The sequence below is a fragment of the Amaricoccus tamworthensis genome (genome assembly GCF_049800875.1).
GTDB classification, from domain to species: domain Bacteria; phylum Pseudomonadota; class Alphaproteobacteria; order Rhodobacterales; family Rhodobacteraceae; genus Amaricoccus; species Amaricoccus tamworthensis.
This window is the reverse complement of sequence record NZ_JBNAFV010000001.1, coordinates 569,660-681,487: the sequence shown is the minus strand read 5'-3', so window position 1 is coordinate 681,487 and position 111,828 is coordinate 569,660. Positions and strand designations below refer to the sequence as shown.

Annotated in this window: 111 protein-coding genes (2 of these 111 only partly in view); 60 read left to right on the top strand and 51 right to left on the bottom strand. The window is 61.5% G+C overall.

Features of this window, described 5'->3' with window-relative positions:
- The 3 genes in view from ACP15P_RS03255 to ACP15P_RS03245 are tightly spaced (at most 1 nt apart) and all read left to right on the top strand, a layout consistent with a single transcriptional unit that may run on beyond the window.
- Positions 1–390 carry the 3' portion of an ABC transporter permease gene (locus ACP15P_RS03255; RefSeq protein ID WP_424927059.1) on the top strand. It extends 657 nt beyond the left edge of the window, so 390 of the gene's 1,047 nt are visible here — the last part of the coding sequence; its start codon lies beyond the left edge, outside the window; the stop codon is at positions 388–390.
- 1 nt (position 391) lies between these two features.
- Entirely contained in the window at positions 392–1,330 is a 939-nt protein-coding gene (locus ACP15P_RS03250; protein WP_424927058.1) for an ABC transporter permease, read from the top strand.
- A complete protein-coding gene (locus tag ACP15P_RS03245; protein ID WP_424927057.1) occupies positions 1,327–2,601 on the top strand; it encodes an amidohydrolase family protein in 1,275 nt (424 codons plus the stop codon). Before ACP15P_RS03250 ends, ACP15P_RS03245 begins: the two co-directional genes overlap by 4 nt.
- A 4-nt stretch (positions 2,602–2,605) precedes the next feature.
- Here ACP15P_RS03245 and ACP15P_RS03240 read toward each other — a convergent pair whose 3' ends face one another.
- A complete protein-coding gene (locus tag ACP15P_RS03240; RefSeq protein ID WP_424927056.1) occupies positions 2,606–2,935 on the bottom strand; it encodes a protein tyrosine phosphatase family protein in 330 nt (109 codons plus the stop codon).
- Between the two features lie 181 nt (positions 2,936–3,116).
- Positions 3,117–4,718, bottom strand: a complete 1,602-nt coding sequence (locus tag ACP15P_RS03235; RefSeq protein ID WP_424927055.1) for a calcium-binding protein — start codon at positions 4,716–4,718, stop codon at positions 3,117–3,119.
- Positions 4,719–4,927: 209 nt separating this feature from the next.
- Here ACP15P_RS03235 and ACP15P_RS03230 point away from each other — a divergent pair, with 209 nt between their 5' ends.
- Entirely contained in the window at positions 4,928–5,485 is a 558-nt protein-coding gene (locus ACP15P_RS03230) for an RNA polymerase sigma factor (protein ID WP_424927054.1), read from the top strand.
- 3 nt (positions 5,486–5,488) lie between these two features.
- On the opposite strand, the gene ACP15P_RS03225 is transcribed toward ACP15P_RS03230, so the two are convergent.
- Positions 5,489–6,100, bottom strand: a complete 612-nt coding sequence (locus tag ACP15P_RS03225; RefSeq protein WP_424927053.1) for an anti-sigma factor — start codon at positions 6,098–6,100, stop codon at positions 5,489–5,491.
- A 214-nt stretch (positions 6,101–6,314) separates the two neighbouring features.
- Here ACP15P_RS03225 and ACP15P_RS03220 point away from each other — a divergent pair, with 214 nt between their 5' ends.
- Positions 6,315–7,445 (top strand): S8 family serine peptidase, encoded by a 1,131-nt coding sequence (locus ACP15P_RS03220; RefSeq protein ID WP_424927052.1) that lies wholly within the window; start codon positions 6,315–6,317, stop codon positions 7,443–7,445.
- Between the two features lie 7 nt (positions 7,446–7,452).
- On the opposite strand, the gene ACP15P_RS03215 is transcribed toward ACP15P_RS03220, so the two are convergent.
- Positions 7,453–7,782, bottom strand: coding sequence for a protein tyrosine phosphatase family protein (locus ACP15P_RS03215; RefSeq protein ID WP_424927051.1), 330 nt, complete (start codon positions 7,780–7,782; stop codon positions 7,453–7,455).
- 276 nt (positions 7,783–8,058) lie between these two features.
- Positions 8,059–8,535 carry an Lrp/AsnC family transcriptional regulator gene (locus ACP15P_RS03210; RefSeq protein ID WP_424927050.1) on the bottom strand — a complete coding sequence of 159 codons (477 nt, stop codon included), beginning with the start codon at positions 8,533–8,535 and terminating at the stop codon, positions 8,059–8,061.
- Between the two features lie 138 nt (positions 8,536–8,673).
- Between ACP15P_RS03210 and cysG the strand changes: the two genes are divergently transcribed.
- The 5 genes from cysG (at position 8,674) to ACP15P_RS03185 (ending at position 13,674) form a co-directional block, all read left to right on the top strand.
- Positions 8,674–10,053 (top strand): siroheme synthase CysG, encoded by a 1,380-nt coding sequence (gene cysG, locus ACP15P_RS03205; protein ID WP_424927049.1) that lies wholly within the window; start codon positions 8,674–8,676, stop codon positions 10,051–10,053.
- A gap of 1 nt (position 10,054) precedes the next feature.
- Complete coding sequence (locus tag ACP15P_RS03200; RefSeq protein ID WP_424927048.1) at positions 10,055–10,363, top strand: DUF2849 domain-containing protein; 309 nt, start codon at positions 10,055–10,057, stop codon at positions 10,361–10,363.
- A gap of 3 nt (positions 10,364–10,366) precedes the next feature.
- Positions 10,367–12,028, top strand: a complete 1,662-nt coding sequence (locus ACP15P_RS03195) for a nitrite/sulfite reductase (protein ID WP_424927047.1) — start codon at positions 10,367–10,369, stop codon at positions 12,026–12,028.
- A 70-nt stretch (positions 12,029–12,098) separates the two neighbouring features.
- Positions 12,099–12,518 carry a DUF934 domain-containing protein gene (locus tag ACP15P_RS03190; protein ID WP_424927046.1) on the top strand — a complete coding sequence of 140 codons (420 nt, stop codon included), beginning with the start codon at positions 12,099–12,101 and terminating at the stop codon, positions 12,516–12,518.
- Positions 12,519–13,053: 535 nt separating this feature from the next.
- Positions 13,054–13,674, top strand: a complete 621-nt coding sequence (locus ACP15P_RS03185) for a queuosine precursor transporter (protein WP_424927045.1) — start codon at positions 13,054–13,056, stop codon at positions 13,672–13,674.
- Positions 13,675–13,764: 90 nt separating this feature from the next.
- On the opposite strand, the gene ACP15P_RS03180 is transcribed toward ACP15P_RS03185, so the two are convergent.
- On the bottom strand, positions 13,765–14,283 hold the full coding sequence (locus tag ACP15P_RS03180; protein ID WP_424927044.1) for a YHS domain-containing (seleno)protein: 519 nt from the start codon (positions 14,281–14,283) through the stop codon (positions 13,765–13,767).
- 371 nt (positions 14,284–14,654) lie between these two features.
- Here ACP15P_RS03180 and arfB point away from each other — a divergent pair, with 371 nt between their 5' ends.
- The 6 genes from arfB to ACP15P_RS03150 all read left to right on the top strand — a co-directional run bounded on the left by arfB (position 14,655) and on the right by ACP15P_RS03150 (position 19,132).
- Positions 14,655–15,077: an alternative ribosome rescue aminoacyl-tRNA hydrolase ArfB gene (arfB, locus tag ACP15P_RS03175; RefSeq protein WP_424927043.1), complete on the top strand. Its 423-nt coding sequence runs from the start codon at positions 14,655–14,657 to the stop codon at positions 15,075–15,077.
- 67 nt (positions 15,078–15,144) lie between these two features.
- Complete coding sequence (locus ACP15P_RS03170; protein WP_424927042.1) at positions 15,145–16,407, top strand: SulP family inorganic anion transporter; 1,263 nt, start codon at positions 15,145–15,147, stop codon at positions 16,405–16,407.
- An 82-nt stretch (positions 16,408–16,489) separates the two neighbouring features.
- Positions 16,490–17,089: a LysE/ArgO family amino acid transporter gene (locus ACP15P_RS03165; RefSeq protein WP_424927041.1), complete on the top strand. Its 600-nt coding sequence runs from the start codon at positions 16,490–16,492 to the stop codon at positions 17,087–17,089.
- Between the two features lie 99 nt (positions 17,090–17,188).
- Complete coding sequence (locus ACP15P_RS03160; protein ID WP_424927040.1) at positions 17,189–18,115, top strand: AEC family transporter; 927 nt, start codon at positions 17,189–17,191, stop codon at positions 18,113–18,115.
- Positions 18,116–18,125: 10 nt separating this feature from the next.
- Entirely contained in the window at positions 18,126–18,578 is a 453-nt protein-coding gene (locus ACP15P_RS03155; protein WP_424927039.1) for a YaiI/YqxD family protein, read from the top strand.
- On the top strand, positions 18,575–19,132 hold the full coding sequence (locus ACP15P_RS03150) for a GNAT family N-acetyltransferase (RefSeq protein ID WP_424927038.1): 558 nt from the start codon (positions 18,575–18,577) through the stop codon (positions 19,130–19,132). The genes ACP15P_RS03155 and ACP15P_RS03150 overlap by 4 nt, the downstream gene beginning before the upstream one ends.
- Positions 19,133–19,140: 8 nt before the next feature.
- Here the strand turns inward: ACP15P_RS03150 and ACP15P_RS03145 are convergent, their stop codons facing one another.
- Complete coding sequence (locus tag ACP15P_RS03145; protein WP_424927037.1) at positions 19,141–20,682, bottom strand: phospholipase D family protein; 1,542 nt, start codon at positions 20,680–20,682, stop codon at positions 19,141–19,143.
- Positions 20,683–20,761: 79 nt separating this feature from the next.
- Positions 20,762–21,250: an NUDIX hydrolase gene (locus tag ACP15P_RS03140; protein ID WP_424927036.1), complete on the bottom strand. Its 489-nt coding sequence runs from the start codon at positions 21,248–21,250 to the stop codon at positions 20,762–20,764.
- Positions 21,251–21,291: 41 nt separating this feature from the next.
- Here ACP15P_RS03140 and ACP15P_RS03135 point away from each other — a divergent pair, with 41 nt between their 5' ends.
- Both ACP15P_RS03135 and ACP15P_RS03130 read left to right on the top strand, forming a co-directional pair.
- Entirely contained in the window at positions 21,292–22,287 is a 996-nt protein-coding gene (locus ACP15P_RS03135; protein ID WP_424927035.1) for an Hsp33 family molecular chaperone HslO, read from the top strand.
- A 130-nt stretch (positions 22,288–22,417) separates the two neighbouring features.
- Positions 22,418–22,714, top strand: coding sequence for a BrnA antitoxin family protein (locus ACP15P_RS03130; RefSeq protein ID WP_424927034.1), 297 nt, complete (start codon positions 22,418–22,420; stop codon positions 22,712–22,714).
- Positions 22,715–22,732: 18 nt separating this feature from the next.
- Here ACP15P_RS03130 and ACP15P_RS03125 read toward each other — a convergent pair whose 3' ends face one another.
- Positions 22,733–24,340 carry a peptide chain release factor 3 gene (locus ACP15P_RS03125; RefSeq protein ID WP_424927033.1) on the bottom strand — a complete coding sequence of 536 codons (1,608 nt, stop codon included), beginning with the start codon at positions 24,338–24,340 and terminating at the stop codon, positions 22,733–22,735.
- A 106-nt stretch (positions 24,341–24,446) separates the two neighbouring features.
- Positions 24,447–25,796, bottom strand: a complete 1,350-nt coding sequence (locus tag ACP15P_RS03120; protein WP_424927032.1) for a pentapeptide repeat-containing protein — start codon at positions 25,794–25,796, stop codon at positions 24,447–24,449.
- 218 nt (positions 25,797–26,014) lie between these two features.
- Here ACP15P_RS03120 and ACP15P_RS03115 point away from each other — a divergent pair, with 218 nt between their 5' ends.
- Positions 26,015–27,001 carry a DUF808 domain-containing protein gene (locus tag ACP15P_RS03115; protein WP_424927031.1) on the top strand — a complete coding sequence of 329 codons (987 nt, stop codon included), beginning with the start codon at positions 26,015–26,017 and terminating at the stop codon, positions 26,999–27,001.
- Between the two features lie 12 nt (positions 27,002–27,013).
- Here the strand turns inward: ACP15P_RS03115 and ACP15P_RS03110 are convergent, their stop codons facing one another.
- Together ACP15P_RS03110 and ACP15P_RS03105 are read right to left on the bottom strand one after the other, a co-directional pair.
- The gene (locus ACP15P_RS03110) at positions 27,014–27,448 is read right to left on the bottom strand and encodes a hypothetical protein (RefSeq protein ID WP_424927030.1); all 435 of its coding nucleotides are present in this window, start codon (positions 27,446–27,448) and stop codon (positions 27,014–27,016) included.
- A 416-nt stretch (positions 27,449–27,864) separates the two neighbouring features.
- The gene (locus ACP15P_RS03105; protein ID WP_424927029.1) at positions 27,865–28,125 is read right to left on the bottom strand and encodes a hypothetical protein; all 261 of its coding nucleotides are present in this window, start codon (positions 28,123–28,125) and stop codon (positions 27,865–27,867) included.
- A gap of 217 nt (positions 28,126–28,342) precedes the next feature.
- Here ACP15P_RS03105 and ACP15P_RS03100 point away from each other — a divergent pair, with 217 nt between their 5' ends.
- From ACP15P_RS03100 to ACP15P_RS03075, 6 genes are all read left to right on the top strand, one after another.
- The gene (locus ACP15P_RS03100; RefSeq protein WP_424927028.1) at positions 28,343–29,122 is read left to right on the top strand and encodes an SDR family oxidoreductase; all 780 of its coding nucleotides are present in this window, start codon (positions 28,343–28,345) and stop codon (positions 29,120–29,122) included.
- A 76-nt stretch (positions 29,123–29,198) separates the two neighbouring features.
- A complete protein-coding gene (locus ACP15P_RS03095; protein WP_424927027.1) occupies positions 29,199–30,326 on the top strand; it encodes an ABC transporter ATP-binding protein in 1,128 nt (375 codons plus the stop codon).
- A 118-nt stretch (positions 30,327–30,444) separates the two neighbouring features.
- Entirely contained in the window at positions 30,445–30,660 is a 216-nt protein-coding gene (locus tag ACP15P_RS03090) for a twin-arginine translocase TatA/TatE family subunit (protein WP_424927026.1), read from the top strand.
- Between the two features lie 32 nt (positions 30,661–30,692).
- Entirely contained in the window at positions 30,693–31,094 is a 402-nt protein-coding gene (tatB, locus tag ACP15P_RS03085) for a Sec-independent protein translocase protein TatB (RefSeq protein ID WP_424927025.1), read from the top strand.
- Positions 31,091–31,951 (top strand): twin-arginine translocase subunit TatC, encoded by an 861-nt coding sequence (gene tatC, locus ACP15P_RS03080; protein ID WP_424927024.1) that lies wholly within the window; start codon positions 31,091–31,093, stop codon positions 31,949–31,951. Before tatB ends, tatC begins: the two co-directional genes overlap by 4 nt.
- Complete coding sequence (locus tag ACP15P_RS03075) at positions 31,951–32,805, top strand: ATP-binding protein (protein WP_424927023.1); 855 nt, start codon at positions 31,951–31,953, stop codon at positions 32,803–32,805. The genes tatC and ACP15P_RS03075 overlap by 1 nt, the downstream gene beginning before the upstream one ends.
- Before the next feature lie 115 nt (positions 32,806–32,920).
- On the opposite strand, the gene ACP15P_RS03070 is transcribed toward ACP15P_RS03075, so the two are convergent.
- The 5 genes from ACP15P_RS03070 to ACP15P_RS03050 form a co-directional block, all read right to left on the bottom strand.
- The gene (locus ACP15P_RS03070; protein ID WP_424927022.1) at positions 32,921–34,066 is read right to left on the bottom strand and encodes a LysM peptidoglycan-binding domain-containing protein; all 1,146 of its coding nucleotides are present in this window, start codon (positions 34,064–34,066) and stop codon (positions 32,921–32,923) included.
- Positions 34,067–34,096: 30 nt separating this feature from the next.
- On the bottom strand, positions 34,097–34,744 hold the full coding sequence (locus tag ACP15P_RS03065) for a protein-L-isoaspartate(D-aspartate) O-methyltransferase (RefSeq protein ID WP_424927021.1): 648 nt from the start codon (positions 34,742–34,744) through the stop codon (positions 34,097–34,099).
- Entirely contained in the window at positions 34,731–35,543 is an 813-nt protein-coding gene (gene surE / locus ACP15P_RS03060) for a 5'/3'-nucleotidase SurE (protein ID WP_424927020.1), read from the bottom strand. The genes ACP15P_RS03065 and surE overlap by 14 nt, the downstream gene beginning before the upstream one ends.
- Positions 35,544–35,687: 144 nt before the next feature.
- Positions 35,688–37,406: a ShlB/FhaC/HecB family hemolysin secretion/activation protein gene (locus ACP15P_RS03055; protein WP_424927019.1), complete on the bottom strand. Its 1,719-nt coding sequence runs from the start codon at positions 37,404–37,406 to the stop codon at positions 35,688–35,690.
- The gene (locus ACP15P_RS03050) at positions 37,406–41,761 is read right to left on the bottom strand and encodes an MBG domain-containing protein (RefSeq protein ID WP_424927018.1); all 4,356 of its coding nucleotides are present in this window, start codon (positions 41,759–41,761) and stop codon (positions 37,406–37,408) included. Before ACP15P_RS03050 ends, ACP15P_RS03055 begins: the two co-directional genes overlap by 1 nt.
- A 274-nt stretch (positions 41,762–42,035) precedes the next feature.
- Between ACP15P_RS03050 and ACP15P_RS03045 the strand changes: the two genes are divergently transcribed.
- From ACP15P_RS03045 to ACP15P_RS03030, 4 genes are all read left to right on the top strand, one after another.
- On the top strand, positions 42,036–42,794 hold the full coding sequence (locus tag ACP15P_RS03045) for a S1 family peptidase (RefSeq protein WP_424927017.1): 759 nt from the start codon (positions 42,036–42,038) through the stop codon (positions 42,792–42,794).
- A 124-nt stretch (positions 42,795–42,918) separates the two neighbouring features.
- A complete protein-coding gene (locus ACP15P_RS03040; protein WP_424927016.1) occupies positions 42,919–44,124 on the top strand; it encodes an FAD-dependent monooxygenase in 1,206 nt (401 codons plus the stop codon).
- A 187-nt stretch (positions 44,125–44,311) separates the two neighbouring features.
- A complete protein-coding gene (locus ACP15P_RS03035) occupies positions 44,312–46,603 on the top strand; it encodes a methyl-accepting chemotaxis protein (protein WP_424927015.1) in 2,292 nt (763 codons plus the stop codon).
- A gap of 181 nt (positions 46,604–46,784) precedes the next feature.
- Complete coding sequence (locus tag ACP15P_RS03030) at positions 46,785–48,323, top strand: alkaline phosphatase D family protein (RefSeq protein ID WP_424927014.1); 1,539 nt, start codon at positions 46,785–46,787, stop codon at positions 48,321–48,323.
- Here ACP15P_RS03030 and ACP15P_RS03025 read toward each other — a convergent pair.
- The gene (locus tag ACP15P_RS03025) at positions 48,320–49,015 is read right to left on the bottom strand and encodes a hypothetical protein (RefSeq protein WP_424927013.1); all 696 of its coding nucleotides are present in this window, start codon (positions 49,013–49,015) and stop codon (positions 48,320–48,322) included. The genes ACP15P_RS03030 and ACP15P_RS03025 overlap by 4 nt on opposite strands.
- A 174-nt stretch (positions 49,016–49,189) precedes the next feature.
- On the opposite strand from ACP15P_RS03025, the gene ACP15P_RS03020 reads away from it, so the two are divergent.
- Together ACP15P_RS03020 and ACP15P_RS03015 are read left to right on the top strand one after the other, a co-directional pair.
- Entirely contained in the window at positions 49,190–49,510 is a 321-nt protein-coding gene (locus tag ACP15P_RS03020) for an antibiotic biosynthesis monooxygenase family protein (protein ID WP_424927012.1), read from the top strand.
- Positions 49,511–49,616: 106 nt separating this feature from the next.
- Positions 49,617–49,913, top strand: coding sequence for an antibiotic biosynthesis monooxygenase family protein (locus ACP15P_RS03015; RefSeq protein ID WP_424927011.1), 297 nt, complete (start codon positions 49,617–49,619; stop codon positions 49,911–49,913).
- 6 nt (positions 49,914–49,919) lie between these two features.
- On the opposite strand, the gene ACP15P_RS03010 is transcribed toward ACP15P_RS03015, so the two are convergent.
- From ACP15P_RS03010 to ACP15P_RS03000, 3 genes are all read right to left on the bottom strand, one after another.
- Positions 49,920–50,270: a DUF6614 family protein gene (locus ACP15P_RS03010; RefSeq protein WP_424927010.1), complete on the bottom strand. Its 351-nt coding sequence runs from the start codon at positions 50,268–50,270 to the stop codon at positions 49,920–49,922.
- 104 nt (positions 50,271–50,374) lie between these two features.
- Positions 50,375–51,157 (bottom strand): exodeoxyribonuclease III, encoded by a 783-nt coding sequence (gene xth, locus ACP15P_RS03005; RefSeq protein ID WP_424927009.1) that lies wholly within the window; start codon positions 51,155–51,157, stop codon positions 50,375–50,377.
- Positions 51,158–51,244: 87 nt separating this feature from the next.
- Positions 51,245–51,577, bottom strand: a complete 333-nt coding sequence (locus tag ACP15P_RS03000; protein WP_424927008.1) for a HesB/IscA family protein — start codon at positions 51,575–51,577, stop codon at positions 51,245–51,247.
- Positions 51,578–51,650: 73 nt separating this feature from the next.
- On the opposite strand from ACP15P_RS03000, the gene ACP15P_RS02995 reads away from it, so the two are divergent.
- The 5 genes from ACP15P_RS02995 (at position 51,651) to ACP15P_RS02975 (ending at position 57,887) form a co-directional block, all read left to right on the top strand.
- The gene (locus ACP15P_RS02995; protein WP_424927007.1) at positions 51,651–52,802 is read left to right on the top strand and encodes a deoxyguanosinetriphosphate triphosphohydrolase; all 1,152 of its coding nucleotides are present in this window, start codon (positions 51,651–51,653) and stop codon (positions 52,800–52,802) included.
- 4 nt (positions 52,803–52,806) lie between these two features.
- Positions 52,807–54,744 (top strand): multiheme c-type cytochrome, encoded by a 1,938-nt coding sequence (locus ACP15P_RS02990; RefSeq protein WP_424927006.1) that lies wholly within the window; start codon positions 52,807–52,809, stop codon positions 54,742–54,744.
- 238 nt (positions 54,745–54,982) lie between these two features.
- A complete protein-coding gene (locus tag ACP15P_RS02985) occupies positions 54,983–55,801 on the top strand; it encodes a bifunctional allantoicase/(S)-ureidoglycine aminohydrolase (RefSeq protein WP_424927005.1) in 819 nt (272 codons plus the stop codon).
- Positions 55,802–55,869: 68 nt separating this feature from the next.
- Positions 55,870–56,181 carry a hypothetical protein gene (locus ACP15P_RS02980; RefSeq protein WP_424927004.1) on the top strand — a complete coding sequence of 104 codons (312 nt, stop codon included), beginning with the start codon at positions 55,870–55,872 and terminating at the stop codon, positions 56,179–56,181.
- Between the two features lie 5 nt (positions 56,182–56,186).
- Positions 56,187–57,887, top strand: coding sequence for a methyl-accepting chemotaxis protein (locus ACP15P_RS02975; protein ID WP_424927003.1), 1,701 nt, complete (start codon positions 56,187–56,189; stop codon positions 57,885–57,887).
- A gap of 58 nt (positions 57,888–57,945) precedes the next feature.
- On the opposite strand, the gene ACP15P_RS02970 is transcribed toward ACP15P_RS02975, so the two are convergent.
- The 3 genes from ACP15P_RS02970 to puuE are packed head-to-tail and all read right to left on the bottom strand — an operon-like array spanning position 57,946 to position 61,363.
- Positions 57,946–59,397, bottom strand: coding sequence for a uracil-xanthine permease family protein (locus ACP15P_RS02970; protein ID WP_424927002.1), 1,452 nt, complete (start codon positions 59,395–59,397; stop codon positions 57,946–57,948).
- A gap of 56 nt (positions 59,398–59,453) precedes the next feature.
- On the bottom strand, positions 59,454–59,948 hold the full coding sequence (locus ACP15P_RS02965) for an ureidoglycolate lyase (RefSeq protein WP_424927001.1): 495 nt from the start codon (positions 59,946–59,948) through the stop codon (positions 59,454–59,456).
- Complete coding sequence (puuE, locus tag ACP15P_RS02960; protein ID WP_424927000.1) at positions 59,945–61,363, bottom strand: allantoinase PuuE; 1,419 nt, start codon at positions 61,361–61,363, stop codon at positions 59,945–59,947. The genes ACP15P_RS02965 and puuE overlap by 4 nt, the downstream gene beginning before the upstream one ends.
- Positions 61,364–61,502: 139 nt before the next feature.
- Between puuE and uraH the strand changes: the two genes are divergently transcribed.
- Positions 61,503–61,856: a hydroxyisourate hydrolase gene (gene uraH / locus ACP15P_RS02955; protein ID WP_424926999.1), complete on the top strand. Its 354-nt coding sequence runs from the start codon at positions 61,503–61,505 to the stop codon at positions 61,854–61,856.
- Here uraH and ACP15P_RS02950 read toward each other — a convergent pair.
- The gene (locus tag ACP15P_RS02950) at positions 61,836–62,771 is read right to left on the bottom strand and encodes a LysR family transcriptional regulator (RefSeq protein WP_424926998.1); all 936 of its coding nucleotides are present in this window, start codon (positions 62,769–62,771) and stop codon (positions 61,836–61,838) included. The two genes, uraH and ACP15P_RS02950, sit on opposite strands and share 21 nt — an antisense overlap.
- Positions 62,772–62,874: 103 nt before the next feature.
- Here ACP15P_RS02950 and ACP15P_RS02945 point away from each other — a divergent pair, with 103 nt between their 5' ends.
- From ACP15P_RS02945 to ACP15P_RS02935, 3 genes are all read left to right on the top strand, one after another.
- Positions 62,875–64,119 carry a urate hydroxylase PuuD gene (locus tag ACP15P_RS02945; protein WP_424926997.1) on the top strand — a complete coding sequence of 415 codons (1,245 nt, stop codon included), beginning with the start codon at positions 62,875–62,877 and terminating at the stop codon, positions 64,117–64,119.
- Positions 64,120–64,312: 193 nt separating this feature from the next.
- Positions 64,313–65,362: an L-glyceraldehyde 3-phosphate reductase gene (gene mgrA / locus ACP15P_RS02940; RefSeq protein ID WP_424926996.1), complete on the top strand. Its 1,050-nt coding sequence runs from the start codon at positions 64,313–64,315 to the stop codon at positions 65,360–65,362.
- On the top strand, positions 65,359–66,966 hold the full coding sequence (locus tag ACP15P_RS02935; RefSeq protein WP_424926995.1) for a glycoside hydrolase family 43 protein: 1,608 nt from the start codon (positions 65,359–65,361) through the stop codon (positions 66,964–66,966). The genes mgrA and ACP15P_RS02935 overlap by 4 nt, the downstream gene beginning before the upstream one ends.
- 9 nt (positions 66,967–66,975) lie before the next feature.
- Here ACP15P_RS02935 and ACP15P_RS02930 read toward each other — a convergent pair whose 3' ends face one another.
- The 7 genes from ACP15P_RS02930 to alr all read right to left on the bottom strand — a co-directional run bounded on the left by ACP15P_RS02930 (position 66,976) and on the right by alr (position 73,771).
- Entirely contained in the window at positions 66,976–67,659 is a 684-nt protein-coding gene (locus ACP15P_RS02930; protein ID WP_424926994.1) for an SDR family NAD(P)-dependent oxidoreductase, read from the bottom strand.
- On the bottom strand, positions 67,656–69,110 hold the full coding sequence (gene purF, locus ACP15P_RS02925) for an amidophosphoribosyltransferase (protein ID WP_424926993.1): 1,455 nt from the start codon (positions 69,108–69,110) through the stop codon (positions 67,656–67,658). Before purF ends, ACP15P_RS02930 begins: the two co-directional genes overlap by 4 nt.
- Positions 69,111–69,183: 73 nt before the next feature.
- Positions 69,184–69,741, bottom strand: a complete 558-nt coding sequence (locus tag ACP15P_RS02920) for a CvpA family protein (RefSeq protein ID WP_424926992.1) — start codon at positions 69,739–69,741, stop codon at positions 69,184–69,186.
- Between the two features lie 12 nt (positions 69,742–69,753).
- Positions 69,754–71,127 carry a DNA repair protein RadA gene (radA, locus tag ACP15P_RS02915; RefSeq protein ID WP_424926991.1) on the bottom strand — a complete coding sequence of 458 codons (1,374 nt, stop codon included), beginning with the start codon at positions 71,125–71,127 and terminating at the stop codon, positions 69,754–69,756.
- A gap of 21 nt (positions 71,128–71,148) precedes the next feature.
- The gene (locus ACP15P_RS02910) at positions 71,149–71,916 is read right to left on the bottom strand and encodes an ABC transporter ATP-binding protein (protein WP_424926990.1); all 768 of its coding nucleotides are present in this window, start codon (positions 71,914–71,916) and stop codon (positions 71,149–71,151) included.
- A complete protein-coding gene (locus ACP15P_RS02905) occupies positions 71,913–72,704 on the bottom strand; it encodes an MlaE family ABC transporter permease (protein WP_424926989.1) in 792 nt (263 codons plus the stop codon). The genes ACP15P_RS02910 and ACP15P_RS02905 overlap by 4 nt, the downstream gene beginning before the upstream one ends.
- A gap of 11 nt (positions 72,705–72,715) precedes the next feature.
- Complete coding sequence (gene alr, locus ACP15P_RS02900) at positions 72,716–73,771, bottom strand: alanine racemase (protein ID WP_424926988.1); 1,056 nt, start codon at positions 73,769–73,771, stop codon at positions 72,716–72,718.
- A 295-nt stretch (positions 73,772–74,066) separates the two neighbouring features.
- Between alr and mgtE the strand changes: the two genes are divergently transcribed.
- Together mgtE and ACP15P_RS02890 are read left to right on the top strand one after the other, a co-directional pair.
- The gene (gene mgtE, locus ACP15P_RS02895; protein WP_424926987.1) at positions 74,067–75,449 is read left to right on the top strand and encodes a magnesium transporter; all 1,383 of its coding nucleotides are present in this window, start codon (positions 74,067–74,069) and stop codon (positions 75,447–75,449) included.
- A gap of 160 nt (positions 75,450–75,609) precedes the next feature.
- The gene (locus ACP15P_RS02890; protein ID WP_424926986.1) at positions 75,610–77,184 is read left to right on the top strand and encodes an adenylate/guanylate cyclase domain-containing protein; all 1,575 of its coding nucleotides are present in this window, start codon (positions 75,610–75,612) and stop codon (positions 77,182–77,184) included.
- Between the two features lie 241 nt (positions 77,185–77,425).
- Here the strand turns inward: ACP15P_RS02890 and ACP15P_RS02885 are convergent, their stop codons facing one another.
- A complete protein-coding gene (locus tag ACP15P_RS02885; RefSeq protein WP_424926985.1) occupies positions 77,426–78,913 on the bottom strand; it encodes a replicative DNA helicase in 1,488 nt (495 codons plus the stop codon).
- Between the two features lie 146 nt (positions 78,914–79,059).
- Here ACP15P_RS02885 and ACP15P_RS02880 point away from each other — a divergent pair, with 146 nt between their 5' ends.
- From ACP15P_RS02880 to ACP15P_RS02870, 3 genes are all read left to right on the top strand, one after another.
- Positions 79,060–79,767 carry a DUF2270 domain-containing protein gene (locus ACP15P_RS02880; RefSeq protein ID WP_424926984.1) on the top strand — a complete coding sequence of 236 codons (708 nt, stop codon included), beginning with the start codon at positions 79,060–79,062 and terminating at the stop codon, positions 79,765–79,767.
- An 86-nt stretch (positions 79,768–79,853) separates the two neighbouring features.
- A complete protein-coding gene (locus tag ACP15P_RS02875; RefSeq protein WP_424926983.1) occupies positions 79,854–80,051 on the top strand; it encodes a hypothetical protein in 198 nt (65 codons plus the stop codon).
- An 8-nt stretch (positions 80,052–80,059) separates the two neighbouring features.
- The gene (locus ACP15P_RS02870; RefSeq protein WP_424926982.1) at positions 80,060–80,743 is read left to right on the top strand and encodes an alpha/beta hydrolase family protein; all 684 of its coding nucleotides are present in this window, start codon (positions 80,060–80,062) and stop codon (positions 80,741–80,743) included.
- Positions 80,744–80,756: 13 nt separating this feature from the next.
- Here ACP15P_RS02870 and ACP15P_RS02865 read toward each other — a convergent pair whose 3' ends face one another.
- On the bottom strand, positions 80,757–81,284 hold the full coding sequence (locus tag ACP15P_RS02865; RefSeq protein ID WP_424926981.1) for an SRPBCC domain-containing protein: 528 nt from the start codon (positions 81,282–81,284) through the stop codon (positions 80,757–80,759).
- Positions 81,277–81,633, bottom strand: coding sequence for an ArsR/SmtB family transcription factor (locus tag ACP15P_RS02860; protein WP_424926980.1), 357 nt, complete (start codon positions 81,631–81,633; stop codon positions 81,277–81,279). Before ACP15P_RS02860 ends, ACP15P_RS02865 begins: the two co-directional genes overlap by 8 nt.
- Positions 81,634–81,890: 257 nt before the next feature.
- Between ACP15P_RS02860 and ACP15P_RS02855 the strand changes: the two genes are divergently transcribed.
- Positions 81,891–82,694 (top strand): calcium-binding protein, encoded by an 804-nt coding sequence (locus ACP15P_RS02855; protein WP_424926979.1) that lies wholly within the window; start codon positions 81,891–81,893, stop codon positions 82,692–82,694.
- A gap of 110 nt (positions 82,695–82,804) precedes the next feature.
- On the opposite strand, the gene ACP15P_RS02850 is transcribed toward ACP15P_RS02855, so the two are convergent.
- The 4 genes from ACP15P_RS02850 to rpsF all read right to left on the bottom strand — a co-directional run bounded on the left by ACP15P_RS02850 (position 82,805) and on the right by rpsF (position 85,171).
- On the bottom strand, positions 82,805–83,668 hold the full coding sequence (locus ACP15P_RS02850) for a hypothetical protein (protein ID WP_424926978.1): 864 nt from the start codon (positions 83,666–83,668) through the stop codon (positions 82,805–82,807).
- A 243-nt stretch (positions 83,669–83,911) separates the two neighbouring features.
- Entirely contained in the window at positions 83,912–84,544 is a 633-nt protein-coding gene (rplI, locus tag ACP15P_RS02845; protein ID WP_424926977.1) for a 50S ribosomal protein L9, read from the bottom strand.
- An 11-nt stretch (positions 84,545–84,555) separates the two neighbouring features.
- Positions 84,556–84,783 (bottom strand): 30S ribosomal protein S18, encoded by a 228-nt coding sequence (gene rpsR / locus ACP15P_RS02840; RefSeq protein ID WP_424926976.1) that lies wholly within the window; start codon positions 84,781–84,783, stop codon positions 84,556–84,558.
- 22 nt (positions 84,784–84,805) lie between these two features.
- Positions 84,806–85,171 (bottom strand): 30S ribosomal protein S6, encoded by a 366-nt coding sequence (rpsF, locus tag ACP15P_RS02835; RefSeq protein WP_424926975.1) that lies wholly within the window; start codon positions 85,169–85,171, stop codon positions 84,806–84,808.
- 330 nt (positions 85,172–85,501) lie between these two features.
- On the opposite strand from rpsF, the gene ACP15P_RS02830 reads away from it, so the two are divergent.
- From ACP15P_RS02830 to ACP15P_RS02815, 4 genes are all read left to right on the top strand, one after another.
- Positions 85,502–86,488 carry a Bug family tripartite tricarboxylate transporter substrate binding protein gene (locus tag ACP15P_RS02830; protein ID WP_424926974.1) on the top strand — a complete coding sequence of 329 codons (987 nt, stop codon included), beginning with the start codon at positions 85,502–85,504 and terminating at the stop codon, positions 86,486–86,488.
- Between the two features lie 51 nt (positions 86,489–86,539).
- The gene (locus ACP15P_RS02825; RefSeq protein WP_424926973.1) at positions 86,540–87,016 is read left to right on the top strand and encodes a tripartite tricarboxylate transporter TctB family protein; all 477 of its coding nucleotides are present in this window, start codon (positions 86,540–86,542) and stop codon (positions 87,014–87,016) included.
- Positions 87,017–87,019: 3 nt separating this feature from the next.
- Positions 87,020–88,513, top strand: coding sequence for a tripartite tricarboxylate transporter permease (locus ACP15P_RS02820; RefSeq protein ID WP_424926972.1), 1,494 nt, complete (start codon positions 87,020–87,022; stop codon positions 88,511–88,513).
- Positions 88,514–88,651: 138 nt separating this feature from the next.
- A complete protein-coding gene (locus ACP15P_RS02815) occupies positions 88,652–89,536 on the top strand; it encodes a glycerophosphodiester phosphodiesterase (RefSeq protein WP_424926971.1) in 885 nt (294 codons plus the stop codon).
- Between the two features lie 59 nt (positions 89,537–89,595).
- On the opposite strand, the gene ACP15P_RS02810 is transcribed toward ACP15P_RS02815, so the two are convergent.
- Together ACP15P_RS02810 and ACP15P_RS02805 are read right to left on the bottom strand one after the other, a co-directional pair.
- Positions 89,596–90,108 (bottom strand): GNAT family N-acetyltransferase, encoded by a 513-nt coding sequence (locus ACP15P_RS02810; protein ID WP_424926970.1) that lies wholly within the window; start codon positions 90,106–90,108, stop codon positions 89,596–89,598.
- A 126-nt stretch (positions 90,109–90,234) separates the two neighbouring features.
- Positions 90,235–91,422 (bottom strand): MFS transporter, encoded by a 1,188-nt coding sequence (locus ACP15P_RS02805; RefSeq protein WP_424926969.1) that lies wholly within the window; start codon positions 91,420–91,422, stop codon positions 90,235–90,237.
- Positions 91,423–91,647: 225 nt separating this feature from the next.
- On the opposite strand from ACP15P_RS02805, the gene ACP15P_RS02800 reads away from it, so the two are divergent.
- On the top strand, positions 91,648–92,967 hold the full coding sequence (locus tag ACP15P_RS02800) for an enoyl ACP reductase FabMG family protein (RefSeq protein WP_424926968.1): 1,320 nt from the start codon (positions 91,648–91,650) through the stop codon (positions 92,965–92,967).
- 149 nt (positions 92,968–93,116) lie between these two features.
- Here the strand turns inward: ACP15P_RS02800 and ACP15P_RS02795 are convergent, their stop codons facing one another.
- The 9 genes from ACP15P_RS02795 to ubiE all read right to left on the bottom strand — a co-directional run bounded on the left by ACP15P_RS02795 (position 93,117) and on the right by ubiE (position 99,493).
- Entirely contained in the window at positions 93,117–93,356 is a 240-nt protein-coding gene (locus ACP15P_RS02795) for an acyl carrier protein (protein ID WP_424926967.1), read from the bottom strand.
- A 188-nt stretch (positions 93,357–93,544) separates the two neighbouring features.
- Positions 93,545–94,282 (bottom strand): 3-oxoacyl-[acyl-carrier-protein] reductase, encoded by a 738-nt coding sequence (gene fabG, locus ACP15P_RS02790; protein WP_424926966.1) that lies wholly within the window; start codon positions 94,280–94,282, stop codon positions 93,545–93,547.
- 13 nt (positions 94,283–94,295) lie between these two features.
- Positions 94,296–95,222 (bottom strand): ACP S-malonyltransferase, encoded by a 927-nt coding sequence (fabD, locus tag ACP15P_RS02785; protein WP_424926965.1) that lies wholly within the window; start codon positions 95,220–95,222, stop codon positions 94,296–94,298.
- 105 nt (positions 95,223–95,327) lie between these two features.
- On the bottom strand, positions 95,328–95,747 hold the full coding sequence (locus ACP15P_RS02780; RefSeq protein WP_424926964.1) for a BLUF domain-containing protein: 420 nt from the start codon (positions 95,745–95,747) through the stop codon (positions 95,328–95,330).
- Between the two features lie 195 nt (positions 95,748–95,942).
- Positions 95,943–96,404 (bottom strand): baeRF12 domain-containing protein, encoded by a 462-nt coding sequence (locus ACP15P_RS02775; protein WP_424926963.1) that lies wholly within the window; start codon positions 96,402–96,404, stop codon positions 95,943–95,945.
- Positions 96,405–96,417: 13 nt separating this feature from the next.
- Positions 96,418–96,834, bottom strand: a complete 417-nt coding sequence (locus ACP15P_RS02770; RefSeq protein WP_424926962.1) for a DUF4112 domain-containing protein — start codon at positions 96,832–96,834, stop codon at positions 96,418–96,420.
- Positions 96,835–96,885: 51 nt separating this feature from the next.
- The gene (locus tag ACP15P_RS02765; protein WP_424926961.1) at positions 96,886–97,095 is read right to left on the bottom strand and encodes a hypothetical protein; all 210 of its coding nucleotides are present in this window, start codon (positions 97,093–97,095) and stop codon (positions 96,886–96,888) included.
- Between the two features lie 114 nt (positions 97,096–97,209).
- On the bottom strand, positions 97,210–98,736 hold the full coding sequence (gene ubiB / locus ACP15P_RS02760; protein ID WP_424926960.1) for a 2-polyprenylphenol 6-hydroxylase: 1,527 nt from the start codon (positions 98,734–98,736) through the stop codon (positions 97,210–97,212).
- A 1-nt stretch (position 98,737) separates the two neighbouring features.
- Positions 98,738–99,493: a bifunctional demethylmenaquinone methyltransferase/2-methoxy-6-polyprenyl-1,4-benzoquinol methylase UbiE gene (gene ubiE / locus ACP15P_RS02755; RefSeq protein ID WP_424926959.1), complete on the bottom strand. Its 756-nt coding sequence runs from the start codon at positions 99,491–99,493 to the stop codon at positions 98,738–98,740.
- An 83-nt stretch (positions 99,494–99,576) separates the two neighbouring features.
- Between ubiE and mutM the strand changes: the two genes are divergently transcribed.
- The 8 genes from mutM to gyrB all read left to right on the top strand — a co-directional run bounded on the left by mutM (position 99,577) and on the right by gyrB (position 109,588).
- Complete coding sequence (mutM, locus tag ACP15P_RS02750; protein ID WP_424926958.1) at positions 99,577–100,425, top strand: bifunctional DNA-formamidopyrimidine glycosylase/DNA-(apurinic or apyrimidinic site) lyase; 849 nt, start codon at positions 99,577–99,579, stop codon at positions 100,423–100,425.
- Between the two features lie 51 nt (positions 100,426–100,476).
- Positions 100,477–101,253: an enoyl-CoA hydratase gene (locus ACP15P_RS02745; protein WP_424926957.1), complete on the top strand. Its 777-nt coding sequence runs from the start codon at positions 100,477–100,479 to the stop codon at positions 101,251–101,253.
- A gap of 95 nt (positions 101,254–101,348) precedes the next feature.
- On the top strand, positions 101,349–101,615 hold the full coding sequence (gene rpsT, locus ACP15P_RS02740) for a 30S ribosomal protein S20 (RefSeq protein WP_424926956.1): 267 nt from the start codon (positions 101,349–101,351) through the stop codon (positions 101,613–101,615).
- 967 nt (positions 101,616–102,582) lie between these two features.
- Complete coding sequence (dnaA, locus tag ACP15P_RS02735; RefSeq protein ID WP_424927295.1) at positions 102,583–103,977, top strand: chromosomal replication initiator protein DnaA; 1,395 nt, start codon at positions 102,583–102,585, stop codon at positions 103,975–103,977.
- A gap of 212 nt (positions 103,978–104,189) precedes the next feature.
- A complete protein-coding gene (gene dnaN / locus ACP15P_RS02730) occupies positions 104,190–105,308 on the top strand; it encodes a DNA polymerase III subunit beta (RefSeq protein WP_424926955.1) in 1,119 nt (372 codons plus the stop codon).
- A gap of 33 nt (positions 105,309–105,341) precedes the next feature.
- The gene (gene recF, locus ACP15P_RS02725; RefSeq protein WP_424926954.1) at positions 105,342–106,406 is read left to right on the top strand and encodes a DNA replication/repair protein RecF; all 1,065 of its coding nucleotides are present in this window, start codon (positions 105,342–105,344) and stop codon (positions 106,404–106,406) included.
- Position 106,407: 1 nt separating this feature from the next.
- A complete protein-coding gene (locus ACP15P_RS02720) occupies positions 106,408–107,037 on the top strand; it encodes a LysE family translocator (protein WP_424926953.1) in 630 nt (209 codons plus the stop codon).
- Between the two features lie 133 nt (positions 107,038–107,170).
- Complete coding sequence (gene gyrB / locus ACP15P_RS02715) at positions 107,171–109,588, top strand: DNA topoisomerase (ATP-hydrolyzing) subunit B (RefSeq protein ID WP_424926952.1); 2,418 nt, start codon at positions 107,171–107,173, stop codon at positions 109,586–109,588.
- A 58-nt stretch (positions 109,589–109,646) separates the two neighbouring features.
- Here gyrB and ACP15P_RS02710 read toward each other — a convergent pair whose 3' ends face one another.
- A complete protein-coding gene (locus ACP15P_RS02710; RefSeq protein ID WP_424926951.1) occupies positions 109,647–111,032 on the bottom strand; it encodes a calcium-binding protein in 1,386 nt (461 codons plus the stop codon).
- Positions 111,033–111,381: 349 nt separating this feature from the next.
- Here ACP15P_RS02710 and ACP15P_RS02705 point away from each other — a divergent pair, with 349 nt between their 5' ends.
- Positions 111,382–111,828 carry the beginning of a glycerophosphodiester phosphodiesterase family protein gene (locus ACP15P_RS02705; RefSeq protein ID WP_424927294.1) on the top strand. The gene runs 693 nt beyond the window's last position, so only the first 447 of its 1,140 coding nucleotides appear in the window; its start codon is at positions 111,382–111,384; its stop codon lies beyond the right edge, outside the window.

Below are 111,828 nucleotides of genomic sequence, written 5' to 3'. Positions count from 1 at the left end.
TATGAAATGCGGGCCGTGGGGCTGAACCGGGAGGCGGCGCGGTTTGCGGGTATTCCGGTGAACCGGGTGCTGGCGCGCACGGCGATCCTGTCGGGTGGTCTGGCGGCGCTTGCCGGTGTGTCGGAGGTGTCGGGGCTGAAGGGAAACCTGTCGCTCGATCTGTCGCCCGGGTTTGGCTACACGGGGATCGTGGTGGCGATGCTGGCGATGCTCAATCCGTTGGGTGTGATTGCCTCGGCGATTTTTGTGGCGGGGATTTTTGTCGGCGCGGATGCGATGAGCCGGTCGTCCGGTGTGCCGTCCTATATTGCGGATGTCATGACGGCGACGGCGCTGCTGACCATGGTGACGGCGATCATGCTGACGCGGTATCGGATCAGGTGGCGGTAATATGAACGCGTTTGAAATCCTTCTGACCGCGAGTTTCTGGGCTGCTGCCATCCGCATTGCCTCGCCGCTGATTTTTGCCACGCTGGGTGAGCTGATCTGTGAACGGGCGGGGGTTTTGAACCTCGGCATCGAGGGGATCATGGTGGCGGGCGCGTTCAGCGGCTGGTTCACGGTGTATCTGGGGTTTGATCTCTGGGCCGGAGTGGCGGTTGCGGGTCTGACGGGCGTGGTATATGGGCTGCTGCACGGGTTGCTGACGGTGCCATTGGGGCTGTCGCAGCATGTGACGGGGATTGGCGTGACGCTGCTGGCGACCAGTCTGACCTACTACATTTACCGTATTGCGCTGCCGGAGGTGACGTCGCCGCCGAAGATTGAGGCTTTTCAGCCCTGGTCGGTGCCGGGGCTGTCGGATATTCCGGTGATTGGAGAGGCGTTTTTCACGCAGACGCCGTTTACATATTTGGCCTTTGTCATGGTGGCCGTGGTGGGCTGGCTACTGTACCGCACGCCACTGGGGCTCGCGGTTCGGGTTGCGGGGGAGAACCCGGATGCGCTGGAGGCCAAGGGGATCAGCGTGACGGTGGTGCGGATGGGTGCTGTGGCCGTGGGGTCCGGGCTGATGGCAATTGGAGGCGCGTTTCTGACCATGTCGGCCTTTGACTCGTTCTTCTTTGAGATGGTGAACGGGCGCGGCTGGGTCTGTATCGCGCTTGTGGTGTTTGGGTCGTGGAGACCGGGCAAGGCGTTGCTGGGCGCGGTGTTGTTTGCGGCGTTTGACGCTTATCAGGTGCGGTTGCAGGGGATCGTGGAGGCCATTCCGTATCAGGTGTTCCTGATGCTGCCCTATATCCTGTCGATTGTTGCGCTGATCGTCGTGGCGCGGCGGGCGAGTTATCCAAAGGCGCTGATGGTGCCGTATCGCAAAGGTGAAAGATGAGTCTGGATGTTCTTGTAAAGGGTGGGGTTTTGCCGGATGGCCGGCAGGCGGATATTGCCATTCAGGGCGACCGGATTGTGGATGTGGCCCCGGGGATTTCCGGTGGGGCCGGAACAGTTGTGGATGCGGGCGGGTGCCTGGTGTCGCCGCCCTTTGTCGATCCGCATTTTCACATGGATGCGACGCTGAGCTACGGAACGCCGCGGATCAATGCGTCGGGCACGCTGCTGGAAGGGATCGCGCTCTGGGGGGAGCTAAAGGAAATTTTGACCCACGAGGCGTTGGTCGAGCGGGCGCTGGAATACTGCGATTGGGCGGTGTCGATGGGGCTTCTGGCCATTCGGACGCATGTGGATACCTGCGATGACCGGCTTTTGGGTGTTGAGGCGCTGATCGAGGTGCGGGAGCGGGTGAAGGACTACATTGACCTGCAACTGGTGGCGTTTCCGCAGGACGGATTTTATCGTGATCCAACGGCGCGGGCGAATACGATCCGGGCGCTGGATATGGGTGTGGATGTCGTGGGCGGCATTCCGCATTTCGAGCGTACCATGGCGGATGGCCGGCGGTCGGTGACGGAGCTGTGTGAAATTGCGGCTGAACGTGGTTTGCCGGTGGATCTGCACTGTGACGAGACGGATGATCCGGAGTCGCGGCATATTGAGCAGCTGGCCTATGAGACGCAGCGCCTGGGGCTTCAGGGACGGGTGGCGGGGAGCCATCTGACCTCGATGCATTCAATGGACAACTACTATGTTTCCAAGCTGTTGCCGTTAATTGCGGAGGCGGAGGTCTCGGTCATTCCCAATCCGCTGATCAATATCGTGATCCAGGGGCGGCATGACACCTACCCGAAACGGCGTGGGCTGACGCGGGTGCCGGAGATGCGGGCGCACGGGATCCGTGTGGGCTGGGGGCAGGACTGCGTTTTGGACCCGTGGTATTCGCTGGGCACGGCGGACATGCTGGATGTGGCGTTTATGGGTCTGCATGTGGCACAGATGACGAGCCCGGAGGACATGGCGCACTGTTTCCGCATGGTAACGGAAGAGAATGCGGCGATCATGGGACTGGCGGATTACGGATTGCAAAAGGGTGCGGTGGCCAGCTTGGTGGTGCTCGATGCCGGGAACCCGATTGAGGCGCTGCGGCTGAGGGCCGACCGGCGGGCTGTGATCGCAAAGGGTAAGGTTGTGGCGCAGAGGTCAACGGTGCCGACGGCGCTGTCTCTGCCGGGGCGGCCGGCGAGTGTGGACCGGCGGGTGCGGTGAGGGGTTAGAGCCCCGCCATGTCGAAGAGGTGGGTGCAGCGCGCGGCGGTGCGGCAGTAGGTGAGCACGGGTTTGGGCAGACGTTGCAGTTCGGAGCTGAAATCCAGGATGTTCTGCGGCTGGATCCGGCCCGTTTCCACCGGAACCCATGAGAATTTGAGACCGAGGCGTTCGGCTTCGGCGCCGATATCCTGGGCGCGGGGCTGGCCGGGTTCCTCATTGTCGGGACGGTTGCACATGATCGCGCGGAAGCCGAGGTGGCTGATGGTCTGAACGTCCTCCACCGTGATTTGGGAGGTGACGCTGTACTCGGACGAGATCTCGATGGTTTTCATGGCGTCAGCTCCGGCTGTATTATTTTCATTAGGAGGGGATTTTGGCATGGTTTCAACAGTTTTGGTGAAATTATGCATGTGGTTTTCCAAGTAGGCGCTTCCCTGCCGATGGGGCGGGACGGTGACGCGCCGCCTGGTGGCGACGCGTCCCTGTTTTGAGGGCCGTGACCCGGGTGATGGATCAGAACAGGAAGTCGCTCGCGTCGAGGTTGTCGATGTCGAAGTTTTCCAGCGTCAGCACGTCGTTGCCGCCGAAGTCGATTTCCACATCTTTGCCCTCCTGGGTGGCTACTGCGAAGACCTCGTCCCAGCTGTCGTATTCGTCGCCTGTGGAGATCTTGATGCGGTCCACACCGTTTTCGAAATCGGTGATGGTGTCCCCGCCGCGGCGGAAGAGGAACGTGTCGGCGCCGTCACCACCGGTCATCAGGTCGTCACCGTTGCCGCCGTTTATGTAGTCCCTGCCTTCGCTGCCGGTGATGGTGTCATCGCCGTCGCCGCCATAGAGGCGCAGTTTGATCTGACCGGCGTCGAGATCGCTGGCGTCGATGCTGTCGTCTCCGCCCTGGCCGCGGACCTCAAGCTGTTCGGTGTCGCGTATGTCGAGGGTGAAGGGCCCAAGATTTACGCGCTCAAATTCGACATTGTCGCCGTTGGTGCGGATCTCAAAGGCGTCGCCCGCACCGTCGGCGCCATTGACCTGAACCGTGTCGTGGCCGCTGTCACCGTCCATACGGTCGGAGCCGTCGCCGTTGTTCCAGACCATGGTGTCGTCGCCGGAGCCGCCGTACATTTTGTCGTCGCCACGGTTGCCCACGATGAGGTCGTCGCCGGAGCCGCCCTTGAGGTAGTCGTCGCCCTGGGAGCCGGAGATTTCGTCGTCACCGTCGCCGCCATAGACCTTGAGATAGATGGCGTCGGCGTCGAGATCGCTGGCGTCGATGCTGTCATCTCCGCCCTGGCCGCGGACCTCAAGCTGTTCGGTGTCGCGGATGTCGAGGGTGAAGGGCCCAAGGTTGACGCGCTCAAACTCGACATTGTCGCCGTTGGAACGGATCTCAAAGGCGTCGCCCGCACCGTCGGCGCCATTGACCTGAACCGTATCGTAACCGCTGTCGCCGTCCATGCGGTCGGAGCCGTCGCCGTTGTTCCAGACCATGGTGTCATCGCCAGAGCCACCGTACATTTTGTCGTCGCCGCGGTTGCCCACGATGAGGTCTTCGCCGGAGCCGCCCTTGAGGTAGTCGTCGCCCTGGGAGCCGAAAATCTCATCGTCGCCGTCGTCACCATAGGCGCGGAGTTTTACCAGACCCGCGTCGAGGCCGGTGGCGTTGATGATGTCGTTGCCACCGAGGCCGTTTACGATCATTTTCTCGGTGCTGCCGATGTCGAGGGAGAACTGACCGAAGTTGACGCGCTGGAAGTCGAGGCGGTCACCGTTGGAGGCGAGCAGGAACTCGTCGCCGAGGTCGTCGGAGCCGTTCACTTCGGCGGTGTCGTAGCCTGCGCCGCCTTCCATGATGTCGGTGCCGTCGCCGTTGTTCCAGATCATCCTGTCGGAGCCGTTGCCGCCGAGCATGATGTCGTTGCCGCGGTCGCCAACCAGAACGTCGTCTCCGTCCTCGCCGGCCAGGACGTCATTGTCGTCGCCGCCAAATACGGTGTCGTCGCCTGCGCCCGCCACAACGAGATCCTCGCCGGCCAGGGCCTCAATCAGTTCATCTTTGCCTTTGCCGACCAGTACGTCCGCTTCGTCAGAGCCGGTAATTTCCCATTTAGCCATTTTAATGTCTCCAGTTTCAATTTTGGCAACGCCACCGTGGCGTTCCTGTACATGGGTCGTGGCAGGGGCCGGGGTGGTTCAGATTTTTTCGGATTTTTCGAAATTATTTTTTGGGTGCCTTCACGGAGCGAAAAACCGGCCTTAAGAATTGGGCGGCCGGCGGGCCGTTATGGCCGGGCCGTCACGGGATTTTGCGGGGTGGGCCGGGTATGGCGGAGACGGGCGTTGAAACGGATCGGGATCTGCTGTCACGGATTGCCACGGGAGACCGGAGCGCGATGCGGGATCTATATGAGAGGCATAACGCGCCGCTTTACCGGTTTCTGCTGTCGCGGCTGAGTGACCGGTTCGAGGCGGCGGATGTGATGCAGGAGACGTTCATCGATGTCTGGCGCGGCGCCGGGCGGTTCGAGGGGCGGTCGAGCGTCACAACCTGGATGTTCGGGATTGCGCGGAACAAGTCCATTGACCGGATGCGGCGGTCGGGACGGGTGGTTGTGTCGGAACCGGATGAGACGATGGCCGATGATGCGCCGGACCCGGAGGCCGTGGCGGAGGCCGCGAGTGATGCGGACCGTGTGCGCGGCTGTATCGAGGGGCTGGGGGCGCAGCACCGCGCGGCGGTGGAACTCGCGTTTTTTCAGGACCTGGCCTATCGCGAGATTGCCGATATTGAGGGCGTGCCGGTTGGTACGGTGAAGACGCGGATTGCAAGTGCCAAGCAACTGCTGAAGCGGTGTCTGGCGGCGTTCGGGCTGGTGGCCTGACAGTCAGTCGGCCTGGACGCTTTCGACGATTGTGGTTTCCGTGGCGAGGCGTTCAATGCCTGCGTCGCGCGTGCTGTCATCGGTGAAGCCGATCTGCCAGAGGCCGAGGGCGTTGGGGCCGCCGGTGATGGTGGCGCCAATCTCCTGGAGGAGCGCGCGGATTTGGGCCTCGGTGGCGTCGGGTTGGAAGGCCACGGTGACGGTGTCGGTGGGTGTCTCAGATACGGGCACGAAGCGGTCGCCCTGGCCGGGCAGGTTGGGGACAACGGCGAACTGCCAGACACCCACGGCGAGGAGAGCCGTCGCGGCGATGCGCAGCGCGGGGGTCCAGGAGAGGACGGGTGTTTTGGTTTGGGCGGGCGCGGGTGTGGCTTCCTCGCGGTCGATGGCGCGTGAGAGGCGGGCCCAACCGAGTTCACCGGGGCCTGTCTCGGCCGGGGCGTCGCGCAGGGCGGCGATGCCCCGCAGAAGGGCGATGTCGGATTTCACCTGCGGGTTGCGGGCGGCCTCGGCCTCGACGGATTTGGCCTCGTCGGCGCCGAGTTTGCCGCGCACGTAATCCATCAGGGCGGCGTCAACGCGGTCGTTGTCCATCGGGTCGGGTGTGTCCGTCACTGTACTGCCCCCTTTTCGTCTGCGTTACGCCGGGTCGGTGCTGATTTTCCGGCATTCACTGGATATAGTCGAGTCAAAGGGGCGGGCGGTTCAGATTTCATGGCAAAAATGTTGTTCGCGCATTCAAGTGAACCGGAGGCCCGTGTCATGCGACCAAGACAGGCAGGGTATTTTATCGGAAGGCGGAATTGTGGTGTTTGATGTGAAATTTGGGATGAGGCTATTGGTTTTGCCGCTGCTGCTTGGGCCGGTGGCGTGTCAGCAGGCGGGGGTGACGCCGCCGGAGTCGCAGGCGCAGATCGCGCGGGATGCGGGCGACGTGACCGATCCCACCGAGATCGTGGCGCTGGTCGCGGATGAGGCGGCGGCGGAGCGGTTGAGCAACGGGGCGGTGGAGCGGGGATATGTGTACCTGCGCGGGTCGCGGCTTGGTGGGCTGGGGCTGAACCAGATCGTATTTCGTATTCCCGACGGCACGGACGGTCCGGGGGCCATTCGGGAACTGGAGGCGATGGAGCCGGGCAGTACCGTGGGGGTAAACCATGCCTACCGTCTGCAGGCGGAGGGGCGGGTTTATGCGCCGGGGATGCTGGCCTGGCCGGAGACGGGGTGCGTAGCAGATGTGCCGGTGGGCATGATCGACGGGGTTGTGGACCGGGATGCCGCGGCGCTGGGCGGGGCGCGGATCGTGCAGCGGGATTTCACCGGCGGGAGCCCGGCGGCGGTCGAACATGGAACGGCGGTGGCGGAAATTCTGGCGGGGCCGGGAAGGTTGACCGGGGCTGAGGTCTTCAGCGCGGTGGTCGTGTCGGACGGGCCGGGTGGTGACGAGGCCGCGGGGGTGGATACGCTGATGCGGGCGTTTGACTGGCTGTCGCAATCGGGCGTGCGCCTGGTTAATGTAAGTCTCGCAGGGCCTTACAACAAAATCCTCGACCGGGGTTTGCAGGCTGCGGATGCGCGGGGGATGGTTGTGATTGCGGCGGCTGGGAATTCCGGGTCGGAGAGCCCGCCGCGCTATCCGGCGGCGTTTTCACAGACCATCGCGGTGACGGCCGTCGATGCGGCGATGGCGCCCTATGCGAAGGCGCCGACGGGCGGGCACATCGATTTTGCGGCACCTGGCGTGGACATTTTCCTGCAGCTTGATGGCGGGGGCCGGTATCTGTCGGGCACGTCGCTGGCGGCACCGTTTGTGACGGCGCTGGTGGCGGGTGAAGGCGTTGGCGGCTCGGCCCAGGACATCCGCGCCCGGCTGGCGCGTGGGGCGGTGGATCTGGGCGAGAGCGGGCGCGACGAGGTGTTTGGCCTCGGTCTGCCGCAGGCCGTGGGGGCGTGCGGCTGAGTCTGCTTCAGATGCCTGCCATCTCGAAGAGGTGGCCGCAGCGCGCGCCGGAGCGGCAGTAGGCGAGCACGGGTTTGGGCAGGTCCTGGATCGCGGCCTGGAAATCGGTGATGTTCTGCGGCTGGATCTGGCCCGAGACCACGGGGACGAAGGAGAAGCCGAGGCCGAGGCGTTCGGCTTCGGCCTGGATCTCGGCCACGGGCGGCTGGCCCGGGCTTTCGTTGTCGGGGCGGTTGCACATGATGGACTTGAAGCCGTGGTCGGCGATGGCCTGAACGTCATCGACGGTGATCTGGGGGGCGACGCTGTAGTCCTGGTTGATTGGGATGATGTTCATGTGCTGGCTCCGGCTGGGATTTGCGCGGCATTTTGGGGAGAGAGGCCGGGGCGTCAACCGGTTTTGTTGGGACGGTTTGACCCCCGGCACGGGACCAGGGGCTGCAGCCCCGCCGTGCCAGCGTCGGACCGGCCCAAAGGGCCGACGCTCCGTTGAGGTTTGCGCGGGGCACGGATGCAGGAGGAACACTCAGCCATAAAACCGCGCCGTACGGCCGTGGGTGCGTCGCCCCCCGGTCCGACGCCGGCACGGCTCATCTTTATGCGGGACCTCCCGTCAGTCGCTTTCGATGCCCAGCGGCAGGGCCGTGGTGTTCTTGATCTCCTCCATGGACAGGCTGGAGGTGACGTTGAAGATGGAGACCTCCTTGATCAGCGCGCGGTAGAAGTTGTCGAAGGCTTTGGCGTTTTCGACGCGGACCTTGAGGATGTAGTCGATGTCGCCTGCGAGGCGGTGGGCCTCGAGCACCTCGGGGCGGTTCTGGACGGCCTGCAGGAAGCGGGCGAGCCAGTCGGCGTCATGCTCGGAGGTGCGAATCAGAACGAAAAAACAGCTCTCCAGTCCGAGTTTCTCCGGATCGAGCACCGCGACCTCGCCTTTTATGACGCCGGATTTGCGCATTTTGCGAATTCTGTTCCAGACCGGCGTCTTGGAGGTGCCAAGTTTTTTGGCGATTTCGTCCAGCGGGAGGCTGGAATCGACCTGGAGCAGGCTGAGAATTTTCCGGTCCAGATCGTCCATTGCGGCTGCCATTCCTAAATTCCTTCAAAAAGCGATACCATTTTTTCGAATTCCGCCAGAAACGGAACGGTGTCCTTATTTGGTGCGTCACGTTGAGAATATAAAGGAAAATATCCTATCTAAAGGCAAGAGTTTTAGTGAGGCCCTGCCATGCGACATTTTCCAGTCTTCCTCGACCTGCGCGGACGCACCGTGGCCGTTTGTGGTGCCGGTGAGGTTGCCGTGGCCAAGCTGCGTCTGCTGCTGCGGACCGAGGCGGAGATCGTGGTGTACGGCACCGGTGCCGTGGATGTGGTGCGCGCGTGGGCGCGGGACGGGCGAATTACGCTGGTCGAGCGGGCGCCGGTTTCCGGTGATTTTAATGGCGCGGCGCTGGTCTATGCGGCCGATGCCGATGAGGCGCTGGATGAGCGGACTTCCCATTTGGCGAAAGAGGCCGGGGTTCTTCTTAACGTGGTCGACAATCTCGAAGCCAGCGAGTTCATCACGCCTGCGATTGTGGACCGCGATCCGGTGACGGTTGCGATTGGCACCGAGGGTGCGGCCCCGGTTCTGGCGCGTGGGATCAAGGCGAAGGTTGAGGAAATGCTGCCCTCCTCGCTGGGCCGTCTGACACGGATCGGGCAGGGTTTCCGTGGCCGGGTTGAGGATCTGTCCTCCAAGGCGCGGCGGGCGTTCTGGTCGAAGTTCTATTTCGGGACCGGACCGCAGGCCTTTGAGAAGGGCGAGGATGCGGCCCGTGACGAGCTTGAGCGGCTTCTGGCCGAGGGTGTCGAGAAAGCCACCGGCATTGTGCGCTTCGTGGGTGCCGGGCCGGGTGATCCGGAACTTCTGACCCTGAAGGCGCGGCGGATGCTGCATGAGGCCGACGTTGTTATTCACGACCGCTTGGTGTCGCCCGCGATCCTGGAACTGGCGCGGCGTGAGGCGCTGGTCATTGAGGTTGGCAAGAAAGGCTTTGGTCAGTCCTGGAAACAGGAGGACATCAATGACCTTCTGGTGGCCCATGGACGGACCGGTGCGGATGTCGTGCGCCTGAAAGGTGGCGATCCGTCGATCTTTGGTCGGCTGGACGAGGAAATCCGGGTGGTGTCGGAAGCGGGGATCGCGTTCTCCGTGGTTCCGGGCATCACGTCATCGAGCGCGGCGGCGGCGTCCGTGGGACGGTCGCTCACACGGCGGGGGCGGAACTCGGACTTCCGCGTGCTGACCGGACATGACGTGAACGGTTTTGCCGCCCATGACTGGCGGGCACTGGCCGCTGAGGGCTCGACGGCTGCGGTCTATATGGGCGTGCGGTCCTCGGAGTTTTTGCGTGGGCGTCTGATGATGCACGGCGCGGCACCCGATGTACCCGTGACGGCGGTGGAGAATGCCAGCCGTCCCGATCAGAGAATTATTTCAACCACCCTGCTGGAACTGCCCGACGCGCTGCGCGCGGCTGAACCGCAGGGACCGGTGATGCTGCTTTTGGGCATTGAGCCCCATGCGGCGCCGGAGGCAATCAGTCAGGCCCGGGAGGCACTCTAGGATGGCGAAACGTTTCAAACCCCAGATCGCAACCGGCAATGACCTGCTCGACGGCGATGTCGTCTATTTCACGCAGGGCCTGAAGTGGTCGCGGTTCATTGGCGACGCCTGGATTGCGACCAATGAGGAGGCCGCCGAGGTGCTCCAGAAGGAAGCATCGAAATTCCCCAATGACATCGTTGGGGTGTACCTGACCGACGTGGCAATCGACGACGAGGGTCGTGCCCGTCCCGATCATTTCCGCGAGGATTTCCGTATGCGCGGACCCAGCAACCGCCCCGAGCACGGGCGCCCGGTCGAGAGGGCCTGAACCATGTATGAGTATACCGATTTTGACGAGGCGTTTGTTCGCGAGCGCGTGGCGGAATTCCGGGGCCAGGTGGAGCGTCGTCTTGACGGCTCCCTGACCGAGGATGAGTTCAAGCCGCTGCGCCTGATGAATGGTCTCTATCTGCAGTTGCATGCCTACATGCTGCGGATCGCGGTGCCCTATGGCACGCTGAATGGTCGGCAGATGCGGCAGTTCGCCTATATCGCGGACCGCTGGGACCGGGGCTACGGGCATTTCACGACCCGTCAGAACATCCAGTTCAACTGGCCGAAACTGCAGGACGTGCCCGACATGCTCGAGGCGCTGGCCGATGTGCAGATGCATGCGATGCAGACCAGTGGCAACTGTATCCGCAACGTGACCGCCGACCATTTCTCTGGTGCCGCTACGGACGAGATTGCTGATCCGCGCCCGACGGCGGAGCTGTTGCGTCAGTGGTCCACGGACCATCCGGAATTTACCTGGCTGGGCCGCAAGTTCAAGATCGCGGTGACGGGGTCCGAGCATGACCGTGCGGTGATCAAGGCCCATGACATTGGTCTGCGCCTGGTTCAGGACGATGACGGCAATCCGGGCTATGAGGTCCTGGTTGGCGGCGGTCTGGGCCGGACGCCGATGCTGGGCAAGGTGGTGCGGGAGTTCCTGCCCAAGGAGCATCTGCTGCCCTATGTCGAGGCGATTTTGCAGGTCTATAACCTGATCGGCCGTCGCGACAACAAGTACAAGGCGCGTATCAAGATCCTGGTCCATGAGACCGGTATTGATGAGATCCGCAGGCTGGTTGAGTCCACGTTCCAGGAGAACCTGGCCCGGTTCAACGGCGTGAACCAGGAGGTTTTCGACCGGATCGAGGCGTCCTTTGCCGCGCCCGAGTTTGAGCCGGTGTATGACGTGACGCCCGCGGTGGATGCGGGGCTTCGCTCCTGGATCGACACGAACGTGGCCGATCACCGTGAGCCGCATTACGCGATCGTCACCATTTCGCTGAAAGGCATTGGTGAGACGCCGGGGGATGCGACCTCCGACCAGATGCGGATCATGGCGGCCCTGGCTGAGGAGTTTGCCCATGATGAGCTGCGCATCAGCCATGAGCAGAATGTCATTCTGCCGCATGTGCCGCGCCGTCATCTGGCCGAGATCTACCGTCGTCTGAAGGATGCGGGTCTGGCTACGGCGAATATCGGTCTGGTCTCCGACATCATCGCCTGCCCGGGCATGGATTACTGTGCGCTGGCAACGGCGCGGTCGATCCCGGTGGCGCAGAAGATCAGTGAGACCTTTGCCGACATCGACCGGCAGCGGGACATTGGGCCGCTCAAGATCAAGATCTCGGGCTGCATCAACGCCTGTGGTCATCACCATGTGGGTCACATCGGTATTCTCGGCCTCGATCGTGCGGGTGTTGAGAACTACCAGATCACGCTTGGCGGTGACGGCACGGAGACGGCCTCCATCGGTGAGCGGGCGGGTCCCGGCTTTGCCTATGACGAGATCGTGCCGGCGGTTGAGCGTCTGATCGAGGCGTATCTCGATCACCGCAATGAGGACACGGAGACGTTCCTCGAGGTGTATCGCCGTATGGGACCGGCACCGTTCAAGGCTGCGCTCTATCCCGAAGCGGAAGCACGGTCGAATGCGGCCTGAGTTTGACGGGTCTGGAAAAAACAGTGGCGCCGGGGTCATCCCGGCGCGGGCCAACTGAGGAGAGGCTGACATGGCGGTAATCATTACTGAGGATGGCATCGCGGCTGACGACTGGGCCGACAAAACGGTATATCCGTTTGACGTGTTCTGGTCGGGGCAGGAGTTGCCCGAGGAAGCGCTGGCCGTGGAGTTTCCCAACGACCGCAAACCGGAGGACCTGGTTCCCTGGCTCGACCGGATCGAGATGATCCGAGTTGAGTTTCCGAGCTTCGCCGATGGCCGTGGTTTCTCGCTGGCACGGCGTCTGCGAACGCTGGGCTATAAGGGTCGTCTGCGGGCGGCCGGGCCGGTTGTGTCGGACCAGCACCGCGCGGCCGTGCGGGTTGGGTTTGACGAGATTGAGCTTCCCGAGTCCGTTGCGGCCCGTCAGCCGGCGGAGCACTGGGTGATCCGCAAGCAGGGATCGTATCAGCAGCGGCTGGCGTCGTAGGGCTTTTCCTGAAAGTGCCGCCTGTGAGACAAGGGCATCGCGGACCTCGGGTGGCGCGATAGCGCCTCCCGTCGTGCCGAAGGCACGCCAGTATTCATTTGCACGCCTCTGGCGTGACGGGCAGGTCGGCGCTGCCCGGCGTTGCCGCCGGGCGATAGTTTTGCGTTGCCGTAACGCATAAAATATCAGTCGCCTGACAAATGTTGGGCACCGTCGCTGCGGCTCTCCCGGCGTGTCGGCACGACACGCCATGCCCGACTTTCCCCCAGGGAGGGCATCCCGGACGGGAGGAATTGCGCAGAAGTTTCAGCAGTTTAAACGGAGCGTTGTAGCCAGGCCGGTCGCAGCCCTCCCAAAGTCGGGCATGGCGCGTCGTGCCTCGTGTACCGCGCAGTTGGGGTTGGCGGATGCCAAAACCCGCCCGCACCAAACTGTTCCACTCCCCCTTGCCCTTTCGGATTTCCAGGCGTATGAGGCCGGCTGCCGCTTGGCGGCCAAGTCTCCGCAACCTTGTTAAAACGGAAAACCGTAAAACATGACCCGTTCGATCATTCCTGGCGTGGCCGCGATGGCCACCATTGTTGTTGCCTCCAATATCCTGGTGCAGTTTCTGTTTGGAAACTGGCTGACCTGGGGGGCGTTTACCTATCCATTCGCGTTTCTGGTCACCGACCTGATGAACCGCATCCACGGGCCGGGCAAGGCATCGCGGGTGGTTCTGATCGGGTTTGCGGTCGGCATTCTGTGCAGTCTGATCGGAACACAGATCGAGGGTGAGTTCGGACCGTTGGTCAGTACGCGCGTGGCCATCGGGTCGGGTGTGGCGTTCCTGGTGGCACAGTTCCTCGATGTGGGGATCTTCAGCCGCCTGCGGCAGCGCGCGTGGTGGAAGGCGCCGCTGGTGTCGAGCCTCGTGGCCGGATCGCTGGATACGCTGGTGTTTTTCTCAATCGCGTTTGCGGCCGGTCTGTCCTGGATTGCGCCGGGTGTGGATGTGGCCTGGGCCAACGAGGCGGTGCCGCTGCTTGGCGTAGGGCCGGTCAGCCCACTATGGGTGAGCCTCGCGGTCGCGGATTTCTGTGTGAAGACAGCGGTGGCCCTGGTGGCTCTGGTGCCGTTCCGGGTGTTGTTGCTGCGCTTCGCGCCGGGGGCCTGAACGCATCGCGCCGTCCGGGGAGGACACGGACGGCGCTGACCGGCTTTGGGGGCCGGGCGGGAGATGTGGGTTCCCGCTTTGGGACGCGGATCAGTTGGTGACCGGTGCGTCCGATGTGCTGAAGTTCGGCACGGGATCGTTTGAGGCGCTGTCGCCCTCGAGGTCATCCCAGTAACCTTCCGCCAGCATGATGTTGCCAGGGATGTTGTCTTCCCAGCGTTCAACCACGTCGTCATTCAGGTTCAGGTACAGCTTGCCGTCCACGATGCGCCACAGGTCGGGGTTGCCCGGAACCTTGGCATCCACGGCGACGCCATAGGCGCAGTGGCCGTCATACTGGGGGGCGTATTTTTCCGGGTCGGCGAGGAAGGTGTCACGGTTTTCGGCGGTGGCGAAGGCGAAGGTCGCGCCGTTATGCTCGGCGGTGAACTCGGTGCTGCCGGGGATGCCCTCGGGCTGTGCTTCACCAACCTCGGCCTGTTCCAGATCGAAATAGGCGACGACGTCGTAACCGGATACCGCGAAGCCCGTTTCGTCCACATATTGCGGACCGGCGAAGGCGGCTCCCGCAAGGAGGGTAAAGGCGGCGGTGGTGATCGTAAATTTCATGGGTGCACTCCTTGTTTGCAAAGAACCCTTCGGTGCGGGGGGCGGATTTTTTCACCCGCTCCCAAACCCGTGAAGTGCCGTGATCGGATGTGTGATTTGGGGTGTAAACCGACCGCGATCTTTTTTCTTGATTTATTTCGGGAAGGTGGCACGATGAGATCGACCGAAACAACTGAAAGGAGGTGCTTTAATGTCTTATGGGACTTTGGAGCGTTTGGCGGGTTCTGTTTGCGGAGGTGTTTCCTGACGGTTTGAACCGCGTGGGAACACGTTAGCAGCAACGGGCTCGGCCCAACCGGCCAGCCTCCAGGCTCATAGAAATTTGGGAGGGCCGCAGCGATGCGGCCCTCTCTCTCGTTTTGGAAACCCTGATGCTTGTGATCAACGACGACATTTTTATTGCTGACTGGGAACTGACCGAGAGTTTTGTGCGCTCCTCCGGTCCGGGCGGGCAGAACGTGAACAAGGTCGCAACGGCGGTGGAGTTGCGGTTTGAGGCGGCGCGCTCGCCCAATCTGGCGCCGGATGTGAAGGCGCGGCTGCGCCGGCTGGCTGGGCGGCGCTGGACGGGCGAGGGGGCGGTGATCATCACGGCGGAGAAGTTCCGCACCCAGCACCAGAACCGCGAGGAGGCGCGGCGCAAGCTGCGCGAGCTGATCCAGGCGGCGTTGCACCGGCCCAAGCCGCGCAGACCGACGAAGCCCACCAAAGGCTCGATCCGGCGCAGGCTGGCGGCGAAAAACCATCGTGCGGGGATCAAGGCCGCGCGGGGGCGTGTGGATCCGGAGGAGTAGGGGTATTTACCCTCCGCGACAGCGGCATTAGTGTCAGTGCATTATTGCTTTAGTCCGGTCGGGCGACATGAAACCCAAAATTTTGACGACACTGCCGGGGTATACCCGGGATCTGTTTTTTGCTGACCTTGTGGCGGGTGTGACCGTCGCGATGGTGGCGCTGCCTCTGAGCCTTGCGATTGCCATTGCCTCGGGCGCGGACCCGGCGACGGGGCTGGTGACGGCGATTGTGGCGGGGTTTCTGATCTCGGCGATGGGCGGGAGCCGGGTGCAGATCGGTGGGCCGACGGGCGCGTTTATCGTGGTGGTGTTCGGAGTTATTGCCGAGCATGGCTATGACGGGCTGGTGCTCGCGACGCTGATGGCCGGGGTGATCCTTATGGTGGCGGGATGGTTGCGGGCTGGCAACCTGATTACGTGGATCCCGGAGCCGGTGATCAACGGTTTTACCATTGGAATTGCTGTGATTATCGCGACCAGCCAGCTTCAGAACCTGCTTGGGATCGGGCTTGATGAGGTTCCGGCGGAGTTTTTTGAGAAACTGGCGGTGCTTTTCGACGCGCGGGACGGGGTGTCCGGTGCGGCGTTGGCGGTCGGGCTGGTCACAATGGCTTTGATTATCGTGCTGCGCCGGATTGCTCCGAAGTTTCCGGGGCTTATCGTGGCGGTTGGGGTGACCTCGGCGGTGGTGGCGCTGGGCGCTTTGCCAGTGGATACCATTCAGTCAAGGTTTGGGGATTTGCCAAGGGGGCTGCCCATGCCGGCGCTGCCCGAGATCAGTCTGGCGCGGCTGGCAGAACTTCTGCCCTCGGCGATTGTGATTGCGTTTCTGGCGGCGGTGGAGTCGCTTCTGTCGGCCATGGTGGCGGACCGGATGATCGGGGGGGCGCACCGGCCGAACGCGGAGGTGCTGGCGCAGGGGGTGGCCAATATCGGATCGGCGCTGTTTGGCGGGCTGCCCGCGACGGGGGCGATTGCGCGGACGGCGACCAATGTGCGGGCCGGGGGACGGACGCCGGTGGCGGGGATCGTTCATGCGCTGACGATCCTTGTGGTGATGCTCGTGGCGGCGCCGCTGGCCGGCTATATGGCGATGCCGGCGCTGGCCGGGCTGCTGATCCTGACGGCCTGGAACATGAGCGAGCCGCATAAATGGGGCGGATACCTGCGGGAGCGGCCCTCGGACCGGTTTTTGCTGGTGCTGACCATGGTTCTGACGGTGGTGGCCGATCTGACCGTGGCGATTGGCGTGGGGGTTGCCATTGGCCTCGCGCTGCGGCTGCGGCGGCGGAAGGTGCCACCATCGGACTGGTCGACGCCGGACCGGTGAGGGGCGGGCGTTTGACCGGGTTTTCAAGGTCCTGTGGGTCGTTTAAGGACCGGTGTTTCGCGGTATTGGAGCGGGGCCGGTTGTGACGTCTTTTCTGCCTGGGTTTTTGCTGAGTCTGTCGCTCATTCTGGCGATTGGGGCGCAGAATGCTTTTGTACTGCGTCAGGGGCTGATGGGGCGGCATGTGTTTGCGGTGTGCCTGGCCTGTGGGCTGTCGGATGCGATCCTGATTTCGGTGGGTGTGTTTGGTCTGGGGCGGATTTCTGAAGTGCTGCCCGCGATTGTGCCGGTGATGCGCTGGGGCGGGGCGGCGTTTCTGTTTGCCTATGGGCTGCGGAGTTTCCGGGCTGCGTTACGCAGTTCGGACAGTCTTGACCCGGGAGAGCAGGCGCCGGTGCCGTTGGGCCGGACGCTGGCGGTGTGTCTGGCGCTGACCTGGCTCAATCCGCACGTTTATCTGGATACGGTGATGCTGATCGGGTCGGTGTCCACGCAGTATCCCAGTCAGGCCGGGTTCGGAGCGGGGGCGGTGCTGGCGTCCTTCACGTTTTTCTTCTCGCTGGGCTATGGCGCGCGGCTGCTGCGGCCGTTGTTTGCGCGGCCTGGGGCCTGGACGATACTTGAGGTGATTATTGGCTGCGTCATGTGGCTGATTGCCGCGTCACTGGTCTTTGGGGCATAGCGGTTTGCGGCCTTGCGGGTCGGGGGAAGGGCACGTATCCAGACGGTATTGATCGCATGGAGGCCCAGGCGTTTCCTAATTTGCGCATAAGGGTACCCGATGATTGAGATCCTCCTTCAGACCATGCCGTTTTTTGGCCTCATCGCTCTGGGCTGGGGCGCTGGTGTGACCGGTTTTTTCAGCGAGGAAGCAACCGGTTACATAACGAAATTTGTGTTCTATTTCGCCCTGTCGGCGATGATTTTTCGGTTTGCCGCCAATCTCAGTTTCGGCGATGTGTTTAATCTGACCTCCATTGCGGCGTATCTGGGTGCGACCCTTGTGGTTTATCTGCTGGTGACCGTTGTGGCTTTGATGCGTGGCTGTTCCGTGTCGGAAGCCGCGGTAGAGGCGCAGTGCGGGTCGATCGGAAATATTGGCTTTCTGGGTATTCCGATGCTGGCGCTCCTGATGGGGGAGGCGGCCGTGGGCACCATCATGATCATGCTTGCCGTGGATCTGATCGTCTTTGGCAGTCTTTTGGTTGTTCTGATTACAGGCAGTGGACGCGGGGGGCTGACGCCTTCGGTGCTGAAGCCGGTGGTTATGGGGCTGTTGAAGAACCCCATGGTGGTGTCGATGGCGCTGGGCCTGTTCTGTTCGGGTTGGGCGGTTCCGATCCCGGATACGGTGAATCAGTTTCTGGCCATTTTGGGAGCGGCGGCGACGCCCTGTGCCCTGTTTGCTATCGGGGCGTCCCTGGCTTCGAAATCGGCTGAGCGCGTTTCCGTGGCTGGGTGGCTGTCGTTTGCCAAGCTGGTGCTGCATCCGGCGATGGTCGCGGTTGCGGTTTATTTCGTGTTTGACGTTGACCCGTATGTGGCATCGGTTCTGGTGGCGGCCTCGGCCCTGCCGGTCGCGGGGAACATCTACATTGTTGCCCGACACTATCAGGTGGCGCCGTCGCGGGTCTCGGCCGCCATTTTGTTTTCGACCCTGTGCAGCATCCTGACGGTATCCTGGGTGATTGCGCGGGTGCAGGTCTGAGCGGAGGGGATTGGCGGTGATTTACGTTGATGCGGATGCCTGTCCGGTGCGTGACGAGACCGTGAAGGTCGCGGAGCGGCATCAGGTGGAGGTGGTTTTTGTTACCAATGGCGGGTTGCGGCCGAGCCGGCATCCGCTGGTGCGGATTGTGGTGGTCGATCAGGGCGCGGATGTGGCGGACATGTGGATTGCCGAGCGGGCCGGGGCGGGGGACGTGTGCATCACCGCCGATGTGCCGCTGGCCGCGCGCTGTGTTGGGGCCGGAGCGCTGGTGCTGGGGCCGGACGGCCAGGAGTTCTCGCGGGAAAACGTAGGCGACAGGCTGGCGATGCGGGATCTGATGGCGGATTTACGGGCGGCTGATCCGTTTCGGCAGGGTGGCGGTAAACCGTTTTCTAAGGCCGATCGCGGCCGGTATCTGGAGCGGCTCGATGCGGTTTTGCGCCGGGCGGCCCGGGCGTGAGTAATGTTCCGGTTCTGGAGACGGAACGGCTGGTGTTGCGGGCGCATCGGGAGGAGGATTTCGATGCCATGGCCGCGATGTGGGCCGATCCGGCGGTGGTGCGCTACATTTCCGGCGAGGAATATACACCTGAGGAGACCTGGACCTGGTTTCTGCGCTACGCTGGGCACTGGTCGGTGCGGGGGTATGGCTACTGGGCGATCACCGCGCGGGAGGACAGCCGTTTCATGGGCGAGACGGGGTTCGCCGATTACCGGCGTGAGATTACCCCGGCGTTGAATGGTCGTCCGGAAGCGGGCTGGGTGCTGCGTTCGGAGGAGTTCGGGCAGGGTTATGCCACCGAGGCGGTAAAGGCGGTCACGGCCTGGGCGGATGCGAATATCGAAATTGCGACGACCGTGTGTCTGTTCGATCCCGAGCACGCGGCTTCCATCCGGGTGGCGGAGAAGGTCGGGTACCGGAAGCTGCGCGTGTCGGAATACCGGGGGTCTGAGACTCTCGTGATGACGCGGCCCAGGCGATGGCCGGGCGCGGGGCCTCTGGCTGGTAAATAGCGCGCCATTTAGAGCTGGGAGCCGATGGGCAGGATGGCGTAGACATCGGCCATGAAGCGCTCCCAGGAGGAACCCGTTGGCTCGTCGTCGAAGATGCGCTGCGTGCCATCGGGGTTGTATTCGGTCCACGTGACCGTGCCATCCTCATCAAGTCTGACGGCGTAGGTCTCATTCCTGAGAACAGCGCGGAAGGCCTGGGACGCGGCGCCTGTGAATTCCGGCGCGTCGATCAGGATGCCCATTTCCGTGTTGATGTTGACCGAGCGGGGGTCCCAGTTGAACGAGCCGACGAACAGGTAGCGGTCGTCGATTGTGAAGGTTTTGGCGTGGAGACCGGAGCGGGACTCGCCCCAGTTGATGCCGCGCTGCGCCTCCCTGTCCGCGTCGGGACGCAGTTCGTAGAGTTCAACGCCGCCTTCGAGCAGGGCGCGACGTTTTTTGGCGTAGTGGGCGTAGACGGGTTTCACGTCATTGGAGGCGAGGGAGTTTGTGACGATGGAAACCTCCACGCCCCGCGCCTCAAGGTCGCGCAGCCATTTCGTGCCGCTGTCGCGGGGGACGAAATAGGCGGAGATGATTTCGACTTTTGATTTTGCATCGGCAAAGTAGCCGGTGAGCTGGGAGGCGAGAAACTCCTCACTTCCTTCGGCCCCGGCGGCTTTGGTGGGTGGGTCCGAGTACATTTTCGCGGGAACCCAGTTGAGTTTGAGGGTTGCGCGCGTGAAGTTCTGTTGCGCCGCTGCGCGGATGACGTCCGCGTATTGGGTGTCGCGGGCGTCTCCGATAATCTCATTCAGCCGTGCGCGGGCCGCCTCGAGGCTGACCTCGGACGGGCCGCCTATGACGGCTCGGGCGGGGACGGCGAAGCGGCTGTTCCAGTAGTCGTCGAAGTTCTTTGAGACCTCGTCCACCACCGGTCCGGCCAGAAGCAGGTCGATGTCGGAGTAATTCATCTCCCGCTTGGCGAGGAAGTATTCGTCGCCAATGTTGCGCCCGCCGACGATGGACATGGCATTGTCCGCCGTCATGGATTTGTTGTGCATGCGGCGGTTGATGCGCCGGAAATCCGTGAGGCCGGCGGCAATCAGGCTCTGGTCGCGCCAGAAGGGGTTGAAGAGACGTATTTCGATGTTCTCGTGGCTGTCGAGAGCGGCGGTAACGGCGTCGTAGCCGCTTGTGTCCATGTCATCGAGAAGCAGGCGGACGCGTACGCCCCGGTCGGCGGCCTCCAGAAGGCTCCAGGCGAAAATCTGACCGGTGAGGTCGTTGTGCAGGAGGTAGTATTGCGCGTCGATGGTCCGTTCGGCGGATTGTGCGAGCGCAAGGCGCGCGGCGAGGGCTTCCTCACCGTTGCCGATGAGCCGGACGCCGGAGCGGCCGTCGTGGGGATTGCCGAGATCGTCGACCGCCCGCGACAACTGCGTGCCGGTTGGCTGGTTTAGCGAGCGCGACGGGGTCTGCTCAAAGGTGCGTGGCGTGGGGGCGCAGGCCGACAGGAGCAGGAGGGACAGCCCCGCCGTCAGGATCAGCTGTTTCATGCCTTGAGCCATTTGGGGTCCTCCACACGCGCAATTCCTGGCAGACTACAAAGCCGGAATTGGCTCTGGCCGCAAGGGTGGAGGGCGGGATTCAGCCCCGGGTGACGAAGTGACGGTCGCCCGCGTTGCCGAGAAGCCGACTGGCGGCGTCGACGGACATCCAGAGGGCGGAATGGCCGGGTTCGGTGGGTTCGCCCATGCGGCGGACCGGACGGGCGAGGTAGATGTGGCAGACCTTGCGCGCCCAGAATTTGTAATCGGGCAGCCAGGCGTAGCGCTGAAAAGCGCCAAGTTTGCGCTCCACCTGAATTTTCCAGCCGGTTTCCTCAAGGCATTCGCGGTGTAACGCGGGCAGGGGGCTTTCGCCGGGATCAATGCCGCCGCCGGGCAGCTGAAAATCGGGGGTGGGGTCCGCCTGGCGGGTGATAAGAACATCGCGGCCGTCCCGGATCACCGCATAGGCGCCGGGGCGGTCGATGTAGTTCATGCCCGGCACGACCGGTTCGCCAAAACGTCTCATGGGTGTGATGTAGGCGGGTCGGACGGGGTGGTAAAGGTGGGCAATTGCAATCGGGGTCATGAATTCCTATTTGGAGGCTCTGTTTTTTGGGAGTTTGACGTATGAGCCTTGCCGCACGTATCGCGTGGGATGACACAGTCCTGCCCTTTCAGCTGGATCGCGCCGACATCCGTGGCCGCGTGGCCCGTGTGGATACGGTTCTGGACAAAATTCTGGGCCAGCATTCCTATCCGGCGCCTGTTGCAGCGCTGGTGGCGGAGGCGGCTTTGCTCGCGGCCATGATTGGTCAGACGGTCAAACTGCGCTGGAAGCTTCAGATCCAGATCCGTGGCAACGGGCCGATCCGGATGATTGCGGCCGATTACTTCGCGCCGGAGAAGGAGGGAGAGGCCGCCCGGATGCGGGCCTGGGCCGCGTTTGACGTGCCGGAGCTTGAGGCGGCGGCGGGGGCCGCGCCGATTGATCTGCTCGGTGAGGGGCTGTTTGGGCTGTTGATCGACCAGGGGCCGGGCACGTCACCCTATCAGGGGATCACGCCGATTGCGGGTGGATCGCTGGCCTCCTGTGCCGAGACCTATTTCGCGCAGTCCGAACAGCTGCCGACCCGGTTTTCGCTGGCGATGGGTGAGGCAACCGAGCCGGGCGGTGAGACGGCCTGGCGCGGTGGTGGCGTGATGCTGCAGCAGTTGCCCAAGGGCTCGCCCTCTGCGGTGCAGGAGGCGTCCGGGCCGGATGGTCTGCTCGCTCCGGAGGATTTTCTGGATGGCGATGATGCGGAGAACTGGACGCGGGCGGGGATACTGCTCGATACGGTTGAGGAAACCGAGCTGATTGGTCCCCATGTGGGCGCCGAGACCCTGCTGACCCGGCTGTTCCATGAGGAGCAGCCCCGGATATTTGATGCCCAGTCGGTGGAGTTTGGCTGCACCTGTGGGCCGGAAAAGGTTGTGGATTCGCTTGCCAGCTATTCGGCTGAGGACGTGGCCGGAATGGTGACGGATGAGGGTGTGGTGACCGCCGACTGTCAGTTCTGCGGCGCGCATTACGAGTTTGATCCGAAGGATCTGGGGCGGCAGGACGGCGACGGCGGGGAATAGGCTGCTGTCGGAATCTGACGCAACGAGCCTGCAAGGTTGAGTTGTCGTGGATTTGTAGTTACATTTTCGTAGTTACACGGGCGGCGACTGTCCTGATTGTTGTCGCGCCTTTTCCTCTTGGAGGCCTGCCATGACATCCGATGACCGATCGCCCGGTGATCTTCCGCCTTTGACGGAGCGTGAGAAAAAGGTGCTTGCGGAGGAGTTTGGTTTATCGCTCGTGCCGCCTGATCCGGCCAATATCCGGATTGTGGCGGATGCGCGGGACGCAGACGGCCTTTATCGCCCCGTGAAGAAACAGGTGACGGTGCGGCTGGACGCCGATGTGCTTGCCTGGCTGAAATCGCAGGGCAAGGGGTATCAGACCCGCATGAACGAAATCCTGCGCCGGGAAATGATGGCGGTACGGGATCAGCCGGAGGAGTGACGCGGTCGCGGTCGCGCCCTAAACCATCATTTCCTTGGTGTTGGTCAGTTTCAGGTCGGGCCAGTCGCGGGTGACGCGGTCGATGTCCCATTGCAGGCGGGTCATGTAGACCGGGTCGCCGTCGTGGTCCTCGGCCATCTGGCCCTTGTTGGCCTTGGTGAACTCCGCGATTTTGTCGCGGGGACCGGAGATCCAGGAGGCGGAGGTGAACTGGGTCGGCTCGAAGCGCACGGGCAGGCCGTATTCAAGCTCGATGCGGCTCGCCAGAACCTCGAACTGGAGGGGGCCGACGACGCCTACAATCCAGCCGGAGCCGATGGTGGGTTTGAAGAGCTTTGAGGCGCCTTCCTCAGCGAACTGGGTCAGGGCCTTTTCCAGATGCTTGGCCTTCATCGGGTCGCCCGCCCGGACGCTTTGCAGCAGTTCCGGGGCGAAGGACGGTATGCCGGAGAAGCGCAGGTCCTCGCCTTCGGTCAGGGCGTCACCGATGCGCAGTTGGCCGTGGTTTGGGATGCCGATGATGTCGCCGGCCCAGGCGTCCTCGGCGATCTCGCGGTCCTGGGCCAGGAACAGCATGGGGTTGGCGATGGCCATGGGTTTGCCCGAGCGCACATGTTTGAGCTTCATGCCGCGTTTGAAATGGCCGGAGCACAGGCGCACGAAGGCGATGCGGTCGCGGTGTTTGGGGTCCATGTTGGCCTGGACCTTAAAAACGAAGCCGTTCACGTCCGTTTCCCACGGGCCGACGGCGCGGCTCTGGGCGGGGCGGATCTGCGGCGGCGGGCCGAAGGCGCCGATGCCCTTCATCAGCTCGTTGACGCCGAAGGAGTTGATGGCGGAGCCGAACCAGATGGGGGAGAGGTTGCCCTCAAGCATGGCTTTGTGGTCGAATTCCGGCAGCAGTTCGCGGGCCATTTCGACCTCCTCGCGGAGGGTTTCGAGCAGGCTCTCGGGGATGTGGTCGGCCATGCGCGGGTCGTCGAGGCCGTCCATGGAGATGCTCTCGGCGCGTTTGTTGCGGTCGGCGCGGTCCATCAGTTCGAGCCGGTCGTTAAGCATGTCGTAGCAGCCGAGAAAATCGCGGCCCATACCGATGGGCCAGGAGGCAGGGCAGACGTCGAGTTGAAGTTCCTGCTGGATCTCGTCGATGATCTCGAAAGTGTCGCGGGCCTCGCGGTCCATCTTGTTGCAGAAGGTCATGATGGGCAGGTCGCGCATGCGGCAGACCTCGAAGAGCTTGCGCGTCTGGCTCTCAACGCCTTTGGCGCCGTCGATCACCATCACCGCCGCGTCCACCGCCGTCAGGGTGCGGTATGTGTCCTCGGAGAAGTCCGAGTGGCCGGGCGTGTCCACGAGGTTGAACCAGTAGTCCTGAAAGGGAAAGGACATGGCGGAGGCGGAGACGGAGATGCCCCGGTCCTTCTCCATCTGGAGGAAGTCGGATTTTGTGCGGCGGGCCTCACCCTTCGCGCGCACCTGGCCGGCCATCTGGATGGCGCCACCATAGAGGAGGAATTTCTCCGTCAGGGTGGTCTTGCCCGCATCCGGATGCGAGATGATCGCAAAGGTGCGGCGGCGCCCGATCTCGGCGGGCAGGGGCGGGGTGTTTGAGGCGGTGTCCAGCATGGGGGGGATATAGTCGGGCGCGGGGCGGGGCGCAATTGGGTGTGTTGGAGGTGGTTGATCGACGCGGAGCGGATTGCACCCGGGCGAATGAGGACGATGTTTAAACTTAAAGTTTTACCAGCAGGGCTGTGACTGCGGAAATGATAGTTGCGTATGTGGCCAAGCCATCCATCCATGGTGGGCGATCTTCCAATGCGCGTTTAAGCCGAACCGCAACAGCAGCGAATACAGCTACTTTTTTTCTCTCGCTGCTCCACGGATAGATCGCTAAGTCCCTTGTCACGCCCGGTAAGCTGGGACCGATAACAGTTTCAATTGGCTCGGACGTGAGAAGATCAATAAGGTATTCTGTTGCAGCGAGAGAGGCATCAAGACTTTCTTCGGGTACGAGTTCCGCGTGATTAGGGTCTTCTATCCGACTGAGGATTGGGTAGAGGCCTAGCAGCGTCCTCGCCTCGGTCATGAAAACGTCAAAAAGGGCCTGATCCACATCAGAAAGCGCTTCCCGGTTTGGAGCCAACCTTTCAAGGGCAAGAATATTCGCCTTAACAACGACAATAAGGACGAGATCGTCCGGCTTGTTGACCTCCCGCTCGATCGCCTCAAAAATGGAACTTATGTCGCCAATAATTGGGGCAACATTGCCAGTTTGAGAGGCGCGGATCGAAATCTTGATCTGGCCGGCTAATTGACCAACGGCCTTCAACTGCTGTTTTTGAGATTCTTGTGGTACAGGCGGAAGAGCACGAATTGGAGTTGGATCGACCGCAACCAAATAGTTTTTTCGGTGTCTCTCGTCGTGCGTCCAGATGATATCGATTGGAGCTTCGATGTTGGAAAACCTTTCCTCAACATCGGTTGGGTGCCAATCATCCGTGAGGTGGTTAGGCGGGCGCGGCTCCGGCCAGTGATTTGGGTGGGTCAAACCCGGCGGCAATCTGACTCCGCGATCACCTATCATCAGGTTTAGTTGGCCTTGCGACAGACCCTCCAATTCCACCAAACTTGTAACCAAAAATGCTCCTCTTCCCGGAAGATCAGGTGAAAAAATAGACCTCACATCCGCATTTTTGAAGTTTGTCGAGGACGTGGCCAGTCCAGAAAATGTGCATGCTCTCAGAATCGAACTGTCAAAATTGGTGGATCGAAAGTTCCCATCAATGTTTGTTGTATGGCTCAAGTTGGCGCCATTTAAATCCGTTCCAAGGAAGTTTGAGTTATAAAACCGCACGCCTGAGAGGTGTGCTTTGTTCATTTTCGAATTGCTAAAATCACATTCGTTCAAGTTCATTTCGCGCAGAGGAGAGAAGAAATTAGGTGGGATCTCATCCGTACTAGGCAAAACGTTTCTCAAGTCGGTGTGACTGAAATCCGGATCGAAATTCTTCCGCTCCCTACGCGCGTTCCATGCCTCGACGCCTTCCAGAAGCCACTCAATATGTTGTCGGTTTGCCATAAATAAATCCTTCGGCCGTAATTGCCTGCAGGCCATGGTAAGGTGAGAGCCATTTGGACGGAAGGTTATATTCTTTTCAACCGTCCCGCCCACGATCCGGGGCTGGCGCCCCGGGGGGAACGGTTGGATGGGGCGTGGTATTGCTGCGGCTGGTAATCCTCTTTGGAACCGGTTTAGTTTTGGGCAGTTAAACTCCACACGGTCGGGGAGACGGATATTTGGCTACGGGACTGATTGCGCTTCTGGATGATGTGGTGGCGATTGCCAAGGTGGCGGCGGCGTCGCTGGATGATGTGGCGGCGAATGCGGCCAAGGCGGGGGCGAAATCCGCGGGCGTTGTGATTGACGATGCCGCGGTGACGCCACGCTACGTGGTGGGGTTTGCGGCCGAGCGCGAGTTGCCGATTGTGGCACGGATCGCGAAAGGATCGTTGAAGAACAAGCTGATTTTCCTGTTACCTGCGGCGATGATTTTGAGTGTCGTCGCGCCCTGGGTCATCACGCCGCTCCTGATGCTTGGCGGCATGTATTTATGTTACGAGGGGGCGGAGAAGGTGTTTGAGGCCTTCTTCCACGACGCGGCCCACAAGCATGAGGAGGCCGTGGGCGTCGCCGGTCTTTCACCCGAGGAGCTGGAGGAAAAGAAGGTCAACGGGGCGATCCGTACCGACTTTATTCTCTCGGCGGAGATTATGGCGATTGCGCTTGCCAATATTCCTGAGGCGGGCTTCGTAGGCAAGGCGGCGGCCCTGGCCCTGGTGGGCGTGGGCATTACGTTTGCGGTGTATGGATCCGTGGCGCTGATCGTGAAGGCCGATGACGTGGGCGTGGCGCTGGCTGCGAAGAAAGGGCCGGGCGTGTTTCGGGCGGCCCTGCGCGGATTTGGGCGCGGGCTGGTGACTTTCATGCCGCATTTTCTCAAGGCGCTGGCCATTATTGGCACGGCGGCCATGGTTTGGGTTGGTGGCGGTATTCTGATCCACGGGCTGGAGGTCTACGGCATCTTGGGGCCGGAGCATGTCATCCATGACATTGCCGTAGCGCTTGCCGGTGTGGTGCCGGAGTCGTTCAGGGGCGCTGTGGAATGGCTCACCGTCGCAGCGGCGTCCGGACTGTTTGGACTGGCCGCGGGCGCGGTGCTGATCCCGGTGGTCGAGCATTTGGTGGCACCCGTCGCGAAACGGGTGCTGCCGAAGAAGGCCTGATCCGGAGTTGAGTTAGTAGAGGCCGAGGAAGGACAGGCTGCCCGCTTTACGGGTCCGGTCCGGCGTGAGCCATTTGCGGGACGGCAGACCGTGCTCGCGGGCCGAAAACGGCTTGATGTCTGGATCCGGCATAACGCGGCCGGCGCTTTCCCAGGTGATGTAGAGGTGGTCAGCCGGATCAAAACCGGCGGCCTTCTGCTCGGAGAAGGCAAGATAGAAACGGCTCCAACCCTGCTCCACGAGCGCTTCGGGGGAAATTTCCCCGATCAGGCTCATGGCCTCGTTCGCCGAATCCGTAACCTGACGTGCCCAGGACAGGCGTGTGTTTTCAACGCAGGTGATGTCGATCCCGTGGTCGGGCAGTTCAGCTACTGAACCGTCCGGAAACCGGAACTGGGGATCGCCGCCAAGGGAAACGAGGTCCGCGTCCCTGATGGCGTCTATCACTGCGGGAATGTCCAAGGGTCGCCAGGCCAACTCAAACCTGTCTGCATGCGCCCGTTCCAGAACCTGTCTGGCCAAAGAAGTTTTCTGTAATATCAACAATACAATTCCACCCGAATCCTGAATCAGTTTTTAACACAATGATGTCAACTTGGCGAGACTCCGCCGATCGCGAAAATATGTCTTGGTTTTTCGTACCGGGTATTCCGATAATTTTGGAAAGTTAAAGAAAATAAGAAATACAGTTGGTTGCGTCAGGGTTTTAATACGGTTTGTCGTTTCGGTCGCTATACGGGGAATCAGTTCCCGGCCGCCGTGTAACGCATCCGTGAAAACATTATGACCCGGTCACGGGAGTGCCGCAACCGGGTCAGTGGCCATTTGCTTTGGGAGCAGTTTTGGGAAAAATGGCCGGGAGTTTAAATTTTTCTGTCGGTCTCTGACGTCAGTGCCGCCTGTGGTTTCAGGCTCTCGATGTAGCCGTTGGAGCGTTCCGCTCCTTTGGTTTCGGAGACATAGGAGCGACCATACTGGTCGTAGAAGGTGAAGTTGCCGGTCTCTCCAATCGATGACACCGGTTTTTCCGCCCCGGTTTCATCGGTGAACGCGGGCGTGAGCGCGTCGGGTCCCCTTGTTATTGCAGATACTGACCGTACCGTGCGTCCGGTTGAATCCATCATTACATGTAATCCCGTCTTTACTTGCGGATACCGGGGTACATGACGCTATGCTCAAATAAAAGATTAACGTTCCTTCACCATTAAGCGGCATTTACCGTGGTTTTGTCTGAATGGCGGTTGTCCCCATATCTCCGTCCACCGGTGTGCGCTTCCGGTTGCGGAGGCCGGCAATGCTGCATAGCCTGTGCGCGAAATTTGCATACAGGGGGTAACACCGATGGATCTTGGTATCAGGGGGCGCAGTGCGATTGTCTGCGCCGGGTCGCGCGGACTGGGCCGGGGATGTGCGGAGGCGCTGGCCGAGGCGGGGGTCGATCTGGTCCTGAACGCCCGCAATGCCGACGTCCTGGAGCAGACGGCTGGCGATTTGCGCGACGGCTACGGCGTCAACGTGACGGCCGTGGCCGCGGATATCACCACGCCCGATGGACGCGAGCGGGTTCTGGCCGCGGCACCGGATGCGGACATTCTTGTCAACAACGCGGGCGGTCCGCCGCCGGGCATGTGGAATGACTGGTCGCGCGATGATTTTGTTGCCGCGCTCGACGCAAACATGCTGGCGCCGATTGCCATGATGCAGGCTCTTCTGCCGGGCATGTGCGAGCGTGGCTGGGGCCGTGTGGTCAACATTACGTCCGCATCGGTCAAGTCGCCGATTGGCGTTCTGGGGCTGTCAAACTCCGCGCGTGCGGGGTTGACCGGGTTTGTCGCCGGGACCAGCCGCCAGGTCGCGCCGAAGGGTGTGGTCATCAACAACCTTCTGCCAGGAATTCATGCGACTGACCGGGCCGACAGCCTCGATGGCGGTGTCGCGAAGTCCGAGGGCATTACCATCGAGGAGGCCCGGAAACGTCGGGAGCAGGGCATTCCGGCGCGGCGGTATGGCAGTGCGAAAGAGTTCGGGGCGACCTGTGCTTTCATGTGTTCGCAACATGCCGGGTTCATGATCGGTCAGAACATTCTGCTCGATGGCGGGGCGTTCAACAGCACCATCTGATACTTGCCTCACATGCCTTCGGTTGTTATTTGCGCCAATGACTGATTGATTTAATCAGATATGAGGTGCGCGATCCATGACTGAGCCGGCAAAGATGCCAGAGGTCGTCCTGTCCGTCAGCGACATTCATCACGATTACGGTGATGGTGCGGTGCTGGATGGGGTGTCCCTGGATCTGCGTCAGGGTGAGGTGACCTGTCTGCTGGGGCCTTCGGGCTGCGGCAAGTCGACGCTTCTGCGGATTGCTGCGGGTGTCGAGCGCCAGGTGTCGGGCACGGTTGAGGTCAATGGCGAACTGGTCTCCGGGCCACACCTTCATGTTCCGCCAGAGGGACGGGGCATCGGCCTGATGTTCCAGGACTTCGCGCTCTTTCCGCACCTGACGGTCAGCCGCAACGTGGCCTTTGGCATGAACGGGGCAACCACGGCGCGGAAGGCAAAGGTTGAGGAACTGCTCGAACGGGTTGGGCTTGGCGGCTATGGCGACAGGTATCCCCATCAGCTCTCAGGCGGTGAGCAGCAGCGCGTGGCACTGGTGCGGGCGCTGGCGCCCGGGCCGTCGATCCTGCTGATGGATGAGCCGTTTTCGGGGCTCGATAACCGTCTGCGGGACGGCATCCGGGACCAGACACTGGAGATTTTGCGCGAAGAGGGCACGGCGGTGATGCTGGTGACCCATGAGCCGGAAGAGGCCATGCGCATGGCCGACCAGATCGCCCTGATGCGCGGTGGGCGCATATTACAGGTGGGTGGCCCGTACAACATCTACAACGCGCCCGTGGACCGTAAGGCCGCGGAGTTTTTCTCAGACGTGAATGTCATTCACGGCGTAGTGCGTGACTTCCAGACGGAAACACCGTTTGGTCAGTTTCTGACACCCGGTCTGACGGATAATGCGGATGTTGAGATCATCATCCGGCCGCAGCATCTGAAAATGGATTTCGACCGTAATGGGCGCGGCCCGCTCCCCACGGCGTCGGACGGTATTCCCGCGCGTGGCAAGGTCACGCGGGCGCGGTTTATGGGCAATCTGAGCATTGTTGACCTCGAAATGGACCACGATGGCTCACCGCTCAAGGCCACGATCCCTGGGGTTTTCCTGCCGAAACCCGGCACTCCCCTGTGGCTGTCACTGAGGCGGGACCGGTGTTTTGTGTTCCCCTGCGAGAAGCAGAGCCGGGTGGAAAATCCTTATTTTGCGTGATTCCCGTGTGCGTTAATGCTGATTCGGGTTTGAATGCGTCTTAAAGACGCCATATGTAGACGGTAAATGGACCTGAGCGCCAAAAAGGCGGTTGTGGTCCGCCCTGGGAGTTAGAGACATGCTTAACAATATCGGACCTGCGGGTCTTCTTCTCATCGCCATCGTGGTGCTGGTTCTGTTCGGACGAGGCAAAATCGCGAACCTGATGGGTGAGGTTGGCAAGGGAATTACCAGCTTCAAACGTGGCATCAAGGAAGGCACCGACGAGATCGAGAACGCCTCCAAGGCCTCCGACGACGCGCGTGACATCACGCCCGAAAAGGAAAAAGTCTAAGTCCTGACACTGGTTCGGGCGGGGCCTGATACATGTTCGACATTGGTTGGTCGGAACTGGTACTTATTGCCATTGTGGCGCTGATCGTGGTCGGCCCGAAAGAGTTGCCTGCTCTGTTTCGCACGGTTGGTCAGTTCGCCGGCAAGGCCCGTGGCATGGCGCGGGAGTTTCAGCGCTCCATGGAGCAGGCGGCAAATGAAAGCGGCCTGAAAGAGGCGGCGGATGGTTTGAAATCCGTGGACCGGCTCAATTTGAACTCCGCAACGAGTTCGGCCCGGAAATACGCCGAGAACACTATCAAGGGCAATAAACCAGACAACAGCACCACCGCGGCCCCGGCGAAGGCTGACGGCGGTGAGGGTGAGGCTCCGGCAACAACGCCCGCACCATCGGAAGCACAGGCCAAAGAGCCGGCTGGAACCGACAGCAAATGAACAAAGACGATATTGACGACTCGACAGCCCCGCTGATCGAGCATCTGGCGGAGTTGCGCACGCGGCTGATCTGGTCGGTTTCCGCTTTTGCGGTCTGTATGATCCTCTGCTTCATGGTCGCCGGTCCGATTTTCAACTTCCTGGCCCGTCCGTTGCAGCAGCTTCTGATTGCCAACGGTCAGGAGCCGGACCTGATTTTTACCGGGCTGCAGCAGGGCTTCATGACGCAGATCCGGATTTCGGTGTTTGGCGGCTTCTGTCTGGCCTTCCCGGTTATTGGGTTTCAGCTTTGGCGGTTTGTGGCTCCGGGGCTGTACCGGCAGGAGAAGAACGCGTTTTTGCCGTTCCTGCTTGCCTCACCGGCCCTGTTTCTGCTTGGCGCGGCGTTTGCGTATTACGTGGTCCTGCCGCTGGCCTTTGACTTCTTCCTCGGCTTTCAGCAGTTCGACGACAGCGGCAACATGGTTCAGGACGATGTGAACATTCAGTTCCTGGGTACGATCAACGAGTACCTTGGTCTGACCATGAAATTCGTGATTGCGTTCGGTCTGTGTTTCCAGCTGCCCGTTCTCCTGACCCTGATGGGGAAGGCGGAGCTGGTCTCGGCCAGTGGGCTGGGCGACATGCGCAAATACGCGGTGGTGGGCATTCTGGTGCTCGCCGCCCTCGTGACGCCGCCGGATGTGGTGACCCAGGTGATCCTGTTTACGGTTGTCTACGGACTCTATGAGGTGTCGATTTTCCTCGTGAGGATCGTGGAAAAGAGACGTGAAGCCTCGCTCAAAGCCCAGGGGCTCTGGGATGAGGAACTGCATGGGTCAGGTTCCACCGAGCCTGCGGCTAAGGATCAGGCGTAATGGCGTCACAGGACGCGATGACGCGCATTGCCGAGGCTCTGGAACGGATAAGCCCGCCGGGCATTGGTACACCGGATCTGGATGCGGCGGAGGCGTTTGTCTGGCACGTGTCGCCGGACCGGCTGGAGCCGGTGCCGGTGGTGTCGAGGGTTGATATCGGGCTTCTCGTTGGGATTGAGCGGTCCCGTGATACCCTTCTGGCCAATACGATGCAGTTTGCGAAGGGGTTCCCGGCAAACAACGTGCTGCTCTGGGGCGCGCGGGGTATGGGCAAGTCCAGCCTGGTTAAGGCCGCTCATGCTGAGGCGGCGAAGGCGGCGCCGAGCGTGAAACTGATTGAGCTGCAGCGTGAGGATCTGCCCAGTATCGGGCGGCTTTTGAACATCCTGCGTGGCTCGTCAAACCGGTTTATCCTGTTTTGCGATGACCTGTCCTTCGACAAGGATGACAGCCACTACAAGAGCCTGAAGGCGGTCCTTGACGGCGGTATCGAGGGGCGGCCGGAGAACGTGGTGCTCTATGCCACGTCGAACCGCCGGCACCTGATGCCCCGCGACATGATCGAGAATGAGCGGCAGAGTTCCATCAACCCGACCGAGGCGGTGGAGGAGAAGGTTTCACTTTCCGACCGGTTTGGATTGTGGCTTGGCTTCCACGCCTGCGATCAGGATAATTTCCTGAGCATGATCCGGGGCTACTGTGACGCTTACGGGATCGATATCGACGATCAAACCCTGCGCGCCGAGGCCGTGGAATGGAGCCAGACCCGCGGCGGCCGCTCGGGCCGCGTCGCCTGGCAGTACGTGACGGATCTGGCCGGACGCCGGGGCGTAAGGCTGTCGTCGCAGGGGTGAGGCCTGACCCGCCGACCGCGACTTCTCATTACTTATGAGTTTTTAGGCGAGGCGCAGGGTTGTCCGCCGGAATCCTGCATGTGCTGGATTCCGGACAGGGAGCCCCTCGGGGCCGCTACTGAATATATGGGGTCGGGTCCACGCTGTTGGCGCCGCGGAAGACGTCGAACTGGAGTTCGGGGCGGTCGCGGTCGGCGACCTTGCCGATGACCTGGCCGGCGCTGACAGGGTCGTCCTTGCTGACCGTGACGTCCGAGAGGGTGCTGTAGGTGGTCATCAGGTCGTCATTATGACGGATGAGCACGATGGTTCCCATACCGCCGATTTCCTCCGAGACGAGGGCGACGGTGCCGTCGCCGGCGGCTTTCACGCTGGTGCCTGCGGGCACGGAATAGCCGACGCCATTGGGGCTGCCGGCGTCATAGGCGCGTGTGACGCCCGCGGAGACAGGTGCGCTGAGTTTGCCGCCCGCGGGTGTGCGGTACTGGCTGAGATTGGGCGATTCCGGGTTTGCGGCGGCGGTGACGTCCTCGGGCAGCGGTTCGGCCGCGGCGGTGGGCGCTGCAACGGCGGTGGTTTCACCGGGTTGAGTGTCGGTGGAGCCGGAGATGCGATTCGCGTCACTGACGATGGGAATCAGAAGTTCCTGGTTCTCACGTACCATCAGATCTGGGCCGAGGCCGTTCCACGAGGCCAGCGCCGTAACGGACACGCCGTAGAGCCGGGCGATGGAATATGCCGTTTCGCCGGACTCGACACGGTGACGGACCGGGTCGATGAGCGGTTCGGTCTGACCGTTGTTGAATGGGGTTTGCTGCGGGTTGGCACCCTCAATGGCGGCGGCGGCCGCATCGGGGCTCCACTGGTCGAGCGTTTCGGTTCCGACCTGGCCGTTGTCAAACCCGGTGGCCGTTGTGGTGGGACGCGGGACGCTGGCGGGCAGCAGAAGCACCTCGCCCGCGCGCGGGATATAGTTCTCCGGCAGCGCGTTGGCGCTTGCGATTTCCGCGGGTGTCGTGCCTATGCGCTGCGCGATGGTGTCGATGGTGTCGCCGCTGCGTACCACCGCCACCTGATAGCTGGCATAGGTGATGACGCCGCGGGCGTCCGGGGTCAGGTTGGGGGCTGCGGGGGCCGCGGCCTGTGTGGAGGAACCGCCGCTCGGGACCGAAACGCAGCCCGACAGCAGGGCAAAGGCCCAGGTTACGGCGATGGCCGGGGCAAGCGCGGATTTCCGCGTTGCGGTGCGGTTGTATTTCATCGTGGTTTCCCCAAACCCAGGCTGAACTGGTCAATCCAATACATCATGTGCCACGCCTTCCACAAGGGGAACGAACCTCACGGATCCGAGTTCGGTGTAATCGAGGCCGGATTCCGAGCGTGTAATCTTGATGAGTGTCTGTATGGAATGGCTCTGCCCCACAGGTAGAACCATGATGCCACCCATGCGGAGCTGATCCGTCAGGGTGCGTGGTGGATCCTCCGCCGCGGCGGTCAGAAGGATGCGGTCGAAAGGGGCCTGTTCCGGCAGTCCGAGCGAGCCGTCGCCATGCACAACGGTGATATTGTGGCGGCCCAGTCGCATCAGGAGTTCGCGCGCGGTGCGGGCGAGGCGCTGGTGGCGTTCGACGGAGTAAACGCGGCGGGCGAGGTGGGACAGGATCGCGGCCTGGTAGCCGGAGCCGGTGCCGATCTCAAGCACCTTGCATCGATGCGTGACCTCCAGCGCCTGGGTCATCAGGCCAACCACGGTGGGCTGACTGATGGTCTGGCCGCAGGAGATGGGCAGGGGCGTGTCCTCGAAGGAGCGGTCCTGGAAAATCCCCTCGACAAACGGCTCGCGTTTGGTGGCCTCCATGGCCTTGAGAACGTCGGAGTTCGTTACACCGCGCGAGCGCAGCTGAAACACGAACTGCATCTGCCGTTCAAAGTCCTCCATTGGCACCCCAGGACCGGTTTAGTGTTTGAGAGAGAGGGTCGATCATGTCATGGGCGGTCAGATCCGGGACCAGCGGGGTGACCGTGATCCAGCCATCGTGACATTCACGGGCGTCGCCGCCCTCGGCAACCGCGGCATTGCCGTGGTTATGTGTAAGCCAGAGGTATCTGCGCCCATTGGGGGCGGTCTGTGGCTGCACGCCAAAGGTGGGGCCGGGGCGGCTGCCCTGAAAGGTGGTTTTGATGCCCCTGGTGGCCTCGGCCGTGACGGCGGGGAAATTCACGTTGTAGAGCACACCGCGTCCGCGGTCGGTCCAGCGGTCGGCCTCGAGCAGGCTGCGGACGACTTCGGCTCCATGGGCGCGGGAGGAATCAAACGCGTCCTTTCCCTCGCCGTGGTCGGGTCCATAATACTGGGACAGGGCGATGGATTTGACGCCCTGAAACATGCCTTCTAGCGCGCCGCCAATCGTACCTGAATAAAGTGTGTCCTCGGCCACGTTGTGGCCCCGGTTGACGCCGGAAATCAGCAGGTCGGGGGGCTCGCCGCCCATGACGTCGAGAATGCCCGCAATGGCGCAGTCGGCCGGGGAGCCTTCAACGGCGAAACGCCGGGGTCCAAGGGGTTCGATGCGCATGGCGCGGACGTAAGAGACGCAGTGCGAGACGGCGGACTGTTCGAACGCGGGGGCCACGACCCAGACCTCATCTTCCGGGCCTGCGATGCTGGCCGCAATTTCCTCAGCGACCTTCAGCCCCGGTGCCGAAATGCCGTCGTCGTTGGTGAGGAGAATGCGCATTCTGGAACTCCGGAAACTACAGCCTTCTCCGCGTTCTAGGGGATAGGTTGATGCAGGTCCAGCGTCGGAGGCCGGTGGGACACGGATTGAGGCGCGGAAAGGGGAATTTCCGCGCCCCCGGGGGCCATGGAGCGCACTTTCGCGTCAGAAACGCGCGACCGCTCCGATGTAGAAGCGCGTCTCGTGGCCGGTGTCGGTCGTGTCGTTTGCCTGCCCGCGCACCTGGTGGGCGATCTCCGGCGTTAGCGTGAGCCAGGGGCGGATGTCGATGCGGGCGCCGATGCCGACGGAGGCGAGCGTTTCCCACTGTTCGCCGTCGCGGTCTTCCGAGCGGTCACGGGCGCGTCCGTAGTCTCCGAAAGCGTAGAGCTGTGTGGCTTCGAGGTGCCGTTTCACCACGCTTTCGTAAAGGTTTTTGCGGACCTCGACACGCAGGCCGAAGCCGGAATCCCCTGACGTGTTGCCGGGCGCGAAACCGCGTCCGATGGTTCCGTTGCCGAGCGAGAACCGTTCCGAGTTGGGCAGGATGTCGGCCGCGTACTGACCGATTATCTCACCCCAGAGAGCCCAGCCGTCGGTACCGAGGCGCTGAAGCCGGGAGAGGTTGGCGGTGGCGAGAATAAAATCGACGTCGGGCTGGTCCGGGCCGTCATAGTCGATGCGTGCACCGCCCACGTCCAGACCCTTGCGGATGGCTGCGTCGAGCAGGGTGACGCCGCCGAAATCGTCGGCAATGTCCCAGGTCGCGCGCATGTCGAGAACCACCAGTCTGTCGGTTTCGTCGGTGGTCTCCGTACCTGTTTCCGCGTCGAAATCGGTGGCGCTGTCGCTCTGGCGGAAGCCAATGCCAACGCGGCCAAACAGGTTTTGTGAGCGTGTGCGGATGAACGGGACGGTCATGCCAAGACGCAGGTTGCTTTCGTCCAGGGTGACGGTGAGTTCCTCCGGCGTGCCGCTTTGGGTCAGGTCCGGATCGGAGCGGGAGATGTTCCCCGACAACTCCATGCGTGCGCCGTCGAGGACGGTTCCGGACAGGGCCGCGAGTGGTATTTCGACCGTGGCGGAGCCATAGGCGATGGAGAGGTTGTCAGGCGCGACCGTCACCAGGCTGTCGATGCGCTCGTTCAGGCCCAATAGGTTGTAGCTCCGCGATCCGCCGCTGAGAGTCCAGGTGCCGTAGAGCCGGGACCCGCGGTTGTCGAGCGTGGTAAACCAGGAAGTGGGCTGCGGTTCAATCAGCACACCCAGATTTGCCGCACCAAACGTGTCCGGCGACGGCTCGAGCACGGTTTCAACCGAGGCGCCGAAACTGTCGCGCGAGAGAAGAACGCCGCGTTCCAGCGTGGAGAGGCGCAGGGGGCGGTCCTCCGGGATTGGTGTGAAATAGCGTTGGGCGAGGCGCTGCTGTGCGGCGTTGTCGGTGGTGATCTCGACGTTGTTTATGAAGCCTTCGACCACGAGAATGCGGACGATGCCGTTTACCACCGTTTGTTCGGGGAGGATGGCCTGGGTGAGTATGTAGCCTTCGGCGCGGTAGGTGGCACCGATGCGCTGGGCCACGTTCTCGAGGGTCGCGACCGTCACCGTGGAGCCGATCAGGTCCGCCCAGATTGGTTTGAGCCGGTCGATGGGCAGGGCGGTCGCTCCATCGAGGCTGATGCCGTTCAGAACGAGGCCGGGTGCCGTTGTTTTTTCGGCGATGTCGACCGGTCCGGTGGGGCCGGGTGCGGGTTCGGCGGAGACCTCGCGTTCCGGAGCCGGAAGGACCGACGGGTCCGGGGGCAGCAGGTCGGCGGGCTGGCCCAAAGCGCCAAGGGGCATTCCAAGGGCAATCGCGGATGCGGAAAGAGCCGTGCGGTTCATCAGTTGAAGCCTCCGCCAGAGGTGGTCCAGTAGGATTCCGGTACTGTTCGGCGTGCACAGTTCGCATCGGTGGCGGCACCACGGCTGATGGCGCCGGAACAGGTGCCGTCGATCTCTTCCGGTTCATCACCGGGCTGTGCCTGGCCTGAAGCGGGCACAAAGCCTTCGGTGTCGTCCGCGGCCGTGCCTGAAGCCGGGACAAATCCCTCAGTGGCGGTGTTTGGCGCGGTCGGTGCGGCGGTGGCGGCGGGTGCCTCGCCCTCGGGCGCAAGCTGCACGATTTCGCCGAGGGAGTAGGAGAGACCGAACGTGTCGGAGGCGGCGGGCGGCGCGTCGATTTCGGTCGTGCGGAAGCTTGCGTCTCCGGGCGTCAGGGGCTCGGCGCCATGCTGCAGGGCGCGGGTGGTCCCGGTTGTTGAGGTGGCTCCTTCCGCGTCGGGAGGTGCGGCGGGCAGCACGGTGAGACTGCCGTCCACATAGCTCAGGCCGTAATTCGATGAGGTGAGGCCGGAGCCGGAGATGGTGTACTCGCCGGCGGGGCTTGTCGCGTTGGCCTCTGTGGTCATGACAAGTGTCCCGTCGAGATCGGACGGGTCATCGCCGACCGCGAAGCCGCTGAAACTCGCCGTGAATTCGGGGTTGGTTCGGCCCGCGTTACGCACGGCGTCGTCGACGCTGACGGTGAGTTCCGCAGGATTGACCGTCAGGGTGCCATCGACCCAGGTGATGTCGTAATTGCCGCTGGCGAGGCCCGACGGGGACACGCCGTAGTCGCCGACGCTGGAGCCGCTCGATGCGGATGTTGCAAAGGCAAGGTCGCCCGCAAGGTCGTCGGCCGTATCGCCGTTCACGAAGCCCGACATGGCGGCCGTGAATTCGGGATTGTTGGCGCCGTAGGTGCGGTTCGCGTTGTCCGCGGTGATTGTCAGGTCCGCTGGCGTGACCGCGAGAGTGCCGTCGACATATGTGATGTGATAGTTGCCGTCGGTGATGCCGCTCGCCGTAATACCGTATTCGCCGGCATCGGCGGAGGCGTCCGCGGCGGTTGTCACGGTCAGGCTGCCGTCGAGGTCGGTTGCGCTGTCACCGGCCACAAGGCCGTCAAAATCGGCGGTCAGGGCGGGGTTGGCGGCTCCGTATGTCCGGCTGGCGTCGTTGGCGGTGATGGTCAGGTCAGCGGGGGTGACGGTGAGCGTGCCGTCAACAAAGCTGAAGATGTAATTGCTCTCGGGCTCGGCCTGCGGCGTGATTGCGTAGGTTCCCACGTCTGAGGTCTCGGCCGCTTGGGTGGTGAGGGTGATGTCGCCCGTCAGGTCGCCCGCATCCTCGCCGTTGACGAAACCGGTGATCTCAGCGGTGAACTCCGGATTTGGCGCACCGTAGAGGCGGGTTGCGTCGTTGGCTGTGACCGTGAGGGTTGCGGGATCGACGGTGATGACGCCATCCACGAGGGTCACGAGGTAGCCGCGGTTGGATGGTGTGGCCTCAATATCGGAGACGTAGCTGCCGACCGGCGCATCCGCATCCGTGCCCTCGCTGTACGTGTCCGGGCCGGCGGCGAGGACGCTGTCCAGGCTGTCACCCGGTCGCAGTCCGGAGACGGACCAGGTGGCCTCAACCTCGTTGCCGTAGGGCTTGGTGAAGGAATCTGCCGTGAGGGTCAGGACGGGCTGCTCGCCATAGATAATGCGGTTTCCGCCAAGATTGATCGAGAAGGGCGGATTGGTGGCAAAGGGCCGGCCGTATATGTCGAATTCCCTCGGCCCAGGCTCGGTGCCTTCCATACCGTCGAATTCGTCCATGTAGAGCAGCCAGCGGGAATTGGGATCGACGGTCAGCAGCGCCTCGGGGCCGGACTCGTTGATGAACCTGCGACCGGCGGCGACCACCACGCTGTCGCCCGGGTTGGTTCCCATAAGCTGCGTCCCGGTGCGCAGGGCAACCATTTCCTCGGCCAGTAGGGAGATCTCCGGAGCTACAACCGGGCCGGAAATGTCAATGGTTCCGGACAGTGTGGTGCTGACGGACAGTGGAGCGGTTCCGGTGTAGGAGCTGTCGCCGGAGAGGGTGAAGCTGGCATCCTCGTCCAGGCTGAAGGTGGGTTGGACGAGGGCGCTGATATGGCCCTCAAGGTTTACTTCGCCGCCATTGTCCGCGCCCGTGCCGGAGCGGACCTCGCCGTCCCAGATCTGGTTTTGTGCCCGAAGCGTCAGCGAACCGCCGCGGAGCGCTGAGATTTCGGCATTTTCCGGCTCGCCCGCGTTTGAGAGCAGAATAAAATCCGCATCGACGGAAAGATGCCCGTCGCGGCCCACCTGCAGTTCAGCGGAGGAGTTGGATCCCGTTCCGCCTACGATCTGGACGGTCGGGGCGGTGAGGGAGGTCTCACCACTGCTGCTGGAGCGGCCCACGCGAACCCACTGATTGTTGGCGACACCGCCCTCGATCCGGATGGCGTCCCCTGCGGTAATCTCGGCATTGCCGCGCCGGGCATAGACCTGAATGTTGGTCGCCCGCTCGGCCGCGGCGTTTGCGCCTGCCACCACGGAACCGTTGGGAGCGTTGATGAAGAGCGGCCCCTCGACAGTCGATACAATCGTGCTGCTTGATCCATTGTCTCCGATGAGAACGTCGCCGGTGGTGGCGGTCATCGACAGGATGCCCTCGTCAAGCGTGCGCACGTTTTCGTTGATTGTGATGTCCCGGTCGGCGGTCAGGGTGATATTTCCGTTGTCCCGCGACTGCAGGCGTTCGTTTACGACGATGTCCCGTCCGGCTTCGAGTGTGAGGCTGCCAAATTCGGGTGCCACCCTGTCATTCGCGACTACATCGCGGTCCGCGCTGAGGGTGAGTGAGCCGAGGCCTTCCCAACGGATCTGTTCGGCGATGGTGATGTCGCCGGCCTGCTGCGCGCCCGGGTCGCCGGCTACCGTGCCGGTGGCGTCCGTGTTGATGGTCACGTCGGTGCCGCCAGCGAGCGTGTTTTCCAGTGCCTCCGCATCGACAAACCACGGCCCATCGCCATCGGTGGGATTGTTCACGCCGCCTGACGCGTCGCTGCCACCATCGGTGATGATGACGTCTCTCGGGTCGAGCAGCCACTGGCCTCCAGGGCCTGCGGACACGTCGGCATGGACACCTATGCCAAGCTGGTATTTGCCGGATGTCTCGATAAATCCGCCGGTCGTGCCGCCGCCCGCCCTGATGATGCCGTCAAACCAGGTGCCGTCCCCGGACCAGGCGACGACCGTACCGCCGTCGCCGGTCGTTCCCGTGGCGTTGATGCGGGCGCCGTTGTCAATGGTGACCGTATCCGCCTCGGCCAGATCGCCGGCGCCGCGCAGGCCACCTCCGATCCGGGCAGTACCGCCATCCTGGCCGCCGCGGACGTTCACGCGGGCGTCCGACGTCAGGTGAACGGATTGGCCTGTGATGTCGACATTGCCGCCGGTGGTCGCGCCGCCGGCACTGACCGTGCCGCCGATGCGCACGGTACCGTTGCCGCGTCCCTCCAGGCGTATGGTTCCGCCCTGACCGGAGGAGGAGGTCGCGCGGATGACGCCGCTGGTGTTGATGGCGCTGTTCAGAGCGCCGGATATTCCGCCGGCCGTGATCAGGACCGTTCCTTCAGAGGCGTTTATGGAACCGGTATGTTCGACGCCGCCATCGGCTGAGCGCCCGGAGGTCGCGATCTGGAAGGTGCCGTCGCCGGAGAGATCGATGGTTGTCCGTGTGCCGGAGGCGAGGGCCACGGTGCCGCGGCGGGCGACAATTGCGCCGTGGTTTTTGACGTCGCGACCGACTAAAGCAGCCAGTCCGGCTTCGCCCACGGTGATGCGGCCCTCATTGACCACCTCGGCGCCCGAAAGCTCGCCCCCGCCGATACGGTAGTTGCCGGTGCGGTCGAAGTGACTGGCATCGACCTGCTGGCTGGTGGCGACCAGACCGCCCACATCGAGGCGGGCCGTGCCGGAGAAGATGACGCCTGCCGTGTTTTGGATGATGACCGTGCCCGGGGCGGTGATTGCGCCGTCGATTGCGCTGGCATGACCGGAATGGACGCGGTTCAGGGTGGCCGAGTCGCGGCCGGGCTGATCAAATACCACATGGTTGTCGCGCCCGACATCGAAGCTGCGCCAGTCGATGACGGCGCGATTGGAAGACTGGTTAACGGTCGTGGTGCCGTCCGAGTGGTGGATTTCCGCGTTGCCGGTGACGACCCTGCCGCCCCTGGGTGAATCCGCCTGGGCTGTACCGGTGCTCAAGGCCAGCAGGGAAGTGCAGGCAAGCAGCGCGCTCCGGGTGGTGTGGCGAAGATATGTATCTGATTTGCGTGCGTTTTCCGAAAAAATCATGCCTGTCTGGCTTTCCCTTTTTCAGTCAGGGCACGTGGCCTGCGGGGCGGTGTGGATTGCCCGTTCGGACACGGCGGATTGCCCGCAGGACGGCGCGGACGCGGTTGTGTTGAACAGATTTCAGTGGGGGATTAATAAATATTTAATTATGGATACTTTTTGTTAACGTAAGACTTTAGGAACTTGGTCGGGCCCGGTTAAGCCATCAGTAATTCGCCAGGTGCAGTTTGCCCTCGAACATCACCAGGTGGGGTGGTGTTGACTGGGGGTGTTAATGGGTGTCCTGAGGGGGATGCGCCGTCGGATTGGGGTCCGTCGGAGCTGGGGATTATTTTTTCTGTCTTTTGCGGCTGGTCTGACCTGCCTTGCGTTTTTGGATTCCAATGCGGATGCCCGTCAGCAGGCAAGTCCGCTGACCCATCATGCAACGGTCATCAACGGCAAACTCATCGGGTCGGCCTTTGCGCTGGCAGATGGTCTTGCGGTGACCAACGCGCATGTGGTGGACGGGCTTGGTGTGGGCGACAGGGTCCGGCTGGTTGAGTCGTCCAGCGGGGGCAGCGTGGCGCAGGCCCGGCTTCACGCGATCAGCGGTCGCATGGATCTGGCGGTATTGGCGATTCCGCGTGGGTTTCTGAAGCCTGTTCCCGGGAACGGAACGTCAGGGCGTCGGGGGACGCCTGTTTTGGCTGCCGGTACGGATGCGGAGAAGGGGCTGTCGCCCGTTTCGCTTCTGGAACTCGACGGTCGTGTGCTGGTGCCGCGAAAGAACATCGAGACATTCGGCCCCGGGCTCGTTGTGAGCCTGCCTGGCGTTCGCCCGGGATTTTCAGGTGGTCCGCTCCTGGGTCTGGATGGTGGTCTCGTTGGCATGATTACGGCCATCAGACCGGGAGCAAACCAGAAGTCACGGGTGGTCAGCGTCGCGTCGAAGGCCTCCGGTGAGGTTCATGTTCAGCGGGGCCGGTCGGATGAGGCCTATGTCCTGCGCGGTCCGGAAATCCGCGCCGAAGTTGAAAGGCTGACCCGGTAGACCGGGGCACAAACTGACGCTTTTCCCTTTCCGATCCACGAGGCCGGTGCGATTTTGCGCTGGCCTTTTGCGTCCTTTGTACTACTTCTCAGTGTTGGGAAAGTCGGCCCGGGGGTGACAGGGAATGTATCTTGGCGGACGTGATGTTGCGGTAATCGGTGCCGGGATCGGTGGCCTTGCCGCCGCGACGGCCATGGCGCAACGTGGTGCGAAGGTTCAGGTTTTTGAGCGCGCCGAGGCACTGACGGAGGTCGGCGCCGGTATTCAGGTCGCGCCCAACGGTGTGTCGGTTCTCGAGGCGCTGGGCCTGCGTGACCGGGCCGAGAGCGTTGCCGCTTTCCCGCAGGAGCTTGAGATACGCGAGCATACGCTTGGGCGTCGCATAGCCGGGGCCGCGTTGGGGAATAACGTGGTGACGCGGTATGGACGGCCCTATTGGCAGTTTCATCGTGCAGATCTGTTGAAAATCCTGCTGGAGGGCGCGCGGGAGGCCGGGGTGACAGTCAACACCGGTCACTGCATGGAGAGTGTGACCCGGCGCGATGATGGCCACACCATCAGTTTTGCCAACGGAGAGACGGCGGACACGGATATCGTCATTGCAGCGGATGGCGTGCGCTCTTCCATTCGCAAGACCCATTTTCAGGGCCCTGAACCCCGGTTTACGGGGCATGTGGCCTGGCGCGGTCTGGTTCCGGTCGACCGGTTGCCGGATGGAATATTTCCCAATGGTCCCTGTATCACCATGGGACCGAAGCGGCATGTGGTGACCTATCCTCTCCGTGGCGGAAGACTGATGAACTTTGTTGCGGTGGAGGAGCGGGAGAACTGGGTTGAGGAGGGGTGGATGAGCCGCTCCGATCCCGATGAGTTGCGGGCGGCTTTTCCTAACTGGGCGCCATCCATCCGCGCCCTGTTTGCGGCGGTGGAGGAGACGTTTCTCTGGGGGCTCTTTGATCACAAGCCCCTGCCGCGCTGGGTCAACGGACGTATGGCGCTGCTGGGGGATGCCTGCCATCCGATGTTGCCGTTTCTGGCGCAGGGCGCGACCATGGCGCTGGAGGACGCCTGGGTGCTGGCTGCGGAACTGGACGTGGCACGGGATCCGGAACGCGGTCTGACGGCCTATGAGGCCCGACGGGAGCCGCGGGCGGCCAGGGTCCAGCAAGCCGCGGCGCAGAACGGGCGTATTTACCATCTGGGGCCAGGCGTTGGTGCGATTGCGCAGTTCGGTCTTTCGACAATGTCGCAGATCTCACCGGATTTCCTTCTCAGCCGGTTCGACTGGATCTACAGCGCCGATGTGGTCAGCGCCGAGGCGACGGGTTAGGTTAATCATGATTGGGAGCAATGTGCCGCCCGGGTGTCCTGGGCAGCCATTTAATCGGTTCATTTCCCAAATGAGCCCCGGTTTGAACCCCAAACCTGGTTAATCGTAACCGGCTATTAAGCCTGTGGGGATAGCGCTGAACCACATTTCCGCGGTCCTGATGCACGTTGCATCGACGGAAGCGGGCATGGGTATGTCGATCGCAGTCAACGTTAAGGCCCCGTTTATGATTTCCTCAGTACGCACGCTTGCCGGCAGTATCGTTGCAAAGATTGCCGCGATGCTCCTCATCGTCGGTTGTATTACCGGCACCGCCATCTGGATGAGCCACTCGATATTCGGTGAGTTCTCCGGGTCTCTCGGCCGCTTTCAGGAGGAGGTCGTCCCAAGCCTCAAGGAAAGCAGCGCGATTTTCGAGAGTGCGGGCGATCTGGGTGAGGGGCTCTCATCCATTCTGATCGCGGGCAGTACCGAGGAAATGAATGAAAGCGTGGCGTCGGCACGGGACGGCCTCGATCGCCTGCTTGCGTCGGCCGAGGGGCTTGAGGGTCCGGATGCCGCGACACTGCTGGGCGATATTGCCGAAGTCAGAACGGGTCTTGAGGAAATTGCTGCGGCGCGGACGGATGACCTGTCCTATGACGAGGCTACGCTGGACGGGTCGGACGCGCTCAGTGCTGCCGTGTCCTCCGCAAGCGCGCGGCTGATTTCGATTGCGAACGGGGCCTACAGCAAGGCCATTGGTGGCGATCCGGAAACTCCGATTGCGGACAGAATGTCGGATCTGGAAAACATGGCATTGGCCGCACGCCTGGAGCGGATGCTGGGTGCGGTTCAGTCGGTGGTATTGACGGGTGCGTCCGCCGATGATGCCGAAGGGGTCGCGGCCGCTCAGGCGAGGGCCGATGAGCTGATTGGTGATATTGAGGCGCTGTCGATGGTGTTCATCGACAGTCCGGAGACCATGGCGGCGATTGCCGAGATCTCCGCTCATGTTGACCCGGCAGACGGTATTCTGGCCGCCCGCAAAACGGTGATTGAGGCGCGGGGCCGTGCGGATGTCGCCGCGCGGGTTGCCGCAGACAAGGTCCGGTCGATCACCACGATTGCGCGCAGTATCAGCCGTCGCTCCATGGGCGAGATCGAGACGGCAAGTGGTCGGCTTGAGGCTGCGGCCAATGGCGGTCAGGCGTCGATGACGACGATCGCGGTTATCAGCCCGATTGTTCTGATCCTTGCAACGTTCGGGGCCGTGCTGCTGATCGGGCGTCCGCTGATCGCGTTGACGAAGGTGACCGAGCGTCTGGCCAGGGGCAATCTGGCGCCGGTGGAGGGCTTCTCTCGGCAGGGTGGTGAGATTGGGCGGATGGCCTCCGCACTTACCGTTTTCCGGGACGGTATGATTGACCAGAAACGGATGCAGGAAGAGGAACGCAATCGCGAGGAGACCGAGCGTCTGCGCGAAGAGCGTGAACTGCAGGAGCGTGAAGCCACCCGCGCCGCGGCCGAGGCCGAACGCCAGGCCCGGGCGCTGGAACAGGAGCGCGTCGTTTCGTCCCTGGCGGAAGGCATGCGCCGGCTTGCCGAGGGTGACCTCAAGGTCCGCATTCTGGAAGCGTTCCCGGATGCTTACGAGGAACTGCGTCGCGACTTCAACGAGGCCGTCTCTACGCTGTCGCGGCTGATTGGACAGATTGTCGACAGCGTGACCATCATTGACCGCAGTTCGACCGAGATTTCCGCGGCGACCAATGAGCTGTCGCGCCGCACGGAATCTTCGGCTGCGACCCTTGAGGAAACCGCAGCCGCGCTCAACGAACTGACGGTGTCAGTGGCGTCCGCAGCCGAAGGCGCCGGCCAGGCCAATGACATTGCCGGCTCGACGAATGGCAAGGCAGAAACCAGCCGCAAGGTAGTGGACGAGGCGGTTTCGGCCATGACCGAGATTGAGGAATCCTCGAAACGGATTGGCCGGATCATCGACGTTATCGACGACATCGCCTTCCAGACCAACCTGCTGGCGCTCAATGCGGGCGTTGAGGCGGCACGCGCCGGAGATGCGGGCAAGGGCTTTGCGGTTGTGGCATCGGAAGTTCGGGCTCTGGCGCAGCGGTCTTCCGAGGCGGCGCGGGAAATCAACGGCCTGATCTCGACCTCCAACGGTCAGGTTGAGCGTGGTGCCAAACTGGTCGGTGATGCGGGTGCCGCACTTCAGGACATTATTGAGAGTGTAGCCGAGATCGCCAAAAACGTGGGCGAAATTTCAACCTCGGCCCGCGAGCAGGCCACCGGTATCAACGAGATCAACGCCGCTACCGGCCAACTCGACAGCACAATGCAGAAGAACGCGGCCATGACCGAGGAAACCACAGGTGCCACACAGGTCCTGATGGACGAGTCCCGCAAGCTGCGAGACCGGGTTCAGCGGTTCCAGGTGGACAGGGGCGTGGACGGATACGCCGATCAGCGGGTCGCCTGACACCTACGCAGATCCTGTTGATTGAGACGCCGGTCTGGGGAAACCCTGACCGGCGTTCGCCGTTGCCGCAGAGCGCAGCCCTTGCGGGGCGTTAAGCAGATGTAAACATAACGTCGCGATTACGTCACGAGCCCATGCGACCTCCTTCCGGCGGATTTGCCAGACATGTCAGGAGGGTTACATGACAATCAAGCTTTCACGCCGTTCCGTACTGGGAACAGGGATCGCCTCTACAGCTCTGTTTTTGCCAGGATTCTCGCGGGCACAGAGCCGACCCGTGGTTTCACATGGCCTGCAGTCGGGCGACGTGAGCCATGACGGTGCGGTGATCTGGGCACGTGCCGACCGGCCTTCCCGCATGCAGGTTGAGGTGTCCACGGTTGAAAGCTTCGCCAATTCGCGGATGCTGCCCGACCTTGCCGTTGCCGAAGGGACGGACAACATGGGCAAGATGCTCCTGACCGGTCTGCCGTCGGACCAGGAGGTGTTTTACCGCGTGAGCATGGTCGACCTGACGGACCTGAATGCGGTTTCCGAACCTGTGGTGGGCCGTTTCCGTACCGCTCCGACGGCGCGCCGCGACGTGCGTTTTGTCTGGTCCGGTGATACCGCTGGGCAGGGATGGGGCATTGATGAGAGCCGGGGTGGCATGGGCACCTACCGGACCATGCTCAACCGCAGTCCGGATTTCTTCATCCACAGCGGCGACACGATCTATGCCGACGGTCCGCTCTCCGAGACGGCCGAGATGCCGGACGGTGGCACCTGGACCAACCTGATGACCGAGGAGAAATCCAAGGTTGCCGAGACGCTCCATGAGTACCGTCACAACTGGCTCTACAACATGCTCGACACCAATGTGCGCGACTTCAATGCCCAGGTGCCGATGTTCAGCCAGTGGGACGACCACGAGACGGTCAACAACTGGTACCCGAACGAGATTCTTGAAGATGACCGCTACACCGAGAAAAATGTGGCGCTTCTCTCGGCCCGTTCGATCCGCGCCTTTATGGAGACAAACCCGATCCGCCAGTCTCCTGAGGAGCCTGGCCGTGTGTACCGCAAGATCTCCTACGGTCCGCATCTCGACGTTTTCTTCATCGACATGCGCACCTATCGCGGCGACAACTCGACCAATGACCAGACCGAGCGCGGCGATGCGACGACGTTCCTCGGCCGTGAGCAGATCGACTGGCTGAAAGCCGGTCTTGCCTCCAGCCGCGCGACCTGGAAAATCATCGCGTCCGACATGCCCATTGGTCTGCTGGTGCGCGACGGGGCGGAGCACTTTGAAAACCTCGCCAATGGCGACGGTCCGGTGCGCGGACGCGAGTTTGACATTGCCGAGATCCTGAGCGGGATCAAACACCTTGGCGTGAAAAACGTGGTTTGGCTTACCGCGGACGTGCACTACACCGCTGCGCATCACTACTCGCCCGACCGGGCGCAGTTCCAGGATTTCGATCCGTTCTGGGAATTTGTCTCCGGGCCGCTGCATGCCGGAACCTTTGGGCCGAACGATCTCGACAACACCTTCGGGCCGAAAGTTGAATTCGTGAAAGCACCTGAGGATGGTCAGGCCAACCTGCCGCCATCCGCTGGGCTTCAGTTCTTCGGTCAGGTGGACATCGAAGGGGAAACCGGTGTGATGACGGTCTCCCTAGTCGACCGGGCCGATACCGTACTGTGGTCCAAGGAGCTGGAGCCGGAAGCGGTTTAAAACCGGAACCAGACACCGAGTTTGACACCAAGCGTGTCATCGCCCTTCACGCCTGCGGTTGCGCCCAACTGCAGGCTGGTGCGTTCGCTGATTTCGCGCACCACCGAAGGGGCGAGTTTCACAATGGTTCCCGCATCCTCCCGCGACGACTGTACCTGGAAGATTGCCATCCAGCGGTCGCGCGGGCGGATCCCGGCGGTAAAATCGGCCTTTATGACGTAGGTGTTGGAAGGAATGCGTCGCTCATAGCTGGCATCCACGCCAAGCCAACCGCCGCCCCAGCGGCTTTCAAAGCCGTAGCCCCAGGCAAGTCCAGGTCGGAAGCGCCACTGGGTCGGGAAATCGGTTTCCTCGCGCAGGCCGATGCCGAAGCCCGCGGCAAAGCGATGGCCGCCCTCGCTGGTCCAGATCGGATAGCGGGCGAATACCAGGCCAACGGCACCTTCCTCTGAATCTCCGCTGCCCTTGCTTGCCTCGGCTCCGACCGTCAGTTTTGGGGTCAGGCCGTATTCAGCGTAGAGCGATGTGACGTTGCGCAGATCGACAAGCATCCCGTCGAGGGATCGCGCTGCGGTGCTAAAATTGGTGCTGAGGGAGACAAAAGCCGACCGGTGCTCGCGCGGCCATGCACCAGCTGTCGCCATCGCGGGCAGGGTCAACATCAGGAGCAGAAGGGCGGAGACGAGGCGCAAGGGGTTCTCCCAGGGACCGGTGAAAATGGGTGCCCGGGAAAAGGGGGCAGGCGTGGGCACCCGCGATCAAGCACGGGGGGAGTTAACATTCCCTTTTCGAAGCGGCGCCCGCGTGCTGTACTGGAGATGTTCTTTCACCCAATGGCCGTAGAGCCTTCAGGAGAGGAGATGCCCATGCCCACGATTTCCCGCGACAGCGATCTTCAAACGGTGATTACCACCTTTGAGATGACGCCTGGCACCTGTCAGGATCTGATGGATGCCCTGAACGATGCCTATGAAAACTTCATCTCGCACCAGCCAGGATTTATCGGGGCGGGCCTGCACGTTAACGATGCCCAGACCCGGATCGCCAATTATTCGCAGTGGCGGCGGCGGGAGGATTTCCTGGCCATGCTGCGCTCCGATGAAATGCGGGAGCGGAACCGCAAGCTGAACAGCCTGTGCCGCAGTTTCGAGCCGGTCATGTACGACGTGGCACACACTTTCGGATAGCCCGAGCCCGCCCGTGACAGTCCGTTCAGCCTGAACGGGCGTTTTGTGCTATACTGGCCCCGCATTGACTTCAGTCCGTCCCGGCAACAGCAGGAGGTCCGGTAACATGATCATGCGCATTTTTCAGGTAGTGGCGCGGCCAGGGAAAGAGGAGGAGTTCGCGGACTTCTTCCACAACACCGCAATCCCGCTCATGAAAGGAACCGACGGGATCGTTCAGGTTCTGCCCGGAGCAGCCCGGGCGGAAAGCCCGAGGGAGTTCAGTTTCGTGATGGTCTGGCGCGATATCGACGCGTTGAAGGCGTTCGTCGGCGAGGACTATGACCGTCCGCATATTGATCCGTCTGAGGCGGAACTCGTGGAATCCCGTGCCATCCGGCACTACGACCTGGTTGGTGACTGAACAGGCTTATATCAGCGCCATGCGTTCCGAGCGTTCGGGGTCAGGGAAGGGGCGGTAGAGCGCGATGTCCGACTCTCCGATCATTTTGTGAACGGTCATGTGCAGTCGCTCAACCTGCTCGTCTCCGGAGCCGGTGAAGCGGAATGCGCTGTCGAGCTGGGTGAGATCCTCGACCTCAATTTCCAGCAGGAAATCACGGGCCCGCGGTGCACCAAAGCCCAGTTTTCTGCGGCACAGGCGCCAGGAGTTGATGACACCGTTGGACTCCAGATGGTTCATCCACGCCTCAACGGCCACGGCAAAAGCCATGGCTTTTTCGTTGTTCTGAAGATCAATCGAGCAGTGGTAAAGGTTCATGGAAGACCCCTGACAAAATGGCAGGAGCAGTTTTGCAGTCGAACCCTGGCAAAACATTAAAACAGGGCCATGCTAACCATAATAGTGGTCAAAACCTGTGCGGATCAGATATCCAGTTCCACCCATATCGGCACGTGATCGGAGGGTTTTTCACGGTCGCGCACATGCTTGTCGATGTTGCAGGCCACCAGATGGTCGGCCGCCTGCGGCGTCAGTAGGAAGTGATCGATGCGGATGCCGTTGTTTTTGGGCCACGCGCCGGCCTGGTAGTCCCAAAAAGTGTAGGTTTCCGGTTGCTGGTTCACGGTCCGCAGGGCCTCGGTGAACCCGAGATTGACGATGGACTGCCAGGCCTTGCGGGTCTGGGGCAGAAACAGCGCATCGTCGGCCCAGACGGCCGGGTCGTGGCAGTCCTCGGGCTGTGGGATGACGTTGTAGTCTCCCGCCATCAGGGCGCATTCCTCTGATGCGATCAGGTCAGCCGCGCGGGCCTTCAACCGCTCCATCCAGGCAAGTTTATAGTCGTATTTCGGCCCCGGCGCCGGATTGCCATTTGGCAGGTAGAGGCCGCAGAGGAGAATGGCGCCCGTTTCTCCGGCCACCGTCGCCTCGATCCAGCGGGCCTGTTCGTCCTCATCGTCACCGGGTAGACCGCGCGTCACGTCCTCCAGCGGCAGTTTCGACAGGATCGCGACGCCGTTAAAACTCTTCTGTCCATGGGTTTCTACGGAATAGCCCGCGTCCTCGATGGCCTCGCGGGGGAAGGTGTGGTCGACTGATTTGATTTCCTGAACCAGCACCACATCCGGCTCCGCCTCCTTCAACCAGTCGAGCAGTGCCGGAAGCCGCGCCTTGATGCCATTGATGTTGAAGGATGCGATTTTCATGGAGTTGCCCGTGTCTGTTTGCGCGCAGATTACGGGTGGCGCACTGGGATCACAAGTGGCCACAGTCGCGACGGGGCGACGATTTCACTACATCGAGAAACTGGTTCCGCAGCCGCAGCTGGAGGTGGCGTTGGGATTGTTGACTACAAACCGTGCGCCGATCAGTTCGTCGGTGAAATCGATCTCGGCATTGGCAAGGAAGGGCAGGCTGACCGGGTCGATCAGCACGCCGGTGCCGTCGTTTTCGATAACGAGATCGTCGTCGGCCGCTGCGGTTTCCAGTTTCATTTCATACTGAAACCCCGAACAGCCGCCGCCTTCAACGGCGATGCGCAGGTAGTTGCCGCCGCCGTCGGTGCTGATCTCGCGGAGTCTGTCAAATGCGCGCCCCGTTACGCGGGGAGGAATGGAAAGCTCCATCTTTCGGCCCTGATCTGAATGCGTTATGCCATCAGGTAAGCGCGTATACCGTCACAGACAAGGCCTGACCTTTATGATCTCACTCTTTGCGACACGACCGGACGACAGCCGGGGGCGCTGTTTTGAGGAAACCGGTTCGACACACCGGACGCCGTATCAGCGCGACCGTGACCGCATTATTCATTCCTCCGCCTTTCGCAGGCTCAAGCATAAAACCCAGGTTTTTGTGGAACATGAGGGCGATTATTACCGTACGCGCCTGACCCATTCCATCGAGGTGGCGCAGGTTGCCCGGACCCTGGCGCGGGCCTTTGGTTTGAATGAGGACCTGGCGGAGGCCGTGGCTTTGGCCCATGATTTGGGGCACCCGCCGTTTGGCCATACGGGCGAGGACGCGCTGCATGACCTGATGGCGCCTCACGGTGGATTTGACCACAACGCACAGGCGCTGAAGATCGTCACACGGCTTGAGGCCCATTACGCGGATTTCGATGGTCTGAACCTGACCTGGGAAACGCTGGAGGGCATTGCCAAGCATAACGGCCCCGTCACCGGCGAGGTGCATTTTGCCCTCAGGGAATACTGTGATCAGCACGATCTGGAATTGCAGACCCATGCCAGTGCCGAGGCGCAGGTGGCCGCGATTTCAGACGATATCGCCTATAACAACCATGACCTCGCCGACGGGTTGCGGGCGGGTCTGTTCTCGCTTGAGGATCTGCGCTGCCTGCCGATGATCGGGCCATGCATCGCGGCTGTGGACGCAAAATATCCCTCCATTTCAGCCGACCGTCGGGAGCATGAGGCATTGCGGCGGTTTTTTGGTCTTCTGGTTGAGGACGTATTGGCCGAGAGCCGCGCGAGAATGGCGGAGTACGCCCCGAAGGATGCGGAGGCGGTGCGGCATCTGGGCGTGTCACTTGTGCGGTTTTCCGAGGGCACATTCACGGAACTCAAGGAAATCCGGTCGTTTCTTTATCACCGCATGTACCGCCACTGGAGCGTGCAGCGGATGCGGCGCAAGGCGAAGAATGTTATCCGCGAACTGTTCCAGATTTTCACGGAAGCGCCGGCACTTCTGCCGGACCAGTGGAACCGTCGCATGGTTGAGGCGACCAACGACACGGAGCGGGCGCGGCTTGCCACCGATTACATCGCGGGCATGACGGACCGGTTCGCGCTTCAGGAACACCGGCAGATGACCGATCCAATGGTCAAGGCGTGATCCCGTGTCTCATGGTTGTCTTCCGGGCCTGTTAGCCACCCTTCTTCTCGCCGCCATCACGCCCGCCGCAGCCCAGGTGTCCCTGTCGGATTATGTCGGGTCTGAAAGCTGCGTTGGATGTCATGAGGACGAGGCTTCCGACTGGCGGGTTTCGCATCATGCATGGGCGTGGAACGCGCCAGGTCCGGACAGGGTGCTTGGGGATTTCGACGGCACGGAATTCGAGCATAACGGCGTTTTGACCCGGTTTCTCAGGGATCCGGATGGCGATTACGTTGAAACGGAGGCGCAGGACGGGACCCGTGGCACGTTCCGGGTCGAGGGCACCATCGGTGTCGAACCTTTGCAGCAGTATATTTTGTCGCCAGCGCCCGGCCGTCAGCAGGTTTTGGACATCGCATGGGATACTGAGGCCAACCGCTGGTATCACGTGTTTCCCGACCAGGAAATTGGCGTCAATGACGGGCTGCACTGGGCAGGACCGTACAAAAGCTGGGAGGCCCGCTGTGCCCAGTGTCACGCGACGGGATACACGCGTAACTATGACTCTGAGAAAAGAGTCTATGCGCCCGAATTGGCCGAAACCGGTGTGGGCTGCGAGACCTGCCACGGACCGGGTGGGCGGCATGTGGAACTGGCCGAGCAGTATGAAAACACCGGCGCATGGGAGACCGGTTATGGGCTTGCTGTCGATCCGGGGGAAAGCGCCGAGGCGGAAATTCAGGAATGTGCGGGATGTCATTCCCGGCGGGAGGCTTTCACCGACGGCTCACCGCCGCCGGGGGTGCCCTATGCGGATCATTATGGCCTGTCTTTGCTGCGCGAGGGGCTTTACCACGCGGATGGGACCATACAGGATGAGGTCTATGTCTACGGCTCGTTCCTTCAGTCGAAGATGTACGCGAGAGGTGTGCGCTGCTCGGACTGTCACAACCCTCATTCGGGGGAGCTGAAGGCGGAGGGCAATGGGGTTTGCAGCCAGTGCCATTCCCTTGCTGGCAACCCCGATTTTCCGTCGCTGCCGCTTGCGGAATATGACGACCCGTCCCACCACTTCCACGAGCCAGGCTCGGAAGGGGCGCAATGCGCCAGCTGCCACATGCCGGAGCGGGTTTATATGGGCGTGGACGGGCGCAGGGATCACGGGTTCAGGGTGCCGCGCCCTGATTTTTCGGTGGAAACCGGTGCTCCGAACACGTGCATCGACTGTCACGCGGACCGGGATAATTCGTGGGCCGCTGCTGAGATTGCCTCACGCTTCCCTGAGTCCAAAAATCGCGGATCGCATTTTTCCACGACCTTTGCCAGGGCGCGTTTGTCCCCGCAGGGGAATGTGGATGACCTGATCTCGATCGCCAAGGACCGGAACAATGCTGGTATCGTTCGGGCGACGGCGCTGGAGCTGATGACGCCGGAGAACACGCCGGAGGTTGCGGCACGGGTGAGGCCCTTCATGTGGGACAGCGACGTCAATGTGCGCGTCGCGGCAACCATGCTGCAACAGATCGTGCCGGGGCCGCAGCGCTTTGAGGCGGTCAAACCCGCGCTGCAGGATCCGCTTCGGGCCGTGCGGATTGCCGCGGCGCGGGCGCTGACCGGGCTTGCACCACAGAGCGCGCCGCCTGACATCTTGCCGCTGCTGGAACAGCCGTTGACAGAATGGCGCAGTGCGCTGGCGGCAAACCTCGACTTCCCGGAGACCCACATGCAGGTCGGTGGCATCGGGCTCGCGTCGCGCAGCATGGGGCTCTCTATGCAGGCCTGGCGGGAGGCCGTGGAACTGGATCCGCAGCTGGTGGATGCCTGGGTTCTGATGATCCGTGTCCTTGTGAGTGGGGGCAACGTTGCGCAGGCGAAGGAGGTCGTCCGGGAAGCGCTGACCGTGAACCCCGACAACGAGATGCTTCTCAGTATGCGCACTGAACTTGCCACCATGAAGTAGGCGCCCGTTGCGAATCATTTTGGCTTTTTCCGAGACACAGTTTCAGGATTTTTCAGTCAAAATGCGTTGGAATTCGGTGCCATTGTCTCCAAACTTTGACTATTGATGTGGCAGAAGTGCTGATTTTTGAGGCAGGTCTCCGCGGGGGGACGGCCTGAATTCGCGATCTCCGCAGGGTTTGGAAGCGTGGTCGATCCACCGGAACCGGCGGTTGAAACGCGGCCGAGGAGACGAGGGAATGAACGAACGATCCTACTATTTTCCGAAGGGCGGACTGCCGCCACAGACGGATCTCAACACCGGCCGCGCGGTTTTCAAGGATGCCTATGCCGTCATACCCAAGGGTGTCCTGTCTGACATCGTGACCAGTGTTCTGCCCCACTGGGACAGGACCCGTGCGTGGATCATCGCGCGCCCAATGTCGGGGTTTGCGGAAACCTTCGCGCAGTACATCGTTGAGGTGGAACCTGGTGGTGGCAGCGAGAGGCCCGAGCCCGACCCGGACGGGGAGGGCGTGCTGTTTGTGGTCGATGGCGGGATCACACTGGAGGTTGGCGGCGAACGCCATGAACTCGCCGCCGGCGGCTACGCATTCCTGCCACCGGGATCGGGCTGGACCTTGCGGAATAATGGCTCCGCGGCCTGCCGGTTTCACTGGATCCGCAAGAAATACGAGTATGTCGACGGTATCGACACGCCGCCGGTGCTCGTGACCAGTGACCAGGAAACCGAGCCCTTGGCCATGGAAGGAACCGATGGCCGTTGGTCCACGACGCGTTTTGTTCCGCATGGTGACATGCGCCACGACATGCATGTCACCATCGTCAACATGGAGCCAGGTGCCTGTATTCCGTTCATGGAAACACACGTCATGGAACACGGTCTTTATGTTCTGGAAGGGAAGGGCGTTTACCATCTCAACCAGGACTGGGTTGAGGTCGAGGCCGGTGACTTCATGTGGCTGCGTGCCTTCTGCCCGCAGGCCTGTTACGCAGGTGGGCCGGGGCGGTTCCGGTACCTGCTCTACAAGGACGTGAACCGTCACGCGAAGCTCTAACGGCAAAAAATCGGGCGGGTCACTGCCCCGTTAACGGAAAATCCGTACATTTCCCGCCATGTGCGCGTATGAGACGCCGCCTGGTCCCTGCCATCGTCTATCTCGCGCTCGTCATCAACATGGCGGTCGTGCCGGCCGTGCTTGCACTGTCCACGCGCGAACCGGTCGACGGCGAGCCCGTGCTGCTGATCGTGCCACCAGGAGGGGATGCGGCGCATGTCGCCGCGGTTTCAGGCGGGATCGTACTGGCGAATTCGAGGGTATCTTCCGTTGCCCTGACCTATTCACCTGATCGTAATTACTTCGAAATACTGAGTAACAATGGGGCACTCATGCTCCTGAACGGTTCACTGTCAGATTTATTTTGTACCACCGGATGACGAGTATGGCCGAGAGACGTGACGAACCGAATATTGAGAAGGGTCTTTTGCTCCTGTGCTGGATGCATGTGCCCCTGGTCGCCGGTGTGGCCTTCATGAACGATGGCCCCGTCTTGCTTGCGGTGTTGGCTTCGACAGCCGCGTCACTTCTGATGATGGTCTGCGCCCGGTTTGCGCCGTCACATTTGGTTGTTGTGACGGGACTGGCCCTCATGACGCAGCCCGCCATGCTTGTCGGTCTGTTTGCCGGTCATCCGTGGCAGGTCGACATGCACATGTACTTTTTCGCAATGGCGGCGGTTCTGACGCTCCTTGCCAGTGTTACCGCCCTCTGGGCGGCGACGGTATTTGTGGCCGTACATCATCTGGCCTTCAACTTCGTCATTCCGGAACTGGTCTATCCTGGCGGATCGGATTTGTTCCGCGCGCTTCTTCATGGTGCCATTCTGGTTTTTGAGACGGGGATGCTGACCTGGGTGGTGCTCAACCGCAAAGCCCAGAACGAGATCATTCGCGCCGAAATGCGCCGGGTCGAGAAGGAAAGCGCCAAGCTGAGTGAGGCGCAGGCGAAAATCGAGGAGGAACGCAAGCGGTCCGACGTGGATTTTGCCCGCATGTCCGAGTCCCTCAACAACTCCCTCGGTGCGGTTGTCAAACTTGCCCAGACGGGCGATTTCGATTCCAGAATCGATCATGTGTTCCGCAACCCGACGCTTGCCGCGCTAAGCGAGGAGGTAAACCGCCTGCTCGACAATGTGGGAACCTGCATTCGAACGACACGAAATTCCGTCAGAAACATCGCTGAGGGCGATCTGTCCACCAAGATGGAGGGCGATTTTTCCGGTGAACTGCTCGACCTGAAGAACGACGTGAATGCCTCGATCTGCCGTCTGGGTGAACTGGTTGTGGCCATCGAACAGGCCACCAATGAGGTCGACGCCTCCGTTTGTGAACTGGTTGATACATCACGTGTGCTGTCCGCCGGTGCCGACCGTCAGAACAGCTCGCTCGAGGCAACGGCGAAAATCGTCTCCGAGATTTCGAGCCGCAGCCGCGACAATGCGGCTCAGGCAAGCGAAATTCATGGGAAGATGAATGTCGCCGGCAATCAGGCCGGAACCGGCGAGGCCGTGGTGGCGCAGGCCATTGACGCCATGAGCCGTATCAAGGACAGCTCCAGCCGGATCAATGAGATCATCACGGTGATCGACTCGATCTCCTTCCAGACCAACCTGCTGGCCCTGAACGCGGCGGTTGAGGCCGCACGGGCCGGGGAGGCGGGTAAAGGGTTTGCCGTGGTCGCAATGGAGGTCCGGTCGCTCGCGCAGCGCTCGGCCGATGCGGCCAGCGACATATCCGACATCATTCAGGCCAGCGCGGCTGAGGTGGAGGAGGGCGTGCGCCTCGTGAACAGCACCGGTGACGCGCTGAACGGGATCTCTGATACCATCCGTGAGGTGTCGGAAAGTGTTGAGCGCATTGCATCCATCAGTTCCAGCCAGTCGGAGCACATGCAGACCGTGGATGGCTCTCTGGGTGATCTGTTCAACCTGACAACACACAATCGCCAGACGGCCGAGCGGACGGAGCGGGAAGCCCAGAAGCTGGTGAGTGCGTCGAAGAACCTGAATGATGCCCTGATCGCCTATACGGGACACGGCTCCGTGCCGAAGATCGGGAAACCCGGGCTGAAAGCGGCCAGCTGATCGCTGGCGCAGTTTTAGGCGGGGCCCGGACTGAATCCGGACCCTGCCAGGTTTGAGATCAGTTGCGGCCTGGTACCTTGTGGCCCGAAAGACCGCCTGACATTTCCTCGGTAGCCTCATCCGACAGTGGCGTTGGCAGGACCACGTTCAGCACAATGGCAATCGCGGCTGCGGGCAGGATGCCGGAAGCGGCCAGAATGCGCAGTGTGTCCGGCAGGTGCTGAAGCGCGTTGGCGGAGCCGGGAGCCAGGTTCATCGCTTCCAGCTGGAAGCCCAGACCCAGCGAAATGGAAATCGCGAAGATCACCATGTTGCGTGCGTTCCAGGCCACGTCCGACAGCATGGACATACCGGCCGCAACCACCATGCCGAACATGACGATCACGCCACCGCCGAGAACCTCGATGGGCACGGTGCGGATCACGCCACCAACCTTCGGTACGAGGCCGCAGACGATCAGGAAAATGGCTCCACAGGTCACCACATGGCGGCTCATGACGCCGGTCATAGCGATCAGCCCCACATTCTGGGAGAACGAGGTGTTGGGCAGGCTGCCGAAAATACCGGCAACTGCGGTACCTAAACCGTCGGCATAGGTCGCGCCCTGAATTTCTTTGTCAGTGGCTTCCCGACCAGCGCCGCCCTTGGTGATCCCTGAGACGTCACCGACCGTTTCCACGGCGGACACGAAGGCCATGAGACAGAAGCCGATGATGGCTGCAAACGACAGTTCAAACCCGTATTTGAATGGCTGTGGCAGGGCGAAAGCGGCTGATCCGTTCCAGCTTCCGACGATGCTCTCGACGGGGAGCTTGCCGATCAGGATGGAGTAGACGTAACCCACCAGAATACCGATCAGAACCGCGGAAACCGCGAGCATGCCACGGGTGAAGAACTTCATGCCGAGCGTGACAATGATGACCACAAGGGCAATGGACCAGCTCTGCAGGCTCCCATAGGTCTCGGACCCGCTGGCCTTGGCCGGAACGCCACCCGCCGCGTATTCGATGCCCACCTTCACAAGTGCCAGACCGATCATCGTGACCACGAGGCCGGTGACAAGCGGGGGCAGGGCGAAGCGGATCTTCTTCACAAACGTACCGATAAAGGCGTGGAAGAGACCGCCGATCAGTACGCCCGTGAACAGAGCGGCAAAGCCGTCCACGCCCTTGCCCGCGACAAGCGGAATGGCGATGGGGATAAACGCAAACGAGGTTCCCTGAACGATGGGCAGGGCCGCGCCAACCGGGCCGATGGTGATGGTCTGAAGCAGGGTGGCCACACCGGCGAACAGCATCGCCATCTGGATCAGATAGAGAAGTTCGGGAAAGTCGGGAGAGCCGGACCCGAACCCAAACCCCGCGGCACCGGCGACGATGATCGCGGGGGTTACGTTGGACACAAACATCGCCAGAACGTGCTGTATGCCCAGCGGTATGGCCTTGTACAGCGGTGGCGTATAATTCGGGTCCCGGAGTTGCTCCGGTGTCCCAATTGATTGGTCGGTCATCTGTTTTGCGTCCCCTTGTTGAATGGCTGCCGGGTTCGACGCCGGCCTTTATTCACTTACGGCTGGACGACGAACGGTTCTCCGAACTGATATTCCTCCAGATTGTTTCCGTCGCCGATCCGGTCGATCACAGCAAACATCCCCGGGGCATGGAGGGGAGTCAAAACTCCGTGCCATGTGCCTCGGTGAAAATTTATGCACTGTCCTGATTTTGTAACAAACGCACGCGGTTTTCCGGGGGTATTGCCCAAATCATGCGCAACAATAACGAGGAATGGATGCTCGCTCATTGGAACAAATGCCTGCGAGCCAAGCGGATGCCGCTCCACAAGATCGAATGTGTAGGGCAGTTCCCGGGGTGTTGCGTTGAAGAGGCTGATCCCGGCGCGTCCTCCACCGAAATCGAGGTTTGCCAGGTCGTGAAAGCGTCCGCACATGCCTTGGTTGATGATTATGTCCGGGTCGCCCTCACATTCGAGAACGTTCCCAAATGGCGCAAAAGCCTCCGCGGTCAGCAGCCTCGGGGTGATGTGCCGGTCAGAACCGCTCATGTCGGCAGCATGTCACGCAGCCGAAGCTCTGCGATACGTTCGACCTGCCGGAAAGCGGTTCCGAGTTCAGCCTCCCGGTCGTTTTCCAGTCGTTCCTCAAACGCGCGCATGATGCCCGCCTTGTCGTGGTCACGCACGGCAATGATGAACGGAAACCCGAATTTCGAGGTGTAGGCATCGTTTAGGCGCGTGAAGTCGGCGCGTTCCTGATCGGTCAGACGGTCCAGTCCTGCCGAGGCCTGTTCGGAGGTGGACTCCGCCGTCAGCCGACCTGCCTGGGCCAGTTTGCCCGACAGATCCGGATGCGCTGTCAGAACGCCAAAACGCCGATCCGCATCGGCCCGGCGGAACACGCGCGTCAGTGCCGCATGCAGGCCCGTGGCCGTGTCGTGCGCCGGCCCCAGTTCCAGATCATGGGCACCTTCTGCAATCCATGGCGAATGCTCGTAGATACCGCCATAGAGACTGACGAATTCCTCCCGCTCCATCTGCGACGGACGTTTACTGTTCGGGGATGGATGGGTTTTCGCCCAGTGCCTGGCGACATCAAGGCGGGTGGCAAACCAAACATCGCCGTGGGATTTGGCGTATTCGATAAACCTTTTCAGAGCCATAACCCGTCCAGGCCGACCAATCAGACGGCAGTGCAGGCCGATGCTCATCATCTTCGCCTGACCTTCTTCGCCCTCTGCATGGAGTGCGTCGAAACTGTCCTTGAGGTAGGAGAAGAACTGATCCCCCGAGTTAAAGCCCTGCGGAGTGGCAAAGCGCATATCGTTTGCGTCGAGCGTGTAGGGAACAATCAACTGGTTCCGCGTCCCATCACTGTACCAGTAGGGCAGGTCGTCGGCGTAGCTGTCGGCGACGTAATCGAAACCGCCTTCCTCCGTGGCAAGATCAACCGTGTTCATGGAACAGCGTCCGGTGTACCAACCCCGCGGCCGTTCCCCGGTGACCTCGGTATGCAGGCGGATGGCCTCCCGCATGTCGGCGGCCTCGTCCTCTTTGGAGTGGTTGCGGTATTCAATCCATTTCAGACCGTGGCTGGCGATTTCCCAGTTTGCGGCCTTCATCGCCGCGACCTGTGCCGGACTGCGGGCGAGAGCGGTCGCCACGCCATAAATGGTCACGGGCACATTTTGGGAGGTGAAAAGCCGGTGCAGACGCCAGAAACCCGCGCGTGCGCCGTATTCATAGATCGATTCCATATTCCAGTGGCGCTGGCCCTCCCAGGCGGCGGCGCCTACAATTTCGGAGAGAAACGCCTCGGATGCCGCATCGCCATGCAACACGTTGTTCTCGCCGCCTTCCTCGTAATTGATGACGAACTGAACGGCGATTTTCGCGTTGCCTGGCCATTTGGGGTCGGGAGTTACCGGTCCATAGCCCTGCATATCCCGGGGATATCGATTCATTGAGGTCTCCATTTTCATTAACGGATAAAGCAAACAAATCCGAATTTCTTTCTCGAAATTCGAGAAAGACTTTTAATTTGAATTCGGTTTGGATTGGATGGCAAGCGGTTATGGATTTTTCCGATGTCAGGAGCGCGCGATGCCAGGATACCTCACCACCCATGTTCTCGATACCGCCAAAGGCTGCCCGGCCCAGGGACTTGAGATCCAGCTTTTTGCGATCGAGGGGGAGAACCGTCGCCTGATCCGCACGCTCAAAACCAACGACGATGGCCGTACCGATGAGCAGATCCTGCCGGAAACCGAGTTTGCGACCGGGACCTATGAACTGGTCTTTCATGCCGGCGCCTATCTGGACGCCAGCGGTGTCGCGCCCGAAACGCCGCGGTTTCTCGATGTGATCCCGCTTCGTTTTGGCATGTCGGAGCAGGCCCATTACCACGTGCCGCTGCTGCTCTCGCCGTTCGGGTATTCAACCTACCGGGGCAGCTGAGGTCTTCGCGGCGGCTTCAAGCGCGGGTTTGATCCGGTCCACCATGAAGGTGATGAACAGCCGCGCCTTGGGGTCCTGACGCCTGCGGTGACCAAACAGGCAGCCCAGCTGGACCGGTTCCGGGGGATTGTCCTCAACGACCGGCACCAGCGCGCCCGAGCGCAGATGCTCCGCCACCTCAAACAGCGGCTTGAGAATAATGCCCTGACCATTGAGCGCCCACGTGGTCAGGACATCCCCGTCATCGGACTCGAACGGACCCTGCACCGAAAACTTGCGCAGGCCCTCTTCGGTTTTCAGCGCCCACTGAAACTCCGGCGACCCAGGAAACCGAAGCAGCAGGCAGTCGTGATTTTGAGAAATCAGATCCTGGCCGGTTTTCGGATGCCCCCGGCGTCGAACATAATCAGGTGACGCACATAAAATCCGCTCGCAGTCGGTGATTTTGCGCATCTTAAGCGCGGAGTCCTTCGGATTGCCGAGGAAGAAGGCGAGGTCGAGGCCTTCCGTCGACAGGTCAATCTTGCGGTCCGAAAGGCGCAGGCGCACGTCAATCATCGGATAGGCGCTTTTGAACTCGGGCACCGCCGGAGCGATGAACCTCCGCCCGACCCCGAGAGGGGCTGCGACGAATATCGTGCCGCGCGGGTTCATCGTCACGTCGTTGACATCCGCCTCCGCCTGCTCAATCGCCTCGATGATCCGCAGCGCGCCATCATAGAAAATCTGCCCCTGTTCGGTGGCGTGCAGCATCCGTGTCGTCCGCTGAAACAGCCGAACGTTGAGATGTGTCTCAAGCTGGGAAATTCTGGACGAGGCGACCGCAGGTGAAATACGCTGATCCCGTGCGGCGGCGGACATGCTGCCAAGCTCATAAACCCGGATGAAGGTCTTTATGTTTTCGAAGTATGACACGGCCGATTTTTAGGGTCAGTTTGAAACTGTTTGGATTATTTGGCAATTCCGAACAATAGGTTTGGGGGGTATCAGTGGTCAAGAATTATCATGGAGGTGGTGAATGTTCGAGTTGGCAATAATCTGGGACTGGATTGCGTTTGCGGTGAGGTGGGTCCACGTGATCACGGCCATCGCCTGGATTGGATCTTCGTTCTATTTCATCGCCCTGGATCTTGGCCTGCGCAGGGCTGAGGGCATGCCGGCCGGCGCCCATGGCGAGGAATGGCAGGTTCATGGCGGCGGGTTTTACCATATCCAGAAATACCTCGTGGCCCCGGAACGCATGCCCGACCACCTCACCTGGTTCAAATGGGAAAGCTATGCCACCTGGCTTTCCGGTGCGGCGCTGTTGATGATCGTCTACTGGGTCGGGGCTGAGCTGTTCCTGATCGACCGGGCGAAAGCCGATCTGACCGTTTGGCAGGGTATCCTGATCTCCGCGGCCTCGCTCTCGATCGGCTGGCTCGTCTATGACCGTCTCTGCAAGTCGAGCCTTGGCGACCGCCCGACCGTCCTGATGCTGCTTCTGTTCGTGCTGCTGATGGTGATGGGCTGGGGCTACAACCAGATCTTCACCGGCCGCGCCACGATGCTGCATCTCGGCGCCTTCACCGCCACCATCATGACCGCCAACGTGTTCTTCATCATCATGCCCAATCAGGAGATCGTGGTGAAGGATCTTCAGGAAGGCCGCACGCCCGATCCGAAATACGGCAAGATCGCCAAGCTGCGCTCGACCCACAATAACTACCTGACCCTGCCGGTTCTGTTCCTGATGCTTTCGAACCATTATCCGCTGGCATTCGGCACCGACAATAACTGGTTGATCGCGGGTTTGGTTTTCCTGATGGGCGTGACAATTCGCCACTATTTCAACACGCTCCACGCCCGCAAGGGCAACCCGACCTGGACCTGGTTTGCCACCGCCATCCTCTTTATCCTCGTCATGTGGCTCTCCACCGCGCCCATGTATCAGGAGCCGGATGAAAGCGCGGAAGCGCTGGAGATGACGCCTCGCCAGACCATGTTCGCCTCCGCCGAGGGCTTTGAGGATGCGGCCAATATCGTGAAGGGCCGCTGCTCCATGTGTCATGCCCGCGAGCCGTTCTATGAGGGTATACACCGTCCTCCGAAAGGCATCCTGCTTGAGAACGACCACGACATCGCCACTGCCGCCCGTCAGATCTATCTTCAGTCCGGCCTGACTCACGCCATGCCCCCGGCCAATGTCACTTTCATGGCGCCGGAGGAACGCGTCCAACTGGTCCGCTGGTATCGGGATGCAATTGCGGATCATGCCGGCTGAGCCATTGCTGCCGACCGTTCCCTCGCCGGCTTTTTTCGAGTGCGGGCAGGAGGTCGCAGGCCCGCTACGACGGGTTGATAGGGTAGTACTTTCCACCACCCAAAAGTATCGGTCCGCCGCCGGCGTTTCCGCTTGTGTTTCCGTCCCCTGGCCGTTTTGATCCGGGCAACAACAGTCATTCCGGGGGAAGAACATGGCCTATGCGCCTGCTGAAAATCGTTATGAGTCAATGGTCTATCGGCGCTGCGGACGGAGCGGTCTGAAGCTGCCGGCCGTTTCTCTCGGGCTCTGGCACAATTTTGGCCATGACACACCGCACCAGACAAAGCGCGACATATGCCGCAAAGCCTTTGACCTTGGCATCACGCATTTCGATCTCGCCAATAACTACGGCCCGCCGCCGGGATCCGCGGAGGAAGCCTTTGGCGAGATTTTGGCAACGGATTTCGCGGGTTACCGGGATGAACTGGTCATCTCGTCGAAGGCGGGATACCTCATGTGGCCGGGTCCTTACGGCGAGTTCGGCAGCCGCAAATACCTCATCGCATCCTGTGACCAGAGCCTGAAGCGCATGGGGCTCGACCATGTCGACATTTTCTACTCGCACCGGTTTGATCCGGACACGCCGCTTGAGGAAACCATGGGCGCGCTCGATTTCATCGTGCGATCCGGCCGCGCCAGATATGTGGGTATCTCCTCCTATAACTCGGAAAAAACCCGTGAGGCCGCGACGATCCTGAAGGAGCTTGGAACGCCCTGTCTCATCCACCAGCCGAGCTACAACATGCTCAACCGTTGGGTCGAGCGGGACGGGCTGAAGGACACGTTGAGGGAACTCGGCATAGGCTCCATCGCATTTACGCCTCTGGCGCAGGGCATGCTGACCGGCAAATACCTCAATGGCGTCCCGGAGGGCAGCCGCGCGACCCAGGGCAAATCGCTCAATCCCAACTTCCTCAACGAGCGTGCGATCGAGAACATCCGCGCCCTGAACGGCATCGCGGAGAAACGGGGTCAGACCCTGGCGCAGATGGCCATTGCCTGGGTGCTGCGCAACAACGGTATCACGACGGCGCTGATCGGGGCCTCCAAACCGTCGCAGGTCGAGGATTGCGCCGGTGCGGTGAACAACCTCGAATTTACCGACGCTGAACTGGCCGAGATCGATACCTACGCCGACGAGGAAAACATTAACCTCTGGGCAAAATCCTCCGGCACGGCTGAAGGGGCGGCGCAGCGATGATCCGCAATCCAATCCTCAAGGGGTTTAACCCGGACCCGTCGATCTGCCGTGTGGGTGCGGATTACTACATCGCCACCTCGACATTCGAATGGTTCCCTGGGGTGCAGGTCCATCACTCCCGTGACCTGGTAAACTGGAGGCTGCTGACCCGACCACTTACACGCGCGTCGCAGCTCGACATGCGTGGCAATCCGGATTCCGGCGGCATTTGGGCACCGTGTCTGAGTTACGCGGATGGTCAGTTTTGGCTGATCTACACGGATGTGAAACGGCAGGGCGGGGACTTCAAGGACGGCCACAATTATCTGGTGACCGCACCGGATATCGAAGGCCCATGGTCCGACCCCATTTTCCTCAATTCATCCGGCTTCGACCCGTCGCTGTTCCACGATGATGATGGGCGGAAATGGCTGTTGAACATGCAGTGGCGGCCTCTGACCGGTCCGTATGCGCTGAAGGCGGTGAATCCGCATTTCGACGGCATTCTGCTTCAGGAATATGACCACCAGGCTCAGAAGCTGACGGGAGAAATCCGCAACATTTTCGCGGGGTCTGAACGTGGTTTGGTGGAGGGGCCGCATCTGTTCAGGCGGGACGGTTATTACTACCTGACGGTCGCGGAGGGTGGCACGGGATACGATCATGCGGTGACCATGGCGCGGTCGCGTGACATCGCCGGGCCGTATGAGCTGCACCCGGAAACCTTTCTTCTGACTTCCCGCGATGCGCCTGGCGCGCGACTGCAGAGGGCCGGACACGGTCAGATGGTCGAGACGCCGGATGGCGATGTGTATCACACCCATCTCTGCGGCAGACCGCTCGACGGGGTGCGGCGTTGTCCGCTGGGGCGCGAGTCCGCGTTGCAGAAATGTGTCTGGGGCGAGGATGGCTGGCTCCGCCTGGCCCAGGGCGGTCTGGTCCCGGATGTGGATGTGCCGTCACCCACGGATGTCGAGCCTGAACCGGATGTCGCGATGGAGTACCATTTCGATGGACCGGTTCTGCCGATGGACTTCCAGTGGCTTCGCACGCCGCAGCCTGAGCGGATTTTCACCCTCACCGGGAATGCATTGCGTCTGATTGGTCGTGAATCCGTGGGCAGCCAGTTCGAGCAGGCCCTTGTGGCCCGGCGTCAGCAGCATTTCAACTACCGTGCGGAGACCCGTGTCGAGCGGTTTGATCCGACCAACTACCAGCAGGCCGCCGGACTGACGACCTATTACAACGCCCATAAATTTCACTGTGCCCTGGTCACCAGTTTGCCGGACCATGGCCGGGTCATTCTGGTGATGAGCAGCCTCGCCGACTGGCCCGATGGCCGCCTGACCTTCCCGATGGAGGAACCCATCCCGGCACCCGAAGGCCCGGTCGATTTGGCCGTAGAGGTGCGCGGCGCAGTGCAGCAGTTTCATTGCAAAACCGGTGACGGCGACTGGCAGCCACTTGGCCCGGAACTCGACGCCAGCCTGATCTCGGATGAGGCCGGGCGCGGGGAGGGCAATTCGTTTACCGGAGCCTTTGTCGGAATACTGGCCTATGACATCTCGGGCCGGGCCACGACGGCGGACTTTCCGTGGTTCAGATACGAGCCGCAGGACGGCTAAAGGCGGAGTTTATTCCGCCTCGCCGGAGACATCCTCAAGGCCAATCGCGGCGCAAAGCCGCGCCGCCTCGGAGCGGCAGGACGCCAGCCCTTCGGTATCCTCGCCGGGGAAGAAGCGCGCGCGCAGGGCGGTCGGCATCGGTGCTGGGGAAAACACGGTGACATGCGGGCCGGTCTGGCGGCTTTCGGCCGCCCAGGAGCGGATATAAGCGGCAGCGGCGGCTTTCGTCGCGCCATAGGCTCCGAAAAACGGCTGTCCCGCGCGGTCGTCATCCACATGCACAAATTGGCCATCCGGGGCGGCTTTGAGCAGAGGTTCCAGCATGGTCACGAGCCGTTGCGTGCCACGGAGGTTGATCTCGACCGACTGATCAAAATCCCGTTCGGCGACATGCGGTGCGGGTGATTGCGGTGGTGCGTGTGCGGCGCAGTGGATGGCCACATCGAGACTACCCCAGCGCTCGTGGATCGACAGGCAAAGCCGCTGCATCCCGCCGTCATCGGTGATCGACAGGGGCACCAGCGTCGGTGTCGGCCCGCCCAGAGCCTCGATGTCATCAGCCAGATCCTCAAGCCCGCCCACGGTCTTCGCCATGGCAATGACCTGATAGCCTGCAGCTCCCAGCATCACGCCCAGAGAATAGCCCAGGCCGCGGCTGGCTCCGGTGATCAGAACGGTCTTTGCAGTCGTCATTCCGCCGCCTTGGTCACAAACCCAGCCGAGATCCGGTCCGAGGGCCGGATGGGATAGTCACCGGAGAAACACGCGTCGCAGTACTGGGGTGATCTGGTATCCCGGCCTTTTTCCTCACCCGCCGCCCGGTACAGCCCGTCAAGGCTCACAAAGCGCAGGGAATTGACGCCAAGATATTTGCAGATCTCATCCTCGGACATGGTCGCGGCAATCAGTTTCTCCCGCTCCGGGGTGTCCACGCCATAGAAACAGGGCCAGGTTGTGGGCGGTGAGGCAATCCGGAAATGAACCTCGGCCGCACCGGCATCGAGAACCATCTCGCGGATTTTTAGACTGGTGGTTCCCCGCACAACAGAGTCGTCCACCAGAATTACCCGTTTCCCCGCAATCATCGACCGGTTCACGTTGAGCTTCAGACGCACACCCATGTTGCGGATCTGCTCGGTCGGCTCGATGAAGGTTCGACCCATATACTGGTTGCGCACAATACCCATGGCGAAGGGGATGCCGCTCTCCTGGGAGTAGCCGATTGCGGCCGGTGTGCCGCTGTCCGGGATGGGGCAGACCAGATCGGCCTCCACCGGGGCTTCCTTCGCCAGTTCGATACCGATGCGGCGGCGGGTCTCATAGACCGACTGGCCGCCGATAATGCTGTCGGGGCGTGAGAAATAAACGTGTTCAAAGATGCAGAACCGCGACGGACGGCGATCAAACGGGAAGGAGCTTTCAACACCGGACTCAGTGCAGATCACCATTTCACCAGGCTCAATCTCGCGCACAAATTCCGCACCGATGATGTCGAGTGCACAGGTCTCCGACGACAGGATCCAGCCATCGCCGATCCGGCCAAGCATTAGAGGCCGCACGCCCAGAGGATCACGTACGCCGATCAGCTTGGAGCGCGTCATCGCCACGACGGAGAACGCACCCTCAACGCGTCGCAGGGCGTCCTTCATGCGCTCGGGGATGTTCTTCTGAATGGACCGCGCCATCAGGTGGATCATGCATTCCGTGTCCGACCCGGACTGGAAGATGGATCCCCGCTCAATCAGTTCCTGGCGCAGGGCATGGGCGTTGGTGATGTTGCCGTTATGGGCAATCGCGCAGCCACCCATGGCGAACTCTGCGAACAGGGGCTGAACGTCACGAATCTGCGCGCCTTTCGCACCGGATGTGGAATAGCGCACATGCCCAATGGCGAGCGCGCCGGGCAGGGTTTCCATGAGTTTCGCAGAGGTGAAGTTGTCCCGCACATACCCGAACCGGCGCACGGTGTTGAAGCCTGTGGCCTGGGTGTAGCTGACGATACCGCCCGCCTCCTGGCCGCGGTGCTGGAGCGCGTGAAGACCGAGTGCGACGAAGTTTGCGGCATCCTGGATGCCGATGGCACCGAATACACCGCATTCCTCATGCAATTTGTCATCATCGAACGGGTGCGAGCAAATGGGCATCGGATTCGCCTGTTGTCTGTGCCTGCTGGCTGTATAGTTGCGCCGCAACATATTGTCACGGGTTTGACATCAACTATTCGGCACAGGACGCGGTAAGGTTTGTAAACTGGCTGATGATCCACTGGGGGCCATCCTCGGGGAGGCTCTCGGTCGCGGATGCCTTGAGATCGGCAAGAATGTCGAGCGTCCGGCTGTTATCGACCATCGCCACGCCGCCATCCGCGCCCATGACCTGATCGTAAATCACAAGCGCCACGATGATGAGAACGAATCCCCGGAGGACACCGAACAGGAAGCCCAGCCCCTGATCCACCGGCCCTAGCGCCGAGTTCTGGATGGCACCGGATATGATCGGTGTGAAAATGGAAACGATTACAAGGGCCAGGACGAAGGCAAGGGCAAAGCCGCCGAGGATCCCAAGCTCGCAGTTCGTCCCAATCAGGTCCTTTAGAACGGGAACTTCACGGATCAGCGGCTCAAATGTGGGCGCGAAAGTGTAGCCCACGACAGCCGCAATCACCCAGCCCGCAATGGAAAGGCATTCCCGCACCAGCCCGCGTGACCAGGCAAGTACCGCCGACAGCAAAATAACGACAAGTACGATGCCGTCGACCAGAGTGTAGCCTTCCATAAGTGTCCGTTCCTATCGGTCAATCTTTCCGAAACACTTTTCCATGAACGCGCCGAGGTCCGCAACCGTGTGAATGTCCAGAGAGTTACCGTCTGTGGTTTTTATGCCCTTCGGAGCGATGGCGGACTGGAAGCCAAGTTTCGCGGATTCGCGCAGCCTCGCTCCCGCCTGTGCGGTGGGACGAAGCGCGCCCGAGAGGCTCAGTTCCCCAAAGAACACCGTATCGGCGGGCAGGGCGTGATCCTGACGCGCCGACACCAGAGCGGCGGCCACGGCGAGGTCCGCCGCAGGCTCGGAAATGCGCAAACCACCAGCGACGTTGAGATAAACATCGCGGTCGGCAAAACTGATGCCAAACCGCGCCTCAAGAACCGCCAGCACCATGGAAAGCCTTCCGCTGTCCCAGCCAACAACCGAGCGCCGGGCGGTGCCGAGATGTGTAGGCGCCACCAGAGCCTGGATCTCCGCCAGCACGGGCCGTGTGCCCTCAACGCCCGCAAATACGGCTGAGCCTGGGCTTGGTTTGCCGCGTTCGGACAGGAACAGGGCGGAAGGGTTGGCGACCTCCTCAAGCCCGCGTCCGGTCATCTCGAACACGCCGATTTCGTCCGCCGGTCCGAATCGGTTTTTGACGGCGCGCAGAATGCGGAACTGATGCCCGCGCTCGCCCTCGAAGTAGAGGACGGTGTCGACCATGTGTTCGACCACGCGGGGGCCTGCGATCTGGCCCTCCTTGGTGACGTGGCCGACCAGGATGATGGAGACGCCGCGCCGCTTGGCAAAACTGACCAGTTCATGGGACGCCGCGCGGACCTGCGACACTGACCCTGGTGCGCTGGCAACGTGGTCGGCCCACATGGTCTGGATCGAGTCGATGATGGCCAGAGCGGGCCGTTCGGCGTCCAATGTGGTCAAAATGTCCCGTAAATTGGTCTCGGAGGCCAGTTTCAGGGGTGATTTCGTCAGTCCCAGCCGGGAGGCGCGCATGCGGATCTGTGCCGCGGCTTCCTCGCCCGAGACGTAAATGGCGCTGTTGCCGTTGCTGGCGAAGGCCGCGGCGGCCTGGAGGAGCAGGGTTGATTTGCCGATACCGGGGTCGCCACCGACCAGAATGGCGGAGGCGGGCACGAGGCCGCCGCCCAGAACGCGGTCGAGTTCGGCGACGCCACTGGTCTGACGCGGGGCGGGGGTGTCCTCGATATCAAGGCTCGACAGTTCAACGCGGTTGCCGCGTGAGGTGCCGAGGGAGTTTCCCTTCGGGCCGTCGGTCAGGCCCGTGTCCTCGGTTATGGTGTTCCAGGAGCCGCAACTGTCGCAGCGGCCAGCCCATTTCGAATGGGTGGCCCCGCATTCGGAGCAGACAAATTTAGCGGATTTTCGGCTCAATACTCTTTCCCGGTCTTCGGATCAACGCACCGCCGCGATCGGCCCTTCGGCACGGCCGTGGATGAATTGGTCGAGGTAAGGGTCTGAAGCCGTGTCCATTTCCCGGATATGCCCCGACCAGCGCACAAGGCCGCCATGAAGCATTGCGACGTGGTCGGACACGGTGCGCACGGTGGTCATGTCGTGGGTGATGGTGATTGCGGTCGAGCCGAGCTCCTCAACCAGTTCGCGGATCAACTCGTTGATGACCCCGGCCATGATGGGGTCCAGACCGGCGGTGGGCTCATCGAAGAATATGACCTCCGGATCGGTCGCGATGGCACGGGCCAGACCCACACGTTTCTGCATTCCGCCCGATATTTCAGCGGGATAGAGGTCCGCGACCTCCGGGGCGAGGCCCACTCGGCGCAGTTTTTCGATGGCAAGTTCGCGGGCCTGTTTCTTTTTCAGCGGTTTGCGAACATGGGTGTGGGTGTGGCGGAAGGAGACATTCTGCCAGACGGTCATGCTGTCGAAGAGGGCGGCGCCCTGGAAGAGCATCCCGAAATGTCGGAGGAAGGCGCGGCGATCCATTTCGTCAACCGGGGTGCCGTCGATGGTGATCTCGCCGCTGTCGTGGTGTTCGATGCCAAGGATGCATTTGAGCGTCACGGATTTTCCGGTGCCGGAACCGCCAATGATTACAAGGCTTTCACCCTTCATGACCTTGAGGTTTACCCCGGCCAGAACCCGGTTTTCGCCAAAGGCTTTATGGACGTCGCGCAACTCGATTTTTGGAACATCACTCACCGGAAGAACACCTCCGTCAGAAGGTAGTTCGCTGCGAGTACGAGTATCGAGGCGGACACCACCGCGTTTGTGGTGGCGCGGCCCACGCCCTGCGCGCCGCGGCCGGAATGGTAGCCGTGGTAGCAGCCCATCAGCGAGAGGATGAAACCGAAGGCGGCGGCCTTAACGAGGCCGGAGGTCACGTCGGAAGTCTCGAGGAAGTTGACGGTGTTCTGCACATAGGTCGCCGCATTGAAATCGAGGCGGCCAATGCCCACCAGACTGCCACCGAAAATGCCGATCACGTCACCCACGGCCACCAGGAGGGGCAGGGAGATTGTGGCGGCGGCAACCCTGGGAAGTACAAGGTATTTCATGGGGTTGGTGGAGAGTGTTGTCAGCGCGTCGAGCTGCTCCGTGACCTTCATCGTGCCGATTTCAGCGGCGATGGAAGAGGATACGCGACCGGCCACCATCAGTCCGCCCAAAACAGGGCCGAGTTCACGGACAATGCCAATGGCCACAATCGACGGGACCACCGATTCGGCGTTGAACCGCGACCCGCCCGCATGGATCTGAAGCGCGAGGGCCGCACCGGTGAAGAGTGTGGTCAGGCCAACGACGGGGAGCGAAAAATATCCAATGCGAATAAGCTGTTGCACCAGTTCGCCGGGATAGTATGGCGGTCGGAACAGGTGCGATACCGTGGTCAGGGCAAACATGACCAGGCTGCCGGTGCTGCGGCAGAGGCCGAGGACAGATCGGCCGATGGAGGCCAGAAAAGACTGAATAAGTGCAAGGATATACATGGTCTGCCCGCTTACTGCTGGCTCTCCTTGTAGTTGCGTTCGTAGCGGTCGCCAAGAGATGTCAGGAATTCATATCCGATTGTGCCCGCCGCATTGGCGAGATCGTCCACGGTCTGGTGTTCGTTGAGGATTTCAAGGTGCGAGGGCACGGTTTCCAACCCGGTGACATCGACCGTGATCAGGTCCATGGAGATGCGGCCAACCATGGGACAGGGCGTGTCGCCGGCATAGAGGCTGACCTGGCCGTTACCCGCTGTCCGCAGAAGTCCGTCCGCGTAACCTGCTGATATGGTTGCAACTTGCCGCGTCTCCGGCGCGGTCCAGGTTGCGCCGTAGCCGACGGATTCCCCTTCCTCCACCTCCCTGACCTGGATGACCGGGAGCGACAGTGAGACCACGGGAAGGCCGTCGGAGAAGGGCGCGCCGCCGAAAAGGCCGATACCGGGGCGGGTCAGGTTGTGGTGGAAATCGCTGCCCAAAAGGATGCCGCCGGTGGCGGCGAGGCTGCGGCGGAGGTCGGGGAAGTCGCGGGCGACGGTTTTGAATACCTGTAGCTGGCTGCGGTTCTGCGGGTGAGAAGGTTCATCGGCGCAGGCGAGGTGGGACAGCAGCAGGTCGGCACGGATTTTCGCAATGTGATCAGTGGCTTCCGTAAGGTCGGCGGGTTCAAGGCCGAGGCGGTTCATGCCGGAATCGATCTGAAGCGCGCTGGTATGGCCGGGGATGGCGGCGGCCATGCGGCGGATTTGGTCGACGCTGTTGAGACAGGGGGTAAGGTCGTAGTCGCGGCAGAGCTTCTCATCGCCCGGCAGAAGCCCGGACAGGATGTAGATTTTTGGTTTTATTCCAAGGATTTCGCGGAGTTCCGCGCCCTCGTCAGCCAGTGCCACGAAGAAGGTTTTGGCCCCTTCGGCGGCCAGTGCGGGGGCCGTGCGGGTGATGCCGAGACCGTAGGAATTCGCCTTTAGTACCGCTGCGGTTTCGGTGTCGCAGCCGGACAGGGCGTCGAGGGCGCGCCAGTTGCGGCGGATTGCGGTCAGATCGACGGTCAGTTTTGCTCTGGCCATGGCAAAAAAGCTCCCCGTGGTGGTCCGGAGGGTGTCCGGACTGGCACAAATTGCGGATGAAATGGCGCAATCAGGACTCCAGGTGGCACAGATTGAGAGTCAAATGGCACAGATTGCATGGTAAATGGCCGGATCCCGCAGGTTTCTGAACATGAAGCGCTGTCCCGTGTCATGAATTGGTCGTGCGCGCATCACAAGACAAAAATGCGTTTGACGGGTGCTTCTCCGGCTTCCATGCCGCGCGTGCATCTGTATGGTCGCGACCAGTCAGCTTATCAGGTTCCGGAGGGCAGAGATGATCGAAGAGGAAACGAAACCTTCGGATCAGGTGCGGGGTCAGAATCACCTCGATCATGAGACGTTTGAGGCGGTTGTCGCGGCGGTTGAGTCGGCGGACAGCGACCGGCTTCAGGAACTGCTCGAGCCGCTGCACGAGGCGGACATTGCCGACCTGATCGAGGAACTGGACCGGAACCAGCGGCGGGAGCTGATCCGGGTCTGGGGCATTGATGTGGACGGTGCGGCGCTCTCCGAACTGGAGGAGGGTGTCCGTGACGAGATCATCGCGGAGATGGGCGACGAGGCCCTGGCGGCGGCGGTTCAGGACCTGGAAACCGATGACGTCGTCTATCTGACCGAGGACCTGGAGGGGCCGCAGCAGGAACGCATCCTGCGTATGCTCGACGATGCCGACCGGGTCGCGGTGCGCCAGTCGCTGACCTATGAGGAATTTTCAGCCGGTCGTCTGATGCAGCGCGAGGTCGTGGTGGCGCCTGAGCACTGGAGCGTCGGGGATGCCATCGACTACATGCGGGCGGAGGATCACCTGCCGGAGAGCTTTTATGGGCTGGTCATTGCCGATCCGCAGATGCACCCGGTTGGCATGGTGTCTCTGGGGCGTTTGATGGGGTCGGCGCGGCCGACTCGGCTGAAGGATATTATGGAGGAGGACCTGCGCACGCTCAATGTGAGCCAGCCGCAGGAGGACGTGGCCTATATCTTCAACAAGTATCACATCATTTCCGCCCCGGTGGTGGATGATGATGGGCGGCTTGTCGGGCTGATCACCATTGATGACGCGATGGACGTTCTGGAGGACGAGGCAGAGGAGGACATGAAGCTGCTCGCCGGTGTGGGTGATGAGGAACTGAATGACGGGGTTTTGGAAATTGCCAAGGCGCGGTTTATCTGGCTGACGGTCAACCTGATCACGGCGATTTTGGCCTCAGTGGTGATTGCGCAGTTTACCGATACGATTGAATCCCTGGTGGCCCTGGCCGTTCTGATGCCGATTGTGGCCTCGATGGGGGGCAATGCGGGCACACAGACCCTGACGGTGGCGGTGCGGGCTTTGGCGACGCACAGTCTGACGCCCCGGAACATTCGCAGGTTTATCGGCCGTGAGGGGCTGGTGGGGTTGATAAACGGGGTTGGCTTTGCAGTTCTGATCGGGGTGCTGAGTGCCGTGTTTTATTCCAACTGGGCGCTGGGGGCTGTGATTGCCACGGCGATGATTGGAAACATGGTGGTCGCGGCCTTCGCAGGGGTGATGGTGCCGATTGCGCTGGACCGGCTGAAGCTTGATCCGGCGCTGGCATCGGGCACGTTTGTGACCACAATTACGGATGTGTTCGGGTTCTTTGCCTTCCTCGGGCTCGCTGGAGCGGTGCTGCTCTAGGGTCGCCGGCCTCGACCGGGCGTGCGGCCGTGTCCGGTTGGCCGGTGAGAATTTGTTTGTAATTCGCTGACAATGCGGCAAAATCCCTGGCAGAGGCTACGGGTGAATATGCCGGTTGACCACCCGGATGCCTGCGACAGCGGCGATGCGGGGGGCGGGAATGGCGGTTGGTACGGGCAGATGGTGGAGCGGCGCGGCGCTGCAGTCCGGGGCGATTACGCTTGTTGTGCTGCTGCTGCCGATTTGCGTCTGGCTCGATCTGCGTAACCTGTCGGACCGGAATTTGCGCAATCAGGCCGAGACGCTGAACCGGGTTGTGAACGCGTTTCGGCAGTATTATTCCACCAACGTTGTCAGCCGGATCATGGATGCGGGCGGGGCGGCTCATCCCACGAACCTCTATGAGGACCGGCCGGGCGGTATTCCGATCCCGGCGACGCTGTCGATCGAACTGGCCGCGGCGCTGCGCTCGGAGCAGGACAGCGTGGCCTACCGGTTTGTGTCGGAATATCCCTTTGCGAACCGGGCGAGCCATAACCTGACGGAATTCGAGAGGTCGGCGTTGCGCCGGTTTGAGGCGGACCCGGTGGGGCTTGCCATGTTGACAGATGTGTCGGGCGGGCTGCGCGACCGGCAGGTGACGGTGGCGACGCCGGTTCTGATGGGTGGCGGCTGCGTGACCTGTCACAATGCGCACCCCGACAGTCCGAAGACAGACTGGAAGATCGGCGATGTGCGGGGCATTCAGACCTTTACGGTGAGCCAGCCGCTGACGCTGAACATCTGGTCGTTTCAGTGGATCCTGACCTATATGGCGTTTTCGGCGCTGGTGGCGGTTGCGGTGTCCACCAACCTCTTCAAGCGTGCGCGGGAGTTTCAGGCGTTGAGCCGGAGGCTGATTGAGCAGAACTCGTTTCTGAGCGAAGTGTCGCGGGTGGTGTCGAAATACATTCCGACCCAGGTGTTCGACGCGATTTTCCGTTCCGGCGCAGGGCGGGGGATTTCCACCGAACGCAAGAAGCTGACGGTGTTTTTCTCGGATATCCGGAATTTCACGGCGACGACGGAGCAGTTGCAGCCCGAGGATCTGACGGCCATCCTCAACGAGTATTTCTCGGAGATGTCCGCAATTGCCGAGGCGCATGGGGCGACGATCGACAAGTTTATTGGCGACGCCATTGTTGCGTTTTTCGGCGATCCAACCAGCCAGGGCGTGCGGGAGGATGCGCGGGCCTGCGTGCGGATGGCGATTGCGATGCAGAAGCGGCTGCGGGAGCTGAACGTGATCTGGCGGGATCGGGGTTATGAGCATCCGTTCCAGGTGCGGATCGGGATTAATACGGGCATTTGTAACGTGGGCAATTTCGGCTCCGAGAGTCGGATGGATTATACCATCATCGGGGCGGAGGCGAACCTGGCGGCGCGGCTGGAATCCATTGCCGAGCCGGGCGGGATCGTCATGAGCTATGAGACCTGGGTGCATGTGCGCGACGAGGTGCCCGCCCAGGCGATGGAGCCGGTACGGTTTAAGGGCATTGCGCGGGAGGTGGTGCCGTACCGCTGGCTGACTGATGACCGGGAGGTGCCTGTGGTGCCGGAGGACAAGCCGGCTGTCGGTCAGGGCATGACGGTGTCGATTGACGTGGCCGACCTGGACGGGTCGGGGCGGCTGGAGATCGAGCGGATTTTGGTGAAGGCGCGGGACGTGTTGCGGGGGGATAAGGGGGAGGGGTGAGGTTTGTGCGTTGCCGTTTCAGTTGTTCCGATCGGGGGGACGGCGGGAAGTGCGCGGTGAGACGTGCCGGCGGCGGTCCTGGGGGCGGCGCTGCTGAGGGGTGTGCGGCGCGGTTTCATGGCGAAGTGTGCATCGTCGGGCGTCGGTGCGCGATGACGCGGGAGGAGCGACGGCCCTTGGGGCCGGACCTTCGCTGGCACGGCGGGCTTGGCGCCCTTCGATTCCGTGCCCTTAGGGGCTCTTACCCGAAATCGCCGCTGCCGCTGTTCTGGTAGTTTTTGATCAGGTTGGAGAAGCGCGTGAACTGGCCCTCGAAGGCGAGGTCGACGGTGCCGATGGGGCCGTGGCGCTGTTTGCCGATGATGACCTCGGCGCGGCCATGGAGTTTTTCCATTTCCTCCTGCCAGACGGCCATGGCGGCGATGTCGTGGTCGCCGGGTTTCTCGCGTTCCTTGTAGTATTCCTCGCGGAAGATGAACATCACCACGTCCGCGTCCTGCTCGATGGAGCCGGATTCGCGCAGGTCGGAGAGCTGCGGGCGTTTGTCCTCGCGGCTTTCGACCTGGCGGGAGAGCTGGGAGAGGGCGATGACGGGGATGTGCAACTCCTTGGCGATTGCCTTTAAACCCTGCGTGATTTCGGAGACCTCCTGCACGCGGTTGTCGGATTTGGAGTTGGTGCCGCGGGCGAGCTGGAGGTAGTCGATGATCATCAGGTCAAGCCCGTGCTGGCGCTTGAGGCGGCGGGCACGGGCGGCGACGGTTGAAATCGGCAGGGCGGGCGTGTCGTCGATGTAGAGCGGGGCTTTTTCCAGTTCCTTGGCGGCCTCAAGGAAGCGGCGCATCTCGTCCTGCGTGAGGTTACCCTCGCGGATGTTCTGGGAGGGGATGCGGGCGGCTTCGGAGAGAACACGGGCGGCGAGCTGTTCGGCGGACATCTCGAGTGAGAAGAAACCGACGACGCCGCCTTCGACAGCGCCTTCGGTACCGTCCGGGCGAATGCCGCGTTTGTAGTTGCGGGCCACGTTGAAGGCCACGTTGGTCGCGAGCGAGGTTTTACCCATGGAAGGCCGCGCGGCGAGGATCAGAAGGTCGGAGGGGTGGAAACCGCCGAGTTTCTCGTCGAGATCGTCGAGACCGGTGGGCAGGCCGGAGAGCCCGCCGTCGCGCTGATAGGCGGCATTCGTGACGTTGACGGCGTCGAACACTGCTTTCTGGAAGGACTGGAAGCCCTGGTCGGTTTTGCCTTTTTCGCCAAGCTGGTAGAGTTCCTGCTCGGCCTTGACGATCAGGTCGGCGGCGTCGCTCTCGACCTCGATGCGGGAGGCGCGCTCGGAGATGTCCTGACCGATCAGGATCAGGTTGCGGCGGATCGCCAGGTCGTAGATGAGCTGGGCGTAATCCTTGACGGCGAAGAGCGAGATCGCGGCCCCGGCAAGACGCACCAGATAGGAGGTGCCACCCACGGCCTGGAGGCCCTCGTCGCCCTCAAAAAACGCCTTGAGCGTGACCGGCGTGGCCAGGGTGTTTTTGCGGATGCGGTCGGAGGCGACTTCGAAAATCCGGGTGTGCAGGGGATCAAAGAAGTGTTCGGGCTTGATGATGGAGGCGATGCGGTCAAAGGCGTCGTTGTTGACCAGAAGGGCGCCGAGAAGGGCCTGTTCCGCCTCGATATTGCTGGGAAGGACGTTTGCCGCACCGTCCAGCGTGTCCGTGTTTCCGTCTGCCATGTGTCTGCTCCTGTGCCAACCGGCAGTCTACCCTATTGTTTCGCGCGGCGCGCTTGTGGATAGTGGGGATACCGGTGACAAAACAACCTATTTTGTACGTTTGAGGCAAAATACCACAAGATAACCGGGACGGGAACGGAGGAAACATGAAAAACGATTCCGATGATACCGAGGACGGGGACACGGAAAACCGATCGTTCAACTCGCCTGAGATCGGGGCCCTGGCCCATCTTTACCGGGGGGAGGTGTACCGCAGCACGCTTTGGCGGACGCGTCTGGACCAGACGACCAACTGGGCGGTGGTGACGACGGGGCTGGCTCTGTCGCTGTCGTTTTCCGACCCGTTTGCCTCGTCCCTGCCGCTGATTCTGGTGGGGCTGATGGTGACGGCGTTTTTGATGTTCGAGGCGCGGCGCTACCGATACTTCAATGTCTGGCGGGCGCGGTGCCGTCTGATGGAAACCGAGATGTACGGGCCGCTTCTGCGCGGGCGGGACATGCGGATGGACGGGAAGTGGAACACGCTTCTGGCCGATGACTATATCAAGCCGAAATTCCATATCAGCTACGCCCGTGCCGTGGGGCGGCGGCTCAGGCGGAACTATGGCTATATTCTGGCAATCCAGGCGGTGGCCTATTTCGGTAAGCTGGCGGTGCATCCCTCGGGCGTGGACAATGTCGAGCAGTTCCTGGAGCGGGCCCAGGTGGGGCCGATCCCGGGCATTCTGGTGGTGCTGGGCGGGGTGGTGTTTCACGGGACCTGGATCACGCTGGCCTGGACTACGTGGCGGATCGAGAAGCGGGCGCGGGCCGAGAGGGCGCGGGAAGGGCGGCAGCTGATCGCGATTGCCTGACCTTGCGCGTGAGGGTTTCGCTGGGGTTTCCCGGTTTTGCCATGTAGGTGGATGGGAGGGAATTCCGATCACCGGGGGACAGGTTCATGAAATTTGCCGCGTTCGTTATCTGTGTCGCGATGGCGGTGCCGGGGCTGGTGCTCGCCGCACCGGGATATGTGCGGCTGGAGGATCAGGCGCGCGGGGAGCGGCCCATTTCGCTGTCGGTATGGTATCCGGCGCAGGGAGAGGCGACGGAGGATGTTGGCGGGAACGCGATTTTTGTGGGTAGCCCGCAGTTGTAGGAGCGGAGTTGCCCACGGGGCCGTTGCCTCTGGTGATCCTGTCCCATGGCGGGTTGCGGTCAGCGGATGATTCCGGTGCCTGGCTGGCGGCAGGGCTGGCCGAGACGGGCGCGGTGGTGGTTGAGGTTTCCGCGCCGCGCATCGAGACCGGCGTGGAGGCGGCTGCTGAGATTGCGGCGCGGCCGGGTGATATAAGTCGCGCGGTGGATGTGATGCTGAACCATGCCGGATGGGCAGAACGGGTCGACACGGACAGGATTGCGGTTGTTGGGTTCGCGCTGGGCGGGACGGCGGCACTGGCGGTTGCGGGTGCGGAGGTCGATGCGGCGGCGATTGCCGGGGCCTGCGCGCCGGGCGGGATGGGCAGCCCGGACTGTGACTGGCTTGCCGGGCAGGGGGCGTCACTCGAGGCGTTTGCTCTGGCGGAGGCGCAGGACGGGCGGTTCGGCAGGGCAGTCGCGATTGCGCCGGAATATGCCGGGGCGCTGGATGGCGCGGATGTACCGATGCGGGTGGTGACGCTAAACGATGGCTTGACGCTGTTTGACGCGTTTCCGGTCTGTACCGGGCGCGCTCCGGAGATCCTGGGCGAGGGAGCCGTAATCTGCGGAGCGTCGGATGAGGCGCGGCGGGCGGCGCATGAGCGCATTTCCGGTGCGGTGTCCGGGTTTCTGGCGGAGACCTGGGACTGACCGGGCTGGCTGGTCAGGTCAGGGGCCAGTTTTTGACGCGCTGTTTTCGCTTGGCAAAAAGGGCGATGACCGGAGCCATCAGGACCATAAGGCGGCCGCTGATCGCCGGACGGCCGGTTTCGCAGACGGATTTGAGGTTGGAGGCGATGTACCGCTGGCCGCCTTTCATCTGCTTCAGAAGCTCGCTGCCCTCGACCGCGTTTTCGATGACGAGTTCAAATTCGGTGCCGCCGTCTTTCTCTCGCAGGTTGTAGGTGACCTGGCAGGGCGGCTCATCGATATTGGTCATCCGAAAGGTATGGGCGTAGCAGGTGGGCGGATCAAACCGAAGGACCTCGCCCACGACCATGGCGATTTTTCGGTTGGGATGAACCATCCGCATTTTTGCTTTTACCCTCAGGCCGTTCTCCGTTTCGCAGATGGCGCCAAAGAAGAAGGGCAGGATCTTGTCCGTGGCGACAAGCGTGGCCCAGACCGTGTCGATTGGGGCTTGGATGAAGGTGCGGTTTATGATGGGCGCGGCATGGGTGGGTTCAGTCACTGTCGGTATCCCTGTTCCGGCCGGTTGCGGCCTCTGCGATTTGTTTGATGAGGGTGACCCGCTCCGACCAGCAGGCGCTGTATTCATCGGTCCAGCGGTTGTGAATTTCCTGGATCGGAACGGCGTTGAGGAAGAGTTTGCGGCTGCGGCCCTCCCGGCGGCTGATGATGAGACCGGCTTTTTCGAGGACCGTGAGGTGGTTCATCACGGCGATGCGGCTGACGTCGAATTTTGCCGCCAGCGCACCAACGGAAAGACCGGGGCAGTCGCGGACATGGTCCATGATCTGTCGCCGGGTGGTGTGGGCGAGGGCGTGAAAAACACCGTCCATGTCGTCATTGGTAATCATGTAATTACATAATTACATGATTGGGATTCGCGCAAGGGAATTTTGGCGGGGCAACCGGCGGGGTGGTGCCATGGTGGCCGGGATAACCTCTTGTTTAGGTACAGTTGTAAATTAACCCGTAGTATAAAAAGCGGATTCGGTTTGAAGTTACTTTGGTTTTATGTTTTCGCATAAAGTTGATGCGCGTAATTTTTTTGTTAGGTCTGATAAATCATGGTTCCGCCAGCTAATTATCACTTGTTACGGGAACAGTTTATATGTGCGTCACCTGCATGCTTGGCGGATCGTCTCTCTCGGATGTTCAACTTTCGGTTTTTCACGAGGAGGGCGGCTTTATGGGCAGTGTCTCCCAGGTTCACTGGGATGAGACGACGCTGACCTTCAGTCTGGGTGGGGCGTTGAGTGGCTCCAAAATCGACCTGCGGTTCGGGAAGGATTTGGTGTCGAATGATGAAACGCCGGGCATGGAAGTCTCGCCCATGGTCGAGATGGTCAGCCGGGTTTTGGACAATGCAATCGGTGGCGCGGAAAATGACGTGCTGATCGGGAACTTCAAGGCCAATGCCCTGGCCGGAGGGGCCGGTAGTGACCGGCTGCGGGGCGAGGATGGCGATGACCTGCTGCTTGGCGAAAGGGGAAATGACCGTCTGTTCGGCGGGGCCGGTGACGACAGCCTCGAGGGTGGCGAGGGGCGGGATGTGCTGGTCGGCGGCGAAGGCGATGACGAATTCATCTTCGCCGAGGAAACGGACAGCTTCGGGCGGGGTTCCGTCGACCGCATCAAAGGCGTGGACGGTGTTGGCGAGGAGGGTGGTGACGTCATCAACCTCGACGGCATTGATGCCAACAGCGCGGTGGATGGTGACCAGAGCTTCGACTTTGTTGAAGCGGACCGGGCCGACACCTCACAGGCGGGACTGCTTTGGGTTGTGGAAGCCAGGGGCGGGAAAAGCAAGCTGCTCGGCACGACCGATGACGACGCCGGTGTGGATTTCACAGTGATCCTGCGCGACGGGAATACGCTGGCGTCGGACTATACGGCGGACGATTTTATTCTGTAGCGTGACTGGCGCGGAGGCGTTTGTACCGGAATGAAAAAACCCTCCTGCAGTGTGCGCAGGAGGGAGAAAGTGTTCCAACTGTCGGCTGTTGGGCTTGAAACCGATAATGTTCAATGAGCTTCCGGTGTTTCCGAACATGAAGCATCGGCGCATCGCCAGTTGTTGAACCGATCCATCCACTCTGCCTCTTCATTTCGCCAGAAATCCTGTTTGTCTTGGATTTGGTTAAATGAAGGAAAGGACAGGATGCCGAGTTCGGTACGGACAAAAACTTCGCATTGGTCTGCTCTTGAGTAGCAGTCGGCGAAGCGAAGGATCAGGCCGTCCTCATTGAGTAGAAAGCGCTGATATTTCGAGCCGTTCATATAACTAAAGCTGCCGTCCCGCATCTCCGTTACGCCGTCGCCGCGGCTGCTGATTACGTCGCCGCTGTAGGTGGCGTTGGCGTTATCGAGGGTGTTTCTGACATCGCTATTATTGGTGAATTTTGATGTGGAAATCCCGTATTCTCTGAAAAAGTTGCAGTCACTGTCATATTGCGGTTCGCCGTTTTTGGTACACAGTGACAGCATGAGGGTGCCTCCGTCAGCCCTGGAATATACTCGTGGGACGTATACTCTTGGAATCGCGTAGTTTTCGTCCAAATAGCTTAGAATTATCAGGTCTTTTGGTCCGTATTTGAGGTCCCACACCCAAATCGCGGACACGAAAGCCACGGGCATGATCGCGAGTTCAATTGCGTTTCGTCGAACCTGGCTTCTACGTGATTGAAGGCTGTGAAAGACCGAGAGGAACAGATTAATAATCAGCCCGATGCACGCCAGTATCAGTATTGGTTGGTTGAGGTGGGCACCAGGTGCCGACGGGTGATAAGCGTCGCGAACTATTGCGCCGATCATTAATGACGGGAGAAGCCATAAGCTCAGGGCGGTGACCAGCCAAGTCAGCAAGGCACCTTTAAAGCGTGAGATCATTAATGGTTCCGAAAGCAGCCGTTTAAAAAGGTTCAATCAATAGTTTTGCGGAAGGGTACGTTTTCCAAATCCGGCAAAGCAACTCTATTCGCTGATTGTTAATCAACCTTTCACTGGCCCAACCTGTATGGCCCGTAAATACCGCTAAATGAAAAAACCCTCCTGCGGCGTGCGCGGGAGGGTTTGGTGTGAGTATCGCAATACCGCGCGGGTTTTGTGGCCCGCGCAGTTTTCGGACTGAGATCAGTCCTCGTCCTCATCGGCTGCCTCGGCCACGTCGGGCTGGGGCGTGCTGTCGCCGCTTTCGTCGTCATCGTTGGCCGCGCCGCCGATGTCGTCGAAGAGTTCCTGTATGTCGAATTCAGCTTCGGCATCAGCCTCGGCCTGCAGATCCTGGATGGATTTACCGGAGGCCTGAAGTTCGGCTTCCTCGGCGCTGCGGGCGACGTTGATGGTGATGTGCGTGTCGACTTCCGGGTGCAGAACAACGGAAACCCTGTGCAGGCCGAGTTCCTTGATCGGGTGGTCGAGAACGATCTGGCGCCGGTCAACGGAGAAGCCTGCCTCGGTGGCCGAATCCGCGATGTCGCGGGTGGTCACGGAGCCGTAGAGCGCACCACCGTCGGAGGCGGAGCGAATCACGATGAAGCTTTCGCCGTCGAGTTTGGCGGCGACGCCTTCGGCTTCCTTCTTCTGCTCGAGGTTGCGGGCCTCAAGCTGGGCGCGCTGTTCCTCGAAGCGTTTCAGGTTGGCTTCGCTGGAGCGGAGCGCCTTGCCCTGGGGCAGGAGGAAGTTACGGGCGTAGCCGTCCTTGACGCTGACCACGTCACCCATCTGGCCGAGCTTGGCGACCCGTTCGAGAAGTACTACTTCCATGTCGGTCTCCCTTATTTTACGGCGTAGGGCAGAAGGGCGAGGAAACGCGCGCGCTTGATGGCCCGTGCGAGTTCACGCTGCTTCTTGGAGGATACGGCGGTGATGCGCGAGGGCACGATCTTGCCGCGTTCGGAAATGTAGCGCTGCAGCAGCTTTACATCTTTATAGTCGATTTTCGGTGCGTTCTGACCTGAGAAAGGGCAGGACTTCCGACGGCGGAAAAACGGTCTGTTTGCCATTGGTTATGCTCCTTTTTTCAGATCAGTCGCGACGCGGGCGGCGGGGGCCACGGTCGTCACGGCTGTTTTTGGACTGGATGACCGCGGAGGGGCCTTCCTCGTGTTCGCGGACCTTGATGGTCATGACACGCATCACGTCGTCATGGATGCCCATAAGGCGTTCCATTTCCTGCACGGCCGGGGCCGGTGCGTCGGATTTGACGAAGGCGTAGTGGCCCTTGCGGTTTTTGTTGATCTTGTAGGCCATGGTTTTCAGGCCCCAGTACTCGGTGTCGACGACCGAGCCACCATTGTCCGTCAGGACCTGGCCGAAATGTTCGATCAGACCTTCGGCCTGCGCGTTGGAAATATCCTGGCGCGCAATGAAGACATGCTCATAGAGAGCCATATGCTACTCGCTTTTTCCGGCGGGCTTCAAAAGGGAACCTGCAAGCCCTCCGGTTCCATACGAGAGGCCGCGCGTGAATGCCTTTGGAGGGATGGGGCCTTGTACGGGTTTTGCGGTGGAATGCAAGGGGGGATGGGCCGGTTCCGCCCAGGCTCCCCCGCGATGGTTAACCATGTGTGGGGGCGGTGGATTTTTGGGTGCGATATCAACTTGTATACCAGTCTCCAATTCCGTATCGTTTTGGTGTGGCCCCGGAAAAGGGGGTGCGTAAATCGCCCGGCAGAGGCGGACTGGCCGTTGACGGGCTGACGAATTGGGAGGAATTTTAAGTTGAACAGACGAACTGGGCTGAAGTTTGCCGGCGTGGCGCTGGCGGCGTTCGGGATGATGGCGTCGGTGGCACCGGCACAGGCCGAATACCCCGAGCGGCCGATCACCTTTATCGTACCCTGGGGTGCGGGTGGTGGCACGGATGCGGTGGGCCGCATTTTGGGTTCGCTGCTGGAGGCTGATCTGGGACAGCCCGTAAACGTGGTGAACCGCACCGGTGGGTCCGGTGTTGTCGGTCACAGCGCAATCGCAACCGCGGCGCCGGATGGCTACACCATTGGCATGGCCACCGTTGAGGTTGCCATGATGCATCATGTTGGCCTGACCGATCTGACATATGAGGATTACACGGTTCTGGCGCAGGTCAATATTGATCCCGGCGGGCTGATGGTTCGGGCGGATTCGCCCTATCAGACGGCGGCTGAGCTGCTTGAGGCGATCAAGAACGGTGAGGATGGCGAGTTCAAGGGCTCCGGCACCGGGCAGGGCGGCATCTGGCATCTGGGTCAGGCCGGATGGATGCTGGCCGAAGGTGTGGACACGGCCAAGTCGCCATGGGTTCCCTCGCAAGGGTCGGCTCCGGCACTGCAGGATATGGTTGCCGGTGGCGTGGATTACGTGACGTCGTCCCTGCCTGAGGGACGTGCGCTGATTGATGCCGGTGAGGTTCGGGCGCTGGCCACGATGGGTGATGAACGCCTGGCGATCTTCCCTGACGTGCCGACGCTCGGTGAGGCAACCGGAACCGACTGGACAGTGGGTGCATGGCGCATGGTTGCCGGTCCCGCCGGTCTGCCGGATGAGGTTGTCGAAAAGCTGATCCCGGCGCTGGAGCGTGCCTATAATTCCGACGAATACCGTGAATTCATGGAAGGTCGCGGTCTGGGCATGGTATGGCGTGCGGGTGATGACGCCAAAGCCTTCATGGCCAAATCCGATGAAGATTTCGGCAAGGTGATGTCCGCCGCCGGTCTGAGTGACGGCTGATGGTGAAACGCCCCGGGGCCGTGTGCTCCGGGGCTTTTCGGAGGGGTTTTCGTGCAGGTTGGTGACGCGGTATCCGGCGTCTTTTTCATTCTTTTGGCGTGTCTTGTATTCTGGCTGACGAAGGATTTCCGCGTCATGCCGGGCCAGAACTACGGCGCCTCGTTTTTCCCGCGCACCATTGCGGTCTGCATGGGGCTTATGGGGCTGCTGCTCGTGCTGCGCGGTATGCGGGCGCATGGCGCGTTTCGCGTGACGCCGGGGGACTGGCTGCGCTCGGGTCAGCATGTGGTCAGTTTCGTGCTGATCGTGGGTATGCTGGTTTTCTATATCCTGATGTCCGACACGCTCGGATTTCTGATCACCGGGTTTGTGAGCCTGCTGGTTCTGCTTCTGTGGCTGCGCGGGACCGCACACTGGATGCAGGCGGTGATTGTGTCAGTGGTTTGCGTGCTGGGCATGCAGCTGTTTTTTGGTGAGTTTCTCCGGGTGCCTCTGCCCTGGGGGATTTTGCAACCGGTGGCGTGGTAGGTCATGGAACATTTTGCAACCGCACTTCCGCTGGTGCTTGATCCCTATGTGCTGACGGTGATCGTACTGTCGGGGCTGTTTGGGCTTTTCATGGGGGCCATCCCAGGGCTGTCGGCGACGATGGCGACGGCGCTTTTGGTGCCGGTCACATTCTTTATGCCACCGGTGCCGGCGCTCGCTGCGATTGTGACGGCGACGGCCATGGCGATTTTTGCGGGCGACCTGCCGGGGGCGCTGTTGCGCATTCCGGGCACGCCGGCATCGGCCGCCTATACGGATGAGGCGTTTGCGCTGACGCGGAAGGGCAAGGCGGAACTGGCGCTGGGCACCGGGCTGGCCTCGGCGGTCGTAGGCGGTCTTTTTGGCACGCTGGTTCTGGTGTTTGCGGCGCCGGTTCTGGTGCAGGTGGCGAAGAATTTCTCGTCCTATGAGTATTTCTGGCTCGCCTGTCTCGGGCTGACCTGTGCCGCGTTTATCGCCGGGGCGGATCCGGTGAAGGGGGCGATATCGCTGCTGATCGGGCTGCTGATCGCAACGGTTGGTCTCGACCCGATGTCGGGGCAGGCGCGGTTTACCTTCGGCTCGGTGGAACTGATGGGCGGGGTGCATTTCATTCCGGCGATGATCGGCATGTTCGCGCTGGCCGAGGTGTTGCGGGTGGTAACGACCACCACGCCGCCGCCGGAGGTGCCGCAGGCGCGGATCGGCAACGTGTTTTCCGGGATTGGGGGGGTTCTGTCGAAATACCGCAAGAACCTGTTGCGCGGATCGGTGATTGGCACGTTTGTCGGTGCCCTGCCTGGAGCGGGGTCGGATATTGCGGCCTGGATTTCCTATGCGGTTTCGAAAAAGTTCTCCCGTGAGCCGGAGAAGTTTGGCACGGGGCATCCCGAGGGTCTGGTGGCCGCAGGGGCGTCGAACAATGCGGCTCTTGGCGGGTCCTGGGTTCCGGCGCTGGTGTTTGGAATTCCGGGGGACTCGATTACGGCGATTGTGATCGGCGTTCTCTATGTGAAGGGCATGAACCCTGGACCGACGGTATTCCTGAATCAGCCGGAGCTGATCTACGCGATTTTCATCACGTTCTTCCTCGCAAACCTGATGCTCCTGCCGCTTGGGTTTGTGGCCATTCGCGGTTCGCGGCAGCTGTTGCGGATCCATCGCCTGGTGCTGATGCCGGTGATTTTGATGTTCTGTGTCGTGGGGACCTTTGCCATCAACAACTCGGTTTTTGGGATCGGTATTCTGCTGGTCCTGGGGCTGGTTGCGTATCTGATGGAGGATAACGGCTTTCCAGTGGCGCCGGCGATTTTGGGGCTGGTGCTGGGGCCGTTGCTTGAGGACGCTTTCATGACCTCAATGATCAAGGGTGACGGCAATCTGATTGCGTTCTTTGAGCGGCCGATTGCGGCGGGGCTGGGGATCGTGACGGTGGCGATCTGGTTCAGCCCGGTGATCATGCGCGTCTGGCGCAGCAGGCGGGCGGAGGCGCGGTAGCGCGAAATGATACCGGTGTCGGCCCGCGATGTGGCGGGTCGGCACGGTTTGTCCTGGCACCGTAATCATAGTGTCACGCGGGTGTAACCGGGACGCGGCAAACAGGGTGCCTTACAGGACAACTGGAGGTTTTCCCCAATGAAACGTCATCTCGTGGCTGCCGCTCTGTCGGTGGCTTTTTCCGCGCCCGCATTTGCCCAGGACGCTGTTCCGCTTAACGAACTGCCGGGCTGGGACATTGCCCAAGTGGCCCATCGCGGGCTTGCGCCGGGATTGCCGGAAAACACGCTGGCGGCGTTTGAGGATGTGGCCGCACGTGGCGTTAAGGTCATTGAGATCGACCTGCGCGGGACGGCGGATGGCGATGTTGTCATCATGCACGACGAGACCGTGGACCGCACCACAGATGGCAGCGGTGAGGTGACGTCGATGACGCTTGCCGAGATCAAGGAACTGGATGCCGGCAGCTGGGTCGACGCGTCCTGGGCCGGTGAGACGGTGCCGACCTATGAGGAGGCGATTTCCTTTGCCCAGGATCACGGCATCATGCTGCTGCTCGATATCAAGCAGTCGGACGTGCTGGACCGCCGGAAGATTGTGGACATCACCGAGAAGCATAACGCGACGCTGAATGTGATTGTGGGAGTGCGGTCGCTGGAGGACCTGGCGGAGTTCCGGTCCTACAACCCGAATCTGCGCACGCTGGGCTTCATTCCGAACCCGGAGGCGATTGATGATTTCGCCAATGCGGGTGTGGAGATCATCCGGCTGTGGCCGCAGTGGATCCGGGGCGAGGACAGCGAGAAGCGCGGCGAGATCCCGGACTATTGCGAGGGTGTCGAGAATTGCCTCGTGAAGCAGGTGCAGGGCCATGGCCGTCCGGTCTGGACCACGGCGGGTGAAGCCGATCGCCCGGAACTGATCGGGCTGATCGATGCGGGCGTGAACGGTATTCTGACCGATGTTCCGGATGTTCTGTCGGAACTGATGGACGACATTCGCGCGGCCCAGGGAAATTCCTGATCCGTCGGATTTGATCAGAGGAACTCAAGGTCCCGGCCCTGGTGGTTGGGGCCTTTGCGTTAGATCCCTGAGCGGTCACGGGTCATGCGGATGGTGGCCATGAGAATGTGCGGGGCGATGCGCTGTAGCACCTCGCCGCAGGGTTTGAAGCCGTGGCGGGCGAAGAAACCCTGGGCGCTGACGGTGGAGCGGCATTCGAGGGTTTTGACGGCTGCGGCATCCTGGCGGACGCGGGCGAGAATGGCCGAGGCGACGCCCTTGCCAAAATTTGTGGGGTGGGTGGCGAACTGGCGGATATGGGCCTTGCCGTGTTCGAGATCGCCGGTGACGGGATTGCCCCAGGACCAGCCGCCCGCGCCAATCAGGTTTCCCTGTTCGTTCGTGGCCACGTAATACTGACGCGAGTTGATCAGGCCGGTATCCGGTTTGGCGAGTTCGGGCAGGACGCCGGCGACGGTATCGGCGTTGTAGCGGTCGAGAAGCATCCAGCCGTAGGAGGCGCGCAGAAGCACGCTGAGCGGTCCCTGGTCGGACATCGTGGCGGCGCGGACCGTGTGCGGTCTTCCGGTCATTTCTGGCTTCCAGGCGGCTGGTTGAACCTGTTTTTTTAGGGCTGATCAGTTCAACCCGATTTTTAGGATTTTTTCCATCACGTTGTGAGCGGAATTTAATTTGAATTGCGCGTAAAGTGCGGCCGGTCAGCGAAGGCTGCGCAGGCGCAGGATGCACCAGACGCTGCCGGCCATCAGGATTAAAACGACCCAGGAAGCAGCGGACCAGCTGCCGGAGGTTTCAACGGCGAGGGCGGCGAGGACCGGGCCGAGGAACTGACCCAGCCCGGCGCTTTGGAAGATCAGGCCGGAGACGAGGGGCGTGTCAGCGGGCGAGGGTGCGAGGTCCGGGACGGAGGCCCAGACTACCGCGGGGGTGACGGCGGCGACGATGCTGAAGCCGATACCGGCCATGACGCAGGTGGCGAGGCCGGAGCCGGAACTAAAGACCAGAACGCCGGTGACAGTCATGCCGATTGTGGAGGCCATGAAGATGTGGCGGGGATTGATGCCCTTCTTCAGCAGGGCGCTGCCGAGGATGTTCATGGGGATCTGCACCGCGGCAGAGCCGAAGCCCACAAGGGCCGCGTGGGGCGGGGTCATGTCGTAGCGGTCCACCAGAAGCGTGGGCAGGTAGTACATGATGATGAGGTTTACAGCGGTGAAGCAAAAGAAAATCCCGGCCGCGAGCAGGTTGCGCCGGTTCAGGATGTGGCGGAGCGGAGGTCGGGGTGCGGCGGGGCGGCGGATGGCCTGGCTGGCGGGCAGGGTGGCAAGCCAGATCGCCGCGGCGAAGGGGGCTGCGGCGCAGAGCCAGTAGATGCCGCGCCAGCCGAGGTGGTTGAGTGCGAGAAAGCCCAGAACCATCATCAGGGAGATGCCCGCCGGGATCCAGGCGGCCCAGAAGCCGAGGGCCATGTTTCGGTCCTGGGGCAGGGTCTGGGACTGGATGAGGCCGACGCCGGCGGTGCCGACAAGCGCGAAGCCGCAGGCCTCGAGAACGCGGCTGAACATCAGAAGGGGCAGACCGGAGGCAAGGGCCGCGGCGGCCGAACCGGTGCCGACCAGAACAAGCCCGGTGATGACGGCGCGGCGGGGCCCGAGGCGGCGGGAGATCGTACCGAAGCCCAGCCCGACTGTGGCGGCGAGGATGCTCAGGAGACCGGCGTAGACCGACAGATGCGAGATGCCGGTCGCGAATTCCTCGCGCATGAGCGGGAGGGAGACGCTGATTTTGCCCACCTGCATGGCGACCGCGATACCGGCGCAGATGCCCGCGGCAACACCGCTCCAGGAGGTTTTGTCCGGCTGCGGCGTGGCGGATGCGGTGGTCATGCGGGTGGGGTGTCCTCGTGTTGCCGGAGAGGTTGTAGGAGGCTGCCGACGCAATGGCCAGAGCGCACGAGGGGAACCCGCCTGTCACCCTGGCGTTACAATCCCGCGTGCATTTTATTCAGGCAATGGACCATTGGCGGAGGATGGCGCTATTGTGGAGCATGAACAGGAAAGCCCATCAAGGGGCGGGGACCGGGACAGCCTGGTAAATTGAGTGGTGATGGAATGACTGAATTCAATCCGATTCGTGAACTGCCGGATCTGGCCGGGTACGGCAGCGGCGACGTGCTTGTGGTTTTTGGCGAGGTGTTCGGGCGTGGTTACGTCAACGGCCTGATCGATGCCGCCGAGCAGGTGGGCATGAAGGTGGTTTACGGCACCGTGGGGCGGCGCAATCCGGATGGGACGCTGCGTGGTCTGACCGACGAGGAGATCGCGGAAAAAGGTCACGGGCCGATCATCAATGTGCCGCTTGAGGCCGGGTTTACGAATTCCGAGCCGGGCACCAGTGAGACGCTGGCGGACGTGCTGGGTGCGGTTGGCAAGGACTGGGCGAACGCGAAGCTGGATTTTGAGCATATCGAGGTTCTGCGCAGCATCGGTGAGCAGCGGTTCCGCAAGAATGTGACGCTGTTTATGGAGGAACTGCGCAACCACGTGCCGGAAGGCGCAAATTTGCTGTTCGCGCATACGATGGCGGGGGGTATCCCGACCTCGAAGCAGCTTCTGGTCGTGACCAACCGCATCTTCAAGGGCACGGGCGCGCGTGGTCAGTCGAGCCAGGAGTTTTGGGAAAGCGATCTGGGCAAGGTCTGCGAGATCTCGTTTGAGGAGGTGTCCGCACGCACGCTGGGCCACCTGATCGATCTGAGCGACGGATTCCGGGATGGTGTGACCAATGCCGGTGGCAGGGTGTCCTATGTGGCCTATGGCTATCACGGAACGGAATGTCTGATTGGTGGGAAGTACCGCTGGCAGACCTATGCGCCCTATCTTCAGGGATTTGCGAAAATCCATCTGGAGCAGATTGCGGCGGAGGCCCATGGCCGGGGGATCAATGTGGGCGTGTTCAACGCACCGGAGATCCTGACCAATTCCAGCGGCGTGTTCGTCGGAGTTGAACTGCCGCTCTACCGGCTGTTTGATGCGCTGGAGCAGGAGCCGACATCTGAAGCCCTGGCCCCCGCAGTGCGGGAGGTCTGTGCCGCGAAGCTGAAAGGTGGTGAGGAGGGGCTCGCTGAGGTGAAAAGCATTCTGCGCGACTATCACCGGGCGCCGGAAGTGGAGTTTATCTACGAATTCGATGGCTGGCCGCCGCATAACCGGCCGGAGCAGATGGACCTGATGGTGGGCAGTGCCATGGCGCTGCGCAAGCTGCACGTGAACGAGAAGGATTTGATGACGCTGGACCTGAGCCGTCTGGTGTTTTCGGCCTGCGGGCACGTGATGCTGCACAAGAGCTGGGATCTGGATGCGCCGGTGTACTGGGTCGGCCATGACATCGTGGCGAAGGCGCTGGGCCGAACGGGTCTGCCGGAGGAATAGGGCCCGGTTACAGTGGCCGGTTTATATGAGGCAGCGCTGTCCCCAGGGGGCGGCGCTGTTTTCGTTTGTGGGCCTGCAGGCGGGACGAATACGCCCATAAAAAAAGCGCCCTCCAGGGGGCGCTTTGAATCTTCGGAAGGGGGCGCGTATCAGCTGCCGTTGTTTTCCGAGATGTATTTGACGGCGTCGCCAAAAGTCTGGATCGTTTCCGCCGCGTCGTCGGGGATTTCGATGCCGAATTCCTCTTCGAAGGCCATGACCAGCTCTACGGTGTCAAGGCTGTCGGCGCCCAGATCGTCGATGAAGGAAGCGGACGGAACAACGGCGGCCTCCTCGACGTTCAGGTGTTCCACAACGATCTTTCTTACGCGACTTTCGACTTCGCTCATTATCTAGTCCTCTTGTTCTCCGTATGCATGAAGCGCAGCCGGATCTTTTTGCGACTGATGGCCCTTCCGGGCCACCGTTGAAACCTGTACTTCCGCCCCCATCGAAAGACAGGGTAATCGGAATTCGCCGGGGCTATATCACAACAATCGCCCTTGGCAAATGTTATTGCACCACGCGGCAAGCCGCGTCAAATCATTGCCAAGCCACCGTTTACGTGGAGGGTCTGGCCGGTGACATAGGCGGCTTCGCTGGAGGCCAGATAGGTGGTCGCCGCGGCAATTTCATCAGGTGTTCCCATACGACCGGCGGGAATATTCGCGGAAATCTTCGATTTCTGGTCGTCCGTGAGGCTTTCGGTCATGGCCGTGGCGATGAAACCGGGGGCCACGCAGTTTACGGTGACGCCGCGCGAGGCGACTTCCTGGGCGAGGGATTTTGACATGCCGATGACGCCGGCCTTGGCTGCGGTGTAGTTGCCCTGGCCCGGGTTTCCGGTGACGCCCACCACGGAGGAGATGTTGACGATCCGGCCCCAGCGGGCCTTCATCATGCCACGCAGCACGGCGCGGGAGAGGCGCATGACGCTGGTGAGGTTCACCGCGATTACCGCGTCCCAGTCCTCGTCGGACATGCGCATAAAGAGCTGGTCGCGGGTGATGCCCGCGTTGTTTACGAGGATGTCGAGCGAGCCCATGGCCGTAGTGGCCTGTTTGGGAAGCTCCGCCAGCGCGTCGGCGTCCGAGAGGTTGCAGGGCAGAACGTGAGCGCGGTCGCCGAGTTCGGAGGCGAGTTCCTCAAGCGGGCCGGTGCGGGTGCCGGAGAGGCCAACGGTTGCCCCCTGGGCGTGCAGGGAGCGGGCGATGGCGCCGCCGATGCCGCCGGAGGCGCCGGTCACGAGGGCAGCTTTTCCTGTAAGGTCAAACATGGGGTATCCTTTCTCAGGCCTTGGGCCGGACATCTTCGGAGGTGTTGACGGCCCGGACCTCGACGTCGCGGGCGATGCGGCGGATCATGCCTGACAGCGCCTTGCCCGCGCCGATCTCCCACATGGAGGTCACGCCCTGTTCGGCCATCCAGGCAACGCTCTCGCGCCAGCGCACACGGCCGGTGATCTGTTTCACCAGCAGGTCGCGGATTTCCGAGGGATCGGTGACGCCCTCGGCGCGGACATTGGAGACCACGGGGACGGCGGGAGTGGAGATTTCCACGTCTGCCAGAGCCTCGGCCATGGCGTCGGCGGCGGGCTGCATCAGGGCGCAGTGGAAGGGTGCGCTGACGGGCAAAAGGAGCGCACGACGCGCACCGCGTTCCTTGGCCATGGTGGTGGCGCGTTCGACGGCGGCCTTGTTGCCGGAGATTACGACCTGGGCGGGGTCGTTGTCGTTGGCGGCCTCGCAGACCTCGCCTTCGGCTGCGTCCGCGGCAAGCTGTGCGGCTGCCTCAAAATCGAGACCGAGGATGGCGGCCATGGCGCCCTCACCAACCGGGACGGCCTGCTGCATGGCCTGACCGCGGGCGCGCAGGAGGCGGGCGGTGTCGGAGACGCTGAGCGCGCCGGCGGCGCAGAGGGCGGAGTATTCGCCAAGCGAATGACCGGCAACGTAGCTTGCCATTTCAATGCTCTGGCCTTCGGCCTCGAGCGCGCGCATGGCGGCGAGGGAAGTGGCCATCAGGGCGGGCTGGGCGTTCTGGGTGAGGGTGAGGTCGGCGATGTCGCCCTCCCAGATCAGCTCTGAGAGTTTCTCGCCAAGCGCCTCGTCCACCTCGTCAAAGACCGCGCGCGCCTCGGGCCAGGTGTCGGCAAGATCGCGGCCCATGCCGATCACCTGCGCACCCTGTCCTGGAAAGACAAATGCCGTTGTCATTTTGTTGGATCCCCCGGATTGTTTGTTTTCCTGCCTAACGTGAACCGTGTGACGGGTCCAGAGGCTGGGCGGGAGGCTGTTGCACAGGGGACACGGGCCGAAGCGTCAGGTGGTTTCGAGCCGCCCGCAGCCGGTGGTGTCGAGCATGAAGCCCAGAATGTCCGCGGCCGGAGCGCTGGAGATGTCGGGGATGGAGCCGCGGCTGGACTGCCAGTCGCGGAAGGCGTTGGTCTCCTCGTTGGAGAAGACCATGTCCCAGCCGTCGAAGCGGCGGGTCAGGGTGACGCCGGTTTCGAGGTCGCGGACGTTGGAATGGCGCCAGTCCGCGCGGATCATGTTTTTCATGTTCTCAAGGACGTCCTCACTGCCCTCAATGTACTGAACGAAGTAGCCGCGTTCGCGGTGAAGGTAGCCGGTGACGCCGAGGTCACGGTTTCTTTCCTTCGCGATGCGAAAGATAAGGGCCTCCTCCGCCGAATTTGGATGAATTCCGACGGTGGAGATGTAGAGCCAGTATGAAAGCATGGGAGCCTTTCGGTGGGGTATGCACGTTTCTGTAACGGCGAGTATAACCCCCGTCCGGCAGGTATGTTCCACTAAAAGTTGCGTGATATTGATTTAACTCGCGCCAAGGCGAAAAACCGCCTGCGGGGCGGTATGGTGTGGTCGCCCATTCGCCAGAGCGGGGCGGCCACAGGATGTTATTTAGTCGGGGGACGGTCAGGCCTGTTCGAGTTCGCCGGACAGGATTTTCTCGATCTCGTCCAGCGGGTGGTTGGTCAGCACCTTTGGGATATCGAGGATCAGTTTGTCCGTGACCTCCTGGTGCAGAACGTCGCGCAGTTTGCCCAGAACGGGGCGGCTCGCGGCGATGACGAGGCGGTCGTAGGAGCCGGAATGGGCCTCGTGATAGAGAACGTCGGCGATGTCCTCAGCGAAACGTTCCTTCTCCAGAATGTGCCAGTCCGTGTCCTGCACGGCTGAACGCTGCACGCCGGGACCGTCATTGAAGCGGCCGGGGCGGTTGGCGGCCCAGTCCTGTGCCTGCGGGTTTTCCTGGGTTTCCTTCTGGCGCACCACGAGATGCATGTCCTGTTCGTCGCCCTTGTTTACAAGGTAGAGGGCCTTTTCGCCGTCGGCGATTACGACCCATGTACCGTGTCTCAATCCGTCTGCTGACATGTTTTATTCCTCCTTATGCGCGTTGGCCTCCGGGGAGCCGTCCGCGGTAGTTTTCCCGCGCTTTCATTCCGTCCGGGCGGTTCAGTTCGGACCGGACCAGTGCCATGTTGCGGCGGTGGGACTTGAAGAAGAGGTCGAATGCGTCGCCCAGCACGGGCACGCCGCCGACCACGAAGTCCACGCCGGTGTTGATCGCCATGCGGGCCAGGATGCGGCGCCGCACGCCGAGCTTGGCGGCCTCGTAGATCATCCAGGCGCCCGGAACCACGGTGATCAGGTCACCCAGACCGGGCACGAGACCAACGATGCTGTCCCAGCCGAAGCGAATGCCAATAACCGGTACGCGAAAGCGCGTGTCGAGCAGTCCCGCGACGCGGTCGAGCCGGTGCAGGCGGTCCTGATGCTGTCTTTGGCTGTAACGGTCGGTCATGGTGTGCTCCGTGGCTGGGTTCCAGGCGGCGGGACGTTTGACGGTGAACCGTCAGTCGTTCTTCACGGCGTCACGCAGGGCGTCGGCAATACCGGTATCGGAGTCGTTGTCCTCAACCGTTTTCTCGCCCTTGCGGGACAGGTTTCCGTCACTCTCGGCGTGGTCCTGATCGCCTTTTTCACCGGGCTCGTTTTTGAGAGGGTGATGCAGCTCGGAATTCTTCAGGTCGGGATGGGACACGGTTGCGGTTGTCGTTTTCATTTCTGCCTCCTTAAGTGGATGCGTCTGTGACAGGTGCATCCTTCAGGAGAACAACCCTTGGGCAGGCCAATGGTTCCGTGTCCCTATTGCTGGTTTGTGGCGCGGAGCGCTGGCCTAGAGCATCGAGCCCAGCGCCACCAGGGTTGCGCCCGCGACGGTGCCGCCGAGGCCCCAGATCCAGCCGGGGATGTGGGGGCGTTCGGGAGGCGCGGGCGGGTTGGAGGCCGCCATCAGGGCTTTTTCGGCCATGTAGGGCAGGCGCGGGCCGAAGCGGGTCAGGATGCGCATGGTCTCGGTCAGGTCCTTGGCGAAGGCTTTGGGGCCGAGGCTGGACGCGATGTAATCTGTGACCACGGGCCGGGAGGTTTCCCACATGTTCATGGCCGGGTTGAGGCTGCGCGCGACGCCTTCGACGACCACCATGGTGCGCTGGAGCAGGATAAGTTCGGTGCGGGTTTCCATGCCAAAGCGTTCGGTGACCTCAAAGAGGTGCGCCAGAAGCCGGGCCATGGAGATGTGTGTGGCGTCCTGGCCAAAGATCGGTTCGCCGATGGCCCGGAGGGCCTGGGCGAAGGCGTCCATGTCCTGGTTGGCGGGAACGTAGCCCGCCTCGAAATGGACCTTGGCGACCCGTGTGTAGTCCCGTTGCAGGAAGCCGATGATGATTTCCGCATAGGTGCGGCGGGTGAAGATGTCGATGCGGCCCATGATGCCGAAATCAAGAGCGATCAGCTCATTGCCCTCGCCAAGCTTCAGGTTTCCCTGGTGCATGTCGCCGTGAAACAGGCCGTCGCGCAGGGCGTGGGTCAGGAAGGTCTGAAGGATGCGCTCGGAGAGGCGGATCAGGTCGGTGCAGTTTTCGCGCAGTGCGGGGATGTTGCCGACATTGATGCCGGTCATCCATTCCAGGGTCAGCACCCTGCGTTCGGTGGCCGTCCAGATCACGGCCGGTACACGGAAGCCGTCATCGTCTTTTGTTGTGTCGGCAAACTCATTGGCGGCTGCGGCTTCCATGCGCAGGTCGAGTTCCCCGAGGACGATGCCCTCGAAATGTTCGATCACCGCGCGGGGGCGCAGACGGCGGGCGAAGGGGGCGAAGGTTTCAATGAGCCAGGCGGCCAGGTAGAAGGCGTCCACGTCCTTCATGAAGGCGCGTTCGATGCCGGGGCGCAGGACCTTTACGGCGACGGTCTCGCCGGTCTCGCGCAGGGTGGCCTGGTGGACCTGGGCGAGGGAGGCGGCGGCGACGGCGTCGGAGAAGCTGGAGAAGACCTCATCCACCGGTTTTTCGAGTTCGGCCTCAACGGCGCGGCGGGCTTCTTCCGTGGAGAAGGCGGGCAGTTTGTCCTGGAGGACGGTGAGTTCGTGGGCCAGTTCCGCGCCGACGATATCGGGGCGGGTGGAGAGAAGCTGTCCGAACTTGATGTAGAAGGGGCCGAGCGCGGTCAGGGCACGCAGGATGGGCGGCTGGGTCGGGTCACCCGCGAGGCCAAACCACTGGAAGGGCCAGCCAAGAACGCGGGCCATGACCCGAACGGCGGGTGGGGCGTCCACGGCCTCAAGGGCCTGTTTCATGGCGCCGGTGCGCTCGAATGTGGCGCCTGTCTGGATCAGGCGCCAGAGATTGTGGGGGCCGCGCATGTCAGATTTTCCAGCCGGAATGGATCGCGGCGACGCCCATGGTCAGGTTGCGGTAGCTGACATTGTGGAAGCCGGCCTCGCGGATCATGGAGGCGAAGATTTCCTGGCTGGGAAATTTGCGGATGGATTCAACGAGGTACTGGTAGCTGTCGCGGTCGTTCGCGATGACCTGACCCATGCGGGGGATCACGTTGAAGGAATAGAGGTCGTAGAGTTTGCGCAGACCCGCATGGGGAACGCGGCTGAACTCCAGCACCATGAACCGACCGCCGGGGCGCAGAACACGGTAGGCTTCGACAATGGCATCCTCGATACGGGTGACGTTCCGGATGCCGAAGGAAATGGTGTAGGCGTCAAAGCTGTTGGCGGGCAGGGGCAGGGCCATGGCGTCGCCCACGATCCAGTCGAGTTTGTCGTGGTATCCCTCGGCCTCGCTGCGTTTGCGTCCCTCGATAAGCATGCTTTCGGTCATGTCGAGCACGGTGGCGTGGCCGTCGCCCTTCACTCGGTCGAGAAAACGGAAGGAGATGTCGCCGGTGCCGCCCGCCACGTCGAGCAGTTTCATGCCGGGGCGCGGGGCCATCCAGTCGAGCAGGGCGTCCTTCCACAGCCGGTGGATGCCGAGGCTCATGGCGTCGTTCATCACGTCGTATTTCGAGGCGACGGAGGTGAAGACGCCATGCACGCGGCCGGCTTTTTCATCCTCTGCGACGGTCTCGTAACCAAAGTGTGTGGTGCGGTCGTTCGGTTCTGTCATCTGTGCGGGCTTTCCGTGCGGCTCCACCCGTGCTTATAAGCCCCACTGCGGCGGTGACAACCACGACCGCATGGAGGAATGGAATGCCGGAACTGCCGGAAGTTGAAACGGTCCGTCGCGGGCTTTTGGAGGTGATGGACGGTGTGCGGATCGTGCGGGTCGAGACGCGCCGTGCCGATCTGCGCCGCCCGTTTCCGGAGAACATGGTCGCGCGGCTGGAAGGCGCCCGGGTTTTGGGCCTGCGGCGGCGGTCAAAATACATCTTGGTGGACCTGGATACGGATGAGTCGCTGATTGTCCATCTGGGCATGTCGGGCAAAATGCTGATCACCGGCGGTGCGAGCGGCATGGTTGTACGGGAGCCGGAGAAACACGATCATGTGGTGATGGACCTGGAATCAGGTGTCAGGATCAGTTTCAACGATGTGCGCCGGTTTGGTCTGATGGACCTGGCTGAGACGGTTGGGGTGGACGCCCATCCGCTGCTCGCGGCCATCGGGCCGGAACCGCTGGGCAATGCGTTTAGTCCAGGATACCTGTTTGAGGCGTTTCAGGGCCGGAAAACGCCGGTGAAATCGGCGCTGCTCGACCAGCGGATCGTGGCGGGGCTGGGCAATATATATGTCTGCGAGGCCCTGTGGCGATCGCGGATCTCGCCGTTTCGTCTGGCCGGGGAGGTGACGGCTGAGGAGGTGGCGGAGCTTTACCGTTCCATTGTCGATGTGCTGTCCGAGGCGATCGAGGCTGGCGGTTCGTCGGTTCGGGACTATCGAAGTGCCGGCGGCGATCTTGGGTATTTTCAGCTTCGGATATCGGTATATGGGCGTGAGGGACTGCCCTGTACCCGCGATGGTTGTACCGGGGTGGTGGAACGTGCCGTCCAGGCAGGCAGATCGAGTTTTCACTGTCCGACCTGCCAGGTACGGGGTTGATCGCGCCAACAGGGTCGGTTTAGCGTGCGCGCAAGTAACGGGAGATATGGCGTGGCCTATGAAACACTGATTATCGACATTGAGGACCACGTAGCGAAGATACAGCTCAACCGTCCCGATGCGATGAACGCACTCAACGCGCAGCTCGTGACCGAGCTGGCCGCGGCACTGGCCGAGATGGACGGGTCGAACCGGGTTCGCGCCATTGTTCTGACCGGTTCGGACAAGGCGTTTGCGGCCGGTGCGGACATCAAGGAGATGTCGGACAAGAGCTTCGTGGACATGTTCACGGACGACCTGTTTGGCCGTTTCAACGATGCTGTCATGCGGACGCACAAGCCGATCATCGCAGCGGTTTCGGGATACTGCCTCGGCGGTGGCTGTGAGCTTGCCATGATGTGCGATTTCATTCTTGCCTCAGATACGGCCAAGTTTGGCCAGCCGGAGATCAATCTGGGCGTTATACCCGGTATTGGCGGGACGCAGAGGCTGACGCGGGCCATTGGCAAGTCGAAGGCGATGGAAATGTGCCTGACGGGCCGGTTCATGACGGCCGAGGAGGCCGAGCGCGCTGGGCTTGTGAGCCGAATCGTACCGGCCAAGGAACTGGTCCGCGAGGCCATGAAAACAGCGGCCAAGATCGCGGAGAAATCCCCGCTGGCCGTTCGGGCGACCAAGGAGGCGGTGAACCGCAGCTTTGAAACTACGCTCGCCGAGGGTCTGAATTTCGAACGGCGCATATTCCACGCGCTTTTCGCCACTGAGGACCAGAAAGAGGGCATGGCGGCCTTCGCGGAAAAGCGCACACCGCAGTTCCGCGGAAAATAGCGCAAAAAGCGGTGCGCTCCGTGTTGACTCACGTCACATTGGGCTCTATGTGGGCGCTTCAGAATTCAGACGCTTGAGATACGGGTAGAAAAAACATGGCAAATTCGCCGTCTTCCAAAAAGCGTGCGCGCCAGATCGAGCGTCGCACAGAGGTCAACAAATCCCGCCGTTCGCGCATGCGCGGCTTCATCCGCAAGGTTGAGGAAGCAATCGCATCCGGTGACTACGACGCGGCGACCGCGGCTCTTCGTGCGGCACAGCCGGTCATCATGCGCTCGGTGAGCAAGGGCATCGTTCACAAGAATACCGCAAGCCGGAAAATCTCCCGGCTGTCCGGTCGTGTGAAGGCTCTCGCAGCCTGATAACGCCCCGCGCTGCGGTGGCAGCGACACAGATTTCAAAACCCCCGTGCGGCACCGCGCGGGGGTTTTTGGTTTCGGGTTCTGGTACGATCTGAGTTGGTCGGGGCGATGACGCGGGGGGAGGTGGCGCCATGGCGGGACGGTTGTTCAGGACCGCGGTGCCGCGCCCTTTTCGGATTTTGGTGGTCTACTTTTCGTTGCCGGAGAGGGCGAAGGAGTCGCTCGACAGGGGAGTCGGTCTGCGGTGGTTTGGAGGGGCGATTCCAGTTCTTAACGGAATGTTAACGCCAGGTGAAAAAGTGTTAAGAAATTTTTCGGACGGGGATGTTTTCAAGCCTTCGCTGGACGACAAACCGGGGAGGGGCAGCACGAAATTGTTAATCCATTCCCGGAGTTTGGCTGGTTGTTTTCATACGGAAAAGTGCAGGTTTTGACGGAATTTCGGGGAGGCTTTGAGGCCACAGTGGAGGCGTTTTGGTACCGAAAACAAAGGATTTTTTGCCTGTCCGATTTGTTAATGTTCCGGTTCCGGTCCCGTTGTTTGAAAAGGCCGTTTTGGCTATCCTGGGGCACCCGAAAACGAATCCTTAGCGGTTGAGGTTTCGGGAAATATTTATTGGCGCATCCCCTTGCGGAATGACCGCGCTCCCGGCTTGTTTCAGCCGTGTCCGGACATTAAGCAACGCAGTTTCCCGTAGTGGACCCTGATGGTCGGCTGCGCCAGCGACGGGGCGAAAAAACATAAGTGGCGGATGCCCCGAAAGGTGCGCCACGCGATGTCAGGGAGGACGGGAGCATGGGCTTTTCTTTGATTTACCGGAACTGGAAAAACCGATCCCTCCGACGCTGTACCCTGAGCGGGGCCGGATCCGGGGGGTGACATTTTTCGACGACCGCCCTCAACTCCAACCTGCCTGCCGGAATAACAATGCCTCCCCTGACCACCGCACAACACACTCACGGTTCCATGACTGAGGAATGGAACCAGATCTGTCTCGCACTCCGCTCGGAGATTGGGGACGACGCTTTTAAAAACTGGATCCAGCCGCTGACCTTCCTCGGGGCCGAGCAGGGCGTGGGGCGGTTTGCGTCGCCGACCGGGTTCCTGGGGACCTGGGTCGAGCGCAATTACGGGAACCGGGTGCGTCAGCTTCTGCTGGCGGCGGGCTATGCGGTGAACCGCCTTGAGTTTGAGGTGCGTCCAACGGGTCTCGATTTTACGCCGGAAGACAAACCGGAGGCTGCGGAAGCCAGGACGCCGGCGCCCGAGCCAGCGGAGAAGCCGAAACAGCCGGCAGTGAGCATTGCGTCGGAGGTGGATTTGCCCGCGTCGCCTCTGGACGGACGGTTTACATTTGACAACTTCGTGGTCGGTAAGCCCAACGAGTTGGCCCATGCGGCGGCGCGCCGGGTGGCGGAGGTTGGCACGGTCACGTTCAATCCGCTGTTCCTCTATGGCGGTGTGGGTCTGGGTAAAACCCACCTGATGCACGCGATTGCGTGGGAGATTCAGACAAGTCGCCCCGATGCCCGGGTCATGTACCTGTCGGCGGAACAGTTCATGTACCGGTTTGTCTCGGCGTTGCGCTTTAAGGAGATGCACGGTTTCAAGGAGATTTTCCGCTCCGTGGATGTTCTGATGGTCGATGACGTGCAGTTCATCGCGGGCAAGGATTCCACTCAGGACGAGTTTTTCCATACGTTCAACGCGCTGATCGATCAGCAGAAACAGATCGTGATTTCCGCCGACCGTGCACCGGGTGAGATTGACGGGCTGGAGGAGCGCATCAAATCGCGGCTTCAGTGGGGTCTGGTGGTGGACCTGCACCCGACGGACTATGAGCTGCGTCTGGGCATTTTGCAGGCGAAGGCGGAGGCGCAGCTGGAGCAGAATCCGAGCATTACGATTGGATCGGGTGTGGTCGAGTTCCTGGCGCATCGGATCAGCTCGAACGTACGGGTTCTGGAAGGCGCTCTGACGCGGCTTTTTGCGTTTGCGAGCCTGGTTGGACGCGAGATCAACCTGGATATGGCGCAGGAGTGTCTGGCCGATATTCTGCGGGCCTCGGAACGCAAGGTCACGATCGACGAGATCATTCGCAAGGTGGCCGATCACTACAACCTGCGCATATCTGACATCATGTCCGCGCGCCGGGCGCGGGCCGTTGCGCGACCGCGTCAGGTGGCGATGTTCCTGTGCAAGATGCTGACCACGCGCAGCCTGCCGGAAATCGGCCGAAAATTCGGGGGCAGGGACCACACGACGGTGATCCACGCGGTGAAGAAAATCGAGGAACTGCGCAACACCGACAGCCAGATTGCCGAGGATGTTGAGCTGCTGCGCCGGATGCTCGAGGCCTGATTTTTTAAGCTGGCCGAGCGGACTGGTGGCCGCCTGGCCGGCAATAGCATGATCCGGGAGGCGGGTGGCCCGAAATGACCCGCAAAACGGGCAAAAACCTTACATTTTAGTCAGGTGTGGTTATTGCCCTTTCCATTCATTTCGCTAACTTCGTATTCCGCGCAACGGAGACCCGTATCGCGGTGGAACGTATCTCTGCAACGGTGAGACACATGAAACTAAGTATGGAACGCGGCGCCCTCTTTCGGGCCATGAATCGGGCGCAGTCCGTTGTTGAGCGGCGGAACACCATTCCAATTCTTGGAAACGTGCTGATCGAAGCGGAGGGCGATGAGGTCAGTTTCCGTGCGACGGATCTGGATATTGACGTGATTGACCGGGCGCCCGCGATGGTGAGCCGGGCGGGCGCCACCACGGTGGCGGCGCACACGCTGCACGAGATTGTCCGCAAGCTGCCCGATGGTGCGATGGTGGAGCTTGAGGACCATCAGGATCGTGGACGCATGGAAGTGCGGGCCGGGCGGTCGCATTTCAGCCTTGCGACCATGCCGCGGGAGGATTTCCCTAACATGGCGTCCACCGAATACAGCTGTAATTTCTCCTGCAAGGCGCCGGTGTTGCGACGGCTGTTCGACAAGGCAAAGTTTGCAATTTCGACCGAGGAGACACGGTATTACCTGAACGGGGTTTACCTGCATTCGGCCACCGGGCCGGATGGACAGGTACTTCGCTGCGTGGCGACGGACGGTCACAAGCTGGCACAGATTGACGCGCCGCTGCCGGAAGAGGCGAAGGACCTGCCGGGTGTGATCGTGCCGCGCAAGACGGTGGGTGAGTTGCGCAAGCTGCTGGACGACGATGACATGTCGATAGCGGTGTCGGTTGGAGAAACCAAAATCCGCTTCGCCACACCGGAGGTCACGCTGACCTCGAAAGTGATCGATGGCACCTTCCCGGACTATGTGCGGGTGATTCCGGCCGGTAACTCCAAGCGTATGGAGGTCGATGCCGCGGATTTCGCCCGGGCCGTGGACCGGGTTGCGACGGTATCCTCGGAGCGGTCGCGTGCGGTGAAACTGGCGCTCGATGAGGACCGGCTGGTTCTGTCGGTCAACTCGCCCGACAGTGGTACTGCGGATGAGGAACTGGCCGTGGCCTATTCCGATGAGGCGCTGGAGATTGGTTTCAACGCCAAATACCTTCTGGAGGTTGCGGGCCAGGTGGACCGGGAAAATGCCGTGTTCATGTTTGACGGTCCAGGAAATCCCACGCTGATGCGCGAGGGTAACGATGACAGCGCGGTTTATGTTGTCATGCCGATGCGGGTCTGACGCCCGCATTTTCCGACATGACTGGATTTTGCGGTGAGCGGTGATCTGGCCGTCCACCGTTTGCGTCTGTCGCATTTCCGTTCCCACAAAAAGTTTGAGCGGGAGTTCGACGGCCGGCCCGTGGCAATTCACGGGGCCAATGGTGCTGGCAAAACCAATCTGATTGAAGCGGTTTCCATGTTGTCACCGGGGCGGGGGCTCCGGAGGGCGCGGAACACGGATATCTCGCGGCTTCCGGAGGATATCGGCTGGAAGGTCTTTGCTGAAGTGAGCGGCCCGGACGGGCTGCGCGAGATTGAGACAGGGTCGGAGGGCGCTGGGCGACGGGTGCTTGTCGACGGCAAGGTGACGCCTCAGGTGGCGCTGGCCGATCTGGTGCCGGTGTTGTGGCTGACGCCTGCAATGGACCGGCTCTGGACCGAGGGCGCGGCGGAGCGGCGTCGGTTTCTTGATCGCACCACGCTCAGTCTGATCCCCGGACATGGCGCGGCGGCGGTGGGCTATGACCGGGCGCTGCGCGAGCGGAACAGGCTCCTGAAGGATCAGGTGCGGGACCGGGGCTGGTTTGAGGCGCTGGAAGCCCAAATGGGGCGGTTTGGCGCTGAGGTGAGCCGGAATCGGCTGGCCGCGATTGGCCGACTGTCCAGAGTGACGGTGGTGGATGCGTTCCCAGTGGCTGAACTCGGGCTGTACGGGACGGCCTGGGAGAAGGAAGCGGACCTTGTTGAGGCCCTGCGCGACGGACGTGCCCGGGATATGGCTGCGGGACGCAGTCTGCGGGGGCCACATCGGGATGATCTGTCGGCGGTTTACGCGGCCAAGGGGGTTGAGGCGCGGCTTTGTTCGACGGGGGAGCAGAAGGCCTTGCTGATCAGCCTTGTTTTGGCCAATGCGCGGGCGGTTGCGGAGGATTTTGGTGCGCCGCCGTTGCTGTTGCTCGACGAGGTCGCGGCGCATTTGGATGCGGACCGCAGGCTGGCTTTGTTCGAACAGGTCTGTGACCTCGGTGCGCAGGCCTGGATGACGGGGACCGGCGCGGAACTGTTTGAGGGGTTGGGCGACAGGGCGCAGTGGCTGGCCCTCTCCGGAGAGGGGTGACATGTCCTTAACGATGGTTGGGCTGCTGAGCTATGCGGCGGCCCTGGCGGCTGTGATCGCGACACCGGGTCCGGTTGTGGCGGCGTTGATCGCGCGGGCGGCAACCGGTGGCGTGGGGGCCGTGATGCCGCTGATCCTGGGCGTGGCCGTGGGGGATGTGATCTGGGCGCTGATTGCGCTCCTTGGCGTTGGTGCGGCGGTGAATGCTTGGGCAGGGCTTCTGACCGTGCTGCGGTTTTTTGGTGCGGGCATTTTGGCCTGGATGGGCTGGCGGCTGATCCGCTCGGCGGACAGTGCCGCGCAAACGGCCGCGTCGGGCGATCTGGTCCACCGGGGCGGCTGGGACGGTTTCATGGCCGGTCTGATGGTGATTGCCGGAAACCCGAAGGCGATGCTGTTTTACGTGGGCGTGCTGCCTGGGTTTTTTGACCTGACAGATCTGACAGTGTGGGACGTGGCGGCGATCTGTGCGGTGTCAGCGGTTGTTCCGTTTACGGGGAACGTTGCCTGGTCGGCACTTTTTGCCCGGACGCGACGGTTTTTGAAGGACCGGCAGGCCATGTACAGGCTCCATTTGGGGGCGGGTGTGGCACTCGTTCTGGTGGCACTGGCGATCGTTGCCGCGGCCTGAAAAAACAGGTGCAATTTCGGGTTGTTAACCTTTTGAAAATGAACGGCAATCCGGGCCGTGGCTTTGGATTTTTGGGGTGACATTCCCGGCTGGTCCTGGTATTGTGACACACGGTTAACAGGGACATTTGAAGATGGCCGAAAACACCCAGGCAAATGATCAGTATGGCGCGGATTCCATTAAGGTTCTCAAGGGCCTGGAGGCCGTGCGCAAAAGGCCTGGGATGTATATCGGGGACACCGATGACGGGTCCGGTCTGCACCACATGGTTTACGAGGTCGTCGATAACGGTATCGACGAGGCGCTGGCCGGTCACGCGGACCGGGTGACGGTCACAATCCACGCGGACAGTTCCGTCAGCGTGTCTGACAACGGCCGTGGTATTCCGGTTGGCATCCATGAGGAAGAGGGCGTGTCAGCCGCCGAGGTCATTATGACCCAGCTTCATGCGGGCGGTAAGTTTGACCAGAACTCCTACAAGGTGTCGGGCGGTCTGCATGGCGTTGGTGTGTCGGTTGTGAACGCCCTGTCCGACTGGCTGGAGCTGCGCATCTGGCGCGACGGTTTCGAACACTACGCACGGTTTGAGAAGGGCGACACGGTTGAGCATCTGCGCCAGGTCGGTCCGGCCGAGGGTCGCAAGGGAACCGAGGTGCGGTTCCTGGCCTCGACGGATACGTTCTCAAACCTGAACTATGTCTACAAAACACTGGAGCACCGGCTGCGCGAGTTGGCGTTCCTGAATTCCGGCGTGCGGATTTTGCTGCGCGATGAGCGCGGGCCGCAGGCGGAAGAGACGGAAATGCTCTATGAGGGCGGTGTGCGGGAATTTGTGCGCTTCCTCGACCGGTCAAAGACACCGCTGTTCGATGAGCCGATTTTCATCTCCGGTGAGCGTGACGGCATCGGGATTGAGGTCGCGATGTGGTGGAACGACAGCTACTATGAGAACACGCTGCCGTTTACGAACAACATCCCGCAACGGGATGGCGGTACACATATGGCCGGGTTCCGTGGGGCTCTGACGCGGACGATCAACGCCTATGCGAATACCAGCGGCATGGCGCGCAAGGAGAAGGTCAACCTGTCCGGGGATGATGCCCGAGAGGGGCTGACCTGCGTTTTGTCGGTGAAGGTGCCGGATCCGAAGTTCTCGTCCCAGACGAAAGACAAGCTGGTTTCGTCGGAGGTGCGGCCCGCCGTTGAGGGTCTGCTGAACGAGAAACTGGGTGAGTGGTTTGAGGAAAACCCCACCGAGGCGCGCAATATCGTCGGCAAGATCGTTGAGGCGGCCGTTGCACGGGAGGCTGCGCGGAAAGCCCGTGAGCTGACGCGGCGCAAAACGGCAATGGATGTGGCGAACCTGCCCGGGAAACTCGCGGATTGCCAGGAGAAAGACCCGGCCAAGTCCGAAGTTTTCCTGGTGGAGGGTGACAGCGCGGGCGGTTCGGCCAAGCAGGGTCGGAGCCGGGCGAACCAGGCGGTTTTGCCGCTGCGAGGTAAGATCCTGAATGTGGAGCGCGCGCGGTTTGACCGGATGCTGTCGAGCAACGAGATCGGGACACTGATTACGGCGCTGGGCACCGGGATCGGGAGGGACGAGTTTGATATTTCCAAGCTGCGCTACCACAAGGTGGTGATCATGACGGACGCCGACGTCGATGGCGCACACATCCGGACGCTGTTGCTGACGTTCTTCTTCCGCCAGATGCCCGAGCTGATTGAGGGCGGTTATCTTTATATTGCGCAGCCGCCGCTGTTTAAGGTCTCGCGGGGCAAGTCCGAGGTCTATCTGAAGGATCAGGCGGCGCTCGATGACTACCTGATCAATCAGGGCCTGGACGGGGCGTCGCTGCGGCTTGGGGACGGATCGGTTGTGGCCGGTGGCGACCTTGCGCGGGTGGTGACTGAGGCGCGCGAGGTCAAATCTTCGCTTGAGGCATTCCCGACGCATTACTCGCGGCACGTGTTGGAACAGGCAACGATTGCGGGTGCGTTGTTGCCTGGTGTTCTGGACGACGATCCGCAGGGGACGGCGGACCGGGTTGCGGCGCGCCTCGACATGATTGCGTTGGAATATGAGCGCGGCTGGCAGGGGCGTCCGACACAGGATGGCGGCCTGCGGCTTTGGCGGACGCTGCGGGGTGTGGATGAGGTTCGCGTGCTGGATGGCGGGGCGCTTCGCTCCGCCGAGGCGCGGAAGCTCGCGAAACTCACGGAGAGCATTCAGGAGATTTACTCGGATGTCGCGCATCTGGTGCGCAAGGAGCGTGGGCAGGCGATCTATGCGCCCACTGAGCTTCTGGCGGCGGTCGTGGCCGAGGGCGAGAAGGGTCTGACGCTGCAGCGGTACAAGGGTCTCGGTGAAATGAACCCGGAGCAGCTGTGGGAAACCACGCTGGACCCAGATGCGCGGACGCTTCTTCAGGTTCAGGTCGACCAGTTCGACGAGGCGGATCAGGTATTCACCCGCCTAATGGGCGACGAGGTCGAACCGCGGCGTGAGTTTATCCAGAACAACGCGCTAAGCGTTGAGAACCTCGATTTCTGATTTCGCGGAGGATTGCGGCGGGTGGCCGGCTCAATGCTCCGCCACCCTCCGTGAAATACTAAAACAGGAAGTCTGAAGCGTCGATGTGGCGCAGGTCGACATCAATCAGCGTGATCCTGTGCGACCCGCCGGCTGAAATCTCAAGGTCGTCGCCATCCTGCGTCAGGTGGTTCTTTTCGAGGTCCCTGAAGCTGGTTATGGAACTGACATCGCTCAGGTCGATTTTTTCGCCTTTGCTCTTGGCGTCGAAGTCGTAGATCCGGTCCTTTCCGAAGCCGTCGGAGAAGACGAAGACATCGTCGCCGCCGTCTCCATAAAGCCGGTCCTTGCCGCTTTCACCGTATAGTTCGTCCCGGCCGCCACCGCCCTTGAGGGTGTCGTTGCCTTCACCGCCATAGAGAGCGTCCTTGCCCTTTTCTCCGTTCAGGCGGTCGTCGCCGTCGCGACCGCGCAGGCGGTTGGCGTCGTCGTTGCCGTTGATTTTGTCATCGAATACGGAGCCGTCGATATTCTCAATGGAGTCCAGCCGGTCGGTCTTCCCGAAGGTATCCTTTACCTTACCCTTTTCCAGATCCGCTTTGATGCCGTTTTTGCCGCCGAATTCGTGTTCATGGTTATAGCGGACGTGATCGCTGCCGTTTCCACCCTTCATGGTGTCGTTGCCTTTGAGGCCAGCGAAGTAGTCGTCTTTGTTGCCGCCGATCATCCGGTCATGGTACCGGGTGCCGACGATGGATTCGATAGATACGAGCGTGTCCTCTCCGACGCTTTCGCCCCGGACCCATCCATATTTTAGATTGGCTTCAATCGACGATTTTTCGTGAGCATAGACCACCTCGTCCCAGGCCGAGCCGCCGTCGATGTGGTCGTCCTTTTTGCTGGCCCAAAAGATGTCCTCGCCCCGCCCGCCGAGCAGGGTGTCCCTGCCGTTCGTGCCGCTGATCACATCGGCCTGGGAGGTTTTCGCTGCGCCGAATTCGGACCATTCGATGACCTGGCCCGGCCGGTAATCGCCGGAAGAATATCCACCCTGGTGGGTGATCCGGTCCTCAAGATCGTCGAATTGTTTTGCGTTTTTGACCTTCGGAAGGGATTTGCCATCGAGCCTGACGGCGACGATGACCTCCTCCTGCTCGTCATTAATGTCAAACTTCTCGAAACTCAGAACCATCAGTGTGGTTTTGTCGCCGCCATCGACGCGGACCCAGCCAAATTCAATTTTGACGTCGAAATCCGTAAGCTGAAGGCCATCGACCTCGAAGCTGTAGCCCTCGGCTTCGTATTTTACGGGATAAAGGCCGTTGCTTTTCTTTTTGTACTCATATTCAAAGCCGGCACCTTCAGCTGCGGTGATGTGCAGTCTGCTGTTTCCGTTAAAGTAAACGGAGTCGCCGGAGCGATCATTAACAATATTGATGATGGCATCGAAATCATGTGTGGCCATATTTACTTTCCCGCTTTCATTGTACGGACTGTACTGAATGCTCGTATTTATTTTAGAAAATTGATTTTATCACGCCGAAAAACCTTTGTTGGTAAACAGCGTTTAATACCATTGTCTCTGAAGGTTCCGGGAATTGTCCCGTTTGGCCGCCATGTCGGGTGAGCCGATGGCGCGCTCCATTTCCGGTTTCACTGTCGTGAAAGTTTTGCTTGTGTTCGGGGCGACTCCGGTGTGACCCTTTCGGGAAAATCCACTGAGGGGAATGGCTTTGAAGTATTCAATGGTTGTGGCGCTGGTCGCCGGATTTCCCCTTGCGGGTTATGCCCAAAATGATGTGGCCGGGCAGTTCATGAGCTATGGTGAGCGGCCGGCATATCTGATCGACCGGCTGGAGGATGGCGAGTTGAAAGACACGCTGCTGGCCTGTCAGTGGCAGACCCCGGAGCGCACGAGATTTTCGATTGGTCACCGCGGCGCGTCCCTGATGTTTCCCGAGCATACCGTGCAGGCCAACCGCGCCGCGGCGCGGCAGGGGGCGGGCATTCTGGAATGCGACGTGACGTTTACGAAGGATCAGGAACTGGTCTGCCGCCATGCGCAGAACGATTTGCATACGACGACCAATATCCTGACCACTGATCTGGCCGGCAAATGTTCGACGCCGTTTTCCCCGGCGCAGGGCGGTGAGGACGCGGTGGCGGAATGTCTGACCAGCGACATTACGCTTGCCGAGTTCCAGACACTGACGCCGAAGATGGACTCGTCTGATCCGACAGCCACAACGCCCGAGGCGTAT

What these genes read in the sequence shown, in the direction of transcription:
- ACP15P_RS02800 (WP_424926968.1), top strand. Translation starts at nt 91,648, where the DNA reads ATGACTGAATTCAATCCGATTCGTGAACTGCCGGATCTGGCCGGGTAC.
- ACP15P_RS02920 (WP_424926992.1), bottom strand. Translation starts at nt 69,741, where the DNA reads ATGGAAGGCTACACTCTGGTCGACGGCATCGTACTTGTCGTTATTTTG.
- dnaN (WP_424926955.1), top strand. Translation starts at nt 104,190, where the DNA reads ATGAAACTAAGTATGGAACGCGGCGCCCTCTTTCGGGCCATGAATCGG.
- gyrB (WP_424926952.1), top strand. Translation starts at nt 107,171, where the DNA reads ATGGCCGAAAACACCCAGGCAAATGATCAGTATGGCGCGGATTCCATT.
- ACP15P_RS02935 (WP_424926995.1), top strand. Translation starts at nt 65,359, where the DNA reads ATGATCCGCAATCCAATCCTCAAGGGGTTTAACCCGGACCCGTCGATC.
- rpsT (WP_424926956.1), top strand. Translation starts at nt 101,349, where the DNA reads ATGGCAAATTCGCCGTCTTCCAAAAAGCGTGCGCGCCAGATCGAGCGT.
- ACP15P_RS03090 (WP_424927026.1), top strand. Translation starts at nt 30,445, where the DNA reads ATGCTTAACAATATCGGACCTGCGGGTCTTCTTCTCATCGCCATCGTG.
- ACP15P_RS03100 (WP_424927028.1), top strand. Translation starts at nt 28,343, where the DNA reads ATGGATCTTGGTATCAGGGGGCGCAGTGCGATTGTCTGCGCCGGGTCG.
- ACP15P_RS03045 (WP_424927017.1), top strand. Translation starts at nt 42,036, where the DNA reads ATGGGTGTCCTGAGGGGGATGCGCCGTCGGATTGGGGTCCGTCGGAGC.
- ACP15P_RS02765 (WP_424926961.1), bottom strand. Translation starts at nt 97,095, where the DNA reads ATGAAAACGACAACCGCAACCGTGTCCCATCCCGACCTGAAGAATTCC.
- ACP15P_RS03130 (WP_424927034.1), top strand. Translation starts at nt 22,418, where the DNA reads ATGACATCCGATGACCGATCGCCCGGTGATCTTCCGCCTTTGACGGAG.
- ACP15P_RS02890 (WP_424926986.1), top strand. Translation starts at nt 75,610, where the DNA reads ATGGCGGTTGGTACGGGCAGATGGTGGAGCGGCGCGGCGCTGCAGTCC.
- rplI (WP_424926977.1), bottom strand. Translation starts at nt 84,544, where the DNA reads ATGGAAGTAGTACTTCTCGAACGGGTCGCCAAGCTCGGCCAGATGGGT.
- ACP15P_RS03230 (WP_424927054.1), top strand. Translation starts at nt 4,928, where the DNA reads ATGGCGGAGACGGGCGTTGAAACGGATCGGGATCTGCTGTCACGGATT.
- ACP15P_RS02820 (WP_424926972.1), top strand. Translation starts at nt 87,020, where the DNA reads ATGGAACATTTTGCAACCGCACTTCCGCTGGTGCTTGATCCCTATGTG.
- ACP15P_RS03190 (WP_424927046.1), top strand. Translation starts at nt 12,099, where the DNA reads ATGGCGGTAATCATTACTGAGGATGGCATCGCGGCTGACGACTGGGCC.
- ACP15P_RS02855 (WP_424926979.1), top strand. Translation starts at nt 81,891, where the DNA reads ATGTGCGTCACCTGCATGCTTGGCGGATCGTCTCTCTCGGATGTTCAA.
- ACP15P_RS03065 (WP_424927021.1), bottom strand. Translation starts at nt 34,744, where the DNA reads ATGGAGGACTTTGAACGGCAGATGCAGTTCGTGTTTCAGCTGCGCTCG.
- ACP15P_RS02810 (WP_424926970.1), bottom strand. Translation starts at nt 90,108, where the DNA reads ATGACCGGAAGACCGCACACGGTCCGCGCCGCCACGATGTCCGACCAG.
- ACP15P_RS03245 (WP_424927057.1), top strand. Translation starts at nt 1,327, where the DNA reads ATGAGTCTGGATGTTCTTGTAAAGGGTGGGGTTTTGCCGGATGGCCGG.
- ACP15P_RS02965 (WP_424927001.1), bottom strand. Translation starts at nt 59,948, where the DNA reads ATGAGCGGTTCTGACCGGCACATCACCCCGAGGCTGCTGACCGCGGAG.
- ACP15P_RS03040 (WP_424927016.1), top strand. Translation starts at nt 42,919, where the DNA reads ATGTATCTTGGCGGACGTGATGTTGCGGTAATCGGTGCCGGGATCGGT.
- mgrA (WP_424926996.1), top strand. Translation starts at nt 64,313, where the DNA reads ATGGCCTATGCGCCTGCTGAAAATCGTTATGAGTCAATGGTCTATCGG.
- ACP15P_RS02905 (WP_424926989.1), bottom strand. Translation starts at nt 72,704, where the DNA reads ATGTATATCCTTGCACTTATTCAGTCTTTTCTGGCCTCCATCGGCCGA.
- cysG (WP_424927049.1), top strand. Translation starts at nt 8,674, where the DNA reads ATGCGACATTTTCCAGTCTTCCTCGACCTGCGCGGACGCACCGTGGCC.
- ACP15P_RS03160 (WP_424927040.1), top strand. Translation starts at nt 17,189, where the DNA reads ATGATTGAGATCCTCCTTCAGACCATGCCGTTTTTTGGCCTCATCGCT.
- surE (WP_424927020.1), bottom strand. Translation starts at nt 35,543, where the DNA reads ATGCGCATTCTCCTCACCAACGACGACGGCATTTCGGCACCGGGGCTG.
- mutM (WP_424926958.1), top strand. Translation starts at nt 99,577, where the DNA reads ATGCCGGAACTGCCGGAAGTTGAAACGGTCCGTCGCGGGCTTTTGGAG.
- ACP15P_RS03050 (WP_424927018.1), bottom strand. Translation starts at nt 41,761, where the DNA reads ATGATTTTTTCGGAAAACGCACGCAAATCAGATACATATCTTCGCCAC.
- ACP15P_RS03250 (WP_424927058.1), top strand. Translation starts at nt 392, where the DNA reads ATGAACGCGTTTGAAATCCTTCTGACCGCGAGTTTCTGGGCTGCTGCC.
- ACP15P_RS02970 (WP_424927002.1), bottom strand. Translation starts at nt 59,397, where the DNA reads ATGACCGACCAATCAATTGGGACACCGGAGCAACTCCGGGACCCGAAT.
- ACP15P_RS02930 (WP_424926994.1), bottom strand. Translation starts at nt 67,659, where the DNA reads ATGACGACTGCAAAGACCGTTCTGATCACCGGAGCCAGCCGCGGCCTG.
- ACP15P_RS03135 (WP_424927035.1), top strand. Translation starts at nt 21,292, where the DNA reads ATGAGCCTTGCCGCACGTATCGCGTGGGATGACACAGTCCTGCCCTTT.
- ACP15P_RS03095 (WP_424927027.1), top strand. Translation starts at nt 29,199, where the DNA reads ATGACTGAGCCGGCAAAGATGCCAGAGGTCGTCCTGTCCGTCAGCGAC.
- ACP15P_RS03070 (WP_424927022.1), bottom strand. Translation starts at nt 34,066, where the DNA reads ATGAAATACAACCGCACCGCAACGCGGAAATCCGCGCTTGCCCCGGCC.
- tatB (WP_424927025.1), top strand. Translation starts at nt 30,693, where the DNA reads ATGTTCGACATTGGTTGGTCGGAACTGGTACTTATTGCCATTGTGGCG.
- ACP15P_RS03030 (WP_424927014.1), top strand. Translation starts at nt 46,785, where the DNA reads ATGACAATCAAGCTTTCACGCCGTTCCGTACTGGGAACAGGGATCGCC.
- ACP15P_RS03145 (WP_424927037.1), bottom strand. Translation starts at nt 20,682, where the DNA reads ATGGCTCAAGGCATGAAACAGCTGATCCTGACGGCGGGGCTGTCCCTC.
- ACP15P_RS03200 (WP_424927048.1), top strand. Translation starts at nt 10,055, where the DNA reads ATGGCGAAACGTTTCAAACCCCAGATCGCAACCGGCAATGACCTGCTC.
- ubiE (WP_424926959.1), bottom strand. Translation starts at nt 99,493, where the DNA reads ATGACAGAACCGAACGACCGCACCACACACTTTGGTTACGAGACCGTC.
- fabG (WP_424926966.1), bottom strand. Translation starts at nt 94,282, where the DNA reads ATGTTTGACCTTACAGGAAAAGCTGCCCTCGTGACCGGCGCCTCCGGC.
- ACP15P_RS02770 (WP_424926962.1), bottom strand. Translation starts at nt 96,834, where the DNA reads ATGACCGACCGTTACAGCCAAAGACAGCATCAGGACCGCCTGCACCGG.
- ACP15P_RS03075 (WP_424927023.1), top strand. Translation starts at nt 31,951, where the DNA reads ATGGCGTCACAGGACGCGATGACGCGCATTGCCGAGGCTCTGGAACGG.
- arfB (WP_424927043.1), top strand. Translation starts at nt 14,655, where the DNA reads ATGCTTGTGATCAACGACGACATTTTTATTGCTGACTGGGAACTGACC.
- ACP15P_RS03140 (WP_424927036.1), bottom strand. Translation starts at nt 21,250, where the DNA reads ATGACCCCGATTGCAATTGCCCACCTTTACCACCCCGTCCGACCCGCC.
- uraH (WP_424926999.1), top strand. Translation starts at nt 61,503, where the DNA reads ATGCCAGGATACCTCACCACCCATGTTCTCGATACCGCCAAAGGCTGC.
- ACP15P_RS02720 (WP_424926953.1), top strand. Translation starts at nt 106,408, where the DNA reads ATGTCCTTAACGATGGTTGGGCTGCTGAGCTATGCGGCGGCCCTGGCG.
- ACP15P_RS02710 (WP_424926951.1), bottom strand. Translation starts at nt 111,032, where the DNA reads ATGGCCACACATGATTTCGATGCCATCATCAATATTGTTAATGATCGC.
- xth (WP_424927009.1), bottom strand. Translation starts at nt 51,157, where the DNA reads ATGAAAATCGCATCCTTCAACATCAATGGCATCAAGGCGCGGCTTCCG.
- ACP15P_RS03215 (WP_424927051.1), bottom strand. Translation starts at nt 7,782, where the DNA reads ATGAACATCATCCCAATCAACCAGGACTACAGCGTCGCCCCCCAGATC.
- fabD (WP_424926965.1), bottom strand. Translation starts at nt 95,222, where the DNA reads ATGACAACGGCATTTGTCTTTCCAGGACAGGGTGCGCAGGTGATCGGC.
- ACP15P_RS02775 (WP_424926963.1), bottom strand. Translation starts at nt 96,404, where the DNA reads ATGTCAGCAGACGGATTGAGACACGGTACATGGGTCGTAATCGCCGAC.
- ACP15P_RS02975 (WP_424927003.1), top strand. Translation starts at nt 56,187, where the DNA reads ATGGCCGAGAGACGTGACGAACCGAATATTGAGAAGGGTCTTTTGCTC.
- tatC (WP_424927024.1), top strand. Translation starts at nt 31,091, where the DNA reads ATGAACAAAGACGATATTGACGACTCGACAGCCCCGCTGATCGAGCAT.
- ACP15P_RS02860 (WP_424926980.1), bottom strand. Translation starts at nt 81,633, where the DNA reads ATGATTACCAATGACGACATGGACGGTGTTTTTCACGCCCTCGCCCAC.
- ACP15P_RS03180 (WP_424927044.1), bottom strand. Translation starts at nt 14,283, where the DNA reads ATGAAATTTACGATCACCACCGCCGCCTTTACCCTCCTTGCGGGAGCC.
- ACP15P_RS02985 (WP_424927005.1), top strand. Translation starts at nt 54,983, where the DNA reads ATGAACGAACGATCCTACTATTTTCCGAAGGGCGGACTGCCGCCACAG.
- alr (WP_424926988.1), bottom strand. Translation starts at nt 73,771, where the DNA reads ATGGCCAGAGCAAAACTGACCGTCGATCTGACCGCAATCCGCCGCAAC.
- ACP15P_RS03000 (WP_424927008.1), bottom strand. Translation starts at nt 51,577, where the DNA reads ATGGAGCTTTCCATTCCTCCCCGCGTAACGGGGCGCGCATTTGACAGA.
- ACP15P_RS03240 (WP_424927056.1), bottom strand. Translation starts at nt 2,935, where the DNA reads ATGAAAACCATCGAGATCTCGTCCGAGTACAGCGTCACCTCCCAAATC.
- ACP15P_RS03105 (WP_424927029.1), bottom strand. Translation starts at nt 28,125, where the DNA reads ATGATGGATTCAACCGGACGCACGGTACGGTCAGTATCTGCAATAACA.
- ACP15P_RS02815 (WP_424926971.1), top strand. Translation starts at nt 88,652, where the DNA reads ATGAAACGTCATCTCGTGGCTGCCGCTCTGTCGGTGGCTTTTTCCGCG.
- ACP15P_RS03010 (WP_424927010.1), bottom strand. Translation starts at nt 50,270, where the DNA reads ATGAACCTTTACCACTGCTCGATTGATCTTCAGAACAACGAAAAAGCC.
- ACP15P_RS02885 (WP_424926985.1), bottom strand. Translation starts at nt 78,913, where the DNA reads ATGGCAGACGGAAACACGGACACGCTGGACGGTGCGGCAAACGTCCTT.
- ACP15P_RS03125 (WP_424927033.1), bottom strand. Translation starts at nt 24,340, where the DNA reads ATGCTGGACACCGCCTCAAACACCCCGCCCCTGCCCGCCGAGATCGGG.
- purF (WP_424926993.1), bottom strand. Translation starts at nt 69,110, where the DNA reads ATGCCCATTTGCTCGCACCCGTTCGATGATGACAAATTGCATGAGGAA.
- rpsF (WP_424926975.1), bottom strand. Translation starts at nt 85,171, where the DNA reads ATGGCTCTCTATGAGCATGTCTTCATTGCGCGCCAGGATATTTCCAAC.
- ACP15P_RS02945 (WP_424926997.1), top strand. Translation starts at nt 62,875, where the DNA reads ATGTTCGAGTTGGCAATAATCTGGGACTGGATTGCGTTTGCGGTGAGG.
- ubiB (WP_424926960.1), bottom strand. Translation starts at nt 98,736, where the DNA reads ATGCGCGGCCCCCACAATCTCTGGCGCCTGATCCAGACAGGCGCCACA.
- ACP15P_RS02805 (WP_424926969.1), bottom strand. Translation starts at nt 91,422, where the DNA reads ATGACCACCGCATCCGCCACGCCGCAGCCGGACAAAACCTCCTGGAGC.
- ACP15P_RS02795 (WP_424926967.1), bottom strand. Translation starts at nt 93,356, where the DNA reads ATGAGCGAAGTCGAAAGTCGCGTAAGAAAGATCGTTGTGGAACACCTG.
- ACP15P_RS03185 (WP_424927045.1), top strand. Translation starts at nt 13,054, where the DNA reads ATGACCCGTTCGATCATTCCTGGCGTGGCCGCGATGGCCACCATTGTT.
- ACP15P_RS02875 (WP_424926983.1), top strand. Translation starts at nt 79,854, where the DNA reads ATGAAATTTGCCGCGTTCGTTATCTGTGTCGCGATGGCGGTGCCGGGG.
- ACP15P_RS03170 (WP_424927042.1), top strand. Translation starts at nt 15,145, where the DNA reads ATGAAACCCAAAATTTTGACGACACTGCCGGGGTATACCCGGGATCTG.
- ACP15P_RS03055 (WP_424927019.1), bottom strand. Translation starts at nt 37,406, where the DNA reads ATGAACCGCACGGCTCTTTCCGCATCCGCGATTGCCCTTGGAATGCCC.
- ACP15P_RS03210 (WP_424927050.1), bottom strand. Translation starts at nt 8,535, where the DNA reads ATGGCAGCCGCAATGGACGATCTGGACCGGAAAATTCTCAGCCTGCTC.
- ACP15P_RS02850 (WP_424926978.1), bottom strand. Translation starts at nt 83,668, where the DNA reads ATGATCTCACGCTTTAAAGGTGCCTTGCTGACTTGGCTGGTCACCGCC.
- ACP15P_RS02980 (WP_424927004.1), top strand. Translation starts at nt 55,870, where the DNA reads ATGAGACGCCGCCTGGTCCCTGCCATCGTCTATCTCGCGCTCGTCATC.
- ACP15P_RS03235 (WP_424927055.1), bottom strand. Translation starts at nt 4,718, where the DNA reads ATGGCTAAATGGGAAATTACCGGCTCTGACGAAGCGGACGTACTGGTC.
- rpsR (WP_424926976.1), bottom strand. Translation starts at nt 84,783, where the DNA reads ATGGCAAACAGACCGTTTTTCCGCCGTCGGAAGTCCTGCCCTTTCTCA.
- ACP15P_RS02780 (WP_424926964.1), bottom strand. Translation starts at nt 95,747, where the DNA reads ATGCTTTCATACTGGCTCTACATCTCCACCGTCGGAATTCATCCAAAT.
- ACP15P_RS03120 (WP_424927032.1), bottom strand. Translation starts at nt 25,796, where the DNA reads ATGGCAAACCGACAACATATTGAGTGGCTTCTGGAAGGCGTCGAGGCA.
- ACP15P_RS03015 (WP_424927011.1), top strand. Translation starts at nt 49,617, where the DNA reads ATGATCATGCGCATTTTTCAGGTAGTGGCGCGGCCAGGGAAAGAGGAG.
- ACP15P_RS03195 (WP_424927047.1), top strand. Translation starts at nt 10,367, where the DNA reads ATGTATGAGTATACCGATTTTGACGAGGCGTTTGTTCGCGAGCGCGTG.
- ACP15P_RS03035 (WP_424927015.1), top strand. Translation starts at nt 44,312, where the DNA reads ATGGGTATGTCGATCGCAGTCAACGTTAAGGCCCCGTTTATGATTTCC.
- ACP15P_RS03220 (WP_424927052.1), top strand. Translation starts at nt 6,315, where the DNA reads ATGAGGCTATTGGTTTTGCCGCTGCTGCTTGGGCCGGTGGCGTGTCAG.
- ACP15P_RS03020 (WP_424927012.1), top strand. Translation starts at nt 49,190, where the DNA reads ATGCCCACGATTTCCCGCGACAGCGATCTTCAAACGGTGATTACCACC.
- mgtE (WP_424926987.1), top strand. Translation starts at nt 74,067, where the DNA reads ATGATCGAAGAGGAAACGAAACCTTCGGATCAGGTGCGGGGTCAGAAT.
- puuE (WP_424927000.1), bottom strand. Translation starts at nt 61,363, where the DNA reads ATGAATCGATATCCCCGGGATATGCAGGGCTATGGACCGGTAACTCCC.
- ACP15P_RS02880 (WP_424926984.1), top strand. Translation starts at nt 79,060, where the DNA reads ATGAAAAACGATTCCGATGATACCGAGGACGGGGACACGGAAAACCGA.
- dnaA (WP_424927295.1), top strand. Translation starts at nt 102,583, where the DNA reads ATGACTGAGGAATGGAACCAGATCTGTCTCGCACTCCGCTCGGAGATT.
- ACP15P_RS02995 (WP_424927007.1), top strand. Translation starts at nt 51,651, where the DNA reads ATGATCTCACTCTTTGCGACACGACCGGACGACAGCCGGGGGCGCTGT.